We start from the raw sequence: 115343 nt of genomic DNA, 5'->3' as shown, positions 1-115343 counted from the left end.
ACGGAGATATCAGGGATATTATCAGGAGCAGGCGATACAGTATCTTGGCAACGCCATCCAGGATTTTTTCCATCCCGGCGACCAGAGTCCCATTGTAAATATTATCAGCACAAAGGAGCACTGCGGGAAGAGTTTTCTTGCGGAACAACTGGCTAACTATTGGACTGGGCTTGAGATTCCGGTAGTGTCGCTCCGTTACGGTGAAGATTTTATACCGGGCTCATCCGATTTCCTTTTTGCCGACACTATCCGGCGCTTTTTACCCGACCACTCCACCTCTTCTCGGCGGATCATTCTGGTGGAGCACGCGCCGCTTCAGCATTATAACATACCCAGACCGATTCTCCAGGAGGCGTCGATCAACCTCACCCTTTTCAGGGCCGACAAGATATGGAGCGACCGGAACAAGCAGCTGTTCGACCGCCTGAAGGAGCAGTCGGGCAGTACTCCCACCCTCATTTGCCTCAATCATGCCGAGAAACAGGTGTTGGAGAGTTTTACCGGAATGTTGCCACCCAAGACCTTCTTGAAGAAGCTCTTTTACCGTTACATGCAGTATGGGCTTTCAACTTCCGGAAACAGTTAGCCTATGAGATTGCATCTGACAGATTCACAACGGGAGGGAGGAGGGCAGATTGTCCTGCTTACAATACTTTTGTTGGGCCTTTTCGTATTTCTGTTGCTGCGTTTTGGATGGATCCCCGCAACGGCGGTCGCGCTGTTGCCTCTGCTGCTCTATCTGCTGATTCGTTTCGTGGAGAAGCCTTTCTATGCCCTGTTGCCACTTTTTGTGGCAAACTATTTTGTCATGGGAGTTACCCGTTATATTCCCGGTTTGCCCGGCGGAATCGTAATGGACGGCCTCTTGCTGGTAACCTTCCTGATGATCCTGCTACACAGTTTCAGATATCCGCTGCCTTGGAGAAACCTGCGTAACATCTTGACACTTTCAACAGCTATCTGGTTGATATATTGTCTGCTGATGGTGTTTAACCCAGAGGCAGATCTCAACAACTGGGCTGCAGGTGTAAGGGCCCTGGCCCTCTACCTTTTTCTCTTTCCGTTACTGACAGCCCTTTTGTTGGACCGCTACCGATATCTCAAACTCTTTCTTCTTGTCTGGTCGATCCTTACCATGGCTGGTGTTGCAAAGGCACTTATGCAGAAATTTGTGGGCTTTGATGCTGCCGAGAATTACTGGCTTTTCGTTTCGGGAGGCAGCTCAACCCATATCATCCACACCGGCATCCGCTATTTCTCTTTTTTTACCGATGCCGCCAGCTTCGGGTGTAATATGGGCATGTCGCTGGTGGTATTTGGTGTAGCGGCTCTCTATATGCGCCCCGTTGGCTTAAGGATCTACTACCTGGTGGTGGCTCTGCTTGCCGGCTACGCCATGATGATCTCCGGTACCCGCGCGGCCATAGTGGTCCCTTTTGCCGGATTTACAGCTTTCCTGTTGCTCTCAAAGCAGTGGAAAGTCCTGATACCCGGAATTATCCTTATTGTGGGACTCTTCATCTTTTTCAAGTTCACCTATATCGGTCAAGGAAATGCGGAGATCAGGCGGATGCGGTCTGCCTTCAACGTGACTGAAGATGCATCTTACCTGTTGCGTAAACAGAACCAGGAAAAGATGAAGGTTTTCATGAAAGAGCACCCATTTGGAGTGGGAATTGGGGAGGCGAAACGAACGAAACCGGGCGACTATCTCTATCAGTTGCCGACCGATACCTCACTGGTGTTTGTCTGGGTTGAGACAGGGATTGTGGGACTTTCACTCTTTCTGCTAATTTTTTTCTCGTCATTCATCAAGGCGGGCTATGATATCTGGTTCAGGATCAGGAGCAGCCAGTTGAGAGGAGTGCTTGCAGGCCTGGTGGGCGGGGTGGCAGGCATGCTGGTAAGCGCCTATGGAAATGAGATGCTGCAGCAGTTTCCTAACGGTCCGATCATATACATCTGTATGGCATTCATGCTTATGGGGCCAAAATTGGATAAGGAGATTTGTGAAAATGAAACAGTTTGAACTTTCTATCATAACGGTCAATTATAACGGTTATGACGATACCGTTCAGCTGATCGAATCGCTCCGTGCCTTTCTGGAGACTCCCCACGAGATTATTGTGGTGGACAACGGCTCCGTGACAGACGAAGCTGCTCTGATCAAAGATTGTCATCCCTTTGTGAAAACGGTGCGCTCCGACGAGAACCTCGGGTTTGCAGGTGGAAATAACCTGGGATGCAGGCATGCGACTGGTGAATACCTTCTCTTCCTGAATAACGACACCATTGTGAAGGATAACTCACTCCACTACCTGATGGAGACCCTAAGGAGGAATCCTGATGTGGCAGGCGTCTCACCAAAGATTCTCTTTTACGATGATCCGGGTCATATCCAGTTTGCCGGATATACCGAATTTTCACCTGTTACCATCCGGAACAGGACCATCGGATACAATGAACCCGATAATGGAAACTATGAAGCGATTGCTCCGACGGCCTACCTTCACGGGGCGGCGATGATGATAAGAAGGGAGGTGATTGAAGAGGTGGGGATGATGCCCGAATGTTATTTTCTCTACTATGAAGAGATGGATTGGTGTTCCCGGATGAAGAGGCATGGCTATCGGTTGCTCTTCGATCCGCGTGCAGTGGTTTATCACAAAGAGAGCAGCAGCACCGGCAAGGAGAGTCCGCTAAAGGCCTACTATCTGATACGCAACCGGATGCTTTTTGCCTGGAGAAACCGGAATGGTGTGGCCAGATACTTCTCGGTTGCCTATCTTTCACTCTGTGCGGGGGTAAAGGATACTTTTTCGTATCTGGTCAGCATGAAGTTCTCGCTGGCTAGTGCCACGTGTAAGGGCTGTGTCGACTTTTTCGGGATGTTTTTCAAGAAAAGGGAAACGAAATGATTGAGGTTGCTGCATTTGTCGATTGGTTTTTATTTGGCTGGGCAGGCTTGTCGGTCGCATACCTTATCTTCTTTGCTTTTCTGGCGCTGAGGAGATCATCCGTTGCCTATCCCCGTTCGGGGAGAAAGAGCCGGATATTGGTCCTTTTCCCGGCCTATAAGGCGGATCGTGTGATTGAAGGCTCGATTCGGTCGTTACTGGATCAGGACTACCCGAAAGAGATGTATCATACGGTGGTAATATCGGATCAGATGGAGCCGGTGACGTTGCAGCGATTGGCCGGTTATCCGGTTGAGGTGCTTCCCATCGTCAATAATGCCCGGACCAAAGCCAGAGCGCTTCAGCTGGCAGTGGAGAGGCTGGAGCCGGATAGTTTTGACACCGTTGTGGTATTGGATGCCGATAATACCGTTCTGCCCGATTTCCTCTCCAGGATCAACGATGCCAGGCAGTCAGGTCTTCAGGCCATGCAAGGGCAACGTGTCGCCAAGAATAGGGATACCGCCGTTGCAGTACTTGATGCGGCCAGCGAAGCGATGAATCACGCTTTCTTTCGGAAGGGGCAGGTTAGGCTGGGATTCTCGGCAGCACTGAGCGGATCGGGGATGGCATTCAATTTCAGGTGGTTCAAGGAGAATATCGGGCAGGTTACGACAGCCGGCGAGGATAAAGAGCTGGAAGCATTGCTGATCAGACAGGGACTCTTTATTGATTACCTGGAGGATCTGCTGATCTTTGATGAGAAGACGGCCGACTCGGCAAGTTTTTCGCGGCAACGGCGCCGGTGGCTTGCTGCACAATATGGCATTCTCAAGAAGGGAGTGAAGGATCTCCCCGAGGCCTTGTCGAACGGTAACTGGGATTATTGCAACAAACTGTTCCAGTGGATGATGCTCCCTCGGGTCTTGTTGTTGGGAATGATCTTCATCATCTCCCTGGTTCTCTCGCTCCTCTGCTGGCAATGGTCGCTGAAGTGGTGGCTACTCCTGATTGGCCTCGGCATCTCGTTCAGTGCGGCAATACCCGACGAGATGGTGGATAAGCGACTGAAAAGGGCGTTGATCAAGGTCCCCCACCTGTTTGTGCTGATGGGGATAAATCTATTCAGGATGAAGGGGGCGAACCGGACCTTCATACATACGCGACAACATGATAATTAACAGCAAAAAAAAGATGAGTAGAATCAAGGAGATCATAATGGAGAATCCACGGTTGAAGAGGATCGTACTGGATATGATGATACATCCGGTGAAGATCAGGCCCAGGTTCTGGTTACGCCTTTTCCAGTTTCTATACATCAAGAGGGGAAAGGGGGCAGTGATCTGCCGGAGTGTAAGGTGTGACATAGTCCCGTTCCGCAAGTTTCAAATCGGACGGAATACGGTGGTGGAAGATTTCACTGTGGTCAACAATGCGGTGGGGGATATCATTATCGGAGACAATACACGGGTAGGAATTGGCAATACATTGATTGGTCCCGCAAAAATCGGCAACAACGTGATCATCGCCCAGCATGTGGTGATAGCGGCATTGAATCATGTCTATATGGATGTTACAACCGAGATTGTCAATCAGGGAGTGACAACTGCCGGGATCGTCATCGGGAATGATGTCTGGATCGGGGCCAACAGCACCATCTTGGCAGGTGTGCATATCGGTGAGCATGTGGTGATAGGTGCCGGATCTGTAGTAACAAAGGATATTCCATCATACTGCGTTGCCGCGGGTAATCCGGCACAGGTTGTAAAACGGTATGACCAGAGAAAAGAGCAATGGATCAGGATAGAGAGATAGACCGGCCGAAGGTGAGTGTGATCATGCCGGTATACAATACCGCTGAGTTTGTGGGAGAGGCGCTTGGCTCCATTTTAAATCAGAGCCTGAAGGAGATCGAGATCATCGTCATCGATGATGGATCTACTGACGACAGTGTTGCCGTAATCAGGCGACTGGCAGCATCAGATGAGAGGATCCATCTCCATCTCCAGGGAAATTGTGGGCTTTCAAGGAGCAGGAATCGGGGAGTTGAGATTGCCAATGGAGAGTATCTCTATTTCATGGACAGTGATGACCTGCTCGAACCGGATGCACTTGGGTTGTGCTATCGGTTGGCTTCTGACCGGCAACTCGATTTTCTCTTTTTTGATGCGGTCTCATTCTCGAGCGAGGGGCTTGAAACGGATGAGACGATCTACAGGCGAACTTACCTCTTTGATGAATTGGTGACATATACAGGAGTTGAGCTGGTGAACCGTATGGTGGATTACAACCTGTACCGGGCATCCGTATGTCTCAATTTTATCGATGCCGGCTTCCTTAAACGAAACAGCATCCTCTTCTTTCCCGACATTATCCATGAAGATGAGCTTTTTACGGCAAGGCTCTATCTCTCGGCAACAAGGGTAGCCTGTCTGAAACGGGACCTCTACAGACGGAGGATCCGTAGCGGATCGATTACTACTACCCGTTTTTCGGAGCGCAATATTGAGGGCTATTTGACGGTAGTACGGGAGTTGAAACAGATTTACGACGAAAACCGGGAGTTGAGGGCGACAGCAGAGCGTATCATCTCCTATGTGCTCAATCCGGCAATCTACAATTCCAAGGGGCTGCTGTTGCGGCAACGGGTAGATATTCTGATCTATTGCAGTCGCCACCGTCTGCTCACATACCTGAAGACAAGGAGTATTGCAGTAATGCTGTTCCCCTGGTTGATTACAATTGAGAAGTTATTTAAACGGCAATAACAGGTATGGAGATCAGAAAGACTCTCTTCTCAGGCGTACTCTACACCGGCATCTCAAAATATATCGGGGTGTTGATCTCGTTGCTGATTGTTGCGATCCTCTCCCGGTTGCTCTCGCCGGATGATTTCGGGATTGTGGCCGTGGCGACTGTCCTGCTGACATTCTTTGGATTGATTACCGATCTGGGGATAGCCCCGGCGGTCATCCAGAATCGGGAACTTACAAAACAGGATTACGACAACCTCTTCTCGTTTACCTTCTGGATAGCACTGATTGTCGCTTTTCTGTTTTTTATTTTGGCAGGTTCAATAGCGGCATATTACAACGCGAGGCAGCTGGTAATTATCTGTCGCATCCTTACGCTCTCAATCTTCTTCAATACGATAAATATTGTTCCCAATGCACTTCTTTACAAGGAAAAGGAGTTCAAGTTCATTGCGAAACGAATGATACTGGTCCAGATCATTACCGGTGGACTGGCAGTCGCAGCCGCCTTGGGAGGTGGCGGTATCTTTGCCTTGCTGATCAATCCGGTATTGTCGGCCATCCTGATGTTTATCATTACCATCCGGCGTTTTCCACTTCAAGTCAAGCTGACCACAGGAGTTCAATCTCTTAAGGGGATCTTCTCCTACTCCATCTATCAGTTCCTCTTCAATGTCATCAACTATTTCAGTCGAAATCTTGATAAGTTGCTGATTGGCAGGTTTATGGGGATGGGACAACTGGGATATTATGAAAAGTCGTACCGCCTGATGATGTTGCCGTTACAAAACATTACACATGTGATCACCCCGGTATTGCATCCGGTTCTTGCGGATTTCCAGAATGATATGAACTACCTGGATCGCTCCTATCGGAAGATTGTCAGGTTAATGGCTTTTATCGCTCTCCCGCTATCTCTCTTTTTGTTCTTTTCTGCAAAAGAGTTGATCCTGATTGTGTTTGGAAATCAGTGGGAACCCTCTGTTCCCGTCTTCAGGATCTTGTCGTTGTCGGTAGGAATTCAGATTATCCTCTCCACATCGGGTTCAATCTTCCAGGCGGCAGGCGATACCCGGAGCCTCTTTATATGTGGCCTCTTTTCTGCAGTTACAACTGTTTCCGGCATTCTGGCCGGTATCTTCCTGTTCCGGAGTCTCGAGGCTGTAGCCTGGTGTATAGTGGTTACCTTTACAATTAATTTTTTCCAGGCCTATCTTCAGATGTACAGGAAGACATTCCGGCTGCCTATTGGACCGTTTTTTGGGGTGTTGCTTTCCCCGCTCCTTTTGTCAGCCCTTATATTTGCCCTCTTCAGTCTGAAGGAGCGGTTATTGCAGATCGACCACCTGCTGCTCTCCCTGGCTGTAAATCTGTTGCTTTTGCTCTTCTCTTCCGCAGCTTATCTGCAGCTGTGCGGGGAGTATAACCTGTTGAATGGCATAAAACAACTCCTGCAGAGGAGATAAATTGATTGGAAGTTTGTGGAATACGATATGACAAAAGTACTTTTTCTCTCATTCAGCGGCTTCTTCGATCACAGCGGCATCAGCAAGAAAAAGCTGGCTCAGGTGAAAGGGTTGAAGGAGTGCGGGTGCGAAGTGGTCAACTGTTACTACACCGTTAACCGGGATGGTTCCCGGATGTGGATGGTTGACAACAAGGTGTTGGCAAACCTGGGAACCGGAATCGTAGCCAAGATCCGGAAAAGGATAGATTACAGACCGTTGATTCGTTATATCCGGGAGCAGCGGGTCGGTCTGGTCTACATGCGATCGGAACACAATGCCTCTCCCTTCCTGATCCGGTTTGTAAAACAGCTGAACCTCCTGGGCGTGAAGATAGTCATGGAGGTGCCTACCTACCCGTACGACCAGGAGTATATTACATTCAGAAGCAAATGTTCCCTCCTGATCGACAGACTCTTCAGAAGGAGGTTGGCTAAAGGGCTCTCTGCCATTGTGACCTTTTCGAATGAGGAGACAATTTTCGGTCAGCGGACAATATCGGTCTCCAACGGTGTGGATTTCCAGTCGCTTCCATTGAACCGGCGCCATCCAACTGCCGGTGAACTCCATCTGATTGGGGTGGCCGAGATCCATTTCTGGCACGGATTCGACCGGGTAGTTGCAGGGCTGGCCGATTACTACAGGAAATCGGCCAACGGATGCAAGGTCTATTTCCACATTGTGGGAGAATTCAGTGGCCAGAGGGAGAGAGACGAAATTCTGCCCTTGATCGAGAAATATCATCTGGAGGAGTATGTATTGCTATACGGCAGCCTCTTTGGCGGGGAGCTGGACAAAGTGTTTGCAAAAGCGGATATCGCTGTTGGCAGCCTGGGACGTCACCGAAGCAACATCACGCACATCAAGACACTGAAGAACCGGGAATATGCGGTAAGGGGAATCCCGTTTCTATATTCTGAAATTGACGAAGATTTTGAAGGAAAGCCATATATTCTGAAGATCCCGGCCGATGAATCGCCTCTGGATATTGGCCGGGTGATTGAGTTCTATTCGGGTCTGACTATCCAGCCCGAGCAGATAAGGGAGTCTGTGCAATCTCTCTCATGGAAAAACCAGATGGGAAAAATTTTGGATGCAATTTTTTAATAAGTTTGGATATGAATGGGTTATCGGCTATTTTGCTGGAGAAGATCAGGTACAATTGTGTCGTGGAATTTTATAACTTGCTCTACCTGCTCGCCAGGAAAAGGCAAAAGATCATTCCTGATGTGCTTTCTATTGATGAGACCATCCGGAGGATTGTTTCAACCGGTGCTTCGGTGAGCCGCTTCGGCGACGGTGAGATGTTACTGATCGGGGGGCGGCCGATCCGTTTCCAGAAGGAGTCGACACTGTTGTCGGAGAGACTGAAAGAGGTGATGGCGAGCCAGCAGGATGGTCACCTGGTATGCATCTCCGACACGTTTGAGGAGTTATCCCGGTATACCCGCAGTGCCAGGCGTTTCTGGCGTACCCATTTCTATCTCTACGGGGATTTGTGGGACCGATATCTGGTGGGTGGACGCACTTACGGCAATACTTTCATTACGAGACCCTACATCGACTTCAAGTTGAAAGAGCAGAGCGCCGGCTGGTTCAATATGTTGAAAACGATATGGAATAAGCGCGATCTGCTTGTTGTAGAGGGTGAGAAGAGCCGGCTGGGTGTGGGTAACGATCTATTCGACAATGCCGCGTCCATCCGACGCATTTTGTCTCCTCCTCTCAATGCATTTGAAAAGTATGACCTCATTCTGGAAGAGGTGTCAAAACAGGATAAGGGGGTGCTGGTTCTGCTGGCGTTGGGGCCCACGGCCACTGTTCTGGCTTACGATTTGCATAAGATTGGTTATCAAGCTATTGATATAGGGCATGTTGATATTGAGTATGAATGGTTCCGGATGGGGGCCAGACGTAAGGTGAGTGTGCCTTCGAAGTATGTCAATGAGGCATTGACAGGCAGGGAGATTGGCATGACAACCGAGGAGAGCTATTTTAGCCAGATAATCTGCAAGATATGAAAATTGTCTATTACATCCCCTCACTCTATATTGCAGGAGGGCTTGAAAGGGTGATTACCGGCAAGGCAAATTACCTGGCCGGCCTGCCCGGTTATGAGGTCACCATTCTCACTTCGGAGCAACAAGCTCGCGACTGTTACTATCCGTTGTCGCCACGAGTCAACCATTACGACCTTGGGGTGGTTATCGACAATCCGAAGCAGAGGTCGCTCTTGATGAAGATTCTCACCTATCCGGTGAAGTACTTGCAATTCAAGCGGCGATTCACCCGCTTCCTTATCGAGACGAAACCCGACATTACAATCTCCACCCTGCGGCGGGAGTGCAATTTTATCCATAAACTTCGTGACGGGAGTCTGAAGATAGGAGAGTCTCACATCACCAGGAATGCCTATTCGGCCTTATCCTGGAGGATTCGCAAATCCTCCAGGCTGATCCATCGATATCTTGAGCGCAGGTACGTAAACAAGTTGAAACGATTCGACAAGATCGTTTTCTTGACATGGGAGGAGCAGGAGATGTGGCCCGAGTTGCACAATAGTGCAGTCATCCATAACTACCAGGAGATGGAGTGTGAGGTTTCTGCTGCACTGACGAACAAAAGGGTGATTGCCGTGGGGCGTTACGCCTATCAGAAAGGATTTGATCTCCTGGCCGAGGCATGGAAACTTGTCGCAGAAAAGCATCCCGACTGGTCGCTTCATCTCTATGGTGAAGGAGATCGGGATGAGCTGGAGAGAAGAATCCACAACCTTGGCCTTGCAGGGACTCTCATTACGCATGGAAAAACCAGCCATATTACGGAGAAATACCTGGAAAGTTCTATTTTTGTCTTGAGTTCAAGATACGAAGGTTTTGGTCTGGTATTGACCGAGGCGATGAGCTGCGGTGTTCCACCAGTATCGTTTGCCTGCCCCACCGGCCCTAGGGATATCATCACCGACGGTCTGGACGGGTTGCTGGTGAAAAATGGGGATATTGCAGGATTGGCCGAAAAAATTTGTTATCTGATTGAAAATGAAGATATAAGGAGGGAGATGGGGCGCAATGCCAGAGAGAGTGTAAAGCGATTCAAGAAGGAGAACATCATGTCGCAATGGATGGATCTGTTTGAAGAGCTGATTGGTGTAACTAAATGATAATAATAAATAGCTTCAACATATCTTATTTAAATGTCCTGGTACGATAACTATTTGACTGTCTTTGAGAAACCTTTTGCCGATGTTCCGACAGCGGTAGTGAAAGGGGTGAGAGAGAAGCTGAAGTGGATGCAGAGCGACACCCCTATCGCTTCGGTAGTGGTGATTGCCCATAATGAGGAGACCCGCCTCCTTCCTGGGCTCTCTCTGGTCGCTCGCCGACAATCGGTGCCGCTATCCGGTTGAGGTGATCGGGGTAAACAATGGTTCCACCGACAGGACGGGTGAGCTCTTTCATGCAACAGGGGTGCCCTGCTTTTTTGAAGAGAGGAAGAGTCCCGGTTACGCACGGGCGTGTGGCCAGGAGCATGCCAGGGGCAAATACTGCATCTGCATCGATGGCGACACCCTCTATCCGCCTCATTATATCGAGACCATGATCCGTGAGCTTGAGAAGCCGGGCGTGATGGCTGTATCCTCCCTCTGGAGTTTTGTGCCCGACAAGAGTCATTCCAGGTGGGGGTTGATGCTCTACGAGGCGATCAGAGACCTCTATATCCGCGCACTCTTTATCAAGCGACCCGAAAGGGGAGTGAGGGGGATGGTCTTTGCATACAGGACGGAGTATGGCCGGAAGGTTGGCTACCGGGTGGAGCTGATCAGGGGAGAAGATGGTTCGATGGCACTGGGACTGATGAACTATGGCAGGATTAAACTGATCACTTCCCGCAAGGCGCGTGCGGTTACTGCCGGAAATACACTCCATGCGGACGGATCGCTCTTCAACAGTTTTAAAGTGAGGATGATTAAGGGATTGAAGAATATCAACTTCCTCTTCACTCGACAAACAACACCTCCCGAGGATGAGGAGTCGAACCTGATCACAAACCGAAAGTAACTAAACCGCTATGACATGGCTTTAACATCACTCTTCTATTTCTCGCTTTTGCTGGTTTTCTACACCTATATCGGTTATGGCATTCTCCTCTGGTTGCTGGTCCAGATACGGGAGCTGTTCCGTCCGAAGCGCCAGTCAGTAGTGCCCGGTGAGTTGCCTGAAGTGACCCTCTTTATTGCCGCCTACAACGAGGAGGAGATGGTGGAGGAGAAGATGGCAAACTGCCTGGCGCTCGATTATCCGGCCGAGAGACTCAGGATACTCTGGGTGACCGACGGATCCACGGACCTGACCAACGAGAAACTAAAGGCATATCCCGGAGTGGAGGTTCATTTCCAGCCGGAGAGGAGAGGGAAGACCGCTGCGATCAACCGTGGGATGACCTTTGTAAAGAGTCCCGTTGTTCTCTTTACCGATGCCAATACCTTGATCAACCCTGCAGCACTGAAGGAGATGGTGAAAGCTTTCACTGATCCCAAAACTGGGTGTGTGGCCGGAGAGAAGCGGATTGCGGTAAAGGAGAAGGATACCGCCTCGTCGGGAGGGGAAGGTGCCTACTGGCGGTATGAGTCGCTGCTGAAAGAGCTCGATTCACGCTTATACTCCACCATGGGTGCTGCCGGGGAGCTGTTCGCCATCCGTACTCATCTCTTCAGGGAGCTACCGGTAGACACCCTGCTCGACGATTTTGTCCTGTCGTTGCAGATCGCAGCCGAGGGCTATCGCATCCATTATTGCAAGGAGGCTTATGCCGTGGAGTCAGCCTCCCTCAACATGCAGGAGGAGGAGAAGAGAAAGGTGCGGATTGCAGCTGGCGGGTTACAGTCGGTCTGGCGCCTGAGGAGGCTGCTCAATCCGTTCCGGCATGGATGGCTCACTTTTCAGCTTCTCTCTCACCGGGTGTTGCGTTGGACCATCACTCCGGTTGCCCTCTTTCTGCTCCTGCCGATGAATCTGCTCCTGCTCCTCCAGCGGGTTGAGCCGGCCTGGTTTTTTCAACTCACTGCGCTGCTGCAGGTACTATTCTATCTCGCCGCATGGCTGGGATCCTATCTCGCCCACCGGGCCATCAAAAATAAACTGCTGTTTATTCCATACTATTTTCTCTTTATGAATCTCAATCCTTTCAAGGGAGCGGTCTACCTGTGTAGATTCAATGGCAATGCGGCATGGGAGAAAGCGAAAAGGAGCAGCACCAACCACCCTAACCATCTCAAATGAAAACAAAAGGAATATTGCATGATAAGAGCCAGGCAGTAAAACTGTTGGAGATGATGACCGACACCCTGCTGATGGTAAAGAATGACGGGACCTGTGTAGACATGATTGTCAAAACGCCCGACAACCCTTATGTAAACCGGGAGCTTACCTTGCTGGGAAGAAACCTGTTTGAATACTTCCCGACGGAGACCGTAAGGGAACTGCGACCTGCAATGGAGAGTGTTGCACATACCGGCATTGCCTCCAATGCGAATTATGACTTGCCATCGCCCGACAGAATGTACTACTTCAAATGCATCATCCAGAAGTATGACGACGACCACCTGTTGCTGGTATACCGCGATATTACACAGAGGAGCCAGATGAAGCTGAGCCTGCAACTGGCCAATGAGCGGCTCAAGGAGACAGGAAGAGCGGCAAGGATCAGTTATTGGAACTACACCCCGTCTACCGGCAAGTTTTACTATTACGGTTATGTGGGTTTGCTGGTCAATGCCGGGGAAGAGATGGAGATAACACTGGATCAGTTCCTGACCAATGTATATCCGGACGATCGGGAGAAGCTTGTAAGTTACCTGAATGATCCTGAAACCCGCCACCGAACCTACGATTACCGGGTGGTGAAGGATGGGCGGGCATATTACATGCGAACCAAGATATTGAACCGGTATCACCTGAGGAACGGGGAATTGATTATTGACGGCTATACCCAGAATATCGACGATATTGTCTCCAACTGGGACAGGCTCAATATGATCATCACGGCAGTAAACAACAGCTATGAGACCATCTTTGCCGCCAAGGCCGACGGGACACTGGTCTTTGTCAACCAACTCTGCCGCAAGATGAATCATATTCCCGTAGATGTTGATATTACCGGCTACAAGGTCTACGAGCTGATGGCCAACTTCAGGGGCGAGGAGAAGTGGGTGCAGTTTCTCGATTCACTGCGTGCGAGCAACAACACCATAAAATATACCTGCAGACACCCCTACGCGGAGTTTAACGTGATCAATACCGAGTACTACTCCTTTGTTGTACAGAACGAGTATGGCGAGGATATCATATGGTTTCTCGGTCACGACATCTCCGAGTTTACCCGCTATGAGAGGAGACTGAAAGAGGCAAAGGAGCGGGCGGAGGAGTCGGATCGGCTCAAATCTGCTTTCCTCTCCAATATGAGTCACGAGATCCGGACACCGCTGAATGCGATTGTGGGTTTCTCGGCAATCATGGCCGATATTGAATCGCGTGAGGAGCGGAGAAGGTTTCAGGAGATCATCGAATCTAACAACAAACGGCTGCTCATGCTGATCAACGAGGTGCTTGACCTCTCCCGGATCGAGTCGGGTACACTTGTCTTCAACTTCTCGGCTGTGAGCATGAATGACCTTTGCCGGGAGATCATCAACACCTATCAGCTCTACGCCGGAAGAATCAGGTTGGAGCTGGAGATTCCCGATCACGATTCCACCATCCGAAGCGACAGGAACCGTCTCATTCAGGTGTTGGCCAATCTGGTGGACAATGCAATCAAGTTTACCCCCAACGGAACCATTACTATAGGATACAGGGTGCATGGCGACTGGATTGAGCTCTATGTGAGGGACACCGGCATCGGTATTCCCGAAGATAAGCTGGAAAAGGTGTTCGAGCGGTTTGTGAAGGTGGACAGTTTTGCTCAGGGTACCGGCCTCGGGCTCTCCATCTGCAAGACGATACTGGAGCGGTTGGGCGGAAATATTACGGTCGCTTCCAGGCTTGGGGAGGGAGCAACCTTTACCTGTAGGATACCCCTGATTATTGTCGATTTGGAAGAGCAGCTCTTTGAGAGCCGGTCGGAAAGCCAGCTCTTGAATCAGCCCGACGAGATCAAGGCAACCATCCTGGTGGCAGAGGATATTGACGATAATTTTGAACTGATCCATGCGATGATTGGTAATAGGTATCGTCTGCTCCACGCAAGGAACGGGCGGGAAGCGGTAGAGATCTTCCTGTCGGAACAGCCCAGCCTGATACTGATGGATGTCAGGATGCCCGAGATGGACGGGATCGAGGCGATGCAAGAGATCCGGCAAAGATCGCCTTTCTACCCGCCCATCGTGGCAGTGAGCGCCTATATGTTGGATCTGGACAAGGAGTTGCTGCTGGATAAGGGTTGCCAGGATATACTTGGCAAACCTTTCGACAAGGAACTGCTTCTTGCCACCATTGGAAAGTTCTTATAGGCGGCAACTCATGCTCACTTGCCGGTATGTGCCGGCAATGAGAACCCGAAGGTGGAACCCTCGCCCTGTTTTGAATGAAAGAAGAGAAGGCCGTTGTTCAGCTTCAGGAAAGTGTCGGTCAGCAACAGTCCGAGACCCGAACCCGACTCATTTTCGGTTCCATATGTGGTAAAATGGGTAGCCGGGTTCAGCAGCCTGGCCTGATCTTTCTCACAGATACCGCATCCGGTATCGGCTACTTTGCAGATCACACGGTCAGCCTCCCGCTCAATCGAGATGGTGATCTCGCTGTCACGGTAACTGTACTTGATAGCGTTGTTGATCAGATTGCGCACCGCGGTCTTGATCATGTCGGTATCGGCATAAACTCCTGTTTCTTCGTTGTTGACCGACTCGAAACGGATCCCTATATTCTTGGTTGAGGCATGGGCTGCCGCAACTTCAACATCGCCTTTGATGAACTCGCCGAGGTAGAAGAACTGGGGCAATGCTTTTAACCTTCCCAGCTGGCTCTTGGTCCATTTCAGCAGGTTGTCGAGCAGGATGTAGAGCTCTTCGCAAATTTCGTTGGCACTCTGTACCGACTCTAACAGATCATTGCAGGTATGCTCATTCTCCTTTATTTTGAGAAATAGCACGTTGAGGATCATTTTCATGGTTGCCATCGGCATTCGCAGGTCGTGTGCGATCACCGAGTACATGGCGTCCCTTCCTGCAATGATCTCCTCCAGCTCCTTTTTCTGCTGCTCAATGGTGCGTTTGGCTTCCAGCAGTTGGATCTGATGACTTACCCGGACCATCAGCTCCTCCTTGTTGAACGGTTTGGTGACGTAATCGTCGGCCCCCAGCTGGAATCCCTTCACAATATCGGTGGTGGAGTCCAGTGCAGTGAGGAAGATGATGGGTACCCATTTATGTTCGGGATGCTCCTTCAGCTGTCTGGCCATCTCAAAACCGTCAATGCCGGGCATCAGCACATCCAGCAATATCAGGTCGGGTCTCTCCTGTTCGATCAGTTGGAAAGCCTCTTCCGCATTTTGCGCGGTAATCACCCTCAATCCTGACTGCTCCAATGTCATCTTGATCAGCAGGGTGTTGGTCGGAATATCGTCAACAGCCAGTACGGTAAATTTCGAGAAATCGATATCCATAGATCTAATTTATTGACTTTTAATTTCTCCAAAAAAAAGTATAAAAAAATGACGTGGTTTTTTCTAAGTATCAGTAGCTTTGTCGGCAGACAAAATTTGAATGAAAAAGTCAAATTTTTATATCTATTTCGCAAAGTTAAACATTTCATTGGATTTATTGTTGTAAATTTGACCATTTTTACTTGTAGCCGGTTTCTATTCAATGCGCGTCACTCCCCGGGTTACAGGGATGAATAATAATTATTGAGAGAATGTCAGATTTAACCACTTGTTACGCAGGTTTGAAGCTGCGTAATCCATTGATTGTAGGCAGTTCCGTCTTGACCGATAGTGCAGAAAAGAATGCTGCCTGGGATGAGGTCGGCTGTGGGGCTATCGTGCTTCCTTCCCTTTTTGAAGAGCAGATAGAACTGGAGTCGAAGCGAATTATGAAAAAGGAGAAGATTGGCGATGGCAGCCAGCTTGTATGGAATTTCGTGAAGAGTACACGGATCATGAATTACCTCGATCTGATCAGGGGCTCGAAGAACAGTTGCTCAATCCCCATCATTGCAAGCATCCATTGCTATTCGGATGGGGGATGGATTGAGTTTGCAGCACAGATCGAGAGTGCCGGAGCCGACGCATTGGAGCTGAACATATCTGCCATTGAGGCAAACCCTGAAGTTGATCCGATGGAATCTGCCGTAAGATATATCTCCATCGTGCAGAAGATCAAGTCGGTGGTTGGCATCCCGGTGATTGTGAAAGCGAGTAAACTCTTCAACAATATCCCCTGGTTGGTGAATCGGCTGAAGCAGGAGGGGGCTGATGCCGTGGTGCTGTTCAACAAGCTCTATCCTGCGGATATCGATATCGACCTGATGAAGGCGACCTCCGGACCCATTTTGAGTCACCCCGAAGATGTCAGCGATACCCTGCGGTGGATTTGTCTCACAGCCTCGAGGGTGCCCGGAGTGGACCTGGCTGCCTCCACCGGTGTGCACAGTTGGCAGGATGTGGTGAAGTGCATCCTGGTAGGTGCTTCGGCTGTACAGATTGTAAGCGCTCTTTATCCGGAGAATGGGAAGGAGTTTGTCCCCGACACCCTTTCCCGGATATCAGAGTGGATGAAGTCTAAAGATTTCATCTCAATCGACAGGATGAAGGGACTGTTTCATATCGATAAACAGGTGGACGTTGCACTGTTCGAAAGGGCCCAGTTCATGAAATATTTCACCAATTTTCATTGATGTTTCATCCAGATATTGAGTGAAAGTGGGAAGAGTTGTTCTGAACAGGTTCCTTCTGCTGCTGGCAGGCCTGCTTAGCCTGATACCCGCATTTATGGCAGTTGCAGGTTGCTATGTATCCTATCTCCATCCATCGCGGCAACCGGCTCTTCATTGGCTTGGACACCTGCTGCCGATACTTCTCATGCTCAACCTTGTCATACTGCTCCTCTGGTGCTGGAGGAGAAGCAGATGGGCAGTTGTGCCCATTGTGGCGCTATTGAACTGTATACCCTATCTGACCTCGATTTTCAACTGGCCTGTCGGTAAAACGGCTCCACCGGAACGGAAGGTTACAGTTGTCTCCTACAATATCAGGAATGAGATCTCCAAGAACATCCTCCTCGACGGACAGGCATTTGCAAGGTTTATCGAGGAGCAGGAGGCCGATATTGTCTGCCTTCAGGAGTTTCCCGCAGGTGGAGCAGTAAGGGAGGGGTTGATTGTCGAATTGACTAAGTTGCTGCCTTATTACCGCATTGCCTCACAAAAACCGGGTTCGCTGATTGTTGCACTCTTTAGCAGATATCCCATTGTTGAGATGCAACCGGTTCTTTTCCCGGACGAAAGCGGCAACATCTCCGTATGGGCCGACCTCGATCTGGGGGGAGTGAAAATCAGGGTTTTCAATAATCACCTGCAGACAACCAGTGTGAATCAAAACCGGGTGAAACCCTCTTTCAACCTGGGTAGCACGTACGAGCAGATAGTGCGGCTGAAGCGGGTGGTTGAGAAGAACGGTGTCATCAGGGCACGCCAGGCTGATGCCGTCAGAAGGGAGATCGACAGGAGTCCTTATCCGGTAATTGTTTGCAGCGACTTCAATACGCCACCCTCTTACTCATATAGGGTGATCAAGGGAAGACTGCGCGATAGCTTCCGTGTTGCAGGGAAGGGGTATGGTTACAGCTACCGCTACCTTCGAAAGCTCTTCAGGATAGATTTTGTTCTCTATGATCCCAGCGTGTTCAGGTCTACAAACTATTTCTCGCCGGAGCTGGAATATAGCGATCACAAGCCGATAGTTGCAACGTTCGATTTTACCACCGATTCCGCCTCAAGCCTATTCCTGAAATAGCTGATCATTCGCAATAGCCCCTCCCGAAGCTGGATGGTCGGTTCCCAGCTCAATACTTCTCGGGCCAGGGTGATGTCGGGACGGCGCTGCTTGGGGTCGTCCGCCGGAAGCGGGTGGAACACGAGCCTGGATGCGGAGCCGGAAAGTGAAATGATCTGCTCGGCCAGTTCCCTGATGGTGAATTCCCCCGGATTGCCGATATTGACGGGACCGGTAAAATGGTCGCCAGTCTCCATCATCCTCACCAACCCTTCGATCAGATCGTCGATATACTGGAAGCTGCGGGTCTGGGTGCCGTCGCCGTAAATGGTAATATCTTTGTTCTGCAAGGCCTGGAGAATGAAATTGGAGATCACCCGCCCATCATCGGGGAGCATGCCTGGCCCATAGGTGTTAAAAATCCTTACGATCTTGATGCGGACCTTCTCCTGTCGGTAGTAATCCATAAAAAGTGTTTCTGCAGCCCGTTTTCCCTCATCGTAACAGGAGCGGGGACCAATGGTGTTTACGTTGCCCCAGTAGTTCTCCGGCTGTGGATGGACAAGCGGGTCGCCATAGATTTCACTGGTGGAGGTGAGCAGGATTTTGCAGCGGTGCAATTTGGCCATGCCGAGCACATTGTATGACCCCAGTACCGATATCTTCATGGTCCTGATCGGATCACGCTGGTAATGAACGGGCGACGCCGGACAGGCCAGGTGGTAGATCTCATCTACAGGGTCGATGGGGTAGGCGTACATGATGTCATGCTCTACCAGTTCGAAAAATCTATTGCCCATCAGATGAGCGATATTCTCTTTCTTTCCTGTAAGAAAATTATCCAGGCAGATTACTCGATTTCCCTCTCTTAAAAGTCTTTCACACAAATGTGATCCGATAAAACCTGCGCCTCCGGTCACCAATATCCTTTTCATCTATTCTCTTTTTGATAATGAACCACAAAAGTAATCAAATTACACCGATCGGATGCGTAATTTCTTCAAAAGAGAGGTGAGGTTTACTATCTGTTTAACTTTTTTTTGTATCTTTGCGATAGACTGCTTCAATAGAGGCAGATATCAATCTAATGTCGATAAATGCAGCGGACCGGTTGTCTGCAAGATAATATGAACAAACAGATACTATTGGGTGCGGAAGCAGTAGCCCAGGCAGCATTGGATGCGGGAATATCAGGGGTATATGCTTATCCGGGAACACCCTCCACCGAGATTGCACAATTTATTCAACAATCGGCACAAGCCCGTGAATCGGGAGTTCACTCGAAATGGTGTGTAAACGAGAAGACGGCATACGAGGCGGCGTTGGGGATCTCTTATGCCGGAAAGCGAGCCTTGGTCAGCATGAAGCATGTGGGACTGAATGTGGCAGCCGACCCCTTTATGAATTCGGCCATTACCGGGATCCATGGCGGACTGGTGTTGGTTGTGGCCGATGATCCGTCGATGCACTCCTCGCAAAACGAGCAGGATAGCCGCTTCTATGGCAAGTTCGCAATGATTCCCGTACTGGAACCCTCCACTCAGCAGGAGTCCTACGAGATTGTACGTTACGCATTTGATCTGTCGGAAGAGGTGAAGCTGCCGGTAATGGTGCGTATCCCCACCCGTCTGTCGCACTCGCGTTCTGTGGTTGAAACTGGAGAAGCGCTACCGCAACGTCAGCTTGCACCCACACAGGAGAGAAACAGGTGGATCCTGCTCCCGGTCAATGCAAGAAAAGGGTATACGAGACTGTTGGAGATGCAGAGCCAGTTGATCACCCGTTCCGAATTCTCACGTTTCAACCGGGAGATACCCGGTTCGGGCGACAAGGGTGTCATTGCCTTTGGTATTGCCTACAACTACGTGATGGAGGTGAACCGGGCCTATTCGCTCGACCTGCCGGTGTTGAAGCTTTCGCACTATCCCCTGCCGGAGCGAAAGATCTCTGAATTTACCGGGAAATATAGTGAGATCCTCATTGCTGAGGAGGGTTATCCTCTCTATGAGGAGCTACTGAAGGGTTTTTTTGGAAACCGGAAGTTCCGTGGAAGGCTGGATGGTGCGTTGCCGCGCACTGGCGAGCTATCACCGACGATCCTTGCAGCTGCAATGGGGGTTGAATTGGGCGATGCCAGGAGTATTCCCGGGATAGTTGAGCCGCGTCCGCCGATGTTGTGCCAGGGTTGCAGCCACCGTGACCTTTTCGATGCGATTCTCCAGGCTTTGGCACCCTATCCTGAAAGGCATCTGTTTGGTGATATCGGATGCTATACGCTGGGAGCATTGTCGCCCTACAATGCCATCAGCAGCTGTGTAGATATGGGAGCGTCAATAACGATGGCCAAGGGGGCTGCCGATGCAGGACTCTTCCCGGCTGTGGCCGTGATAGGCGACTCCACCTTTACTCACTCCGGAATCACCGGTCTGCTGGATGCCGTAAACGACCAAAGCGCACTTACGGTAATAATTTCGGATAACGGAACAACAGCCATGACCGGCGGCCAGGAGTCGTCGGGATACGGGAAGTATGGCGCCATCTGCAGGGGGATTGGAGTGGAGGAGAGCCATATTCGTGAAATTGTTCCGTTAAAGAGGAATTTCGAGGAGAATGTGAAGGTGTTGAAGGAGGAGTTTGAATATGCCGGCGTCTCGGTAATCATTTCGAGGCGTGAGTGCGTACAGACGGCTGTAAAAAGCAGAAAACATGAATAAGAACATCATTATATCCGGGGTAGGGGGTCAGGGAATCCTGACTGTAGCCGCCATCATCGATCTGGCCGCGTTGAATCTGGGTCTTAAGGTGAAACAGGCCGAAGTTCATGGCATGAGCCAGCGGGGAGGGGCGGTGGAGTCGCATTTGCGGATCTCCACCGGGGAGATCTTCTCCGATCTCATTCCCAGGGGTAAGGCAGATCTTATCCTTTCCCTGGAACCGATGGAATCGTTGCGCTATCTTCCCTATCTCTCTCCGGAGGGGATTATTGTGACGGCAACAGAGCCATATCTCAATATCGAGAATTATCCTGCTCAGGAGGTGTTGCTGGAGACCATCGCCGCCACGGCGAATCACCTGCTTGTAAATGCCGCTTCGGTGGCGAAGGAGGCAGGGAGCATCAAGTCGTACAACGTGGTTATGCTGGGAGCGGCCGCGCCTTACCTGGAGATTGCTCCTGAAGAACTGGAGAGAGCCATCGAAATATTTTTCAGCCGAAAAGGTAAAGAGATGGTGGAGCTGAACATAAACGCCTTCCGCTTGGGACGGGCAAATGCATTGAATGAACAAAAATGATCTGGAATCCCGAAATTGAATGTGCAGACAGAGAGAGGCTGCACGAGTTACAGAGCGTACGGCTGAGAGAGATGGTCGGACGTATTTATGAGCATGTTCCTGCATACCGCAAAAAATTGCAGGAGAAGGGTATTGAACCGGGCGACATCAGAAGTGTGGACCAGTTGAAAGGTCTCCCGTTTACCACCAAAGCTGATCTTCGCGACAACTACCCGTTCGGACTGTTTACCTTGCCGCAAACCGAGGTGGTAAGAATCCATGCGTCGAGCGGCACAACGGGGAAACCGACGGTTGTAGGGTATACGCGGCGGGACCTGGAGATCTGGACCGAGGTGGTTGCCCGAAGCCTTAAGATGGCCGGAGTGGACAAGGATGATACCATCCAGGTTGCTTATGGTTACGGACCGTTTACCGGGGGGCTGGGATTGCACTACGGTGCCGAGAGGGTGGGGGCTACGGTTATACCGATCTCTACCGGAAACACCCGGAAACAGCTTCAGTTCATGACCGATTTTGAGGCAACGGTAATTGCCTGTACCCCCTCCTATGCTGCCCATCTGGGCGAGAGTATCATCAAGGAGGGGATCTCGCCCGAGAAGGTGAAACTGCGGGTGGGGGTCTTCGGGGCGGAACCGTGGACAAACGAGATGCGCACCCAGATCGAGGGGTTGCTGAACCTGAAGGCGTACGACATCTACGGGTTGAGCGAGATTATCGGGCCGGGAGTATCCATGGAGTGTGAATGCCAGTGTGGAGGCCATATTTTTGAGGATCATTTCATTCCGGAGATTATCGATCCGGAGACGCTGGAGCCGCTTCCGTACGGTGAACTGGGCGAACTGGTCTTCACTACGGTGACGAAGGAGGCGATGCCGCTTCTCCGTTATCGTACAAGGGATCTTACCCGGTTGTATGCCGACCGGTGCGCGTGTGGTAGGACACTGGTGAGGATGGAGAAATGTCTCGGACGGTCTGACGACATGCTGATCATCCGTGGGGTTAACGTCTTCCCGTCGCAGGTTGAGTCTGTCCTGCTGGAGATGGAGGAGGCATCGCCGCATTATCAGCTTGTGATTGACCGGGAAAACAATCTCGATACGCTGGAGATAAGGGTGGAGATCAACGACCGGTTCTGGTCCGACAGTATCCGTGAACTTGAGGAGATTCGCCGCCGTATCGATCACAACATCAAGAGCCTGTTGGGCATTGGTGCGGTCATCAGGCTGGTGGAGCCTCACACCATCGAGCGTTCCGAGGGAAAGGCAAGGCGGATTATCGATAACCGGCGATTATAGAACAAGAAACAACGAAGAGGAGGTATCAACTATGCTTATCAAACAGTTATCCGTATTTCTGGAAGACCGGTCGGGACGGCTTACCGATCTTACCCAGATATTGGCGGAACACGAGATCAATATCGCTGCCCTGAGTCTCGCCGAGACGGCCGATTACGGCATCGTGAGAATGGTGGTGGGAAAACCCGATATTGCAGAGAAGTTCCTTCGTGAAGCAGGCTTCTCGGTGCGACTTACCGATGTGGTCTGCGTCAATATGCCCGACCGGCCGGGGGCTTTGCATGAGGTGCTTAAGATATTGGCAGACAACGCGATCAATGTGGATTACATGTACGCCTTTTCAAACAAGGAGGTGGCATTGGCGGTCATCCGGGCCGCAGATATCGGTCAAGTGGTCGATGTGCTGGAAAAGAACGAGATGGAGTTGCTGCGCCAGAGCGACATCTATCAGGTATAATATTATGAAGAGAAGAGAACTATGACACGGTTTGCAACGGGAGTATCCGCATTGCGTTCGTCGGAGATCAGGGACTTGATGAGTCTTGCCGCTTCTCCCGATATCATCTCCTTTTCCGGGGGGATGCCCGGAAATGAACTCTTTCCGTTAGAGATGATCGATCAGATCTATCAATCCCTCTCAGAAAAAGAGAAACAGGTAGCCATGCAGTATGGGCCTACCAATGGACAGCCGGCACTGCTGGAATCGCTTGCGCACTATCTTGAAAAGAAGGGGCTGCCGGTCGGGAAGAACCGGCTGTTGATCACAACGGGATCGCTGCAGGCCATAAATATCCTGGCCAAAGCTTTTGTCGATCCGGGTGATCCGGTGCTGGTAGAGTCGCCTTCGTTTATCGGCGCATTGTCCGCTTTCCGGTCCTACGAGGCCAATCTGACCGCCATCCCGCTCAGGAGCGACGGATTGGATATTGCTGCACTGAAAACCGCTCTGGATAGCGGTGGACCCAAACCTAAATTCCTCTATTTTGCGCCCAATTTTCACAATCCGGCCGGCATAATCTATACCGAAGCCGTGAAGCGGCAGATGATCGAACTGCTTTCAGGCCTTGACATCCCGCTTATCGAGGATGATGTTTACAGCGACCTCTACTTCCATGAGGATGATCTTCCGAAGATGAGGACCATAAAAGCGATCGATCCCGAGGGGATAGATGTCTGCCTGACCGGGTCATTCTCGAAAATCCTGGGTCCCGGCTTGCGCTTGGGCTGGATGCTTGTACCGGAGCATATCTACGGGAAGTGCGAACTGATCAAGCAGTCGATGGATGCCTGTTCACCCAGTTTCTCACAGGTGATAGCCGATAAGTTTATCCGTAGCGGTGCCATCTACACCTATACCGGGCAGGTGAGACTGGAGTATAAAAAACGAGGGCTTGCCATGATTGAAGCCCTCGAAAAGCATTTACCCGGTTATGTGTCGTTCGAGAAACCGCGTGGGGGGTTCTATATCTGGCTTCACCTGCCCGAAGGAGCCGACAGCACGCTGATCTTGAAAAAAGCGATCGAAAGGGGGGTGGTATTTGTTACCGGAAAGACATTCGATCCAGCAGGGGTGAAGAACAACTGCATACGGGTGTCGTACTGCAATACCGCTCCGGATGTAATCCGGAGAGGAATTCCCCTGGTTGCCGAAGCGATCCGCGAGATTTGCGGATAGCTTTTACGGGATTGGCTCCTCATCGATGGCGAAATCGATGGGGAGCAGACACTTCACATTTACCTTTTCACCCTTGTTCTCTCCCGGAATCCACTTGGACATCAGGCTGAGCACCCGGACCGCCTCGTTGTCGAGCTGGGGATGCAATCCCTGGACTACCTCGATATTGAAGATTGAACCGTCGGCTGCAACAATGAAGGAGCAGAGGATCCTGCCTTCGATTCCCTGTTGACGAGCCTCCTTGGGATAACGGAGCTGATGGGCGATAAATCCTGCCAGCTCTTTCTCCCCGTACGGATATTCCGGCATCTTCTCGACGATGGAGTAGACCTCGGAGTTGGCAATATCGGGATTGGTCTTGCCAATGGTGTTTGTAGACCTTGTTGTCGTGTTGCGGGCCACTGCGTTCGCATTCTTGTTCAACCGGAAATACATCGGCACGTAGCTCTTGGAGCGTACATACTGATCCTTGTACTTGGCCGGACGCCAGGGCGGCATCGCCTGCAGGATGCGGAGGGCCTCCTTGTTGAGGGAGGAGTCGGCACGGTGGATCAGATCGAAGTTGGTCAGTGTGCCATCTTTTTCAACAATAAAGGTGTAGACAACCAACCCCTGTGCGTTTCGTTCAACGGCATCGGCAGGATAACGGAGCGTCTGGGAGATGAACTTGTGCATTTCGCCAGATCCTCCGGCAAAGAGGGCGGGAATGTCGGGGTTTTCGATGACTCTCCCCTCGTCGGCTGGAGGTGGTTGAAGCTGTCCACTGCTGGACGCAAAAAGTGAAACCGTTACCAGAGATAAAGCCGATAACGACAATAGTAATCTTTTAGCATTCATTTTTTAAAGTTCAGACCTTTTTTGTTTTGAGAACAAAGATAGTAAAAAAACTCTACGTTTTTTTTTCTGCGGTTTGCGTTTAATAAATAAATTCATAGATTTGTACAAGAACATAGCGGTATGAATTTAGCATCTTCTCCATCCATCATAAAGGCGCATGACATCAGTCGCTTCCAGTTTCGCGACACCCCCTTCGTGAAGCTGATGAATAAACGTATCTATAACGTGTTGATCATTGCCTCGCAATACGACATGTTTATCCTCGAAGATGACGGACGGGTAGACGAACAGATCTTCAACGAGTATACCTCGCTCAACCTCCGCTATCCGCCCCGCTTCACGCAGGTAAGCAATGCCGCAAAAGCGATGGAGGAGCTCCGTTCCAATCGTTACGAGCTGATCATCTGCATGCCGAACATGGATAATCATGAGATTTTCTCCCAAGTGAAGGTGATCAAGAACAAGTTTCCCTATATCCCGATCGTGCTGCTTACCCCCTTTTCGAAATCGGTGACCCGGGTACTTGAGCGGGAAGATCTTTCGGGGATTGACTACGTCTTCAGCTGGTTGGGAAATGCCGATCTGCTGCTGGCCATCATCAAGCTGATCGAGGACAGCATGAACGTTGAGCACGATGTGAAGACGGTAGGGGTGCAGACCATCATGCTGGTGGAGGATTCCGTCCGCTTCTACTCTTCCGCACTCCCCTTGCTCTACAAATATGTACTCAATGAGTCGAAGGAGTTCTCAAAGGAGGCGCTTAACGATCACCTCCGCATGATGCGTATGCGCGGACGTCCAAAGATCTTGCTGGCCCGCAATTACGAGGAGGCGGTAGACCTCTACAGGAAGTATGGCGACAATATGCTGGGGGTGATTTCAGATATCAGCTTCAACCGTGAAGGGAAAAAGGACAAGTTGGCGGGGAGGTTGTTGGGTGAATGGATCCGCAAGCAGGACAAGTATATCCCGATCATTTACACCTCCTCCGAATCTGAAAACAGGAAGTATGCCGATGAGGTGGAGGCCAGGTTTATCGACAAGAACTCAAAGACCTTTCCCCAGGACTTTCATAGGGCAGTGAAGGACAATCTCGGTTTTGGCGACTTTATCATCATTGCTCCCAAGTCGCAGGAGGAGATCTTCCGGATCAGGACCCTGAAGGAGTTGCAACTCAATATCCGCCAGATTCCCGACGATTCGTTGTATTACCACCTCTCGAGAAACCACTTCTCACGTTTCTTCTATACACGTGCCATGTTCCCGGTTGCAGAGATGCTGAAGAAGATCGATGTCTCCGCCTATGCCAGGATGGAAGATGCAAGGGAACTGATCTATCAGGCAATCGTGGAGTACCGGCGGATGAAAAATACCGGTGTGGTGGCGGTATTCGAAAAGGACCGGTTCGACAAGTACTCCAACTTTGCCCGTATCGGTGATGGCTCACTGGGGGGAAAAGGGCGTGGATTGGCGTTTATCGGGCATATTGTGAAGACCCACCTGGAGTTGAACTGTTACGAGAATTTCCCGGTGACCACACCCAAGACGGTGGTGCTCTGTACCGATATCTTTGACGAGTTCATGGAGGCTAACAGGTTGTATGAGATAGCCCTTTCCAACTGTTCCGACGAAGAGATCCTCCGGCATTTCCTTTCGGCCAAACTGCCCAGGCGTCTGGTCAGCGATTTCCTGGTCTTCTTCGACGCAATCTCGACACCCATTGCCATCCGCTCGTCGAGCATGCTTGAAGATTCGCAATATCAGCCATTTGCGGGAATATATTCAACCTACATGATCCCCTACGTGACCGATAAATATGAGATGGTCCGGCTTCTGAGCAATGCCGTCAAGGCGGTTTATGCCTCGGTCTTCTACAAGGACAGCAAGGCCTACATGACAGCTACCCAGAACCTGATCGACCAGGAGAAGATGGCGATTGTACTGCAGGAGGTGGTGGGGAGCCAGTATGGCAATCTCTTCTATCCGGCAATCTCGGGAGTTGCCCGCTCCATCAACTACTATCCCATTGGCAATGAAAAGAGTGAGGATGGCATCGTAAACATGGCCATGGGATTGGGCAAATATATCATGGATGGGTTTCAGGGTCTCCGGTTTTCACCGCTGCACCCCAGGAACATATTGCAACTGAGCTCTCTCGATACCGCATTGAGGGAGACCCAGACGCAGTTTTACGCGCTCGACCTGGAGTCGATGACGAAGGAGTTTACCATCGACGATAGCTTCAACCTGAAAAAGATCAGGATCCAGCAGGCAGGCGATAACAGTCCGCTCCGCTATGTCTGTTCAACATACGATCCGAACGACCAGATTATCCGCGACGGATATTACGAAGGAGGCAGAAAGATCATTTCGTTTGCCAACATGTTGAAGCATGACACGCTACCCCTTTCTGAAACCCTCGACAAGATGTTGAAGGTGGGGCAGCAGGAGATGGGACGGCCGGTGGAGATAGAGTTTGCAGTAAACATAAAGAGTCAGCAGGAGGCCGATTTCTTTGTGTTGCAGATCCGTCCGATCGTCGACAGCAAGGAAGTGGTCAATGAGAATCTGGAGGATATCGGGGTGGAGGAGACGATTCTCTATTCTCGAAATGCGCTCGGGAACGGAATATCCACCGATGTATACGACCTGGTATATGTGAAGACGAAACAGTTTTCAGCCGCCAACAATCCGGCAATTGCCAGGGAGATTGAGAAGGTCAATCTCCGGTTCAGCGAGAGCGATCAGAATTATGTACTGGTGGGACCTGGGCGATGGGGATCTTCCGATCCCTGGCTGGGGATTCCGGTAAAATGGGCACACATCAGCCAGGCGCGGGTCATTGCGGAACTGGGGCTGGAAAACTACCGGATTGAACCGAGTCAGGGTACCCACTTCTTTCAGAACCTCACATCGTTCGGGGTAGGCTATTTCACAATCAACTCCCTCTCCAGTGGGGATGGTTTCTTTGATGAAGCGTATCTAGAAGCTCAACCGGCCGTCCATGAGACCGATTTTATCAGGCATGTCCGCTTCGGGCAGCCGATAGCGATAAAGATCAACGGAAGGAAGAAAATTGGAGTGGTACAGAAACCGCTTTAACAAAATATAACATGGTCGGGTGCTCATTTTCTCCTGTTTCTGCATCTAACCAGTAAAAACCGAAAAGAGCCCGTATGAAAAAAATATTACCTGTTGTTGCGGCAGTGGTCTTTTTCCTCCCGTTGCAAGCGCAAACCCAATCAGCTATGGATTACGACCAGGCCTGGAAAAATGTAGCCCGACTGGAGGAGAGATCCCTTCCGCGATCGGCATCCGAGCAGGTGGAACTTATCCTGCGTAAGGCTGTTGTCGAGAAGAACACTCCCCAGATCATCAAGGCAATCATCCATCAGGGCAAATATGATCTGGTATTGGATAGTGAAGCGGATACGCTGATCTTCCGGAACCTGAAGCAGATGCTGGAGAGTTCGGAGGACCCCGTGGAGAGATCGGTGTTGCACTCCATGTTGGGTGAACTCTATCTCCAGTATTATGATAAAGAGCGGTGGAGTATCGACCGTCGGACGGCCATCAGCGGCTATCTTCCGGAAGATATGAAGGAGTGGTCTAAAAACAACCTCTTCGACAAGGCGGTGGAGCATCTCAACGCCTCCATCGATCAGCAGAAGAAGCTTGAAGAGACCGAGGTGAAAAGTTATGAGCCTCTTGTTGTACTCGGCAAGGATTCCCGCCGTTTCTATCCCTCCATGTATGACTTTCTCGCACTCCGTGCCATCGAGTTTCTTGCCAGGATAAACGACGATTCCGATCTGAGCCGATCATTGTCGCGGAAAGGTATTACGCAGCAGGAACTCTTTCTGCCGGCAGAAGAGTTTGTGAAATTGAAATTCGACCCGAAACCCGGAGAGTATGACTTGTGGGCGTTGGAGTGCTATAAAAAACTGCTTCTTTCACTATCCGGGAGGGGGCTCGACAAAGCGGTGGCGCTTACGGACCTGAGTAGGTGCGACTACCTTGCCCAACTCCATGACGCATACCGACAGTATGCACTTCCCCTGTTGCAGTCGCTGCAGCAAAGATGGGAAGAGGATCCGGTCAGCGTGGAGATTATCGACAAGATCGCAGATCTCTACCTGTCGCAAATCGGAGAGCTCCCTCAGGAGGATACTGTCAAAAGGGCGGATAAGACTAGGGAGCTCTACCGGTTACTGCAGAGGGGGGTTCAGCAGTTTCCCGGGTACGGGCGGACAGCTCTGCTGGAAAACCGGCTGTTGCAACTTACGCAGCCGCGCTTCGAGGTGGAGGGCAAGAGTACCTTCGGGGTGAAATCGGAGAAAAGCTTCACACTCAAGTATCAAAACCTGAAGGGGATTACCGCCAGGCTCTACCGGCTTGAATCTCCACTATCGGCCGTTTACAGCGACCGTGGTGTAAGGCGGAGCGACGAGATGAAGAGCCTGGTGAGTGAATTGGAGATACCTCTTCACTCCGGGGAGCCGTATGAAACCTTTACTACCCGATTCGAACCTGATCTGGTCCGACCAGGTGCCTACAAGCTCGAATTTGAGTCGAACCCCGCTGCGGCGGACGAAGAAAGCAGCATCTACTTCTCGGTATCCGATCTGGCTCTCTTCAGCCGTTTGTCGGCCAGGAACAGTTACGAGTTTTTTGTGGTAAACCGGGTGAGTGGCCAGCCGGTAAGGCATGCACAGGTGAAAATCTACCGTTTTTCAGGGAGCTGGCCCAATTCAACAGTTACGCTCGATTCGACGCTATCTGTAAACGAGCTCGGAATGGCCGCCTACTCCAACACTGCTCCATCCAATGAACTTTATTGTCAGGCGGTGACGGGAGCAGATAGCGGTTCCCCGTTACAGCCACTACCCTGGGGCTATTTTCCACAAGTCGATAATGAAATGGTGCAACCGGCGGAGACGGTAAATATATTTACAGATAGGGGGCTCTATCGTCCCGGTCAGACCGTCTTTTTCAAGGTGGTGGCCGTTGCCACGGCCGACGGCAAGCCAAAGGTTTCGGAAAACCGCTCCCTTGAACTGATGCTGCGCGATGCCAACGGGCGGGAGATCTCCCGGCAGGTGGTCACCACCAACGCCTTCGGATCCGCGTCGGGCGAATTTGTGCTACCTGAGGGGTTGCTGACCGGTTACTTTACTATTGCTACCCAGAATGGGAGTGTAGGGTTCAGGGTTGAGGAGTACAAGCGCCCTTCGTTCGAGATCACTTTCGACAAGATCGGGGGGAGTTACAGCTTCGGTGATGAGATTACCCTGACCGGGAGAGCCGAGAACTTTTCAGGCGTGAAACTGCAGCACCTTCCGGTAAACTACCGCATAACCCGCCGGCATCATATGTGGTGGTGGAGAGGCGGTACGGCTGAACATTTCACTGAAGGGATTTCGAAGACGGATGAAAACGGCAGATTTACAATTGCCTTTACTCCGCAAAAAGCCGATGAGGCGGCATCAATGCGAGCTATCTACACGTTCGACATTGAGGCTGTGATTACCGACGCAAACGGTGAGACGGTGGTCGGTAATCATGTTGTGACGGTGGGGGATATTTCGATGATACTCACTGTTGAAATGCCAGAAAAACTCGAGAAATCCTCTGCAGGAAAAATCATCATCTCGGCCAGGAATCTCGACGGGGAGGATATGAAAGCGACGGGGAGCTACCAGCTCTTCTCATTGCTTGAAAACGACTCCATCCAGAGGCAGCTATTGCAGGGTAGCTTCGAGACCGGAGAACAGGAGGAGCTGCGAAGAAGAGTGAGGAGATTACCGTCGGGCAAATACCGCATCAGCCTGCTCTCGAAAGATGATCGTGGAAACGAGATTACTGCCAGTCAAGACTTTATTCTGTTCAGCTATGCCGATAAGCGTCCGCCTGTAAAGAGCAACGACTGGTTTATCGTGAAGGATGAACAGTTCGCTCCCGGGAGGAACGCAGAGATCATCCTCGGGGCGACGGGCAAACTTAACGTGCTCTATGAACTTTGGCAGAACGGGAAGCTGCTGGAACGGAAATGGGTGGTGGTGAACAACGAAAACCGCTTGTTCTCCATACCCTACAAAGCCAGTTATGGTGAGGGAGTGGAGTTGATGCTGACCTACGTGAAGGAGGAGCAGTTTTATAACCATTCGGCACGGCTGCTTCCGGTAGATGAAAAAAAGGGACTGGAGGTGAAGCTGGATGTTTTCCGCGACAAGATCCGTCCCGGTGGCGTTGAGGAGTGGCGGTTGACGGTGAGGAATGCCGAAGGGGGGGCTGCCGATGCGGAGGTGTTGGCATCGCTCTACGATTTCTCGCTCGACCGGATCGCTCCATCTCCCCGATGGATATTGAATCTGTCGCGCCTCCATACTGCAAGAGCTGCAATTCCACTGCAACGCGACAGGTCGTTCGACCTGCGGGGGATTCAGGGTTATGCTCTTCTTCCCTTCAGGGATGTGGATCCGCTTGCTTTCGACCGGCTGAACTGGTTCGACTTTTCGCTGGGGAGTTCGGGCAGGATGATGGTCAGGGGGATGTCGAAAATGGGAAATGTACAGATGGAGGCCTATGGTGTCGTGGTGGCAGAGAGTGATGTCAGTGGGGAGGATGGCGCCGGAGAGGCACCGGCTCCGGTCCAGATCCGTCGCAATTTCAACGAAACGGCATTCTTCTTCCCGCAACTGAGGACAAATGAGAGGGGCGAGACACAACTCTCGTTCACCGTCCCGGAAAGCAATACCCGCTGGCGCTTCCGGGTGCTGGCGCACGACCGCAAGTTGAACAGCGGTGAGGTCGAAGCGGTTGTCGTGTCGCAGAAGGAGTTGATGGTGACGCCCAATATGCCGAGATTCCTCCGCCATGGAGATGTGGTGACTATCCCGGCAAAGATCAGCAATCTCTCCGATACCACGATCAGCGGAACAGCCCGCATCATCCTGTTCGACCCGCTTACGGATGAACCGTTGCCGTCGGGTGCATCGCAGCAACAACCCTTCTCGGTAGCTCCCGACGCCTCTGTCGATGCGTCATGGACCTTCGAGGTACCCGACAGGATCGATCTTGTCGGCGTCAGGATCATCGCCCAGAGCGAATCGTTCAGCGACGGGGAGCAAAATCTGCTGGCGGTGTTGCCCAACCGGATGCTTGTTACCGAAAGCATGCCGATGGATGTGAACGGAAACCAGTCCGCCATTTTCACGATGGAGAAGATGGTAAACAGGAGTTCGCCAACTGTTGAGGATTACCGGTTGATGTTGGAGTTTGCATCCAATCCAGCCTGGTATGCCGTACAGGCCCTGCCCGTTCTGGGTACACCCGACAGCGACAATGCTGTTTCATGGTTTGCAGCCTGTTATGCCAATCTGCTCGGGCAGCATATCTCGAAAACCTACCCGAAAGTGTCGGCCATGATCGATGCCTGGAAAAAGGGGGGAGGTGACACCGGAACGTTGTTGTCGAATCTTGAAAAGAACCCGGAACTGAAGGGGATGTTGCTGGAAGAGACCCCCTGGGTGGTTGAGGCGAAAAGTGAATCTGAACAGAGACAGCGACTGGCACTGCTGTTCGATATCAACCGGAGCCATAACCTGACACGGCAAGCCGTGGAGAAGCTCGGCGAGCTGCAAACTTCGTCAGGAGGCTGGAGCTGGTTCAAGGGGTTTAATCCGAGCCGGAGCATCACGCAATATATCCTGTTTGGATTTAGTCGCCTGGATGCATTGAATGTGGAAGGGCAGGATGATGATCTCCGGATGATGCAGGCAAAGGCGATTGCATATATCGACGGTGAGGCACTCCGGATGTTTGAACAGCTGAAGAGGGGGAACAGCGACTGGCGGAAGATCAGGACCATTCCTGTGGCCGATCTGGAATATCTCTATGTCCGTTCGGCCTATGGTGAGTATCCGCTCGACCCCGCCACCCGTGAGATGGTAGATTTTTACATGTCGGTGATCGAGAAGAACTGGACCCTGGCCGGTCTCTATGAGCGTTCGTTGATTGTTCCCCTGATGGATAATGTGGGAAGAGACGATATTGTGGCGGATATCCTGAAATCGTACCGCGAACACGCCACCATTTCCGGGGAGTCGGGCATGTTCTGGGCCAACAACCGCGCCCATCTCTTCATGTCGCAATCGGCCGTATCGGTACACACCTTCATTATGGATGCGTTCCGTATCGGTGGATCAACCCAGCACGAGATGGAGAGTATGAAAAGATGGCTGCTGAAGCAGAAGCAGACGCAACTGTGGGAGTCTACCCATGCCACGATGGATGCCGTTTATGCCCTGTTAAGTACGGGGAGCGACTGGTTCTCGGGTGAGAACCGCACAACGGTAACGGTGGGGGGAAATGTGTTGAAACCAAGTCGACAGGAGGAGGGAACAGGCTATTTCAAGGAGATGTGGCATAACCCCGAGATTACCCCGCAGATGGGAAGCGTTAAAGTTGAAAATTGGGGTAATGCTCCGGCGTGGGGCGCCCTCTACTGGCAGTACTATGAAGATCTGGACAAGATAACGAAAACCGGCGGTCCGCTCAATGTGGAGAAAATGTTGTTTGTGGAAGAGACCGACGCTACGGGCAGAAAACTGCTGCCTGTCGGTCCGTCCCGTCAGCTGAAGGTGGGCGACAAGGTGGTCGTGCGTCTGACCGTCCGTACCGATCGCGACATGGAGTTTGTACATCTGAAGGATCTCTATTCCGCAGCTTTTGAGCCTCAGGAACAGTTGTCGGGTATGAGGTGGAACGGGGGGATCGCCTGTTACCAGGCTCCGAAGGATGCTTCGGTTAATCTCTATTTCGACCTGCTGCCCAGGGGAACCTACCTCTTCGAATATGCACTCTTTGTTACCCGGAGTGGGGATTACTCCAACGGGATTACCACCCTCCAGTGCATCTATGCACCCGAGTTCAGGTCGCACACTGCAGCCACAAGGGTGACTGTCCGGTGATGGGGAATAGAAATAATTATCGTTAAATGGCGGGCCCTTTTAAACGAATTGGTTATTTTTGTGTCAGAAAGTTTTGATGATTCATCAGAAACAAGACAGAAATATGAAAAGAACAAGTTTTCTCCTTTTTTTCGCTTTCGTGTTGAGCAGTATGGCCTTCTCGCAATCTGCTCCTGATATGCAATTCAAGAAGACCGTCCACGACTTCGGGACGATCAAGGAAGAGATAGGGGCCGTATCCACGCAGTTCGAGTTTACCAACACCGGAAAAAGTCCCCTGATCATTCAGCGTGTTTCCGCATCGTGTGGCTGCACCACCCCGAGTTATACGAAAGAACCGATACTCCCCGGAAAGAGCGGCAAGATTGATGCCACCTATTCAACCACCTCGCGTCCGGGCACCTTTAATAAGACCATAACTGTTTATACCAACGTCCCCGACACCGTATATGTCCTGTCGATAAAAGGGAATGTAACTCCAAGAAAGCAGTGACGGCAAGTGATATGCATCATCCGGAAAACGATCCCTCCTACCTGGGTTTGACGGTCAACAAAGGGGTGGCTCAACCCCCCAGTATCAATCCTTATCTCAATCTCCGCAGGAAGCGGCAACGGAAAGAGTATTCGGTTCAGGAATTTGTAGAGGGGATACTCTCGGGCAATATTGCCCTGCTCAGTCAGGCGGTAACCCTGGTGGAGAGTTCGCTGCCGGAGCATCAGGAGATGGCCCAGGCCATCATCGAGCAGGCTCTTCCCTATTCAGGAAACTCTATCCGCGTTGGAATCACGGGTGTTCCGGGTGCAGGCAAGAGCACCTCCATTGATGCTTTTGGCATGCACCTGATCGGGAAGGGACATAAACTGGCCGTTCTGGCAATTGACCCGTCGAGTGAACGGACCAAGGGTAGCATCCTCGGTGACAAGACCCGGATGGAGAAGTTGTCGGTTGAGAAGAATGCATTTATCAGACCTTCACCCTCGGCAGGCTCGTTGGGGGGTGTAGCCCGTAAAACACGCGAGACCATTGTGTTGTGTGAGGCTGCAGGGTTCGACTATATTTTTGTGGAAACTGTCGGGGTAGGTCAGTCTGAAACGGCTGTCCACTCGATGGTCGATTTCTTCCTCCTGATCCAGCTTGCCGGAACTGGCGATGAGCTGCAGGGGATCAAACGGGGTATCATGGAGATGGCCGACGGTATTGTAATCAACAAGGCCGATGGCGACAACCTGGAAAAGGCCAGGATGGCGCAGACGCAACTCCGCAATGCTCTGCATCTCTTTCCGCTTCCCGAGTCGGGTTGGTCGCCCGAGGTGTTGACTTACTCGGGCTATTACGCGCTGGGTATTGATCAGGTATGGGATATGATCCACCGTTATGTCTCATTTGTGAAGGAGAATGGCTATTTCGACATCCGTCGCAACAAGCAGTCGAAATTCTGGATGTACGAGACGATCAACGAGCGTTTGCGGAACGACTTCTACAAGAATGCCGAAATTGAGAAACTGATGCCGCAGTTGGAAGAGGATGTGCTATCGGCACGAAAGAGCTCCTTCATGGCGGCGAAAGAGGCGTTGGAGAGGTACTACTCGACCAGATGAACCGGTCTCTTTGGGAGTGGCTTTTTATAAGCCACTCCTATTCCATATTGTGGAAAACATTCTGCACGTCGTCGTCCTCTTCAAACTTTTCGAGCAGTTTTTCAATCTGTGCGCGTTGCTCCTCGGTAAGCGTCTTTGTGTCGCGCGGAATACGTTCGAATTCGGCCGAATGGATCTCGAAACCGTTCTCTTCGAGATAGGATTGAATATCTGAATAGGACTTGAATTCGCCATAAAGGATGATATCGCCTTCATCTTCCTCCACCTCGTCGACTCCGTAGTCGATCAGCTCCAGTTCGAGATCTTCCAGCGATACGCCCTCTTTCGGAGATATCTTGAAAACACATTTGTGATCAAACAGGAACTCGAGGCTCCCCGAGGTGCCCAATGATCCGCCATGTTTGTTGAAGTAACTCCTGATATTTGCCACTGTACGGGTGGGGTTGTCGGTTGCGGTCTCAACCACAATGGCTACACCGTAAGGCCCGTACCCTTCGTAGACCATCTCCTTGTAGTCGGAGACATTCTTGTCGGTCGCCTTTTTTATGGCACGCTCGACATTCTCCTTCGGCATGTTCTCCTTCTTTGCCTGCTGAATCAGTACACGCAGGCGGGGATTGTTCTCAGGATCGGGACCGCCGTCACGTGCGGCAATGGTTATCTGTTTCCCCAATTTTGTGAATACGCGGGCCATGTTGCCCCACCGTTTCAGCTTTGTCGCTTTTCTGTATTCAAATGCTCTTCCCATATTTTTGCAATTGCCCTTCTTTAAAATAGTTATCTTAAGACCGCCCCCAGCTCCTTCTCCAAATTTTGCCGTATCCTTTGCATGACGGCGTCGATCTGTTTGTCGTTGAGGGTCTTTTCGTTATCCTGCAGTAGAAAGTTCACTGCATACGATTTTTTGCCTTCCGGCAGGTTTTTTCCTTCGTAAACATCAAACAGCGATACCTCCTTCAGCAGTTTGCGTTCAGTTCTTCTCGCCGACTCTTCAATGGCTGCAAAGGTGACGTTCTTATCCACAAGCAGTGCCAGGTCGCGGCTGACGGCGGGGAATCTGGATATTTCGGTAAAACGGACTTCGTTGGATGCGGTCACTTTCAACAGCATATCCCAGTTTATCTCTGCAAAGAAGAGATCGGTATCGATATCGAACTGCTTCAATATCTCGTCCGTGACGATCCCGAAGCTTCCGATCTGTTGATGGTTGATCCGGATATTCATTCCTGAAGCGTAGATTCCCGACTGGGCAGGTTCAACGGTGACCTGGTTGAGGGTGGCTCCCATCCTGGTCAGGATATTTTCGATATAGGCCTTCAGTTGAAAAACAGAAGTTGCCTTCTGCTCTGCCGCCCAGTTTTTAGGGTGACTTTCGCCACAGATCCAGAGAGCGAGGTGGGTCTCTTCGGAATAACCCGACAGGATCTTGTCGCCGTTTCTCCTCTCCGCATCAAAGAAGTAACAGTTGCCGAATTCATAGAAACGGAGGTCGTATCGTTTCCTGTTACGGTTGTAGGCAATACTCTCCAGTCCCCCGTAGAGTAGTGTCTGGCGCATTACCCCCAGGTCGCTGCTCAACGGGTTGATCAGTTTCACCCCATTCCGCTCCGGAAAATCGGCATTATTTTCATAATAGGATTTCCGGGTGAGCGAGTTGTTCATGATTTCGTAGAACCCGCTTGCCGTTAACTGTTCCGAGATAAGTGTCTGCAGTTTATGTTTTCGGTCGGTGGGTGTGTGATACGACAGGTTAGCCTTCAGTGAATCGCTGAAATCGACGTTGTTGTACCCGTAAATGCGGAGGATATCCTCGATCACATCCACATCGCGGGTAACATCTACCCGGTAGGTGGGGATGCTTAGGGTCAACTCCTCTTCCGTTTCGTTAACCGTTTCGATCTCCAGGCTCTGGAGGATACTGCTGATCACCTCTTTCGGGATTGCTTTTCCGATAAGTGAATTGACTTTGCGAAGTGACAGCACTACCTCGGCCCGTTTTATCTCTGCAGGGTAGATATCGCGTATCTCGCCTTCAATCTCACCGCCGGCAATCTCCTTGATGAGCAAGGCGGCCCGTTTCAGTACATAGACGGTGTTGGAGGGATCGGCACCCCGCTCGAAACGGAATGACGAATCGGTGCTCAAACCGTGACGGCGAGCCGTTTTCCGAACCCAGGTGGGGTTGAAGTAGGCCGACTCGAGGAAGATATCTTTCGTGCTTTCGGTCACTCCCGACTTCAATCCGCCGAAAACCCCGGCAATACACATACCCTCCTTCACATTGCAGATCATCAGGTCGTTTTCGCTTAGCTCACGCTCCTGTTCGTCGAGCGTTGTGAATCTGCTCTTCTCGGGGAGTGTGCGGACAATAACCTTGTCGCCCTCGATCTGGTCTGCATCGAAAGCGTGCATCGGATGCCCGGTTTCATGAAGGATGAAGTTGGTGATGTCCACTATATTGTTGATGGGACGTAACCCGATAGCCGAAAGCCTGTTTTTTAACCAATCGGGGCTCTCCTTCACGGTTACGCCACGAATTGTCAATCCGGAATAGCGCGGACAGGCGGTGCTGTTCTCTACCACCACATCAATTCCTCCTTCCGGTCTATCTGTTTTGAATGCTTCAACCGACGGTTTCGTCAGCGAGAAGGGTTTCCCGTTCTGCTTCAGGTAGGCAGCCAGGTCGCGTGCAACTCCGTAGTGCGATGCAGCATCTACACGGTTGGGTGTGATATCTACCTCCAGTACGAAATCGCTCTTCACATTGTAATACTCCTTGGCCGGCATGCCGACTTCCGCATCGTCTGGTAGAACAATGATTCCGTCGTGTGAGTTTCCGATCCCGATCTCGTCTTCTGCACAGATCATCCCGAATGACTCTTCGCCCCGGATCTTGGAACGCTTGATGGTAATCTCGTCGTCTCCAAAATACAACTTCGTGCCTACAGTGGCAACCACCACTTTTTGTCCGGCAGCCACGTTGGGAGCACCGCAGACAATCTTCAACGGCTCCGCATCGTTCCCTATGGTTACGGTGGTCAGGTGCAGGTGGTCGGAATTGGGATGGGGAACACAGGTCAGCACCTTGCCGATAACCAACCCTTCCAAGCCCCCCCTGATGGTTTGAATTTCCTCCACTCCGCCTGTCTCCAGACCGATGGATGTGAGTGCTACAGCTGTTTCCTGTGGTGAAAGATCGAATTGCAGGTACTCTTTCAACCAATTGTAAGAGATGTTCATTCTATCGTCGTTTGTTTTGACAACCCGTACTAGGGTTTTGCTTCTGAAAAAGTGTTCAAAATTACAAAAAAATACGATAGCTTCCCCTAAAGATTTGAAACTTTGTAGATCTTGATTTCTGATTCTGGCATGTTCTCCTGCCCCTATTGGAGATCCTTTGAACTCTCCTTGGGCGACAATCGACTCTCTGTCAGCGGTAATCCGCTTGCTTCTTCTCCCTTGCCGAAGTTGATCCAGGTCCATCTGTGCCAGATTGTCTCCAGGGGACCCTGTTTATGCTTGCTCAACCAGAAGCGGGAGAAGATCATCTGAAAGGAGAAGATGGCAATCCCGATCAGCAGACTGAATGTCCGTCCGCAGTATGGTGCCAGATACAATCCCACCGGGAAATAGATCAGCGCGCCAAAGAGCGACTGCGAGACGTAGTTCGTAAGGCTCATCTTTCCGTAGAAACGGAGTCCCGAGACCCGGTCCCTGAAAAATCGTTTTTCGTAGAGCAATACAAATGAGGCCACCAATACAAAAGTGAGCGACAGCTTGTACCAGATGTCGAAGATGAGACCGGCGGTCTGCTGTGTCATGGGATCAGACTGCAACAGCATCCTTTTTATCAGGAAGAAGAGGATAAAGGAGAGGGATGAAACCAGCAGGATTCTTCTCCAGATCTGCAGATTTTCCTGCGTATTGATAAAGAGTTGCTTCCTGCCGATATAGAACCCCAGCAGGAAGAGTCCGGCCGCCTGCAGGAAACGGCCCGATCCCAGGGCCCACATCAGGCTTACCTTCATTCCGACCGTGACGTTGACCCGGAGAAAGTCGAAAAAGGAGCCGTTCTTTGTGGTCTCAACTACCTGTTGGTGCAGCGAAACCGCACCGAAATCGGGCAGCTGATGGGCCGGATTGATGCGCGACAGCACATAATGGGTCCACTCAACCGGCTGAAGCATCAGGATGATGATCAGTGCCAGGACAGCTCGATCAGACCAGTTTCGACAGATAAAGAGAATAAGGGAAACGTAAACAAACAGCATCAGGACGTCGCCAGCAGGAAAGAAGGCCGAGTTGAAGACGGCAAAGAGGGCAAGCAGGAGCATCCGCCACAGAAAGCGGTATCCGAAATCCTTCCCTTTTTTCTTCTGGTTGGTATGTTGTATGTAGAAGGTAAATCCGAAAAGCATGGTAAAGATGGCATACGTTTTTCCGCTGAACAGGGTGAAAATGGTCTTCACGGTGAGCTGATCGAGCAGATTTAGCCAAGGGGAGGTCTGAACTGGAAATTCAGGAAAAAAGAAGTGGTCTACATTATGTACCAATAGAATTGCCATTATTGCAAAACCGCGCAGGGAATCTACTACTTCTATACGGCTTGTCTTGACAGTCGAGATTTCCATAGTGAACGACATGATTTTTAAAATGAATTTGCAAACTTAAGCATTTATTTAGAAAAACAAAGAAACTGGATAAAAAAAACGCACGGACAATCTGTCCGTGCGGTCAATATCATCAGCGCTTGTCTGGTCAGTAACCTCTTATCGCCTTGATTCCGGGGAGTACTTTCCCTTCGATCATCTCGAGCAGTGCACCACCACCGGTAGAGACATAGGAGACGCCTCCTGCCAGGCCGAACTTGTTGATGCAGGCCACTGAATCGCCTCCTCCTATAAGGGAGAAAGCTCCTTTTTGAGTAGCCTCCACGATGGCATCAGCCACTGCGCGTGAGCCTTTGTCGAAATTGTCAAATTCAAATACGCCCACGGGACCATTCCATAAAATGGTCTTGGAGTTCTTGATCACTTCGGCAAATGCTTTTTCGGTCTCGGGACCGATATCGAGACCTTCCCAACCGTCGGGAATCTCCTTTACGGATGCAAAGCCAGTTTTTGCATCGTTGCTGAAGCTGTCGGCAATCTTGGCATCGGTAGCCAGTACCAGGTTTACCCCTTTCTGTTTGGCCAGCTCAACGATTTCGTTGGCCAGCTCAAGTTTGTCGTTTTCAACGATGGAGGCGCCGATTTTTCCGCCACTCGCCTTTGTAAAGGTATAGGTCATGCCACCGGCAAGGATCAGGTTGTCTACCTTGTCGAGCAGATTTTTGATGAGATCGATCTTGGTGGAGACTTTTGATCCTCCCATAATGGCGGTGAAGGGTCTTTCCGTGTCCGACATCACTTTCTCCACTGCATTAACCTCATTCTGCATCAGGTAGCCGAACATTTTGTTGCCGGCGTCGAAGTAGTCGGCAATAAGGGCTGTGGAGGCATGTGCCCGGTGAGCGGTGCCAAATGCGTCGTTCACATAGACATCGGCATAAGAGGCCAGTTTCTTGGTAAACTCTTTTTGTGACTCCTTAACCGCTCTTTTTGCGGCAGCCACCTCCTCTTCGGTTGCAGTTTCAGGCAGACGGGGTTTGCCCTCCTCCTCGGCATAGAAGCGAAGATTTTCGAGCAATAGAGCCTCTCCCGGACGCAATGCGGCAGCTTTGGCTGCGGTCTCCTCTCCAATGCAATCGTCGGCAAACTGAACATCCACACCCAGTAACTCTGAAACCCGGGCCAGGATATGTTTCAACGAATATTTACCGGTTGGCCCTTTCGGTCGGCCCAGGTGTGAGCCGATTATCACGCTCCCGCCATCCTTGAGAATTTTCTTCAGCGTGGGAGCTGCGGCCCGGATACGGGTGTCGTCAGTAATCGTGAAGTTTTCATCGAGCGGAACGTTGAAGTCCACGCGAACGAATGCCTTTTTGCCGGCGAAATTGAATGTGTCAATGGTTTGCATAATCTTTTATTTTATGAGAAATATTTTATCGGAACGTATAAACAATCTTTTTCTAATTGAACCACAAAGATAGGGAAAATAGAGATTTTTTTCTTTAATTATCCAAAAAAATTACAGATTCCTGATTTTTACCTCGTAGGTGACCGGAACTGCTTTCTTGTACATGGCCAGTACACCGCAATAGTTTTCGAACGACAACCTGCATGCACGCTCCACCTTCTCCTTCGGCAGGTTCTCGCCTTCGAATTCGTAGACCACTTTCAGGCTGGTATACTGTTTGGGGTGCTCCTCGGTCATCTCCGATTCGATCTGGACGTTGAATCCCCTGATGTCGATACGCATCTTTTTCAGGATCTCCACCACATCGAGTCCGGTACAGCCTGCCGCGGCTACCAGCAGCAGTTTCTTGGGACGGGGTCCGGCATTGTTGCCGCCGGCATCTTCTGCCAGGTCGATTACCACGTTGTGTCCGTCGACATCGGTTTCAAAAATGTTGTTCTCTTTCCAGACAGTCTTGATAGAGTGAATCATAATGTTGAATATCTATTTGTTTGTTTTAGCACAAGTTCCGATAGCGGATGCTTGCGGAGGTTAAGTAATATGGTAAACAACGGAATTGATCCTTTTGTTCTTTTTAAAAAAAGTCATTTTGTTATGGCAAATTGTTATTTTGTTTTCTAAATTTGCGGTAAAATTGTTGCTGATGATTGACAAAAATGCACGAGTTTTACTTATCTATACCGGTGGGACCATCGGGATGGTTGAAAATCTGGAGACCGGTGCCTTGGAGGCGTTCAATTTCAGTCACCTGAAATCGAACGTGCCGGAGATGAGGCGTCTGCACTTCAATGTTGACGCCTATCTGTTTGATCCTCCCTTCGACTCGTCGGAGGTTGGCCCCAGGAAGTGGCAGGATATTGCCAGGGTGGTGGAGGAGAACTACGACGGGTACGACGGTTTTGTCATTCTTCACGGTACCGATACGATGGCATACACGGCATCGGTCATGAGCCTGATGTTCGAGAACCTGACCAAACCAATAATTTTCACCGGATCGCAGTTGCCAATCGGCAAGCTTCGTACCGATGGGAAGGAGAATCTGATCACCGCACTCGAGATTGCGGCCGACAAGGACAAGGATGGAAGACCCGTAGTACCGGAGCTCTGTATCTATATGCAGAACCTGCTGATGCGAGGGAACCGGACGACCAAGGTAAACTCGGAGAATTTCAGCGCCTTCAACAGTCCCAATTATCCCTATCTGGCAGAAGCGGGGGTGGGTATCCGTTATCACGACAAGTTCATTTTACAGCCCGATTACAGCAAGCCGGTCGTCATCAACTCCCGGCTCGACAACAATGTGGCCGTTCTGAAACTTTTTCCCGGCATTCAGGAACATGTGGTGAAATCGCTCCTGTCGGTTCCCGGTCTGCGGGGGGTGGTGCTGGAGACCTACGGTCTGGGGAATGCACCAACTGATCGCTGGTTTATTGATGCGTTGCAGGAGGCGATCGACAAGGGGATAGTGATAGTCAATGTGACGCAATGCCTTTACGGGAGTGTGGAGATGCACCGGTATGAGACGGGACAGCATTTGGAGAAACTGGGTGTTGTTTCCGGACACGATATCACTACCGAGGCGGCATTGGCAAAATTGATGATTCTGCAGGGGAACGGCAGGAGTCCCGACCAGGTGAGGGAGTTGATGACCGTATCGTTGAGGGGAGAGTTGACCGAGAGGTAAATTTCTTATCTTTGTCTCAGTTATCAACTTAAAAAAGGATGAGATGAAGAATCTGGACTACGGAGTCATAGGGAATTGCCGGACTGCGGCGCTGGTTTCCAGAACGGGGAGTATCGACTGGCTCTGTCTGCCAGACTTCGATTCACCTTCGGTTTTTACCCGGTTGCTCGACGAGGAGAAAGGGGGCTGTTTCGCTTTTCAGGTTTCTGAAGAGTATCGTGTAACCCAATCCTACCTGGGGAACACCAATATCCTCGTCACCCGGTTTGAATCTGTGGAAGGGGAGTTTGTCGTGATGGACTATATGCCCCGGTACAGAACAAGTGAACAGAAGTACTATCTGCCGCCGGAAGTGCACCGGTACCTTCGGGTGGTGCGCGGGAGACCCAGGGTGCGCATCCTCTATGATCCGAAAATGAATTATGCGGGGGAGGAGGCTCTCCATACCGTTACCCCCAACTACATAAGAACATCGTCTGTCGTCGACCCCGAAGATAAGATATATCTCTACTCGAGCGTCGATTTCAATACGATCCTGAACGGTGAGGAGATGGTACTGACCGATCACCACTTCTTCCTGTTATCGTACAACCAGAAACTGATTGCTGTAGACCTGAACCGGGTGCTGCTCGAGTATGAACGGACAAAGGTGTACTGGCTCAACTGGATCAACCGGTCGCGTCAATACAAGCAGTACGGGGATTTGATCAACCGCAGCATGCTGGTATTGAAACTGATGGCGTACCAATATTCGGGGGCTATGCTGGCTGCCCTCACCACCAGCCTGCCAGAAAGCATCGGGGAGACCCGTAACTGGGATTACCGCTTCTGCTGGCTGCGTGATGCCTCGATGTCGATCGATACGTTGCTGCACATGAGGCACCGGGGTACGGCCGAACGGTTTATCGGTTTTATCAAGCGTATCCTGAAATCGCGGGATGATACATTCCAGATCATGTACGGTATCAGGGGTGAACGGGAGTTGACCGAGCAGGTGCTGACTCACCTGTCGGGATATGAAAACTCCTATCCCGTGCGGATTGGAAATGCAGCCTACAACCAGTTGCAGAACGACTCGCTGGGATACCTGATGGATGTGATCTACAAGTACTATCTCTATTTTCCCGGTACACTGGATGAGGTGGAGGAGATTTGGGAGATGGTCAGAAACATGGTGCGGATGGTGATGAAATCGTGGCGTTCGCCCGATCAGAGCATTTGGGAGTTCCGGACGCGCGAATTGAACTTTGTCTTCTCCAAGGTGATGAGCTGGGTGGCACTCGACAGAGCTTCGCTGATTGCGGAGTTGCTGCATAAGGATCGTTATGCCGAATTGTGGAGGAGAGAGGCCGACGTCATCAAGGCGGAGGTGCATGAAAAGGGGTGGAACGAGGAGTTGCAAACTTTTACACAGGCCTACGAGAATGGTGATCACGACTCCTCACTTCTGCTGATGCAGTTTTACGATTTTATTGATGCCCGGGATGAGCGTTATGTGAAAACAGTGAAAGCGATCAAGGAGCACCTCTTTCATAACGGGTTGATGTACCGCTATAAATCGGAAGACGATTTCGGCAGACCGGCCTCGTCGTTCACCATCTGTACATTCTGGCTGATCGAGGCGCTTTTTGTGATCGGAGAGGAGGAGCAGGCGCGGGAGATTTTCGAATCGATGATTACCTGTGCCAATCATGTGGGGCTCTATAGCGAGGATCTCGATTTTGAGACCCGACGTCAGCTCGGCAATTTTCCACAGGCATATTCCCACCTCGCCTTTATCAACACGGCTACGCTCTTCTCGGAAGAGAAGGAGTTGTCGAAATTTATCCGCCCGTAGCAGTGTGTCGCTGTTTCGCTTCACCTGTTGTGGAAATCCTTGCGAACGATCCCGGATAATTCTCGTTGATAAAATCGATAAGCTTCTCGCGGACCGACACGCGTAAATTCCAGTTTTTTGAGGAGTTCTCGCTGCTTACCAGCACACGGATCTCTTTGTACCACTGTTTGCTGTCGGTGACCTGGATGTTTTGCACCCGCCCGTCCCAGTTGGGATCGCTCTTCACTATGGCGGCAAGTTTTTCCCGGAGCGGATCCAGCGGCAGGTCGTAAGAAACATACAGGAATACCGTTCCCAGAATGTTGGAGCTGGTTCTTGTCCAGTTTTGTATGGGATTATTCAGAAAATAATCGATGGGGACGATGAGTCGCCTCTCGTCCCAGATCTTTACGACCGCATAGGTGATGTTTATCTCTTCGATCCGTCCCCATTCACCTTCAATAACCACCACATCGTCCAGCCGGATGGGTTGTGTTATGGCTATTTGCACACCCGACAAGATCTGTCCGACACTCCGCTGTGCTGCCAGCCCTACCACGATTCCTAATACGCCGGCCGAGGCCAATAAGCTCATTCCCAGTCCTTTCACGGTTTCGAAACTCATCAGTGCGATACCGGTGAAAACGATCACTGCGGTTACGATAAGTACTTTCTCAATCATGTTCAGCTGGGTGAGTCGCCTGCGTGCAATCAGGTTGTCGGGCTGATTGACATCGAGTTTGTTCTGAAAATAGCGGAATATGGCACGGACTGCCTGGACTACCAGCCATCCGATGGAGAGAATCAGCAATATCTGGCCTGCTTTCTGCATGATGCCGTAGATCCGGCTGCTTTTATCTAGAAACGAATTGAAAAGATTGAGCAGAATGGAAAAAGTGATCCAGACGGATGGAACTTTAAAAAGCCGTACGATAAAATCATCGATCAGACTTTTGCTCCTCAATGCACGATTGCGCAATTTTTTGAAGATGATGTTGGATGCTAATGTGAGCAAAACAAACAGGACGATGAAGATAAGCAAAACAAAGAGGTGTTGCCACCTGTTTTCTGTTATCAGGTCAGTTACATTATTCATTTGATAAAAGATCAAAACAGTTACTTATTTAATCAGGTTTTCAAAAAAAGGTATTACCGAGGATTGAACCGGAATCCGGTATTTGGCCGTGGGTGAGAAACTTCCCACTTTAACGCTTATCCCGTCGGGAGGAAGGGCCCTGAACATCTCCTCGTCGGTGGTGTCGTCGCCGATGGCAAGGATGAAATCGTAGTTCCCTTTTTCCAGCAGCCGTTTTACTTCACTCCCCTTGTTGGTTTCCGGCGGCTTGATCTCCACAATCTTGTTCCCGGGAACGATCTGCAGGTTCAGCCGTGAAGCCGGTCCCATCAAGGCGTTTATCAGCTGTTTCTCACGCAGTTCTGCCAGCCAGACATCCACGTTCCGGTAATGCCAGACCAGGGTGGATTCCTTGATCTCCAGATAGGATCGTGGAGTTTTATCGATGGTGTGTTCCAATATCCCGAGAATCTCTTCATCCCAGGTTATCTTCTCCTGTACATTTCTGTACCATCTGTTGTTCTCCTTGAAAAAAGCACCGTGTTCGGCCGCGAAGTCGAGGTCGATACCCCTGAACCATTTGTCAAGTACTTGACGGTTTCTCCCGCTGTTGATCACCACCTTGTTTTTCTTGTCGGCCGTCATCCTCTTTAATAAATGTAACAATTTGCCGGAAGGGAGTGCCTCTTCCGGTCTTTTTGTGAAGGGCGACAGGGTGCCGTCATAATCGAGCAGGATCAATCTTGCGGTAGCCTGGTCATATCTCTCCTTTATCTGGGAGAGTTGTTGTTCACCTACAATCTTCTGGAAGATCTCGTTGTTTTGCCTGTTGATGTGGAGGAGTTCCGCTATAAAATCGTTGGCCCACTTCCTTACGGTCTGTGTAGATATCCGTTTCTGCATGTTGCGGAGCCGGAGCCGCTGCTCCTTTCCGGGCATGGTCAATGCCTGCAGCAGTGCCGATTCGATCTCCTGCGTATCGTTGGGATTGATGATGATGGCATCGGTCAACTCATTGGCTGCTCCTGCCATTTCACTCAGTATCAGTACTCCCGGTTTCCGGTTTTTGGTGGCAAGATACTCTTTGGCCACCAGGTTCATTCCGTCGCGCAGCGGCGTTACCAGGGCGATGTCGGCAATGTCGTAGAGGGCGACCAGTTCATTGAAAGGGAAACTTTGGTAGAAATAGTAGACAGGGGTCCACCCAAGGGTGGAGTAGATTCCGTTTATCTTGCCGATCGACTGGTCAATCTGGGTTTTCAGGTCGGCATACCGCTCAACGGCGTCGCGCGAGGGGACAACGATCATGGCGAGCGATACCTTTTTGTGGTACTCGGGATGGTTTTCAAGAAAGTTGGCAAAGCCTTCAAGCCGGTGGAGGATCCCCTTGCTGTAGTCGAGCCGGTCGACCGACAATATGATGGTCTGGTCTCCCAGCTCCTCGATCAGCCGCTTCGATATCTTTTTCACCTCCGGCAGGGAAGTGGCCTGATGGTACTGCTCATAGTTTATGCCCATCGGAAATGCATCCACATGTACGATTCGGTCTTGCAGGCAGATCTCATCGAGGTTGCAGTTCAGGTCGAGCACCCGGTAGACGGCACTGATGAAGTGACGCATGTAGTCGTGCGTATGGAATCCGATCAGATCGGCCCCCAGCAGGCCCTTCAGCACCTCTTCCCGCTCCGGAAGTACCCGGAAAAGTTCGTAGGAAGGAAAGGGGATATGGTGAAAATAGCCGATCATCACGTTGGGTCTGTTGTCGCGAATCTTCTTCGGCAGCAGCATCAACTGGTAATCATGTATCCAGACAATATCATTGTCGTCGATGAAGTTCAGTGCCTCCTCACAAAAGAGCCCGTTCACCCTCCGGTATGCTTCCCAATACTCCGCCTTGTACTGGACATATGAGAAGAAGTAGTGACACAATGGCCAGATGGTGCTGTTGCTGTACCCCTCGTAGTATGTCTCGATCTCCTCTCCGGTGAGAAAGACCGGATGGTAATTCAATGCGGCCAGCTTTTCGGTGATCTCCCGCTTCTCATCTTCGTTCTCGACATGGATTCCGGGCCATCCTACCCAGTGCATTTCTGCATCAATTTCCAGTGAACCCAACCCGGTGGCCAGTCCCCCTTCACTCCGTTTTACGATAAAGGAGTCATCGGTTCTCTCAATTTTTACGGGAAGTCGGTTGGCTATGATAAGGATTTTCATAAAATAGCTTTTTTGGTTGTTGCCACGATCGGTAAATTGAGGGTGTCGTACCCCCTTGAGTTGTTGCAACAGGTTGATACAGTAACGGTTGGATTGAAAAATCTTGTGCATGATTCAACCTCTTTTTTTTACCAATCTTTGTCTTATAACAGTTGCAGTTATGGAAAGATTATTCTTTAACATATTTTTTATGTTTTAAACAGGTGTTAGAGGCCGTTTCTCGTTCGAAACCCTAAAAAGCGGGTATTCTTTTGCCGTTTCCATATTTTTATAGTAATTTCGTCCTCTGATTTCTCGATTTTTCTTCAGCTCGTACGTAAAATCAATTCAATAAAATACATATTGTCATGACAAAAAAGAAGAACTATTTGACCTGTGACGGCAATCAGGCAGCGGCCCATATCGCTTATATGTTCAGCGAGGTGGCTGCTATCTATCCGATCACTCCTTCGTCGACTATGGCTGAGTATGTCGATGAATGGGCGGCTGCGGGAAGAAAAAACATTTTCGGCCAGCCTGTCCTTGTGCAGGAGATGCAGTCTGAAGCAGGTGCAGCGGGTGCCGTTCACGGTTCATTGCAGGCAGGGGCGTTGACAACGACATTTACAGCATCTCAGGGTCTGTTGTTGATGTTGCCCAACATGTACAAGATTGCCGGGGAGTTGCTTCCCGGAGTATTTCACGTCTCAGCGCGTGCCATCGCCGCGCAGGCCCTGTCGATTTTCGGCGATCACCAGGATGTGATGGCTGCCCGTCCGACAGGTTTTGCGATGTTTGCTACCGGTTCGGTGCAGGAGGTAATGGATCTGGCTGCAGTAGCCCACCTGGCTGCAATTGAGAGCCGGGTTCCTTTCCTCCATTTTTTCGACGGGTTCCGCACCTCACACGAAATCCAGAAGATTGAAGCGCTGACAAATGAAGAGTTGGCCCCATTGATCAATCAGGAGGCGCTGGCCGCTTTCCGGCAGCGGGCATTGAGTCCCGATGCACCCGTTACCCGGGGGACCGCTCAGAACGATGATATCTATTTTCAGTCACGAGAAGCGGCAAATCCATTTTATAACGCAGTTCCCGGTATTGTGGAGAAATATCTCGAAAAGCTGGCTGCAGTTACCGGCCGCAAGTACGGGCTGTTTGACTATTATGGCGATCCCGAGGCGGAAAGGGTTATTATTGCCATGGGATCTGTTACGGAAGCTATCCGCGAGGTGGTTGACTACAAAAATGCCAAGGGAGAGAAAGTGGGTATGGTGGCTGTTCATCTCTACCGTCCGTTCAAGGCGGATGCATTCCTTGCAGCCATTCCGAAAACGGCGAAGCGGATTGCTGTCCTCGACAGGACGAAGGAGCCCGGAGCAACCGGTCAGCCGCTCTACCTGGATGTGAAAGATTGCTTCTACGGAAAAGAGGATGCTCCGGTGGTTGTTGGCGGTATCTATGGATTGTCGTCAAAAGATACCACCCCGGGCCAGATTATCTCGGTTTATGATAACCTGGCCATGAATATCCCCAAGAACGATTTTACCATCGGTATCGTCGATGATGTCACCTTCAAGTCGTTGCCGAAAGTTGAGGAGATAGCGATGGACGAGACAACCTACGAGGCCAAGTTCTATGGTCTGGGTTCAGACGGAACGGTAGGGGCAAACAAGAACTCCATCAAGATCATCGGCGACAACACCGACAAATATGTGCAGGCCTATTTTGCCTACGATTCAAAAAAATCGGGCGGATTCACCTGTTCGCACCTCCGTTTTGGCGACAAGCCGATCCGCTCCACCTACCTGGTAAATACCCCCAATTTCGTGGCCTGCCACGTGCCGGCATACCTGCATCTCTATGATGTTACGGCCGGATTGAAGAGGGGGGGGACACTCCTGCTCAATTCGCTCTGGTCGAAAGATGAAGTAGGTAACCATCTACCGGACAATGTGAAGCGATATATCGCAAGAAACAACATCAAGTTCTACATCATAAACGCCACATCCATTGCCAATGAGATCGGTCTGGGCAACAGGACCAACACCATCCTTCAGTCGGCATTCTTCAAGATCTCCAACGTAATTCCTTATGAGTTGGCGGTTGAACAGATGAAGAAGTTCATCGTGAAATCGTATGGCAAGAAAGGGGAAGAGGTTGTGAAGATGAACTATGCCGCCGTTGATCGTGGTGGTGAAGTGGAAGAGGTAGAGGTCCCGATGGAGTGGGCCAACCTTGAGGTTGAACCGGTACAGGAGAGCGATGCTCCTGAATTTATCAGGAAAGTGGTTCAACCCATCAATGCCCAGCAGGGATATGATCTGCCGGTATCGGTTTTTGTAGGCCGTGAAGATGGAACTTGGGAACATGGTACATCTGCCTACGAGAAACGGGGTGTGGCTGTCAACGTGCCGGTCTGGAATCCCGACAACTGTATTCAGTGTAACCAGTGCGCCTATGTATGTCCGCACGCCACCATCCGCCCCTTTGTGCTTACCGAGGAGGAACAGAAAGGCTTGGGCGAGGATGTGGCACTGCTGAAGACGCAGGGAAAACAGTTCGAAGGAACCGCATTCCGGATCCAGGTGGATGTGCTTGACTGTCTGGGATGTGGGAATTGTGTGGATATCTGTCCGGGCAAGAGAGGCCAGCGCGCACTTGAAATGGTGCCCATCACCACGCAGTTCGAAAACCAGAAGAACTGGGATTACATGGTAAACAATGTGAGCAGCAAGGCCCACCTGGTGGATACCAAGCTCAATGTAAAGAACTCGCAATTTGCCAAACCGCTGTTCGAGTTCTCGGGAGCCTGCTCAGGGTGTGGTGAAACTCCCTATATCAAGCTTATCACGCAACTCTATGGCGATCGGATGATGATTGCCAACGCTACCGGATGTTCCTCCATCTATGGTGCATCTGCCCCCTCTACACCCTATACCAAAAACGAGGAGGGAAAAGGTCCGTCGTGGGCCAACTCGCTGTTTGAAGACAATGCCGAGTTCGGCTTCGGGTTTGTAATTGCCCAGGCAAGCATGCGGAATCGCATCAAGAGCTTGATGTTGAAGGGGATTGAGTCGACCGGTTTCTCCGATTCCCAGAAAGAGCTCTTCAGCCAGTGGATCGAAAACATGGAGAAGGGCGAAGCGGTGAAGGGCATCTCGGCCCAGGTTGTTGCCGCGCTTAAGGATACGGATAACGAGATTGGCCGTGAGATCCTCTCGCTCGAAAAGTACCTTACCAAGAAATCGATCTGGGTATTCGGAGGTGACGGATGGGCATACGATATCGGCTTTGGCGGTCTCGACCACGTGTTGGCTATGGGACAGGATATCAATGTGCTGGTGCTCGATACCGAAGTCTATTCAAATACCGGCGGACAATCCTCGAAGTCGACGCCTATGGCTGCCGTCGCCAAGTTTGCCGCTGCCGGAAAACGGGTACGCAAGAAAGACCTGGGCATGATTGCCGCATCCTACGGTTACGTTTACGTGGCACAGGTTGCCATGGGTGCCAATCAGGCGCAATACCTCAAAGCGTTGAAAGAAGCTGAAGAGTATAACGGCCCCTCTCTGATCATTGCCTACTCCCCCTGTATCAGTCACGGATTGAGGAGTGGAATGGGCATGGCGCAGACCGAACAGAAGAAGGCGGTTGAGTGCGGTTACTGGAGCCTCTGGCGTTACAATCCGAAACTGGAAGAGGAGGGTAAGAACCCCTTCACGCTCGACAGCAAGGAGCCTGACTGGAGCAAATTCAGGGATTTCCTGATGGGTGAAGTGCGTTACACTCAGCTGATGAAATCTTTCCCGCAGGAGGCCGATGAGCTGTTTGAAGCTGCAAAAGAGAATGCCCAGTGGCGTTACCGTTCCTACCAGCGTATGGCCAAAGCCCAGTATGGTCCGGTGGATGCCGAGGCTGTGGCAACGGAGGGATAACGGTTTCCATTTCTCCGGATCTTAAAAAAGCGATGCGTCGGAAGACGTTTCGCTTTTTTGCCTGATACATAGGTTTTCTCGTTACCGGTTAACGTCAAATATCGTATCTTTGTACCCATAAAAAGAGAGCACAATGAAAATCCAGATTATCAACGGTCCGAATCTCAACCTGCTGGGTATGAGAGAGCCGGACCTCTATGGAACTGAGTCTTTCCCGGCCATCTTCGAGAAGTTGCAGCGAGCGTATCCCGAAATTGAGTTGGATTACTATCAATCGAATGTTGAGGGGGAGATCATCAACAAGATTCATGAAGCGGGATTTGACTCCGCCGGGATTATTCTCAATGCAGGCGGGTACACCCATACATCGGTCGCGATCCGCGATGCGATCAAGGCGGTAAAGAGTCCGGTGATCGAGGTGCATATCTCCAACGTCTATTCCCGCGAACCTTTCCGTCATCAATCGATCATCGCACCGGTCTGTGCGGGGGTGATCGGCGGGTTTGGGATCAACTCCTACCGTTTGGCTGTTGAGGCTATACGGATAGCAAACAAAACCGATTAAAAAGTGTTTAATGGTCAGACAACGGATCTCTGCGAACAGATGAGATCGCTGACACCTGTAAATAAGAAATTCACAACAGAATATTAACAATGCTGAAACATACGAAGATTGTAGCCACTATCTCGGACAAGCGATGCGATGTCCCTTTCATTCAACAACTTTTTGACGAAGGGATGGACGTGGTCAGGTTGAATTCCGCCCATCTCGATCAGGAAGGTTTCCTGAAGATTATCACCAATGTACGTGCGGTGTCGGACCGGATCGCCATCCTGGTCGATACGAAAGGTCCTGAAATCAGGACAACTGCCGCCCTGGCTCCCATTGAACTTGCCACGGGCGAGCGGGTGAAGGTGATCGGTGACCCCCGTGGTATCTCCTCCAAAGAGACCATTTATGTCTCCTATCCCAATATTGCCGATGAGATGAAGGTGGAAGATGATATCCTGATCGACGATGGCGAAATCGACCTGAAGGTGATTGGCAAGGAGGATGACTGTCTGCTTTGCAGTGTACAGAACGACGGAACGGTGGGAAGCCGCAAGAGTGTGAACATTCCCGGCGTCCGCATCAATCTGCCTACGATAACCGATCGCGACCGCGACTTTATTGCATTGGCCGACAAGTACGAGGTGGACTTCATTGCACACTCCTTTGTACGCAGCAAGGAGGATGTATTGGAGGTCCAAGCCATCCTGGACGAGCTGAAGAGCCCGATAAAGATTATCGCCAAGATCGAGAATCAGGAAGGGGTGGATAATGCCGATGAAATCCTGCAGCATGCCTATGGCGTGATGATTGCCCGTGGCGACCTGGGGATCGAGGTTCCACAGGAGAAGATTCCCGCTATCCAGCGGATGCTGATCAGGAAGGCGATCAAATACAAGAAACCGGTGATTGTGGCTACCCAGATGCTCCACTCGATGATTGAGCATCCCCGTCCCACACGTGCGGAGATCACCGATATTGCCAACGCCATCTATTACCGGACCGATGCCATCATGCTCAGCGGTGAAACGGCATACGGCAAATATCCGGTAGAGGCGGTACGTACAATGACGAAAGTGGCTCACGAGACGGAGAAGACAAAACTTGCCGAAAATGATATTCGCGTGCCTTACGATTTCGATGATAACGAAGTGACCTCATTCCTGGCCAAACAGGCGGTGAAAACGGCGTCGCGACTGAATACGCAGGCTATCTTTACCGACAGCCATACGGGACGTACTGCTAGGGTGCTGGCTGCATTTAGGGGACGTAAACCGGTTTTCGCGATGACCACGACCCGTCGACTGGCACGGGAGCTTGCCCTCTCCTACGGTGTATGGGCAGAGTACCTGCCGGGTAAAGGGATGGAGAATACCAAGGAGAGCCGCAGGGCATATTATATGGCTGCCATCCGGAAAATGCTCGATCAGAAGATGCTCGATATGAAAGACAGGGTGGCCTACCTGGGTGGAAGCCTGGGAGAGACTGGTGGAACTACCTACCTCGATATCAACGAGGTGTGGAAGGTGTTGGAGGCAAACGAGAAATATAACCTGCCCGATTATACCCAATAGAGGATGGAGCGTAGACTGGAGGAGTATATATTGTCGCATATCGACGCAGAGCCCGACCTGCTTAGAAGAATTGAGAGGGAGACCCATGTCAGGATGCTTCGCTCCGGTATGATTTCGGGTCATCTCCAGGGCCGCCTGCTTACAATGCTGACCCGGATGATCCGGCCCGAGCGCGTGCTAGAGGTCGGCACCTTTGTGGGGTATTCCGCATTGTGTTTTGCCGAGGGGCTGGAAGATGGGGGCGAAGTGCACACCATTGAGGTTGATGATGAACTGGAAGATTATATCCGCTCAAATTTCAGCCAGTCGGAGTATGGCGACAGGATAAAGCTCTTTATCGGGGATGCGCTGCAGATTATTCCCGGGCTTGAAGACGAGGGTTACGGCCTTGCCTTTATCGACGCCGACAAGGAGTCATACTGGGAATGTTTCGAATCGATACTCCCAAAGGTTAAAAAAGGGGGATTTATTTTAGCCGACAATACCCTCTGGTACGGAAAGGTGGTGGAGGAGGTTGGAAGCAGCGACTGGGCAACACAGGGAATTTTGAAATTCAACGAGAGGGTGGCCCGTGATGAGAGGGTGGAGAAGGTAATCCTGCCCATCCGTGACGGAATTACGGTAATCCGGAAAAAATAGTGAAACATGGAATCAAACAGACTACAAAAGGTAAACCGGCTGATTCAGAAGGAACTTGGTGAAATATTCCTGATGGAGACCAAAAAGATGCCGGGTGTGCTGGTATCGGTTACACATGTCCGGGTAACTCCCGACCTGGGAATGGCACACACCTACCTGAGCATTTTTCCTTCGGAGAGAGGGAATGAAATTGTGCAGAACGTGAATGATAATGTGAAGTCGGTACGCTTTGCACTTGGGAAACGGATCGGTAAACAGCTGCGTATAGTGCCCGAACTGGTTTTTCACCTGGACGACTCGTTAGATTATATCGATAATATTGATAAATTATTGAAATAACGTGAACCTCCCGCTCTTTATCGCCCGACGCTATCTTTTCTCCAAAAAGTCGCACAATGCCATCAATGTCATTTCACTCATCTCAGTGGGCGGAATTGCCATTGCAACCATGGCCATGGTATGTGTGCTATCGGTCTTCAACGGGTTTGGCGGCATCGTGGAGGGAATGTTCAGTGCATTTGATCCCGACCTGAAGATTACTGCCAGGACGGGGAAGGTGTTTGATTACCATACCCCTGAGTTCGACCGGGCGTTACGGGTTGAAGGGATCGGGATGATATCGGAATCGCTGGAGGAGAACGCCCTATACAAGTTTGAGGAGCGGCAGGTGCCGGTGCTTGTGAAAGGGGTATCGGAAGAGTTCAGGCTGATGACCGAGATGGATAAGCTTATGGTGGACGGCAAGTTCCGACTCAGCGAGGATGTTGTAAACTATACCACGCTGGGAGCCGGATTGGCAATCACGCTGGGTGTAAGGGCCGGATTTATACATCCGATCGAGATATATGCCCCAAAACGCGACGTGAATGTCAACCTGGCCAACCCGTCGGCTGCATTTACACGTGAAGAGATACAGATTGGCGGTGTGTTCAGTCTCAACCAGCCCGATACGGACGACCGGATGGCGATTGTTCCCATCCACCTGGCACGCGAACTGTTCAGGTACGATAACGAGGTCTCATCGCTCGACATAAAACTGGAACCCGATGCATCGGCGAAGCGGGTAAAGTCGGCAATTGAAGCAGTATTGGGTCCCGATTTCCTGGTGGAGGACCGGTATGAGCAACAGATCGAATCGTTCAGGATGTTACAGATCGAGAAGTGGGTAACCTTCCTTATTCTGGCCTTCATCCTGCTGATCGCCGTCTTCAATGTGGTGGGATCGCTCTCGATGTTGATCGTGGAGAAGATGGCGGATATCGGAAGCCTGAAAAACATGGGCGCGGACAATCACCTGATCGCCCGGATCTTTCTCTATGAGGGGTGGCTGATCGCCTTGTCCGGAATCGTCATAGGTATTGCTACAGGGCTGATCCTCTGTCTGCTTCAACAGCACTTCGGGCTGTTACGGTTGAGCAATGTGCCTGGAGCCTACATTGTAGATGCCTATCCGGTAATTGTACGGTTCTGGGATATTGTAACCGTTTTTGTGGTGGTTGGCCTTATCTCGTTGCTGACCATCGTCTATCCCATCAACAACCTGAAGAAGAGGTTGAAGATTGCGGATGCCTGACAGAAATAACGACGATATATTACGCTGTTTTGCGGGGAGAGATGACCTGCTCTCTTGCCTCCATCTCCCTTGGCAAGCGAGGTTGGGATGTGAAAAACTTGCGAAAACTAAATAAGATTACAGATAATGAAGATTGCAGTTGTCGGAACAGGATATGTTGGATTGGTCTCGGGCGCATGCTTTGCCGAGATGGGGCTGAATGTCACTTGTGTAGACATTGACGAAGCCAAAATTGAAGGATTGAAGCAGGGAGTCATCCCTATCTATGAACCGGGATTGAAAAGTATCGTGATACGCAATTACGATGCTGGCAGGTTGCAATTTACAACCGACCTGCCATCGGTGCTGAATGATATGGAGATGGTTTTTATCGCCGTAGGAACTCCATCGGATGAGAGTGGCAACGCCGAGATGAAATATGTATGGGAAGTTACCGATACCATAGGTAACCATATCGAGAAACCGTTGCTGATCGTAACCAAGAGCACTGTTCCTGTGGGAACCTCGCACCAGATAAAGGAGCGGGTGCAGCAACGCCTCGATCAGCGCGGTCTGGGCAGCTTGCAGTTCGACGTGGCTTCCAACCCCGAGTTCCTGAAAGAGGGGGCTGCCGTGGACGATTTCATGAGTCCCGACCGTGTGGTGGTGGGTGTGGAGTCGGAACGGGCCAGGGAGCTGATGACACGGCTCTATCGTCCCTTTCTGCTCAATAATTTCCGTGTAATCTTCATGGATATCCTCTCGGCAGAGATGACCAAGTATGCCTCCAACGCCATGCTGGCCACCCGGATCAGTTTTATGAACGACATTGCCAATCTGTGCGAACGGGTGGGGGCAGATGTGAACATGGTGCGACGGGGGATCGGCAGCGATTCACGTATCGGTAAGAATTTTCTCTATCCGGGTTGCGGATATGGGGGAAGCTGTTTCCCTAAAGATGTGAAAGCGATCATCAAGGTGGCTGAAAAGGTGGGCTATGAGATGCGTGTTCTCAAGGCGGTGGAGCAGGTGAATGAAAACCAGAAGAGGGTGCTCTTCCAGAAATTCATGACCTTCTTCAACGGTGATGTGGCTGGAAAAAGCGTGGCCGTATGGGGGCTCTCCTTCAAGCCGGAGACCGATGACGTACGCGATGCTCCAGCCTTGCAGCTGATAAGGAGTCTCCTGGAGGTGAAGGTCAATGTGCGTGCGTATGATCCGGCTGCAATGGATGAGGCGAGGAAACAGCTGCACGATACAATATATTACGCAAAAGATATCTACGATGCAGCGAACAATGCCGATGCCCTGATTGTTCCTACTGAGTGGAAAGAGTTCCGTCTGCCAAACTGGGAAATTTTGAAAAAGATCATGCGTACGCATGTGATCATCGACGGAAGGAATATCTACAACAAGGAGGATCTCACTGCCTACGGGTTTGAATACCGGGGTATAGGGTTATAACAGTTTATAGTTTAGGTTATCAAAAAATGGATTTAATAGAAGCACTCAATTGGCGTTATGCGACAAAACGGATGACGGGAGAGAAGATTGCCGGAAGCGATCTCGATACTATTCTGGAAGTCATTCGTTTAACGCCAACAGCATATGGTCTGCAACCCTTCAAGGTGGTTGTCGTCACAAATGAGGATCTTATCGACAAGATCTATCGGAACTCCTGTCCCCAGGTCGTGATCAAGCAATGTTCACACCTGCTTCTCTTCAAAGCTAGAAAACGGCTCGATCCGGAATACCTGGAGGGTTTTTTGAACGAGATGAGGCGAGTCCGGAATGCTTCGGACGAATATATCGACGGGTATCGGTCGAAGATCGAACGGGTAATTGAGAATCCCGAGATCAACAAGTTCAGCTGGATGATCAGGCAAACCTACATCGCGCTGGGGTATGCAACTGTTGCCGCGGCAATGCTGGGAATCGACGCCACGCCCATTGAAGGATTCGATGCGCGGTCGCTCAACGAGATGCTTGGCATTGACACTGAGAAGGAGGAGGTAGTGGTGTTGCTTACGCTGGGGTATCGTGATGAGCAGGAGGACAAGCTGGCAACCCTTCCGAAGATCAGAAAACCGATGGATCTGCTGGTGGAGAGGATGGAGTGAGTTGAATCTCAATATCTCCTGTTCCGCATGGTTGTTGTACCGCCTCGCTTTTTTCGCTGCGGAACCATCCGTGTAGAGTCGCTACCCCCTTGCCACAACATCCTTTCGAAATCGTTGAGCTCCTTTTCTATGCGCTCCTGTTCCGCTTTCAGCTCTTCTGGGGTGGAGGTGTACTGCGAGATGGCCAAGTTTCGCGGGTTGGAGCTCTTGTAGATTTCGCCGTCGTACTCCCTCATGATGAAAAAGTCGTCAATCGTTCCCGAGAGGGCATTGTTGAGCGACGAGCTCATGACGGGTGTCCGGAGCAGATAGGGGCGAAGCTGGTCGTAAGGTACCCAGAAGAGCGGATAGCGGACGGTCTGGGGTTCATACTCTCCCTGTCGAAACAGGATGGGAGATATTGCGATGGGGCGCACCCTGTAGTTTGACGTACCGGTATCAAAGGAATACAACTCCTTCAGGTAGTATCCCTGTATCTCGTGACTGGGGATATCCTCTTCATCGACAACCGGTTTTCCGTTGGTTAACTCATGACCGATCCCGAACCGGTCGAGAAGCTCCTTGAAATCGATCTTGTACTCGTCTGTAAAGAGCTCTTTGCCGTCGAGATATTCGTAGGCAACAATCTTCTCTTCCGCGAGCAGTTTAAAGATCAGCGTAAAGAGGTTTCTCCCTCCCTGGCCGGGCTCTGTTGGATGGTAGAGTGCTGCGTTGCGTTCCTTCGTGAGATCGAGATAGCGGTAGACCTCGCGCCTCCATTTGATATGGTCGGTCTCTTCCACTCCCCGATTCTCCTGGGCGACAGCGTTTACTGCTGTAGAGAGAAAAAATGCCGAAAGCAACAATATCTGCGTAATTTTCATTGCCGTATTTTTTTGGTCCCCATTCCGGAACCTTGGTTCATGACTCAATTTACCTTTACCTCGATGACTGCGATCTCCCTTTCCAGTCCGTCGGGACCGACGGCTTTCACCCCAGAGATGTAGAAGTATCGTCCACGCTGCAGCCTGCGTATCTGCTCTTTTTGCCTCTCCGAGAAACGGCTGCCATCCGATATTTCGGGGATGGCGTTGCCCATGGCGTCGAAAAAGAGAGTACGGAAGCTGATAACCCGGAAAGGGATGTTGAGGATGCCGTCGTCAATCGCCGCACTGATCCCTGTAGCGTTCATCAACTGTGATTTAGTCAGGCTTCCCCCCTTAAAGATCACCCGATTGCCGTTGGCATCGACATACTCGATATAGGGTGTAGGGTCGGGCAGGGGGCGGATGCGGAAATTCCGGGAGGCCAGCTGCCGTACCTCGCCTCCTCGCCTTGCCGTTATGGTGATGGTGGCATCCCGGCCTGCCGCGGCTGGAGTGGCTTCCCACACTCCTCCCTTCCTGACGAGCGAACCGTTGGTCATGGAGGCTGAAATATCCTGCGGTGCAATTCCCGGTGCAGAGATGCTGATCTCGTTAGGTATCCCGGCATAGAGCACATTCATCAGGGTGGGAGCGATGGTGGCCATGGGTTCGATAACGGTGTAGCTCTCCGAAAAAGCTTTACGGACAACATTCCCGTCGCCACCTGCCATTTCGATATAACCCTCCACCGGAAATGTTCCCACCGAAGTGCTGCCAACGGTGAAGAGTCCGTTTGCGGAGGGATCGAGCGGCTTGCCGTTCACAACCACGTTGTGTCGCCGCGTGGAGTCTGCTGCCGAAAGGATAATCCTTGCCTTGTAGGTATCGCCCTGGAAGAGCACTTTCGATTCGGGAATGACATATGCCTGGAGCTGGTTTACCCGCAGGTCGTTCCCGTCGATGGCATCGAGCAGGCTTCTTAGGGCCTCACTTTCTGACAGGCGGATATCGTTCTGAATCTTTGAGAGAATCGTTACGGCTGCAGATACGGGCATCTCCCTGAAAAGCGACTCCTCCCAGCTCCCCGAAAACCGTTCATGTGTTGACAGTTCCGTACTGAGACTGTTTTCGATGAGGGTGCGGCTGCCGGGATCCTGAATCAGGGCTGCCACAACCCGCCGGTAACTCTCGATAGCTGCACGTAACCTCTCTCCTTGTCGCGTTGAGGATGATAGCATCACAGTAGCTGTCGCGTCCCAGTTCTCCTTGTTCCTGATGTTGCCGACATCTCCTCTCTTGCCATCCGACTCCCTGACGATCTGTTGTTTAAGCTCATCGATATGGTTCACCAGCGAGTCGCTCATCCGTTTTACCTGCATGGCTTTCCCGTACCATTCGCCAGCCTTCTCCCTGTTATGGGAGTTGTAGTTTTCGAGCTGCTTCAGAATTGAACCGTTCTTCGCCTGCATCTTTTCCGTTGAACGCTCCAGAGTGTCGCCAATGATGTCGAATCCCCTGAGGACATCTGCCGATACGTTCAGGGCCAACATCGCGATAAAAACCAGATACATCAGGTTGATCATCTTCTGGCGGGGAGAGTTGGGACTGTTTGCTACCATCTTCTGCAGTTTAAAACCGTTTTAACCCTCCTCCTGCTTTTCGGTTCCGTTTCCGGATGACATCGCCTGGATCAGGCGTCCGTAGATCTGGTTCAGCTCCTGGATCTGCCGGGTCATCCTCGCCGTCTCCCGGTTGAGAGCATCAACCTCCAGGGAGTGCCGACCTATCTGTTGTGAATTCTCGATGATCTGACGGCATGACTCCTGCAGCGACTCCGACAGTTTGGCTATACGTTCAGTTGCCTGGGCATACTGTGCCGTACCCTCTGCAACGGGTGTGAGCAGACTCGCAAGGTCTGTGGCGGGAGTGGAGAGTGGAGCCGACTCCTCCCGGTGGAGTGCAGGGTAGGGAGCTGCGGGGGTGGCCTCAGGCCTGTCGAGTCCGTAAAGGATAAATACTATACACTCGATCACCATGCCGGTCCCAAATATGATGTTTCCCCAGATCCCCCACCAGTGCAAAACCTTGACCATGGCTCCAAATATGACGATGGCCGCTCCAAAGCTATAGGCATACTGGAGGAACCGTTGTCCGACGTCGGTCTGAAGACCCTTCTCAATTTTTCTGATTAGCTTGTTCATCTTCTTATGTTTTCATATGCCCTTGCCTGGTTATTTCCTTACTCCTGAGGGAGTTCTTACGCACCGGAATCCGATGTAGGACCTTCCCCGGTTCTGGAATTCCGAATCACGCATATCCGACCTGATAAAGGTGGAGATATCTTTCCAGGAGCCGCCCTTTACCACCTTACGCTTCAAGAGATAGGGATCCTCAACGGCAGCATCGTACCGGTACTCCGGATTCATGTCGCTCATCAGCCGGTTTCCCGATTCGGTATAAGCTGTGGAGGTCCATTCGGCTACATTTCCTGCCATATCGTAGAGCCCGAAATCGTTTGGCGGATAACTTCTGGTTTTGGCAGGGATCAGGTTACGGTCGGCGGCATATGCCCCTTCGCCCGGCTTGAAATTGGCCAGGTAACACGCCTTGTCATCCTGGAGATCATCTGATCCCCACGGGTATCTGTTCTCTGTCTTTCCGCTCCTGGCTGCCATCTCCCATTCCGCTTCGGTGGGGAGCCGGTACTTCTCGATGGTGACCTCCTGACGTTGCAGCGATCTTCGCAAAAACATTGTACGCCATTCGCAGAATGCGGTTGCGGCCTCCCATGTTACACCCACCACGGGATGGTGTGCGAAGGCGGGGTGGGAAAAATAGTTATGCAGGTAGTACTCGTTGTTGGCATTTTCGAAGTCGTTTACCCAACATGTGGTATCGGGATAGATGTTCACGATGCGGGTGTGGACAAAGTCGTAAAGGCTGCTCAACGGGCGCGTGATGGTTTCGTTGACGATACGTCCCGTCTCGTCGATATATGCCGTGTCTTTCGTTATCATGATCACTTCGTCCGGATCGGGGGGGATGTCGGTATTCAGTATCCGCTCTTCCGGATTCAGCCGTTTGTGCCGCTTTGCCGCTTCGGTAGCGTCAAACCATTCGTAGCGGAAGTTCATCTGCCGTGCATCCAACATCTTCTTTCCGGTTATCGGATGTGTTACATAGACACTGTTGATGGCCGCCTCCTCCTCCTCGGTGTTTCTGGTCCAGGGAATGGGAATGCTCCAGTTGAGGCGGGGCGGTATGGGGTCACCATATTCGTCCTCGGTAATCTTGTACCGTTCATCGCCGGCATAGGCCGGATCGGCAAGCCGTTCACGGATGATGGAATCGCGTACCCAGAAGACAAACTGCTTGTACTGCGCATTGGTGATCTCCGCTTCGTCCATCCAGAAATCGTCGACCGACACCCCGCGGGTGGGCACGGTGATGCCCCACAGCGAATCGATCTCGCCGGGGCCCATCCGGTATGCTCCCCGCTTGACCAGCACCATGTTGTAGGGTGTAGGTTCGTGCCATACTTTTCCTACAGGCACTCCTGTCAGTTCACCTCCCGTGCTTACCCCTATTCCCGGGCGGCCACAGGCTGCCAATATGGTCAGCAACAGGATCGGAAGAGATTGATTACGTATTGTCATACAGTATAAGAACTTGAAAGTCAGTTGTCAGATGCGAAAAGGACGATGTTACAGGAGGCGGATACTCTTGTAGGGCATCGGTTCCCTTTTGAACAGATTTGCGGGGAGCAGGTATCTGCAGCTCACTTCGTGGCTGCCCCCACTCTCTTTTTCCGGTCCGTACCGGTATAGCCTGTAAGCATACCCCAGTTGGAGGTGACCGATGATGGTCCCGGCGAAAAGAGCGTACTCCTCCCTGCCGTTTCGCGATACTCCTGCCGAGATTTTTTGATCGAACACCATCCGCACGGCCGAATGCAACCGGGTGGATGCATTGTCCGTCAGCAGGAGAACCGCCGGCCTTATCTCAAATAACGGATGAAAGAGGCTGATATTGTATTCGGCCATAAAATTATAGGAGACGGGAATCTTGGCATGGATGGAGTCGACCCCCAACTCACTGTTGGGTGGGAGTAGTGATGGCCGATTGAGATGCATCACTGCCCCGCCGAAGCGGATCTTCCCCGATCTCCATGAAAATCCGGCATTCAGGTCTACGCTCCTGCCCTCCATCTCCAATGCTCCCATTTGGAGGCCAACTCCAAGTATCCCTTTTCCGGCTCTCCGGTTCAATGCATATTGGGCGGCGAAGAGCCTCCTTTGTTGCTTGCCTCCGATTATGGTTGAGACTGTTTGCAGACCTATGCCGTGTCTCGCTCCCCAGAATTCTACCGGCATATCTGCAGAAAGCATGAGGTGCCGGGGTGGATCCTCAATTTTTGCCAGATGGTGGAGATATAGGGCTGTAACCTGGATTTTTCCGCTCTCTCCAGCAAACGAAGGGTTAAAATATCCACTGGCTGTCCAGAACTGGCTGAAGGGAATATCCCATTGCGCCTGCAACTGAACCGCGCGGAAAAGCAAGATCAGGATCAATATAGCTGTGCTGACTCTTCCCATTACGGTTATAACGGAATACGGAGTGAAAAATTGTATCTTTACTCATTCAATTTTACTATTTTTGTTTTTGCAAAGCGGCAGGTCGGAACGTCAGGTACCGCTCTCTGAAAGATTAACCGCAACACCAGTAAAAAATGATTATATGAAAAAGCACTCAAAACAACTTCTGTTATCGGCGGTTTTTACCGTCCTTCTAGTTTCAACTCTTTTTGCCCAGCCGGCTCAGACACTGATTGAGGTGAATGTTGCTCCGGATAGGGGTGATTGGATCTATAAAGCTGGCGAGAAAGTGAAATTCAACCTGTCGGTAACCAAAAACAACATCCCGGTACAGCATATCTCCGTACGGTACGAAGCGGGTCCGGAGATGATGCCTCCCGTAACCAGAGGGAACCTGGTATTGAAGAACGGAACGGCCGTCATCGACGGTGGCACCCTGAAAGAGCCGGGCTTCTTGCGTTGCAAGGTGGTGGCCATATATGAAGGAAAAGAGTATGTGGGGCTGGCAACTGCAGCTTTCGATCCGGAGTCGATCCGTCCTACAACCAACGAGCCGGGGGATTTCATGCAGTTCTGGGAAAACGCGAAAGCTGCCAATGCAAAGATTCCGATGGATGCCAAGATGAGGTTATTGCCCGAACGCTGTACGGAAAAGGTGAATGTCTACGAGGTCGGCATCCAGAACTACAAGATCGGCAGCCGCCTGTACGGTATTCTCTCTGTGCCGAAGGGTGAAGGTAAATATCCGGCAATATTGCGTGTCCCCGGAGCAGGTGTCAGGCCCTATAACGGTGATATTGCAAATGCTGAAAGGGGAGTGATCACGCTTGAGATAGGCATTCACGGGATCCCGGTAATCATGGATGCATCGGTATACGAAAATATCCGGGCTGCCGCGCTAGACGGATATCAGAATTTCAACCTGGACGACCGCGACCGCTACTACTACAAGCGGGTATATCTGGGCTGTCTCCGTGCGGTTGATTTTATCTTCAGCCTGCCGGAGTTCGATGGCAGCAATATTGTTGTGATGGGTGGCAGCCAGGGTGGTGCCCTCTCGATCGTTACCGCTGCATTGGACAGCAGGATAAAAGGGTTGGTGGCCTTCTATCCGGCCCTGGCCGATCTGACAGGCTATCTCCATAACCGTGCCGGTGGATGGCCGCATCTCTTCAACGAAGCAAACCTGGCATTCAACAATTTACCCAGGAAGATCGAGACCAGCAAATATTACGATGTGGTCAATTTTGCCCGCCACCTGAAGGTGCCCGGTTTCTATTCGTGGGGTTTCAACGACGTAACCTGTCCACCTACCTCCACCTACTCGGCATATAACGTGATCACGGCTCCGAAAACGCTTTATCTGGCAGAGGAGACGGGGCACTGGACATATCCCGAACAGTGGAGTAAAGCCACCACATTCGCCTTGAAGTTGTTGGGGAGATAGTTATTTCCAGTTCTTGTGCACCAGCTCTCGATCCAGGCCGCTTTTGCGACCCATTTCCCGCCTGCTTGCCAAAAGGGATAAATGAGAGAATAGCTCGCTGAATCTGTTCCCGCAGAAGAGCTTTATCATATCCAGCTCTGGTGCACAAGAACCTATTTTTGAGTATCGTTTTCCTTTATCTCCTCGAAATCGACGTCGATGGCCTCTGCTGTTTCGAAACTACGTTTCTGATAATCGAGAATGCGCTCCTCCTGTCTTTCCGGTTCGCTCTTCGGTTGGTTCCGGTACCGGCTGTAGGGGTTGTTCCGGGGTTTTCGTCTGGTTCCAAAGATTGCACGACCCAGGAAGTTGAATATCATGTAGATTATTGAAAAGATCAGTAAGACTTTTATCAGAAAACCCATTTTTTTATTCTGTTGTTTCAAAATATACTATTTGTAAAGATTCTCTCCTTTTCTCATCGAGAAGAGTGAGATGACAATGTAGGCCAGGATACCCCAGGCAACTCCCTTGATTCCCCAAAACACCACACAGCCGGTCATTATGACGATAAGTAGCAGTTGCCTTTCGTTTCCCTTGATCTTCATGCTCTTTATCTTCAGGGAGAACATGGGAATTTCGGAGATCATCAGCAGCGAAAGTACCAGAATCAATCCCGCCGTCAGGTAGAGATAGAACCCGTTGGTGCCGGCAGCGAGACAGGTACCGCAGACATAGCTTACCCAAAAGAGCCCGTTTGCCGGTGTGGGCAGACCGAGAAAGGAGGTGGTCTGGCGGTCGTCGATATTGAACTTGGCCAGCCTGTATGCCGAGAAGAGCGGGATCAGGAAAGCGAGATAGGGTATAACGGGCTCAAACCGCGAGAGGAGATCGGGTAGAAGCGTGTGGTCCTGCAAAAGTTTGAAGACGGCAGTAGCAGGGGCAAGACCAAAACTGACCAGATCGGCCAGCGAGTCGAGCTCCACCCCCATCTTCGAGGCAACACCCAGTGATCGGGCGGCCAATCCGTCGAAGAAGTCGAAGAGTGCCGCAACGGCAACCCAGATGACGACTGCGGTAAAATCTCCCCGGAACGCCATGGTAATGGCTATGCACCCGGAGAACAGGTTGAGGAGTGTGAGGATATTAGGAATCTCTTTTTTCATGACTCTCTTCTCTTTGTGGCAGTCGTGCCAGCAACGATTCGTTGGCACGGACCTCATCGCCAATCTGGACCAGGATCTCACTGTCGAGAGGCAGAAAGAGATCCATGCGGGAACCCAGCTTGATGAACCCGAGGCGGTCGCCGATGTGGTAAAACTCTCCCTCCCTGACATAGGTTACGATCCGGCGAGCTACGGCTCCGGCTATCTGCCGGGTGAGCACCCGATGTCCATCGGGTGTTTCGATGATGATATTGCTTCGTTCGTTCTCGTGGCTCGATTTGGGGAGGAATGCCGCATGGAAATTACCCTCCTGGTGTGAATAGTGTACAACTTTTCCGGTGACAGGTATCCAGTTTGAGTGGGCGTTGAAGAACGACATGAAGATCGATATCTGTATTCGCTCCTCGTTGAAGAAATCCTTTTCGAAAGTCTTTTCAATCACCACTATCTTACCGTCGGCAGGAGCATTGACATAACCGAGCAGGTCTCCTTCGTAAACACGACTTGGCTTCTTAAAGAAATTCAACATCAATGCATAGACAACTACCGAAACAAACAGGAGAATAAATGTAACCAGGCTCTCGGGGAAAAACCGGAACATCAATCCGTTTAGCAATACCAGAATAATCGTCGTTAAGAGTAGTGTCTTCCTTCCTTCTTTGTGAATAAGCATGATGTAAATAATTTAAATCGAATCGGTTGCGAAATATCTCTTCTGGAAGTCGGAATCGATGGGTTGACCATCCTGCTGGTTGTCGGAGCCATTGCCAGCTTCGCCGACCTGTTTCCGGTACTTTTCCGGCACATACTCCTCCCATATCTCCTTGTCGAGATATGGCACGATGGCGGGGACAACAACACGAATCCTGTCGTAGAAAAAGGACTCTCTCTTTATTTGTGGTTTAATCAGTCTCTCGTTGACGTCGAGCATCAGCACCAGGTTGAGCAGGATACTCAATACAACGGCGGTTGTCCCGATCGAGACCACACTTCCAGCCAACCGGTTGATGAAATTGAGGTTTACCGACTCGAACAGTTTCTGTATAACCATACCTGCCAGCGATACCACTGCTGCTATGGCCAGAAAGGCCAACGCATAGGAGAGTACGTGGAGCGCTTGAGGGGAGAGATCGACAACTCCCTCGAGGTGGGGTTTAATGTTGACAGCTACCCTTCCGGCAAAAACAGCGGCCAAAACGACGGTAGCCAAACCGACAAGCATCATGATCAAGCCCTTCCGGTATCCGTCTACAAATGCGGCAAGCAGGGAGATCAGCACGATGAGGTCAAACCAGTTCAACATAAGTAATCGATGTTTATCTTCTCGGCTTCAATTGTTTCGTTTAGAAAAAGGGAGGCCAGATCCACGAACTTGCCGGGCAGATCGGTAGTGAAATAGTTAACGGTACCATTCACTGAGCACCTCTTCTCAATTTCGGGGTGTCGATGCAGATAATCCTTCAGGCTTTCGGCTACATGTCTCCCTTGCGAGATTACCCTGATCTCCCTCCCTTTGGGCAGAAACTCTATTATCTTGTCGATCAGGAGAGGATAGTGGGTGCAGCCCAGGATGATGGTGTCGATCAGGTCATCCTTTCTCAGAAGGTTGTCGATATGCTGTTTGATAAAATAGTCGGCTCCTGGCTTGTCGAACTCGTTGTTTTCCACCAGCGGAACCCACATGGGACAAGCCTCGGCCGACACCTTCAGGTGGGGGTAAAGCTTTGCAATCTCAATCTCGTATGATCCCGATATGACAGTTCCGGTTGTTCCGAACAGACCGACATGCCCGTTCTTGGTGAATCGGGCGACAGACTCTACCGTTGGCCGGATTACACCGAGTACCCTTCTCGACGGATCGATCTTGGGTAGATCTACCTGCTGTATGGTGCGCAGCGCTTTAGCCGACGCCGTGTTGCAGGCCAGGATGACCAGGCGGCAGTTCTGTTCGAAGAACCAGGTTACAGCGTCGCGCGTGAATCGGTAAACCGCATCGAACGATCGATTTCCGTATGGTGCCCGTGCATTGTCGCCCAGGTAAATGTAATCGTATTGAGGCAGCAACGACCGTATCTCTGACAATACGGTAAGCCCGCCATATCCAGAATCAAAAATTCCGATTGGCGATTGTTGTTGTTCAGTATCCCCTGTCACACCTATCTGACGATATTGCGTTTAGTTGATTCCCAACTTTGCCTTTACCAGCGGATTGGCATCCACTGCAACAGGATTGACAAAAGCAATTCCCGGGTTGGCCAGGTCATAGATAACCGTGAAATTCTGTTCGATGCCTACCTGATGGATTGCCTCGGAGATTTGCTGTTTTAGCGGTTCGAGCAGCGCATTTTCCTGCTGTTCGATATCTTGCTGGGCCAGCTGCATAAATTGCTGCATCTTGTTCTCCAGTTCTGTCAGCTCCTGCATGCGGCGCAACTTTATGTTTTCGGCAAGTGAGCCCTGATAGGTGATGTAATCTGAATATTTCTTGTTATATTCGTTCTGCATCAGCTCAAGCTCCTTCTTGTAATTTTCGCTCAATGCGATGAGCTGTTGCGTAGCCGCCTCCTTGGCAGGAAAAGCACTCAATAGTTCGGTTGTATTCACGTAAGCAACAGTTACTTGTGGGTCCTGAGCAAATAGGGTGGAGCTCAGTAACAAAAACAGAACACTCAAGCTTAACAACGTTGTCTTGTTCATAATAACCATGTTTTTTAGACGTAAATAATTTTGGTTAGAACAACATAACCGCGTTGGCAATTGTAATTCTTCCCCGTGTGTTTTAGCCGCATCCCGCTTCCTGCAGGATGCGGCTAAGTAAAAGGAATTAAAATTACAATGTCAACTGGTTATGTGTCATATTTTATAGTGTTTTCTTCACTTCAACCTCCTCGTATGATTCGATAATGTCTCCTACCTTGATGTCGTTGAAGTTCTTGATGCTGATACCGCACTCGTATCCTGCTGTAACCTCCTTGACATCTTCCTTGAAACGTTTCAGTGAATCCAATTCGCCGGTAAAGATAACAATTCCGTTTCGAATTAGACGAATTTTGTTGGTGCGTTTTATTTTACCGTCGCGAACCATTGAACCGGCTACGGTACCAACCTTGGTGATCTTGAAGACGTCGAGTACCTCAACGTTTGCCGTGATCTCTTCCTTGATCTCGGGCGAGAGCATGCCCTCCATGGCGGCTTTCACCTCTTCGATTGCATCGTAGATAATGGAGTACAACCGGATGTCGACTCCCTGTTTCTCAGCTTCGCGTCTTGCGCCCAGCGAGGGACGGACCTGGAAGCCGATAATGACCGCATCTGACGCTGCGGCGAGGGTGACGTCAGATTCAGAGATCTGACCCACAGCCTTGTGGATGACATTCACCTGTATCTCTTCTGTCGACAGTCGGATAAGCGAATCGGAGAGAGCTTCAACCGAGCCGTCAACATCACCCTTCACGATAATGTTCAGCTGCTGGAAGTTTCCAATGGCTATCCTGCGTCCGATATCGTCGAGGGTAAGCATCTTCTGCGTACGGAGCGACTGTTCGCGTTGCAGCTGTTCACGGCGTGCCGCAATGTTGCGGGCCTCCTGGTCGCTATCCATCACGTTGAAGGTGTCGCCGGCCTGTGGTGCACCGTTCAATCCAAGCACAAGCGCCGGTTCAGACGGTCCTGCTTCGGTGATTTTCTGATTGCGTTCGTTGAACATCGCCTTCACCCTCCCGTAGTAGGTTCCGGCCAGCAACACATCTCCCTGCCTGAGGGTTCCGTTCTGTACCATTACGGTGGCCACATAACCCCGCCCCTTGTCGAGCGACGACTCCACGATGGAGCCGGATGCCTTCCTGTTGGGGTTGGCCTTCAGGTCGAGGAGGTCGGCCTCCAGCAGTACTTTCTCGAGCAGCTCGTTAATGCCGATCCCCTTCTTGGCTGAGATCTCCTGCGACTGGTACTTTCCACCCCAATCTTCCACCAGGTAATTCATTTCGGCCAGACGCTCCTTGATCTTCTCAGGGTTTGCTCCAGGCTTGTCGATCTTGTTGATGGCGAAAACGATGGGAACCCCGGCTGCACCTGCATGGTTTATAGCCTCGATGGTCTGGGGCATGACGTTGTCGTCGGCTGCCACAATAATGATGGCCACGTCGGTCATCTTGGCGCCTCGGGCACGCATGGCGGTAAATGCTTCGTGACCCGGCGTGTCGAGGAAGGTGATCTTCCTGCCGTCGGGCAGTTTTACGTTGTAGGCACCGATATGCTGGGTGATACCTCCGGCCTCTCCTTCAATGACGTTGGTATTACGGATACTGTCGAGCAGCGACGTCTTTCCGTGGTCGACGTGCCCCATGACAGTTACAATGGGCGGACGAGGCTGCAGATCGCTGGGATCATCCTCCTCTTCGGTGATCGCCTCGATCACGTCGGCACTCACAAACTTGGTCTTGAAGCCGAACTCGTCGGCGACAATATTGATGGTTTCCGCATCCAGACGTTGGTTGATGGCCACCATGACACCCAGGTTCATACAGGTGGCGATGACACTGGTTACGGGAACATCCATCATGTTCGCGAGGTCGTTGGCTGTAACGAACTCGGTAAGCTGCAATACCTTGCTTTCGCGTTCCTGCTGCTTGATCTCTTCACGTTGACGCTGCGAGATCGCTTCCCGTTTTTCGCGGCGATATTTTGCACCACCCTTTCCTCCACGCTTTTCGGTGAGCCGGGCAAGTGTCTCCTTGATCTGCTTTTGAACATCCTCTTCGCTTACTTCCGCTTTTATCGGTTTGCGGAGGACCTTCTTGTCACGACGGAAGTTTTCGCCATGTGCTCCAGCCTTCTCTAAGTTGACTTTGCCTTTGTCGATCCGTTTGCGTTTTTTCTTCTTGCTATCTTCCTCGGCTGTATCGACAACACCTTTCTTCTTCTCTTTCTCCTCGATCGACTCCTTCTTCAGGCTTTTTACAGCCTCTTCCTTGGCTTTCCGGGCATTTTGCTCCTTTTCACGCTCCAGACGTTCTTTTTTTCGCTGAGCCCTCGATTTGCGGGGAGGACGGGTCCTGTCGTTGATCGATTCCAGGTCGATGGAACCCTTAACCACGATATTGGGCTCTTTCAGTTCCTTGTGAATGCGGAATACCTCATCGCCTCTCTTCTCCAGTTGGGGAGCTGCTGTTTCCTGTTCCGAGATCTCCTCTGCTGCCGGAAGTTCAACCTGCTCTTCAACGCTCTTCTCCTCTTCCTGTACCACCGGGGTCTCAACGGCAGGAGTTTCCGGTTCCACTACTGTCTCGTCGTGCGGAACAACAACGGTCTCTTCTGGCTTTGCCGGTTGTGGAGTCTCCTTTTCCACCTCGGGAGTCTCCTTCTCTTCAGGTTCTTCTCTCTTGGGTTCAATGGGGACTTCAACTTTAATCTCTTCCGGTGACGCCTCAGCCTCCTTCTTCGTTTTTTTGTTCTCATCGAGTTCGATGCTTCCAACAACGTTGATTTTGGGCTTCAGGCTATCGGGGATCTCCGTTCTGATGGTCTCTTTTTCGACTTTCTTCCGGGGTTTTTCAATGATCTCGTACCCTTCGATGGCAATCGTTTCCCGTTTGTCATCTTTCCGGTGCATCCTTTCGAGATTTTCAATGGCCTCTTTCTTGATCTTCTTGTCCTTGCTGAATTCGGCAACCAACAAATTGTACTGTTCCTCCTCAATCTTCGTATTCGGATTTGCTTCAACAGTAATTCCTTTCTTGTGCAAAAATTCAACCAGGGTGTTGATCCCTACATTTAAATTCCGAGCTACTTTACTTAATCTTTCAGCCATATAGTTGAGTTTGTCCTTTCTTAATTTATTGGTTATTGAACGGTTGTAACAGTCTTGTTATTCCGGATTCTCGTCGCTATTCTCTTCATCTTCAAATTCGTAACGAAGAATTCTGAGTACTTCGTCAACAGTGTTCTCTTCCAGGTCTGCCTCCTTGATCAGTTTCTCGCGCGGCAGGGCCAGTACGTTCTTTGCAGTTGAGCAACCGATCCGTTTGAGCTGGTCGATTACCCATCCGTCTATCTCGTCGCGGAATTCGTCCAGATAGATATCCTCTTCGTCGAAGTCATCGATCTCCCTGAAAACTTCAATGTTGTATCCGGTAAGCATCGATGCCAGTTTGATGTTTGCTCCACCCTTGCCGATGGCCAGCGAAACTTCCTCGGGATAGAGGAATACTTCGGCACGGCGCTCCTCCTCCTTGATGGAGATGGAGTTGATCTTTGCCGGGCTGAGCGCCCGCTGGATAAAGAGGCTGGTATTGTTCGTGTAGTTGATTACGTCGATGTTCTCGTTTCGGAGCTCACGAACAATGCCGTGGATACGGAAACCTTTCATTCCCACGCAGGCACCCACCGGATCGATTCGGTCGTCGTATGCCTCCACAGCCACCTTGGCCCGTTCTCCGGGAATACGGGCGATAGCTTTGATGGTGATCAGTCCGTCGTTAATCTCGGGAATCTCCATTTCGAACAGCCGTTCGAGGAATACGGGCGATGTCCGCGAAAGAATGATCTTGGGGTTGTTGTTCTTGTTCTCCACGCGGGCAACAATAGCACGGACATGCTCTCCCTTGCGGAAAAAATCGCTGGGGATCTGTTCCGTTTTGGGAAGGATCAGTTCGTTATGTTCATCGTCGAGCAGCAGCAACTCTTTTTTCCAGACCTGATAGACCTCACCCGTTACAATCTCGCCAACCTTCTCCTTGTACTTGTTGTAGAGGTTGTCCTTCTCCAGTTCCAGGATCTTTGAAGCCAACGTCTGGCGAAGGTTCAGTATCGTCCTCCTCCCGAAATCTTCCAGCTGGAGCTCGTCGGTGACCTCTTCCCCAACCTCGAATTCGGGGTCGATTTTATGCGCTTCAGTCAGACTGATCTCCATGTTGGGATTCTGGAGCTGGTCGTCCTCGACAACCACCCGGTTGCGCCAGATCTCCAGGTCGCCCTTGTCGGGATTGATGATGATGTCAAAATTCTCATCAGTACCCACCGATTTGGCAATCACGCTTCTGAATGACTCTTCAAGCACACTGATCATGGTGGCCTTGTCAATATTCTTCAGCTCGTTGAATTCTGAGAATGTATCTATTAGGCTGATTGTTTCCTTCTTTTTGCCCATATGCTAATTTTTTGATTCGGTTTTGTTTCGATTTCTCCTTTGCTGATTTATAACTTTTTCCAATCTAAAACTTGATGACGTATTTTGTATGTTTTATCTCGTCGTAACTGAGGGTCTGCTCCTCCGTTACGGCAGTTTTTCGTTTTGCTCCCTCCAGCTTGACCATTTTTGTAACCTCGATGGTGAAGGTCTCGCCGGTTGACGCCTTAAGGGTACCCTTCAGCTTTTCGCCTTTACGGGTAAGCACCTCGACCTCTTTTCCCTCGTATTTCCTGTATTGACGTGGGGTCTTGAGGGGGGATGTCAATCCGGCAGATGTGACTGTCAGTTCGAAATCCTCCGCGTCACGGTCGAGTCTCGACTCGATGTGGCGGCTCAGCTCCACGCAGTTGTCGATATTGACGCCGTTATCGTTGTCAATTTCGACCGTGATGGTTCCCCCGGGGCTAACCGTGACATCCACCAGGTAGTCGGATGAGTCCTTCAGAAACTCCTCGGCAATTATTTTAATCTCTTCTCTCTCCATTGATACGTGTAGGCAGACAAACAAAAGAGGAGCAAACCAGTGCTCCCCTCGTCATTTACCGATACAAAGATATTATTTTCTAATGGATTGACAAAATCTTTGGTCTTTTTTTCTATGGTTAAATGAAAAAAATGGCAGGAGGCCATCGCTGGTTATGGAGAGGAAAACAAAAAGAGTGGTTCTGATGTTAAATGAGCATTGAAACAGGTTTGGAATGGCCCGGTTTTTGATACCTGATATCGGCCGGCCTGCTGTGCCGTTTGAAATAAAAAAATCATGAAACCAATTAAACAACCAACAATGAAGAAATTAACGTACATGCTATTGGCCGTTATGGGAATTACTCTTTCGAGTTGCGGCTACAACACGATGGTGAATAAGCAGGAGAGCGTAAACTCGCAATGGGCAAATGTGGAGAATGCCTATCAGCGGCGTGCCGATTTGATCCCCAACCTGGTGGCAACTGTCAAGGGGTATGCCGAACATGAACAGGAGACCTTTGCGCAGGTTACCGAAGCCCGTGCCAAAGCCACCCAGATGAAGGTGGATCCGGAGAACCTGACCGAAGAGGCTATCCGGCAGTACCAGCAGGCACAGGGTCAGCTGGGTTCGGCCATCGGACGTTTGCTCCTTATTCAGGAGAACTATCCCGAACTGAAGGCAAACCAGAACTTCTTGGCCCTTCAGGATGAACTGGCAGGTACCGAGAACCGGATTTCGGTGGAGCGAAACAGGTTCAACCAGGCGGCACAGGACTACAACGCCTATATCCGCCAGTTTCCCCGCGTAATCTATGCCGGATGGTTTGGCTTTAAGCCGAAAGGGTACTTCCAGGCTGCTCCCGGAGCAGAAACGGCGCCAAAAGTTGAGTTTTAATTGAACTCCAAAATAAAATCGCGACCATGCTGACCCCCCAGGAATCAGACCGTGTAGTTGAGTCGATCCGCTCTGCCGAGAAGAGTACTTCCGCCGAAATCCGCGTCTGCATTGCCAGAAAATGCAAGTGCGATCCGTTGGAGGCCGCCTTGAAGAAATTCAGGCAATTGAGGATGGAGGAGACAGCATTGCGTAATGCCGTGCTGATTTACGTTGCACCCGACAGCCACAAGGCTGCAATCCTTGGTGATGCTGGAATCAGCAAGATTGCCGGAGCCGGCTTCTGGGACGAGGTGCTCGAGGAGATGATCTCCCTCTTCAAGGATGGGGACATTTGCGGCGGTATCTGCCGGGGGGTGGAAAAGGCGGGTGAGTTGATGAAAAACTGTTTTCCGGTATCGGAGAGCGATGTGAACGAATTGAACAATGATGTTGTTTGGGATGAAGAGTAAACTTGTCTTGTTTTTGGCGCTCTTTCTGCTTTCGTTGAATCTTCCGGCGCAGGATGTTCCTGACCCGGTCTATCCCTACCGTCTGGTGAATGATTTTGCGAATCTCTTCTCCTCTGCCGAGAGGGAGGCGCTGGAGCAACGGCTGCTTGCCTATAATGATTCGACATCGACCCAGATCTACGTGGTCACTGTCAATGATCTGGGGGGCTATCCGGCATCGGATTACGCATTTGTGCTGGGTGAAAAATGGGGAATCGGGCAAAAGGGAAAGGATAATGGGCTGTTGATCCTCTTAAAGCCAAAAATCGGGAAGAGCAGGGGGGAGGCATTCATTGCTACCGGATATGGGCTGGAAGCTTTCATCAATGATGCTTTTGCCGGAAGGATTGTCCGTGACGCCATGATTCCCTATTTTCAGGAGAATGACTATTTTGGAGGAGTAAATGCTGCCGTTGATGTGATTATCGGACGGTTATCGGGGGAGTTTGATGCCGATGCCGCCGGAAAGGAGGCATTTCCTCTCCTGGAAATCGTGTTGCTTCTCGTGATTGTGCTCATACTGCTCTCGCTCTTTTCGAAAGGAGGAGATCAGCACATTGACGGTGACGGGCATCACAGAAGAGGCGGTGGGCCGATCTTTTTTCCTCCATTCGGCGGAGGCGGTGGTTCCAGTTTTGGTGGCGGCTTCGGCGGAGGCGGTTTTGGTGGCGGCTTCAGTGGCGGCGGTGGTGGAAGATTTGGCGGAGGCGGTGCGGGAGGCAGCTGGTGATATGGAGAAGCTGATAACTGTTCTCGGGCCTACTGCCAGCGGTAAAACCGCTTTTGCTGCTCATCTCGCCGCACGGCTCGACGGGGAGATTATCAGTGCCGACTCGCGCCAGGTTTATCGTGGAATGGATATCGGTACGGGAAAGGATCTTGCCGATTACCGGGTGGCGGGGAGGCAGGTTCCGTATCACCTGATAGATATCCGGGATGCGGGCGACAAGTACACGCTGTTCAATTACCAGCACGATTTTCACGCCGCATACCGCGACATCTTGTCGCGTAACAAGGTGGCGATACTGTGCGGTGGAACAGGACTCTATATCGAGTCTGTCCTGAAGGGTTACCATTTACCCGATGTGCCTGAAAACAAGGAGTTGCGAAAAAGGCTGGAGGAGAAGTCGCTGGAGGAGCTTACACAGCTCCTGGCTTCATACCGGCCACTGCATAACACTACGGATACCGATACGAAAAAACGGGCGATCCGGGCGATCGAAATTGCCGATTACCAGCTCAGGCATCCGGTTTCGCAGAGAGATTATCCACCAGTCGACAGCCTCATTATCGGGCTGGATATCGACCGGGAATCGCGACGAAAGAAGATAACTGACCGGCTGAAAAGGAGGCTCGATGAAGGCATGGTTACCGAAATTGAATCCCTGCTCAGGCAGGGTGTTTCTCCGGATGATCTCATCTATTACGGGCTGGAGTATAAGTTCGTAACCCTCTATGCAATTGGCCGGATCAGTTTCGAGGAGATGTTTTCACAACTTGAGATTGCGATACATCAGTTTGCCAAGCGACAGATGACCTGGTTCCGGGGCATGGAGCGGCGCGGCTTCACCATCCATTGGCTCGATTCCGCTCTCCCCATGGAAGAGAAGCTGGAAAGGGCACTCGACATTATCCGGAATTGCTGAATTTATTGCCCGGTAGATTCTCCAAAAGTCGGCAAAAAATTGTATTTTTGCCGACATCATTTTTCACACCGTTAAATTGAAAATCCAATGATCAAAGGTCAATTCCCCGTAGAAAAGTTTCATTCGCTGGAAACGCCCTTCTACTATTACGATATGGATCTGTTGCGTCGGACGCTGATGGCAATAAGAAAGGAGATCGAAGGCAAGAATTATATCGTCCATTATGCCCTCAAAGCCAACGCCAATCCAAGAATATTGCGTGAAATAGCTTCCTGCGGCTTTGGTGCAGACTGTGTAAGCGGAAACGAAATCCTCAGGGCGCTGGAGTGTGGGTTTCCCGCCTCCAGGATAGCTTTTGCCGGAGTGGGGAAGACTGACAAGGAGATCAGGATCGGACTCGATAACGATATCTTCTGTTTTAATGTGGAGTCATTGCCCGAGCTGGAAGCCATTGAAGAGCTTGCATCAGGGGGTGGCCGTAATGCGCGTATTGCGCTGAGGATCAATCCTAATGTGGATGCCCATACCCATCGCTACATCACTACCGGGATGGAAGAGAACAAGTTTGGTCTCAATGAGGCCGATTTGCCGAAGGCGCTTGACATGATTGCAGGAAGCAACCATCTTCAGCTGATCGGAATGCACTTCCATATCGGATCGCAAATTACAGATATGTCGTCATTTGAAGATCTTTGTGTGAAGGTGGTGGAGCTGGAGGAGTGGTTCTCCCGCCAAGGTGTGTCGTTCGATGTCATCAACGTTGGCGGAGGGTTGGGAATCAATTACCACCATCCCAACCATTGCCCTGTTGCAGATTTTGAAGCCTATTTCAGGCTGTTTGGCAAGTATCTGAAGCTTCGCGAGGGGCAGTCGCTCCACTTTGAGCTGGGGCGTTCCCTTGTAGCTCAGTGCGGATCGCTTATTGCCCGGACTACCTATGTGAAGGAGGGGGTCAGCAAGAAGTTCCTGATCACCGATGCTGGCATGACCGATCTGATACGTCCTGCGCTTTACCAGGCTTTTCACCATATCGAGAATATCAGTTCGGATGACGAGTATGAGACATATGATGTTGTTGGTCCTGTCTGTGAGTCGAGTGATGTCTTTGGTGAGGGAGTTTCGCTGAATCGGGCGAAGCGGGGTGATCTTATCGCAATCCGTTCTGCCGGGGCCTACGGTGAAACGATGGCATCGATGTACAATTGTCGCGCTTTACCCGGCGCTTATTTCTCTGATACGTTATAGCTATGGATTTTTTTCATTTTCTTACTTTTGATTTTTCATTTCCTGTTTGGGTGATTCTGGCGTCGGCACTCTTCTTCTTCACGATACAGCTGGTTTATTACCTGTTGATTTACAGGGTGCCTTATCTCTATGAGCGGAAAAGAGACAAGAGACCGCACGATTCGGGAACTCTGCCGCCCGTATCGGTCATCATTGCATCGAAGAATGAGTCGGAAAATCTGGCAAGATTCCTTCCTGCCATATTGGATCAGGATTACCCCGATTTTGAGGTGATCGTCGTGAATATGGGATCAACTGACGAGACGGATATGGTGCTCAAAACGCTCAGCCTGAAGTATAGCCATCTCTATTACACTTACGTTCCGGCCGAAGCAGAAGATGTAAATATGAAGAAGCTCGCACTGACAATTGGGATTAAAGCTGCAAATCACGACTTGCTGCTGTTTACCGAGGCATATTGCGAGCCTGCTTCCGATAGATGGATCAGGGAGTTTGCCGCCGAATTCGTGAAGGGAAATGAGATCGTGTTGGGATTCTGTAAGTTGAAGATGGCAAAACATATTGCGATGCGGAAATTCATTCTTTACGACAACATGATCCAGGGGTTGAAGTACCTCTCATTGGCAATTCTTGGCAAGCCATTCATGGGAATCGGCAGGAACCTGGCCTACAAAAAAGAGATCTTTTTCGAAGAGAAGGGGTACTCATCGGTGTTGAACATCGATGAGGGCGAGGACGACCTATTTATCAACAGAATTGCCCGGAAAAACAGGGTGGGTGTAGTGGTGTCACCTGAAAGCATGACGCAAAGTGATGTGGTAGACAACTTTTTGACATGGAGAGCCTTGAAACATAAATATCTTTATACCAAGCAGTTTTACAAAGGGGGCTCCTCGCTCATTTTCGGGTTTGAAACCTTCTCGAAATACCTGTTTTACCTTTCGGTTATTGCCGGAATAGTATACGGCGTCTATGTGGGTAACCTCCCGGCTGTCGTGCTCCTCCTCCTGTTGCTGATTATCCGTTTTGCCGTCCAGTTATTTGTATTGGGAAAAAGCAGCCGGATGCTGGATGCCGGGAAGTACCACCTCGATCTGCTCTTTTTTGATCTGTTTCAACCCTTTAATAATTTTAAATTCTGGAAGTATGCCAACAAAAGGAAAAAGTTGAAGAAGTAGATCGATGAAATGGAGGGTGTGTGCTGCTGACAATGTGACATGTAAGAATATTGAAATCGTATGTTTCACGGTTAAAGCAGGTTAATCGCTTCATCTTTTTGTTAAAAGAGTTGAAAACGGACGATTGCGATAAACCCTTGTACATTTTTTGTTTCTACATTTGTGTAAGTGTTAAAATTAAAACCTAATTGACAAGCATATGAATACTGGAAATGTAAAAAGCATTACAACAATCGTTGTTGTTGCCATACTCAGTTCAGTCATAACCCTTTTCGGGTACAATGCCATTTCGAAGAACAGCCCGAAAGGAGTTATATCTCCTGCCGTGAATATCGGTACGAATGAATATGCAGACTCTTTTGACCAGGATAAGAGTGTAAAATTGGCCAGCCTGACCACCCAGCAGGGTTATCCCGATTTTACGGAGGCTGCCGCCAAATCGGTAAACGGCGTTGTTCACGTAAAGGTCAAGTCTATCAGCCAACAGCAATATATGAATCCGTTCGACTTCTTCTTCGGCTTTGGCGAACGGAACATGCAACCTCGTGAACAGATCGGTTTCGGTTCGGGAGTAATCATTTCGAAGGATGGGTACATCATCACCAACAATCACGTTGTGGAAGGTGCCACCGAGGTGACGGTATCACTGAACGACAACAGGGAGATGACGGCCAAGGTAATCGGAACTGATCCGCAAACCGATATTGCACTACTCAAAATTGAGGGAGACGACTTCCCTTACCTCACTTTTGGAAATTCCGATGCCTTGCAGGTGGGAGAGTGGGTCCTTGCCGTAGGCAATCCTTTCAACCTCACATCGACCGTAACCGCCGGTATCGTTAGTGCCAAGAATCGGGGCAACATTGTCGGCGGAAACCTGAGCATTCAATCGTTTATCCAGATCGATGCGGCAGTTAACAGGGGAAACAGTGGCGGTGCCCTGGTGAATACAAAAGGCGAGCTGGTAGGAATCAATACGGCAATCTTCTCCCAATCGGGCGACTTCAACGGACTTGCTTTTGCGGTTCCTATCTCAATTGCCGGCAAGGTGGCCGCAGACCTGAAACAGTACGGGGCTGTACAACGGGCCGTGCTTGGTATCCAGGCCCCCAACATTGATGTTGTCAGGAGACAGGATCCCGAAAGAGCCAGGGAGTTGTCGCAAATCGTCGGTGTTCTGGTAGAAGATTTTGGAGACAGGAGTGCTGCTAAGGCTGCCGGTTTGGAAAAAGGCGATATCATCAAGGCGATCAACAACGTGCATATCCGCAATTTCGCCGAGTTACAGGATCAGCTCAGCAGATACCGTCCCGGTGATAAAGTGAAGGTGACGGTAGAGAGAAACGGAAAGGAACACTCTTATACGGTTGAACTGAAGAATGATGCCGGCAACACCGAAATTCAGCGCAGCGCAGACAACATGAGCGTGCTGGGTGCCACATTCAATGAAATTCCCGCTGCCAGAAAACGGCAACTTGGTATCAATAGCGGGGTAGAAGTGTCGAGCGTAACCAGTAACGGCCTCTTCCGCAAGGAGGGGATAAACAAGGGATTCATCATCATGCGGGTGAACAATACGCCTGTGAACAGCGAGAGCGATATTGCCAACATCGTTTCAAACGTAAGCAGAACCAGTCAGGACAAAGTGATTCTGATTGCCGGGTTTTACCCGAACGGAAGAACCCAATATATCGCGATTGACCTGTCTCAGGGTGGAAAGTAGAGTGCTCAGTTAATTAAAGTTAATAGGCGGTTTTTGCTGTAACAAAAACATGCCGATGTGTGTTTCTATAGCAAAGGGTTTGGAGGGATCCAAATCCTTCGCTGTTAAACGCAAAAGCAATAAAGTGTTAAATGATAATTCTCTTATTGCAAAAAAAAGAGTAACTTTGCACCCCATTTTAGTAGTAAAAGCATAAGGTATAATAGATGAGACAATTAAAGATTACAAAATCGATTACAAATCGTGAAAGCGCTTCTTTAGATAAATACCTCCAGGAGATTGGCAGGGAAGACCTGATAACCGTGGAGGAGGAAGTGGAATTGGCTCAAGCAATCAAGAAAGGTGACAGGAAAGCTCTTGAAAAGCTGACGCGGGCCAATTTGCGGTTTGTTGTGTCTGTAGCAAAACAATACCAAAACCAGGGACTCAGTTTGCCCGACCTGATCAATGAGGGCAATCTGGGACTGATTAAGGCCGCTGAAAAGTTCGACGAGACCCGGGGGTTCAAATTCATCAGTTACGCCGTCTGGTGGATCCGCCAATCTATTTTGCAGGCACTGGCAGAACAGTCGCGTATAGTGAGGCTGCCGCTCAATCAGGTGGGTTCATTGAACAAGATCAGCAAGGCTTTCCAGAAATTCGAACAGGAGAATGAACGACGCCCATCGGCAGAGGAGCTGGCTCAGGAGCTTGACCTCTCTGTTGAAAAAGTGACCGACTCGTTGAAGGTTTCCGGTCGCCACATCTCGATGGATGCACCCTTCGTGGAGGGTGAGGACAACAGCCTGCTGGATGTCCTCGTGAACGACGACGCGCCAGTAGCAGACAGAACCCTGATAAACGAATCGTTGCAGAAGGAGATCGACCGCGCATTGGCAACCCTTACCGAACGTGAAAGCGATATTATCAAGATGTTCTTTGGAATAGGATGCCAGGAGATGACGCTGGAAGAGATTGGTGACAAGTTTCAACTCACCCGTGAGCGTGTACGACAAATAAAAGAAAAAGCGATTAGAAGATTGCGTCAGGACTCGAGGAGTAAACTGTTAAAAAGTTATTTGGGTTGAGACCTCTTCGGGTTCGCTACAAAATGTGGAAAAATACCCAAAATCAGGACTTTTTTAGCAATTTTCCTTGAAAAAACGATTGAGTTTTCGAAATAAGATTTATCTTTGCTGTGATTTCGCTTAATAAAAGCTAATTTTATTGCATTATTATGCTTTTGCGAACATTTTAAAAATACAAATGTTATAAAAAAACTGAGGATCACGCTCAACAGTATTAACTATAGACATTGATTATCGAGTTATTGTAATAAACAAATTTTAATTAGAATTTAGATTTATGAAAAAGTTTAGTTTACTTTTAATTGCGGCTCTTTTTGCATTCGGCATGAGTGCACAGGAAGTACAAAATGTCTCCAACGGTACCGTGTACCTGAAAGACAAGGCCAGCGACCATTGGTATATTGGTCTGGGCGGTGGCACCAACATCTATACCACAAAAGCTGAAAACGATGCTGATGCAAGCTTTGGCGATCGTCTGGGATGGATGGGCCAGATTGAAATCGGAAGATGGAACTCTCCGGTATGGGGTACCCGTCTTGTTATCGACGGCGGTCACATTAAACACGTTGCCAATGTTCCCGTTGGAGCAGAACAGAACTGGCTGGGCGGTCACCTCGATATCATGTGGAGCCTGACCGACGCGTTGGGCGGTTACAAACCTGGAAGGGTATGGAACCTCGCTCCTTATGCAGGTGTTGGTTACATGTACGGTCTGGATGCAGACTGGAAAAAACCAAATCCTGATGGTGATCTCTTCAAGAACCAGAATCAATCGCTCACTTACAACCTCGGTTTGATCAACAACTTCCGTCTTTCAAGAAGCGTTTCTCTCTTCCTCGAACTGGGTTGGAGAGTACTCCAGGAAACATTTGACGGAAGCGGTATCCAGGGCGATTTCGAATATGATGGCATGTTTACCGGAACTGCAGGTCTCAAATTTGGTTTGGGCGGCAAACAGGAATTCACTCCTGCCGAGTTGATGGACTACAACCTGATCAACGACCTGAACAGCCAGATCAACAGACTGCGTGCTGAAAACGAAAACCTCAGAAAGAGACCGGAATCTTGCCCAGATTGTCCTGAAGTTGCTCCTGCAGTTACTGAAAGCGTATATGTACCGAACGTAGTATTCTTCCGTATCAACTCTTACAAGATCGACAAGGGTCAGCAAGTAAGCGTTTACAACACCGCTGAATACATGAAGGCCAATCCTAACGCTACCGTTAAGATTGTTGCTTATGCAGACAGACAGACCGGTACACCTGCTTACAACCTTGCACTTTCTGAAAAACGTGCTAAAGCTGTTGCAAACGCTCTGACTAACGAGTACGGAATCGACAGCAGCCGCATCTCTATCGACTGGAAAGGCGACACTGAACAGCCTTACGCAGAAAACGACTGGAACCGTGTTGCTATCTTCTTCGCTGAATAATTCAGAAGCAAGAGATATATCAATAAAAAAAGCACCTCAATCGAGGTGCTTTTTTTATTGTAATATTCTGAGCCGGAACCGGTTTTACCGGGTATCCGGTTTTTTTCTTAAGGGGAATCCTCCTTACTCCTTGTGCTTATTGTGTGAATTATTAAAAAAAAGCATCTTGTAATGAACATATGTTCAAAATTATTGTTATTTTTGTAAACGGTTTATAGAAGATTGAACAACCGCATAACACGAGTGAAACAGGTAAAAAATAAAAGTATGCCAAAGATGGATGGAAGCGGTCCTGTCGGACAAGGTCTTGGAACAGGACGGAAATTGGGAAAATGCAGTTTGCTCTCGCCTGAAGAAAAAAAGAAAGAGTTGGGAGTTGGAATGGGTATGCGCCGTAAAGCGGGTGGGAGTGATGGCAACAGAAAACGTAACCATCAATATAAAAAATGAGGTCATCATGCCACGTCCCAAACAAAATCGGAAAATATCCAATCCTCCCCTGATGCAGGGATTCAAGCCGTTTGGTATCCCGCGAAAAATGTTGAAAGAGGTTACTTTGTTGTATGATGAATATGAGGCCATCCGTTTACTGGATTACGAAGGATTGCGTCAGGAACAGGCAGCGGAGCAGATGAACGTATCCCGGCCTACCTTGACGCGCATTTACGAACAGGCCCGCAAAACCATTGCTCAGGCGTTGGTGGAAGGGAACATGGTCAATATTGAGGGTGGCAACGTGCAGTTCGACAGGGAGTGGTTTCGCTGTAGACGTTGTTATAAGTTGGTCGGGGGGAGGGAGAATCATGTTCGTTGCAAGGACTGCAAAATATATGGAAACGACGAGTTGATGCCCATAAATGCAGAAGAGAAATGAACATTGCAGTGCTGTCTGATAATCGGGCAGAGGGTGGATCGCTGGAGACGGAACACGGGCTTTCCCTTTATCTGGAAACTGCGCAATTCAACTGTTTGCTCGATGTGGGTGCTTCCGACCGGTTTATGCGGAATGCCGAAAAGATGAACATTGATATCCGTGCAGTAGATTTTGTATTTATCTCTCACGGGCATGTGGATCATGTGGGCGGCTTGCCTGCTTTCCTCGAATTCAACCAAACTGCACCTGTTTATCTCTCAGGAAATCTGTTGAGGCAACTCTATTACTCCGAACGAAACGGATTTCACCGGATAAGTCTCGAAGCGGATCTTACACCTCATAAAGACCGTTTTGTCTATGTGGAGACGGAAAATCTATTTTTCCGTGAGGTCACCTTGTCTATGGCCTCTTCGAAGCAATATTCCCGTCCCAAAGCAAATCAGGCCTTGTACAAGGATGCCGGAGAAGGAGTTGTTCCGGATGACTTCAATCACGAGCTGATCTTCAGTTTTGGCCATGAAGATCTGTTCGTTTACACCGGTTGTGCACACCGGGGCATCCTGAATATCCTCGATTCCGTTTCGTTGTCCACCGGAAAAAAAGTGGGGACAGTGATGGGTGGTTTTCATTTGCCCGATAGTGAAGAAGGACGGGTGTATGAATCTCCGGATGAAATAGGTTCAATTGCCTCGGCGCTTAAAACGAATTATCCGGAGACCAGCTTCATCACTGGGCATTGCACCGGGGAAAAGGTTTATGAGCGGTTACGTAATCAATTGGGAAATCAACTGAACCGGTTTTACACCGGATACACAACAACAATTAAATAAAAACGGAAGCATGAAAATAGCAGTACCCACAAAAGACAACAATCAAATCGATTCTCATTTCGGACATTGCACATTCTACACTATCTACACTGTGTCTGAAAAGAACGAAATAACGGATAAGCAAATACTCCACTCACCAGCCGGCTGTGGTTGTAAGTCGAATATTGCTTTTGATCTGTCTGATATGGATGTGAAGGTGATGCTTGCCGGTGGTATCGGAGAGGGAGCAATTAACAAGCTTTCATCCTGTAATATACAGGTTATACGGAATTGTCAGGGAGATGTGGATGAATCGGTGAACGCATACCTGACGGGTAACCTGAAAGATGGAGGAGCAAGCTGCCAGTCACACGCGCACGGGAGTCATCACGACTGCAACAGCAACCATAAGGACTAACGGTTATACCAATTGTTCCTGCTGCCGTATCCTGTGGCGTAGCTAAATAGCGTATGGAACTGATTCATTTTTCAATTTCTTCCATGTCGTGCAAATGCAGGTTTAGCGAACGCATCGATATCTGAATCTCCCGAACGCAGATGGCCAGTGAGATGATCAGCAGGATCATTGCAATCCCAAAAATGTAGCCTGCCGCATTATACATCCTTATATAGATAAAAAACATGCTTACCACACAAAGCAGCAGGCTCATTATGCCGAAAATCTGCATACTCTGGATAAGGGTCAGCCTTTTCCGTAAATTGGCAATCTGAGGGAGTGCCACTGCGCTTTTGTCCTCCGTCAGTTTCTCTTTCAGGTTTCTGACCAGCTGTGCATAGGACAAGAAGCGGTTGGTGTAGGCCAGCATCAGCAATGAGATCGCTGAAAACAACAGCGATGGAGTAGTTAAACTTAATTGTTCCATTTTGTCAATATTTAGGTCTTTGTTACTCTTTTACATATACACGTTTCACACGGGGAGAGATCGAAGTGAGAATCTCGTAAGGGATGGTATTTATGCTTTCGGCAACCTCCAATACGGGCAGGTTTTCACCGAAGACCACCACCGTATCGCCTTCCTTGGCATCGATGCCGGTAATGTCGATCATGCAGAGATCCATACATACATTTCCCACGATTGGGGCATATTTGCCGTTGATCCACACTTTCCCGTTTCTGTTCCCGCACTTCCTGTCCAGTCCGTCGGCATAACCGATGCGTATCGTGGCAATTCTGGTGTCGCGGTTGAGGGTCTCTTTCCTCCCGTAGCCGACAGTTTCGTGGTTGGGAATCTCCTGGATCTGCAGGATGGTGGTTTTGAGTGTGACAACGTTCCTTAAGCCGCTCAGGCCACTTGCACTTACCCCGTATAGCCCAATTCCCAGCCTTACCATATCCCACTGGGCGTCGATAAACCTCTCGATGCCGGCTGAATTGAGGATATGTTTCCAGACCGGATAGCCCAGTTGACTGCAGATCTCCCGGTGTGCGGCTTCGAGAGTGGCGATCTGCTCCTGTGTGAAACTGTCGAACATCCAGCTTTCACTGGCAGCCAGGTGTGAGAAAAGAGACTTCACCTTCAAACCCTTCTGGGATTTTAACCGTCCGATCAGTTCAGGAATCTGCGCGGGGAGGAACCCCAACCGATGCATGCCGGTATCGATCTTCACGTGGATGGGGTAGTTGGTTATGCCACGCCTTTCGGCCTCCCTGATAAAGGCGTCGAGAATCCTGAAGTTGTATACCTCCGGTTCCAGGTCTTTCGAGAAGAGCTCCTCGAATCCGTTGACTTCGGGGTTCAGCACGATTATCGGAGTTGATATCCCCTCCTTGCGCAGCTCGATACCCTCTTCGGCAACTGCAACCGCGAAATAGGGACATCTGTGATACTGCAACGTTTTGGCTATCTCCACAGCCCCTGCTCCATAACCATTGGCTTTCACCATGCAGATCAGTTTCGTGTTGGGCGATATCCTCGATTTATAGAAGTTGAAGTTGTGGACAAGTGCATCCAGATCGACCTCCAGAACGGTTTCGTGAACACGTTGTTCAAGGAGCTCGTTTATCTGCTCGAAATGGTACTTGCGTGAACCTTTCAGCAGTATCAGCTCGTTTTCGAAACTTTTCCAGATCTCGGAACGGATGAAATCTTCGGTCGACCGAAAGAAGAATTTCTCCCCGACAGTAAATACCTCACTGTTCTCGCAAATATCATGACCGATCCCGATCAGTTTCTCGATACGGCCGTGCTGTACCAGTTCGGCCACATATTTATAGAGTGATTTCGGCAACAGCCCTGTCTGAAGTATGTCTGAAATGATCAATGTCTTCTTCATTGTTCTTTCCAGTTTCCGCTGCTGCTGGAAATCGAGCGCAATCTTTATGGAGTTGATGTCGGAGTTGTAGGTGTCGTTGATGATGATACAGTTGTTCTTTCCCTGACGGACATCGAGACGCATGGCTACCGGCTCCAGTTTCATCATCCGTTCTGAAATCTTCTCCGGCTTGACGTTCAGGTAGAGCATTACCGCGAGGCAGCTGATGGCATTCTCAACAGAGGCGTCGTCGGTAAATGGGATCGTGACCGAGTAGTCGAAATTGAGAAAGGAGTAATGGATGGTAGTCCTCTCACCGTTCTTCTCCGTCTTACGGATGTAGAGTGGGGCATCTGGATATTTCCGCGACCAGCAGAATGCTTTTTGCAACAAGACCATCATGTCGGCCGATTGGTTGATGATCTTGTTGTCCTCCTCAAAGATGACCACGTTGCTATTGGTGAAAAGCTCCAGCTTTTCCATACATTTCTGCTGTTGAGACGAAAAGTTCTCCTGGTGAGCTTCGCCCAACTTTGTAAATACACCGATTGTGGGTCGGATAACCTGTTCGAGATATTTCATTTCGTCGGGTTGGGAGATGCCGGCTTCGAATATGGCCAGGGTGGCATTCTGATTCAGTTCCCAGACCGACAGCGGAACGCCGGTTTGGGAGTTGTAGCTACGAGGTGAGCGGACAATATTGTAATCCTCCTCCAGAAGCTGATAGAGCCACTCCTTGACAACCGTTTTCCCATTGCTTCCGGTAATCCCTATCACCGGAATATCGAACTGTTTACGGTGATATGCGGCCACTCTCTGCAGGGCGTGGAGTGTGTTGCCAACTTTGAGAAAATTGGCATCGGTGAAAGATTTCCACTCCGGTAGAATTTTGGTCACTACGAAATTCCTGACGCCAGAGCCATAAAGGTCGGCAATAAACTTGTGTGCATCGTTCTGCCTTGTCTCGATGGCGAAGAAGAGTGTCTCCTGGGGATAATTCAACTTCCGGCTGTCTGTAAGCAGTTGTGTTATTTCGCCCTCTAAAAGATATTGGTTCTTTATGCCCAGTATCGAGGCTATTTTTTGGATTGAGTACTTCATTGTTTGATTTTTTCTTTTAATTCTTCAATTTCACGGCTGCAATCCACAGTGGGATATTTTTGCCTGAAAAGTATCAATCGTTGTAACGTCTGCGTTTGAAACTGACGTAACGTGTCGGTTTGTCCGTGTAAGGGTGCATGTTTAAGTGAACGGTTCAGCTGTTCCCACTCTGCAATGATCTTCCGGGTATCCTCCCGGAAAAATGTATCGCTGAAGCGCTCCCAGATGTAGTTGATGGCCATGGGTGACGGGTGCATCATGTCATCTGAGAAGAAGCGGTAGTCTCGCAGTTCATCCAGCAAGATCTCGTAGGCCGGGAAATAGGATACCCTCTCGGGATGTCTCTCTTGCAGCCTGTCGATCGACAGGTGCAGGATCGCCTTGCTGATCTGATTCCCGTGTGCGCCATCCTTCCAGTGACGGATGGGGGAGACGGTAAAGATGATTCTGGTATCGGGGTTCAGGGCGGAAATGCGGTTGATGATCCCGTCCCACTCCTTCACAATCTCCTCAACGGACAATCTTTCCCGAATAAAGCTGTCGGCAGGGAACTTATGGCAGTTGGCTACCACCTCGCCGGTTGATCTCAGTCTATAGAGGTAGGCTGTCCCGAAAGTGACAATAAAGAGATCTGTCTGCCCGATGGCTGCCACTGCCCCGGCAAATGCCTTGGTGATATTATCGAGGCACCTTGCCTTATCTGGGTGAGAAAACTTGCCGTGGTGCAGAAAACTATGGTACAGCCCATTGTGGAAAACGAGATCGGTTTCACTGAACCCCCTGCTGGAAAGTATCCGGTTTACGACGGCTGCAACCGAGGAGGGATTGTATACTATTCCAAAAGGGTTTCCTGTTACCCTGAACTTGCATTCCGACAGTTTGCTGCAGATGTTTTCAGTGAAACAAGAGCCTAGCATCATTATCCTTGTGGAATGATCTATCCTGAAAGTAGATTCCGGAATTATTACCGGTGTCCTGAAATCCATCGCTACATAAATTGTTACACAAAAATAGCGATTAACCTTCCAACTTCGAAATTTGAATGATTATAATTTGTGAATATCGCCCGATTGCAGCTGCCTTACGGTTTTGAAAATTGGTGAGGGTACAAAAAAAGGAAAGGTTGTCTCACGACAACCAATCTTCATTGTTAACCTTAAATCTAATACCATGAAAAACACGGTGCAAATATAAGGGCTTTTTTTACACTAAAAAAATATTTCGGCAAAAAAACGCATATATTTTGCAACAATTAACCTAAATGGCCCCTTTTAGTTAAATGATGACTGTTTTTTTTACACTTTATGCCACACTTTATTCCACATGCAATACCAACCCCTTCAGGTACTCTCCCTCCGGGTGGTAGATGTTGATGGGGTGGTCGGCCGGTTGTGTAAGTTGATGCAGGATGCTGACCTTCCTGCCCGAGATGGCCGCAGCACTGAATACGGCCAGTCTGAACTGCTCCTTGGAGATGGCCTGTGAGCAGGAGAAGGTGAAGAGGAGACCTCCCCGTCTGATCTTTTCGAGTGCAGCCAGATTGAGACGCTTATACCCCTGCAGAGCATTGTTGATCGCTCCTCGGTGTTTGGCAAATGCAGGCGGATCAAGTACGATCAGGTCGTAAGCGTCTGTGGAGGCGCATTTCAGAAATTTAAAGGCATCTTCGGCATAAGAGGTGTGGCGAGGATCTTCTCCGAAGTTGAGGCGGATATTCTCGTCGGTTAACATCACAGCCTTGGATGAGCTGTCTACGGAATGGACCGACCGGGCGCCACCACGCATGGCGTAGACCGAGAACCCACCGGTGTAGCAGAACATATTTAGCAGGTCTCTCCCTGCTGCATATTTTTCGAGCAGGCTGCGGTTTTCACGTTGATCGATAAAGAATCCTGTCTTCTGACCGCGAAGCCAGTCGATATTGAATTTTAATCCATTTTCCAGCGCGACAGCATCAACATGTTCACCCCCCAGCAGATAGCGATCGCCAGTCTCAATGGCCGATCTTGCCGGAAGGGTACCTTCAGATTTGTAGAATACGTTCTCGAGGTTCTCTTTACCCAGGACCTCCAGCAGTGCCTCCACAATCATCTCCTTGTCGGCATCCATTCCGGAGGAGTGAGCCTGAACGACGGCTGTTTTGCCATAGATGTCCACAATCAGTCCCGGCAGGTTGTCTCCTTCACCATGGATCAACCGGTAACTGTTGTTTGCGGCATGCAATAATCCGATTATCCGGCGTAGCCGGTATGCCGAGGCAATGCGGCGGGAGTAGAAATCCACATCTATCGGTTCGTCGCTGAACGACAGGATCCGGACAGAAATGCTACCCTCCTGATAGTGACCGGTGCCAAGGAACTCTCCATTGGCCGAGAAGACCCTGACAACGTTACCTTCCTGTAATCCAGGCTCTCTGTTTGCGATTGCGCCCGAAAATACCCAAGGGTGAAAACGCTTGAGCGATTCTTCTTTTTTGGGGCGAAGGGTAATCCGATAACTCTTATTTGTTTCCATTGCTGATCAGGTGATTGTAGATGCGCAGGCAAGCCCAGGCATCGATGGCTGCATAATTTTTTTGGGCTTCGGTCAGTGAGCTGGCTTCCCAGTTGGAGAGCCGTTGGCTTTTGGATATTTTTTTCCCGAAGAGGATCGCGTAGATCCTTTGTAATCCGTTGTCATCGATCCCGTAATCATCGACAAATGATTGAAGGTCGATGAAGTTGACCGGTTTTTTGTCCGACCGTTTCCGGATGGCGGCAAAGTCATCGCGAAGCGAGAGCCCAATCTTCCTGATCGCGGGATTGCAGATGATCTCATCCAGTTCGTCTGGATATCCGATCTTGTTTAACCTGAAGAGGTAACACTCATCTGTTGTGGAGAGTTGCATGAGTGCTACCTTGTGGAAATGGCCCCGTTGGAATGCAGGTTTGGTTTCGGTATCGAAACCCAGACTGGAGTGCTCTATTAAGGCGGCAACAGCCTTGCCCACCTCCTCCTTATGATCTACTACAACTATTTTCCCTGTGAAAACCTCTACCGGAAGTTCTGCTATTACCTCTTTTGAAATGGTTAGTCCCACAACTCCTCCTCCTCACTTAAATCATCCGTCAACTGCTCATCTTGGTCGTTATAGTATAACGAATGGAGCGGCCTCAATACATTGATCAGTTTCTGGCCCCAGTAGTTCTCGAAATTCTGTTTGCAGATGAAAAGTGCATCGTTCATCTGGTCGGTCAGGCCATACTGGTAGACCGAAACAAAGTTCCTGACATCCTGGTAGATGTCTGCAATGTCTTCAGAAACGAATGCCGAAACAGGTCGATCGCTGTATTTCATCTCTTCGATAAAGACATCCAGGTAGACATCCTCTTCGCCCATGATGGTGGAGACTGCAGCCGATACCCGGGCGTAATCCTCCTCCTTTACAAATGTCTCTGGGGATTCATCATTTATTTCAACTGTCTGAGGCAGTAGTGCCGCCTTGATATAGATCAGCGGCAGCAGTTTAAGCATCCTGTCGATCCACTCCTTTCTGGAAACGATCCCGTTATTCTCCAGAAAGGCGCAGAACTCAACGGCGACCGTCACAAAGTCGATTACGGTTGATGAATAAACAATATTGTCGGACTCTTTTTTTGTCATGTTACATTCTATATTGCCATGCAAAAGTACTCATTTATTTCCAGACCACGATGCGGAAGAGGTTGATTTCGATCCGACCGAAGATTGTTCATAATATAGCAACTTATGAGCAACTTATTAAAATCAATTTAATTTGATTTTTTCTATTCCGGATCACTACTGTCCACTTAAAATAAATTGAGCGTCAGTTGATTATCATTTCGATCTTTGACATCATTGATATCTATATTGGTAAATAGTTCATTTACAGGAGTTCTATCTAAAAGAGAGATTCCTAAAATTTGCAAAATCTCGTAAGTTGTTCGCTTGATTTGTAAATCGTGTCCTACAATCGCAACCAAACAATATGCGATAATTGCGCTGTATATTTGGATTCTAACCGCATTCCGGGAAGTTCCCCAAAAAGATTTAATCTTTAGATGCTGTTTGATCCATTTGAAGAACAGTTCTATTTGCCAACGGTTCTTATAAAGCATTGCAACCTGATCGGCTGTGAGTTCAAAATTATTTGTAAGGAATATGAGCGTCGTGTTCTTATCCCTGTCATAAAATGCAACTCTCCTGAGGCTTTCAGGATAATCTTTAGATGTGTAGAATCCTTTCAAGAAACCTGTCTGATCGGTCATGACACCTGTAGTTTCATCTACCGGATTATGAGACTTAACTTCAAACTTCAGGTTCTTTTTGGCTCTGACTACAAATGAAGATTCCAGTTTTGTAATCCTATAAAGACGGGTGTAATCAACATATCCTCTGTCGAAGATATAATAGGCACCCACCTCATATGGAATTATATCCATTGCATTCATGTCATTAACCGAAGCAGTTGTAATATGCACAAAAACCGGTATTTGTGTGGTTATATCCAGAAGAGTGTGGATTTTTACTCCACCCTTATTCTTGCGAAACTTAGCCCACCAGAATACTGACAAGCATAAATCGACGGTTGTGGAATCGAAAGCATAGACTTTACCTTTTATCTCAAAATCATTGTTTTCCAGCTTTTGTCTGGCAACTCCGATGAGATAATAAGCAAATTCTTCAAAGATCCTATAATCGCGATTTTCATTTGCTTTTGAAAGATTACTACGGGTAACACTTTTTCCAAAACCGAGATGGTAACTTTTTCTGCTGTGGGCTTCAATTGCCACAATCAAATCACGTAAACTGTCACGGTTGGTAAGTTGCCCGAACACCATTACAAGAAGTTGATTCCAACATGTAAAATGTTTTACATATCTGTTACCATCATACTTTAAGACAATGGTGTCAAAAACTCGCTGAGGTAAGAATTCTACAATCTGAGCATACACGAATTTGCCTTTGTTCATTGTTCCTTCGTAATAAAAAGAACAAAAATAAAAATTCAAATCGTCACGCCGAAAAAAGTCCTGTAAAGTATAGTATATCAATAATTTCAAAGAACATTTTCTAATTTTTAGTGGACACTAATGAGTTCATATGATAAAGAAATTTTTAATATTTTTGGGGATATATACAGTTGTTGTTTCTGTTTCTCTGGGAAATAACAGGAGAATGGTATTGGTCGAGGCCGAGAGTTTTGAAGTTAAGGGGGGTTGGGTTCTTGACCAGCAATTTATTGATCAAATGGGCTCCCCGTTCCTGATGGCTCACGGCATGGGAAAACCTGTTGCAGATGCTTCAACGTCGGTAACTATCCCGGAGAAAGGCATATGGCATGTATATGTCCGGACGTGGAACTGGTGTGCCCCCTGGAAAACCGAAGAAAAACCGGGCCGTTTTCATCTGTCGGTGAATGGCAAACGGTTGGATAATGAGTTGGGCTTAGGTGAAAAGTGGGATTGGGAATATGCTGGAACTATAGAGATAAAAGAGAGGAGAAACAGAATAGCTTTACATGACCTGACAGGATTCAACGGTCGGTGTGACGCCATCCTCTTTTCTAAAGAAAAAGAGGTGCAGATTCCTAATGAAGGGGAACAGATGTACAAATTTCGTAAGAAACTTCTTGGTTTTACCGGGCAACCCATCAATGGAGGAACATACGACATGGTTGTAGTAGGAGCAGGTACTGCCGGATTGGGTGCAGCAATTAAAGGTGCACGCGAGGGACTTAAGGTGGCATTGATTCATAATCGGCCTGTCCCCGGTGGAAACAATAGCGTTGAAGTGCGGGTTGTAGCCAGCGGAGGACTTAATCTGATGCCTTACCCCCGATTGGGAGATGTGATCGGGGAGATCAAGAATGTATATCGGCGCCCTGCACATGTGGATAGCGTCATAGCGGCCGAGAAAAACCTCTCCTTTTTCCCAAACATGCATCTCTTTGATTTGGAAAAAAAGGAGAATAAAATAACCTCTGTCACTGCAAGAGACATTGAATCCAATGTGGAAACCATCTTTTATGCTCCAATTTTTGTTGATTGTACTGGCGACGGAAATATTGGATTCTTGGCAGGTGCAGAATACAGGGTAGGAAGAGAGATGCGTGGAGAGACTCGTGAAACGCTGGCACCAGAGCGTCCCGATAATATGGTGTTGGGTACTTCCCTCACTTGGTGGAGCAAGGATGTAGGGCATGCGACTCCATTTCCAGAATGCAAATGGGCCATTCAATTCACTGAAGAGTCGTGTGAAAAAGTTACTCGGGGTAGTAATTGGTGGGAAACAGGATTTCTGTATGATCAGGTAAATGAGGCAGAATTTATTCGTGATTATCTATTTAGGGCAATTTATGGGAATTGGGCTTTTCTGAAAAATAAAAGTAAGGATAAGGCTGATTATGCTAATCTTGATCTGGAAGCTCTCTTTTATGTGGCAGGAAAACGCGAGTCACGCCGCTTGATGGGAGATATCCTTCTTACGCAACAAGATACCGAAGGGGCGTACGTGAAATATGACGATGCCTTTGTGACGTGTACATATGATTTGGATCAACATTTCCCGACGCCAAAGAACAGTTTCTTCTTCCCGGGTGAAGAGTTTATCTCTACCATGAAACACTATTTTAACGATCTGGGCACGCCTCGTAGGTACCTGCGTGAAGATCAAGTGATACCTCCCTTTCGAATTCCTTACCGTTGTCTTTATTCAAAAAATGTAGACAATCTGTTTATGGCTGGCAGAAATATCAGCGTGACACATATTGTGCTTTCTGCGACACGAGTCCAGGAAACGACAGGGATGATGGGTGAGTTGGTTGGAATTGCTTCCTCGTTGTGTAAGAAGTACAATTGTACTCCGAGGGAAGTTTACAAATTTCATTTAAAGGAGTTGGAGAGCAAGATTAAATAATTGAATGTCATAGTGATTAATAGACTTTCAAGTCTATTCCCGATCCTTGATAAATTGTACAATTTGTGATTATGGTCACCTAAATGAAAAAAAATGAAGAGACGAGAATTTTTGAGCTATAGCCTTCCTGCCACCGGAGCCGTGATGTTGCTTCCCGGTTTTGCAAAGGCTCGGTTGATGGCTGAAATAGAGAGACAGTTTGACGACAATATCAGGTTTGAGGAGTATGATGTTGTGATAAACGGTGCAGGCCTCTCCGGTTATTTTGCGGCCATGGAGGCGATGAAGAGAGGATTGCGGGTGCTGGTTGTGGAGAAAAGGCCTGCACCCGGTTTTGAAATAGCTGCAAAAAGAAGATTGTGGATCGGTGATCAAGGGGTCGATCGTTGGGATCCTGAATTGTTACAACTATTCTTCCCTAAGGATGAGACACGCGAGATCTTTGCGACTGGTGGGACTGGCCCGAATAGCAGCCGTTTCGATGATGAACTGCTCCTTTTTGCCGGTTCAATCAAAAAGGGATTGCTCAGAAACCTGCTCGTTAATAATGTCCATCTGTTGTTAATGACCGATGTGTGTGGAATGATTACAGATGGAAAGAAGGTCTCGGGTGCACTGCTTGCCTGTAAGCACGGAGTGTTTACTGTAAAATGCAGAAAGTTTATTGACTGTTCTGATAACCTGCTGTTCAGCAGAAACCTGATCCAGCAAAAGTACACTGTTGAGAAGGTAGGTTTTGTTTTAGAGCTTCTGGGGGTTGACAAACCGAAGAAGAAGATTGTAAAAGTCCCTGCTAATCTCGGATTGGAAGGTAATGAGATCCGGATGCACAGAGGTAAAAATGTGAATGATCAAGCTTTTCTTGAGTTTCAGTACACTCCTGAAAGTCAGAAGTTTGAAGAGATTGAGGTGCAGTCGAGGCTGCTTGCAGGAGAGGTTGGACGAAACCTGAAACTGATCGATGACTCTTTGACCAAGGCTAAAGTTCATTACTACGCATATGAGAGTTCGATTCTCCTTTCCGGGAATACCCCGTTGCCAGTCATCGATCTTGGTGGATACTATTTGCTGGAGAATCTGCAAGGTGAGCTTGATGGTGAGCAGTTACTGGCTATCCGGGATAGTGCTGCACAGTGTGTGAAAAAAATTGATTTTTCCGGAAAAGGGAGCCCTCAGAAAAGAGTGCATTTAGCGGGACAAACTTTCTCGTTAGATAGCATCAACCCCCGGCAATACAACGAGAGCAACTTCTCCGTCCCGCTCAGAAAGTGTGATGGCTCAATCGCGGAACGGATCCATGATTCAACCGGATGTCAAGTAGTAGTGGGCGGATCCGGTACGTCGGGAGCGCCGGTAGCCATGGGAGCTGCCGAGATGGGGGCGGATGTTGTTGCTGTAGACTATTTTAATGATCCGGGTGGAACCAAAACAGTTGGTGGTGTAATGGGTTATTACCACGGTCTTAGGGATAACAGGTTTTTAGACAGACTTGAAGGCGAATCGGACAAACTGGCCAACGAGATTGGATTCAACAAGAAGCCGGGCCGTCAGTACTACTTCCTGAAGTGGTTCAAGGAGAACAATGTAAAATTTCTTTCCGGATCCATCGTTTGCGGTTCCATTGTAGAGGATGGTCGGGTAAAAGGGATCCTGATATGCAGGAACGGTAAACTGGAGAAAGTGTTGGGAGACATTGTAGTGGATTCAACGGGTGATGGTGACATTGCTTGTTTTGCCGGTGCCGGCTATCGCCATGGCAATGACAGGAACGGGATGACACAGAACTACAGTCAATGGAATTTGGCCGGTGGGGGAAAGAGTCCGACGCCGATAACTTCGGATTACGATATTATAGATAACACTAAAATTTCAGAACTGCAGAGAGGACTCTTCTTGTCACATTACGAAGCCCATTTCTATGATTTTCACCCCTATCTGACAGTAAGGGAGTCGAGAAGAATTATTGGAGATTACGAACTAAATCTTATCGATGCAGTTGAGAAGACCCATTTTGACGATTTAGTTGCCGTTGCAAGCAGTGATTACGATCCACATTTTGTGGGCTACGGTGAATATTCCCGGTGTGGTTTCTTGTTGCCTCATTCCAATATCGTAAAAGTGGAGATCCCGTTCAGATCATTACTGCCGAAAGGTTTGGAGGGTGTTATGGTGGTGGGGAAAGCTTTCTCCCAGACACATAATGTACTTCAGTTTACAAGGATGTCGGCTGATCTTACCGTGCTAGGTTACCTTGCGGGTCAGATTGCTGCGAAGTCAGCAGTCGGAAACGACCATCTCAGAAACTTTCAGATAAAGGAGCTTCAAAAGGAATGGTTCTCCCGCGGCTTTATTCCGGGTGAGTTTTCAGATCTAACAACCGGAAACAGATTGAATGATCCTGAGGAGATAGATTTTCGAATAAAAAGTCTCGGAGAGGGGAAGGATGAGTTTTTGTACGAATGCTGCAGATTGAGTAAGGAGAGTTGTGTAACAGAGCTCAAAAACAATTTCCACTCTTCTCCGGATGGACGCGGCAAACTGTTGCTGGCAAAAGCACTTGCCTGGTTCGGGGAGAGTGAGGGGTGTCGACTGATCATGAATGAACTCGCTGAAATGTTTGATGAAGAGCGCTCCAAGGGCTATCCTGGCGGATTTGTGGAGACGTATGATGATATACGGGGCAGGGAGAAAAATATGCTGAAAGGGCTATTTTGGCGGATCAACCAGAATATGGCCCTGTTGGCCATGGCCGGTTACCGTGAAGCTACTTCTGTAATCAGACACATATTGGATAATACGGTTGCCGGTGGCGGTATGGTAAAAAGAGAATCAGATTATTACGACGAACGGATCGATTTGAAGATAATCCCGTTCTACAACCGTATCCTTAACTTGTGTTTCTTTGCGGAACGAGTGCCCGACAGCGCCCTGATCCCCGGTCTCGAGAAGTTACTGGATGATGAAAATGTGGGGGGATATATGACCGACAATTATCATGAAACAAGATGGAAAGTGTTCGGGGCAGTGCTTGAAACAGCTATTGCCTCTGCGTTGGCGCGATGCGGTTCAAAAAGAGGTTATTCCCTGCTTGTCGACTACCTGGATGATATTCATTTCAATTTGAGTAACTTTGCAGCAAATGAACTGAAGGAACTCACCGGTAGAAGCTATTCGACGGATAGAGAGCAGTGGGAGGATTACCTGAGAAAGACCTCCTTCCCGAGAGCGACTAAAAAACTGGTCAAGGAGATTGAGCTTTGAAATTGATTGCAACAGTTTGTAAGTTAGGCAGATATGATTACCTTTTTGATTTCCCTTGTTATACTTTTGGGCGGTTATATCCTTTATTCCAGGTACTTGGAAAGAGTGATGGAGGTTGACCCCAACAGAGCCACTCCGGCTACATCCCTGAGCGACGGAGTGGACTATGTGCCCATGCCTTGGTGGCGGGTCCTCCTTATTCAATTCCTCAACATTGCCGGATTAGGTCCAATATTCGGTGCAATTGCCGGCGCATTATGGGGGCCTGTTGCATTTGTCTGGATAGTGCTCGGGACAGTATTTGCAGGGGCAGCACATGACTTCTTTTCGGGCATGTTGTCGGTAAGGCACGGTGGATTAAGTATAACTGAAATTATCGGTATCTATTTGGGGGGAGGCGTGAAACAGCTGATGAGGGTCTTTACGATTGTGCTTTTAGTCCTTGTCGGGGTAGTCTTCATTTCCGGTCCTGCCGGTATACTTGCCAACCTGACGCCAGCAACCCTCGATTTTAAATTTTGGGTTTGGATCATATTTGGCTACTACATCTTAGCAACCTTGTTGCCGATCGACAAGATCATAGGAAAGATATATCCACTCTTTGGATTTGCACTGCTCTTCATGGCAGTCAGCCTGATTATTGCGTTAATAATTAAGGGATTTTCCATCCCGGAATTGATCCCGGAGAACTGGCAGAACTTTCATTACGACAAAGTGAGATTTCCCATTTTCCCCATGCTCTTCATTACAATTGCATGTGGCGCCATATCAGGTTTTCACGCCACACAATCGCCCTTAATGGCACGCTGTATAAAAAATGAGAGTGAGGGGCGAAAGGTATTCTATGGTGCAATGGTTATCGAGGGTGTTGTAGCACTGATCTGGGCCGCAATCAGCATGAGTTTCTTCGGTGGCATACAGGAACTGGGAGAGGTTATGATTGCGCAAAAAGGCAATGCCGCCTGGGTGGTCAATGAGATCTCCAACTCCCTGTTGGGAAGAGTGGGGGCAATATTGGCCATACTGGGTGTTGTTGCTGCGCCGATCACTTCTGGCGATACCGCTTTCAGGAGCGCCAGGCTTACGGTTGGCGATCTGTTGAAATTCAATCAGAAACCAATCAAGAACAGGCTGATTATTACTGTTCCGCTCTTTGTTGTCGGTTTTGTGCTGACAACCATCAATTTCGATGTAGTTTGGCGCTACTTTGCCTGGTCCAATCAGACCCTGGCAACGGTTGTCCTTTGGACCATAACGGTTTATCTCTTCCAGAAAGGGAAGGGTTTCTGGATAACCCTGCTCCCGGCCTTATTCATGACGGCAGTGGTTACCACCTACATCATGCTTGCTCCGGAGGGGCTTGCCCTTTCAAAAAACATTGCATACAGTATGGGTATCATTGTGACGTTTCTTTCATTGCTTTTATTTCTGTTTTATACCAGCAGAGAATCAAAGGGCAGGTAAGCCAGCAATGTCAGAGATGGTAACTTCTCGAGTTCATGAACGACCTGATGTGGAACAGAATCAGTATGGTCGTCACTTCGCTTTTGCGACATCGTGATTTTACGGTTTCTCTTCCTTCTCTTCTCCACTAGAAGTGAATGCTCCCTCGGCAGGGTGTCAAATTCTTTGAGAAAGTGGTCGATCATGAAATAAATTTCTGTAACTTTATGGCTGGAAATTTGTCCGCTATATTCCTACTGGCTATTCCTATTTTTAACATTGAACTCACCTCAAGTTGTACCTGAGAATAGTGGGTTGCTTGTTTTGACCGGGGAGTTCAAATATACCCGTGGAGAGAGAAAATTTGGAGGTAACAGACCAGATAGCTGTAATTTTCAGATCTGCAGTTCGCCTGATATCGGCCCTCAATAAGCGATATGTGCCCGGAACCAGATCGAGAGGGGGAGTCGGCAATCCATTTTTTACCTGAATTTGGATAGTTGAGTTACCGTTAAGAAGAGAAGAGATAATACCGAAATTAAAATTGAGCAAAACAAGAAAAATGAACGCAAGAACATTCATTACCCTGTTTTTATGCACGGCACTGACCATGTTGCAGTCCTGCAAGAGTGGACAATCAAATGATATTGTCGCCGAGAACTTCAACTTTGCTGCACAGCAGCTGCAATATGCAATCGATCTCACAACCGAAGCCATCAGCAAGGATACGCGTGACTCTGCCCGGAGGGCGAGCCGGCCGCTGGTCAGCCCCAGAACACTCGAAAAGGATGGTTCATTGAAAGTGGTAACTGCACACGACTGGACAAGCGGTTTCTTTCCCGGTGAACTTTGGTTCATGTATGAGATGACCAATGATCCGGCTTGGGAAGAGAGGGCCAGGAAATTTACGGAGCCGTTGCAGGTTCTCAGATACCACACAGGGACACACGATCTCGGATTCATGATGTACAACAGTTTCGGTAATGGATTGCGTCTTACCGGTGATCAGGAGTACAGGGAGATCCTCCTTGATGCTGCCCGCTCATTGGCAACCCGATATAAACCGGGAGCAAAGATTATCAGGTCTTGGGATCATAACGGGGATAAGTGGCAATGTCCGGTAATTATCGACAACATGATGAATCTGGAGCTGCTCTTCTGGGCATTCAGGGAGAGCAACGACTCTACTTTCTACCAGATTGCCGTCAACCATGCAAACAGTACAATAAAAAACCATTTTAGGCCCGATTACGGTACTTACCATGTGGTGGACTACGACACCATAACCGGTGAAGTCCTGAACAGGCATACTCATCAAGGTTATGCCCATGAGTCTACCTGGTCGAGAGGCGAGGCGTGGGCGCTCTACGGTTTTACCCTCATGTACAGGGAGACTGGCGATCAGCTTTATCTGGATCAGGCAAACCATATTGCCGATTTCATATTCTCCCATCCACGTCTTCCGGATGACCTGATTCCCTATTGGGATTTCGACGCACCTGAAATTCCGGATGAGCCGCGTGACGTATCGGCCGCAGCCATTATAGCTTCAGCACTGTATGAACTCAGCGGTTACAATGTGGAGGATGCCGGACTCTACAGACAGTGGGCCGATACCATCCTGGAGAATCTTACAAGCAGCTATCGTGCCGCTCCCGGTGCGGATGGAGGATTTCTGCTGCTCCATAGTACCGGGGCAAAATCGCTCAACTCCGAGATTGATGTGCCGTTGGTCTATGCCGATTACTATTTTCTTGAAGCACTGTTGAGAAAGTCTAAAATTGAACACAATCAACCTCTGTTCTGAGAAACGATCATGAGACACTATCTCTGACCCTGCTGGAACAAGCGCCCCACGGATATAATGAACCCGATATCGTGAGGGCGCTTTCAGCTGTTTCCATGCAGGTGGTGAATATCTCCTCCCTTGTGATGTAGATATCCCGCGCAGTTTGAGGAGTGAAGTCCAGATGTTCGCAAGGAACCTAAATCATACTTATTATGAGTAAAATATTGATCCATTTGAAGAGAATACCTTTGTTAGGACGCGTTGTTATCGCCATTATATTGGGAATCATGCTCGGACAGTTTGTGCCGGTCTGGTTTGCCAGGATCTTCGCTACGTTTAACGATCTGTTTGGAAACTTCCTGTCGTTTTTCATACCGTTGATCATACTCGGGTTGGTTGCTCCCGCCATTGGCGAGTTGGGAAAGGGTGCAGGGAAGCTTTTGTTGATCACTGCTGCCATCGCATACCTGTCGACCCTCTTCTCGGGGTTTCTTACCTTTTTTTCGTGTCAAGCGGTCTTCCCGAAAATCATAACCGGTACAATTGATGCGGCGTCGGTTCAAAGTATCGAGGAAGGTGCCATCAAGACCTTTTTCTCGATTGGAATGCCCCCTGTCATGGATGTGATGTCGGCTCTGATTTTGTCGTTTTGCATTGGTATCGGGCTCTCGGTCATTGCTGGAGAGACGTTGCAGAAAGCCTTTTCCGATTTCCGCGACATCGTGACGATGATCATCGGCACACTCATTATCCCGTTGTTACCACTATATATTTTCGGGATGTTCCTCTCCATCTCGATTTCCGGACAGGTCTACTCCGTAATCATGTTGTTCCTGAAAGTGATATCGGTGATCTTTGTGCTGCATATCCTGCTGTTGCTTATCCAGTATGCAGTTGCTGGTGCCGTTTCACGTCGCCATCCACTGAAGGCGTTGAAAACGATGCTCCCTGCCTATATGACGGCATTGGGGACATCTTCATCGGCTGCAACCATCCCCGTGACGCTTCAATGTGCGCTCAACAACAAGGTCAATCCCAATGTAGCCTCCTTTGTGATCCCGCTCTGCGCTACGATCCATCTGGCCGGAAGTGCAATGAAGGTTGTCGGCTTTTCGCTGGCAATCATCTATTTCTTCGGAATGGCGGTAGATTTTCCCACTTTTGTCGGCTTTATCTTTATGGTGGGGATTACCATGGTTGCGGCTCCCGGTGTTCCCGGTGGAGCCATTATGGCAGCTATCGGGATTATTCAGTCCATGCTGGGTTTCGATGAACAGATGATCGGCTTGATGATTACCGTTTATATTGCAGTGGACAGTTTCGGAACGGCCTGTAACGTGACCGGTGACGGTGCCGTTGCCATGATAATGGATAGATGGGCAGCCAAAGTGGGGAACCAGTAGGTCTGCACTGTCTGTTGAGTTTGCACTGATCGTTGTATGGGATCTTTGCCTATTTATTAACTATTGTTAATGATATTGCTTGTTAATTAGACTGGATTATGACTACTTTTGTTCATGCAGAGTCGATCTCAATTGTGACCCCTGAATTCTTGAAATGTCTCCCTCGATTGACGCGACCACTCTTGAAATTCAGACTTCTGTAGAATTCCGGCGGATAGCGTATCGGAAGGTGATGTATAGTACCGTAAATTTATCACTTGGCAACCATGAGCAAAACCTCACTTGTTATCTTGTTGCATCTTTTTGCACTACTCCCCATTTTCGGGAAGCAGCAGAACAACCTGCAATCCGACAAATGTCCATCTGAAAAGCAGTCTGTCGAATGCCTGCTGGAGAAGCTTGATCTTCCAGCTGCCCTGGAGAAGGAGATTCTACAATCGAAGGAGAGAGAAAAGCAAGGAGCTGTCCTGTTGGATTACTTTCGTTCGAGGAGGGGTATTCACCATCCCGTAAAACGGGAGGATAGGATCGGGAGCCTGGGCAATTTGGCATCCAAAGCGGACATTGAAATGGCTGATGATGCCTTGAAACATATCTTTGTGGGGCAACCGGCCTATCCCCGTTTTTTCTGCGGTGACGATATCGATTGGGGGGCGCGCCCTGTACCCGATGATGAATGGGTCTGGCAGTTAAACCGGATGTATTTCTGGAATGCCATGGGCAGGGCCTACTGGCATACGGGAGACGAGAGATATGCCCGGGCATGGGGTGAGCAACTGATCGACTGGGTGAGAAAGAATCCATACGATGAAGAGCATAGCTATGCCTGGCGCTCAATCGAGACCGGTATACGGGGCAATAGCTGGTGTGAGCTGTATCAGCGCTTTATCGATTCTCCCTCATTTACGCCGGAGGTGTTGATCCATTTCCTGAACAGCCTCCATGATCATGCCACACTGCTGATGATCAAATATACCACCAACAGCAACTGGGCCTTGATGGAAGCCGAAGGCCTGGCATTCATTGCCATTCTCTTCCCTGAGTTCAAGGAGTCGCCGGCCTGGAGGAGCGAGGCCTTCAGAAGACTGAATGTTGAGATCGACAAACAGGTCTATCCCGACGGACATCAGAGAGAGCTGGCGATGGGATATCATGTGGGATGTATAAGCTGGTTCCTGAGAAGCTATGAACTGGCCAAAATGAATGGGCTGGCTGAGGCCTTTCCCCGGAGCTATGAGAAGAAGATCGAGAAGATGTGCGAAGTGCCGATGAAGTTGTGCCATCCCGATGGAACAGTGGTGCAGTTTGGAGATGCATGGACCGGTGAACCCGGACAATATAAGAGTCGCTTCATGGCTTGGTCGAAACTCTTCAACAGGGAGGATTTCCTCTATATGGCAACCGGTGGAGCCGAAGGAAAGGCTCCGGCCGAGAGAGCCTTTGCCCTTCCTGAAAGCGGCCTCTACTCGATGAGGAGTAGTTGGGAGCGGGATGCCATCTTCCTGGCCTTGAAGTGCGGGCCGGATGGAGGAGGCCATTCCCAGCCCGATAATGGCACCTTTGGATTGTATGCGGGTGGCAGGATATTGATGCCCGATGCAGGAAGCTATATCTATAGCGGTGATTGGGAAGGGAGAGCCTGGTTCCGGCAGACAAAAGTTCACCAGACCCTTACACTGGACGACCGCAATTCGGCTTACGCTCCAGCACTTTTGAAATGGGAGTGCCACAACGATCTGGATCTGCTGGTTGTTGAGAACAGAAGTTATGACGACCTGACGCACCGGCGATCGGTGCTGTTTGTGGATAAGCGCTATTTTGTGATTATCGATGAAGCATACGGTAGTGCGGCAGGTGATGTGGAATTGCATTTCCAGCTTGCTCCGGGTGAACCGATTGTAGATAAGAAGAGATATTCAATCGAGACCAGTTATCCGGAGGGATGGAATCTCTTCCTGAAGTGCAGCCGGGAGATGGGTGAAATGGAGCTTCGGGAAGAGGAGGGATGGGTCTCGCATGTATATACGGTGAAGGAGCCACGGTCGGCCTTCTGTTTCCATGTTAAAAAAAATGGTAGGGAAAAGGTGGTGCGATATGTCACTCTGCTGCTCCCCTATAATGGGGTAAAGCCGGATATTAGAGTGAAACTCCTCAATGAATCTGCAGATCGGCCGCTATCCAATGTGAATTTGGAGATAACCGAATATGGCCAGAAAAAGTGGATTGGGTATACGCTTTAAACAGTAACCTGGAGGTTTCGACTCGCTACCGCACCGCTGAAGCTGGACCGTCCGACAGAGCGGATCAAGCGGATTGAACAGCCCAATGGCAGTCTGGTTGAGGCCGGAATAGATCTTAATCCAGAAATTAATCATGATAAACAGGAACAAATAGAATGAGAAGATCGGTTAACTATCTATTGCTGGCAGGCCTGCTGCTGTTGTTGCCGGGAATGGCAGTAACGACAACCGCTCAGGAGTGGCGGAACATCTGTTCGGTTGAGGATGTGTGCCGCGCATACCCCGCTGAAATGAAAAGGATGCTGGAGGCATTCAATCTTGATTATCCAGGACTGGAGAGGGTGAAAGAGGCTGTCGTGTCGCAGGATCTCACTGAAGCCTGCAAGCAGCTGCTTGCCTACTATTCATCGTGCAGCAATGCACCGCACCTTCGAAAAGAGATGCCCACCGCTTCCGGACGGACAGTAGCCGCTGCCGATACGATCTTGGAGAATATCTTTGTGATCCAGCATGTCAGGGGAAAAGTACCACTGACAGCTGACGGTCACCGCGATTGGCATTACAAGGGGCCGAACAACGACCGGGAATGGGCCTGGCTCTCCAACCGGCACAGCCAGCTGAATCAAGTTTTTGAAAGTTACCTGGAGACGGGGAATCCCAAATATGCCATCTATGTTGATGAGTTTCTTCGCGATTTCATCATCAAGAGCTTGCCATATCCCGGTGAAAAGGGGGATGGCTCGGTGTGGAGGGGACTTGAAGTCAGTTTCCGGTCCAAAGTGTGGTCCCGTATCTTCTACGGCATGTTGAAGAGTGAATACCTGTTGCCCTCGACCCGCCTGTTGATATTGAGCTCTATTCCCGACCATGCACACTACAACCGTAATTTTCACAGTGTCAACAATTGGCTGACGATGGAGATATCTGCGCTGGCAACCGTTGCTACCAGTTTCCCGGAGTATAGGGATGCGGAGGAGTGGTTGAACTATTCGATAGAGGTGATGGGGCAAAGCATGAGGGATCAGGTCTACCCTGATGGAGCGCAGACCGAGCTCTCTTCCCATTACCATAATGTTTCGCTGGTCAATTTTGAACTCTTCAAGGAGATCTGTGACCGGGCCGGCAAAGTACTGCCTCCCTTTTTCGACCAGACCATCGAGGCGATGTATGGTTACATTGCACATGCTGTACGTCCCGACGGCAATCGGATCCTGAACAACGACGGAGACCTGGGAAGTGACCGTAGCCTGATCCTGAAAGGGGCCGAGACCTACGGCAAACCCGATTGGGTCTATATTGCGACCAACGGGAAGTCGGGCTCGAAACCTTCGGATGGACCCTCCTACCTATTTCCATGGGCCGGGCAACTGATCTCCCGGAGCGGGTTTGACGCCGACGCCCATTGGTCGTTCTTCGATATCGGTCCCTGGGGAACCGGTCACCAGCACAACGACAAGCTCAATATCTGCGTTTCCGCCTACGGCCGCGATCTGCTGGTGGATGCCGGTCGATTTGCCTATACGGGGGCTGTTGCAGCGAAATTCAGACCATATGCACTTGGAAGCCAAGCCCACAATCTGCTTCTTTTCGACGGGAAGGGACAAGGGAAAGCTCCTTTGCTTGCAGAGAGGCCTCTTTCCGACAAGCAGTGGAAAGTTACCCAAACTTATGATTATGCCTGCGGTTCTTTTGATCTCTTCCCGGAAACGGAAGGGAGGGTGAACCACACCAGACACCTCTATTACTCCAGAGGCGATTTCTGGATTGTGGTGGATGAGGTTGAGACCGACCGGCCCAGGAAGATAGATGCACTTTGGCACTGGCATCCGACATGCAAGATTGCTGTTGAAGGGAACAGTGTCTCTACTGAGAATGAGCGGGGCAACCTTCAGGTTATCCCTGTCGGCAAACAGCAGTGGAAGATCCGGCTGGTTGAAGGAGAGGAAGAGCCTGAAATTCAGGGTTGGTACAGCAGAGAGTACAATGAGTATGAACCCAATGTGACATCGATATATACAACTGAGATTAATTCTGGCAGCAGGTTTGTATGGCTCCTGTACCCTTCTGAACAGGTTGAAAAGGGGGTCAGGGCTTCCATCATATCTGAACGGCCAGATGCCGTGACAATCCGGGTGACAAATCAAAAGGGGCAAGTGAAAACTGTAACCGTTCCACTTGGAGAGTAAAGTTGCTATTTTGCACAAGTTGACCTCAAAAAATATTTATATGAAACATCCATGTTGAGAATTTAAAACATCCAAGGGAATGAAAATGGAAGATTTCCGTACATTTGCCGTACTCATTGAACGGAATAATTTATGGAATCACAAGTGTCATTCAACCAGGTCGTCTCCCGGGGATGCGGGATAGACGTCCACAAGAAGATGTTAGTGGCCACCATAAGTGGCGAAGGACTTAGGACGGAAACCCGTGAATTCGGGACCGTGACGCGCTCTTTGACAGAATTAAAAGACTGGTTATTGGAAAACAGGGTAACCCACGTTGTAATGGAGAGTACGGGAGTCTACTGGAAGCCTGTCTATCATGTCCTCGAGCCCTCGGGATTGACGGTCTGGATAGTCAATGCCCGCCACGTGAAGAACGTCCCGGGGCATAAGACGGACAAGCAGGACAGCAGGTGGCTGTGCAAGTTATTGCTTGCCGGCTTGCTAAAACCCAGTTATATTCCCCCTCGTGAACAACGGGAGTTACGGGATTTGACGCGTTACCGGACCAAACTGGTACAGGATATCTCCTCGAACAAGAACCGTATCATCCGCATCCTGGAAGACTGCAATGTGAAACTTTCGAGCGTGTTAAGCGATACCTCGGGAGTAACGGCAACCAGACTGATCGACAAGTTGTGTCAGGGGAAAGAAGTGACCATGGGCGATATTGAAGAGGTATACCACAAAAAGATAGAAGCCACCAAAGAGGAGCTTTTTGAAGCCTGTAACGGTTACATCACCGACCACCACATCTACCTGCTGGGCACTATCCGGGGGGACAACCACCACCTGGAGTCTCTCATACGGGATTTGGATGAAAAGATCAAACAGGCCCTTGCCCCTTATGAGAATGCCCTGGAACGCCTGCGGGAGATCCCGGGATTGAACCGCAAGAGCGTGGAGGACCTTATCGCCGAGATCGGGCTGGATATGGATGTCTTCCCCAATGAGAATCATCTAAGCAGTTGGGTGGGCGTTTCACCGGGTAACAACGAGAGTGCCGGTAAAAAAAAAACGGACGCACCACCCACGGGAACAAGCAGGCCAAATCCATCCTGAGCCAATCAGCGTGGGCGGCATCGCGGACAAAAGACACGTTCTACCATGCCCGGTACCATCGCCTGGCGGCCCGCCGCGGCAAGAAAAGGGCCATAGTGGCCGTGGCCCACTCCATCCTCAAGTCGGTGTATCATGTCTTGAAAGACGAAGTCCCTTACAATGAACTGGGAGCCGATTATTTAAACAGCCGGGTGGAAGCAAGGCGCAAAAGGTATCTGAAGGCAGAGTTGGAAAAGATGGGATATTGCGTCGAGCTTGTCCCGCATAATCCCGTCAGTCCTGCCGGAAGTTGAAAGTCTCCAACCCTGACATAAACGGGAAACAAGTACCAAAGGTCGATTTTTACTGGCGTACGGCGCGACAAGGCGTCTAAGTCGAATATGAAACTGACCTCAACAGGTAAGCACCCAAGGTTGTTGCCCAAGAGCACGCATATGAAATTTTAAACCCTTCTTACCTGTTTGTCTTTCCGATAACCGGTGCATTTGTCCAAAAGATGAGTGCTGTCTTTTGTTTTGTCAAAACGAAGAAATATAATTTTTAAAATGAATTAAATCATTAATTAATAGATATTTATATATCGGACGGAGGATTTGCGAGGTTGCGGGGGGGGGGGGATATCCACTATCCCTTGTAATCTCGCAAATCCTGTGTTCTACGATGTCGCCGTTAGGCGAGGAGTAGAATGCAGGATGTAATCCTCCGTCCGTTCTCCCGACGAGCCGAAGGCGATGTCGGGAGAACGAACAATTTACATATGAAAAGAGGCGTGTTTATAGTACTGTTGACGCTGGTTTCAACAGGCGTTTTTTCTTATGAGAAAAGAGATATCCTTCAGCATGAATCCCGGGCCATCGGGTTGACGGAAGTACTTGTAAAAGATTTTTCGGAGATCGGACTCCCGACTTACAACGATCGCGATTTCTGGAATAAGCTGCCGCTTTCCATCCGGCAACAATATATCGAGGCGGCAGAGAGATATATTGATTACGGCTGGCCGGTGGTGAAAGCGACAGACTACCTGGAGATCATCCGCTCCGGAGACCGGAGACAAGAAGCGTACGCCGCACCAAGCAATGCCATTCAGGCACTGGTGATGGGAGAACTGGTAGAGGGGGAAGGCCGGTTTATCGACCAGATCGTCAACGGTGTCTGGTACTACAGCGAACAGACCTGGTGGGGATGGTCGGCTCACCTGACAGCACAAAAGGCAAAAGATGGATTGCCCGATGTCAACGAGCCGGTGATCGACCTGGGCGTGGGCGAGATAACCAATCTGCTTTCCTGGACATGGTTCCTCTTCAAGGAGGAGTTCGACAAGATTCATCCGCTCATATCACAACGGCTGAAACAGGAGATCATGAACAAGGCGCTCATTCCCTATTACGAACGGGATGATTTCTGGTGGATGGGGTTCGATTCAAGACCGGTGAACAACTGGAATCCATGGACCAACCACAATATGCTTACGGCCATTCTGATACTTGAGGATGATCAGCAGAAAAAGATCAGTAATGTGGAGAAGGTGATCCGCTCCCTCGACAGCTTTGTCAACATCTATCCCGAAGATGGCGGATGCGACGAGGGACCCTCCTACTGGGGCAGGGCAGGGGCCTCGCTCTATCAGTGTCTCGACCTGTTGTGGCGGGCTACCAGGGGAAAATTCAATGTATATGACAACCCGCTGATCAGAAATATGGGCAGCTACATCTATAAAGCCTATATCGATTACCCCTATTTTATCAATTTTGCCGATGCCGATGCAACCACCAGTAGCCGTCCCGCCATCATCTATCGTTACGGGAAAGATATCGGCGACGTCGCCATGCAACAGTTCGGGGCATTCCTGGCCCGGGAAAGCGATTGGGGCAGGAAAAAGCCGGGAGAGAAGATCGATGAACAGATCATGCAGCTGATCTACCTCGACGAGATTGCCAATGCCACGGCCAGGAATGTCCTGATCGGTGATTTCTGGCTTCCCGATACCGAGGTAGGTGGGGGGAGGGATATGAAGGAGAGCTCCTCGGGATTCTTCTTCGCCGCGAAAGGAGGCCACAACAATGAGAGCCATAACCATAACGATATTGGCTCGTGCCTCCTCTACGCCGACGGCAAGCCCTGCCTGATCGATCTGGGCAGGGAGACCTATACCGCCAAAACCTTCAGCAGTGCCAGGTATGAAATCTGGACCATGCAGTCGCAATTCCATAACCTGCCCAGGATCAACGGCCGTGATCAGCTGCCGGGTAGAGAGTTTCAGGCCCGGAACAGCCGGTTCTCGGCCAATAAAAACCGGATTGAGTTCACAACCGATATTGCGGCAGCCTATCCGGAGGAGACCGGCATCAGCAGTTGGGAGCGCTCTTATCGGCTCGACCGGGGAAGGCGGTTTGTAGTGAAAGACCGGTATAGTTTCTCCCGGAGACCGAAGAATCCTACCACGCTGAACTTTGTCACCTATTGTAAAGTTACTGCCAGGAAACCGGGCAGACTGACCCTCCAGGGTGATGATTTCACGGTGGAGATGGAGTACGATCAGAAGAAGATGGGTCTGGAAATCGAATGTATACCGGTTGCCGACAATGGACTGAAACGGTACTGGCCAAACGGTGTAACCCGGATCGTACTTACCTTGAAAAACGCGGAATTGAAAGGCGAAAACAGTATTACAATAGTGAAAAAATAGCGAGACTAGGATAAACAAAAGATACGGTGCACTCTTTATTTTATGCTGCCTGTTGGCCATTCATCCTGCACGGGCTGCAGTTTCAGATTTCGAAGTGTTGCCGATACCGGAAGAGTCGCTCAACAGCACCGGCTATCTCGACAGATCGCTGAGCGAGTGGTGATACGTAAAGCCTGTAGTTATATCAGGCAGTTTTCATCGGATTGCGGGGGAAAAATGAGACAGGTAAAATTATTGCTATAAGCTGTTGATGTCTGCTCCAGGACCATTACGGAGTTTTTCTATTTCTAAACGTAGCATTCGATTCTCTTCCAATATTTCAAAGTATCTGTTTTTATATTCTGTTCTCTCTTTGTCCATTATATCGGCAGTCTGACTGTTGAGGTTGGAAGGGCAGGAGGTGTTTAACATCTCGCCTTTCTCCATAATTAGCCAATCCAGGTTAAGGTTTGGGAAAACCTTAACTATATTGGAGAGTTTTTCTGCTCCTATTGAAGATTTTAATTTACTGATATATCCACGCGAAAAACCGACCATCTCCTCAAATTTGGTTTGTCCCATCCCTTGAGATTTAATAATCAGTTAAATACCATAAAACCGGTCACAAAAATATCGATACCCGATACACTATTAAGTTTAAAGATTGGCGAAACCGTGATGATACCTGTGAGAACGATTAAATCCAGTTCTGTCAGGGCTGCCCTATCTCGTTACAGGAAGGCAGCAAAGGTCCTGTTTGTGTAATAGAGTAAGGCTTGGGAAAGTGAGTTCAAAATTACAACAATAAAGTAAATGCTATGGTTAAATTAAGTTCTTTCACTACTTTTTTTGTTATTTGCTCTTTGTTGTTATGCCCAAATGTAAAAGGAGCAAAAGGAGAAGTCTCTCATTTACATTTCAACAGCTCTGTTGTAGAACAACAGAAAAGGGTGTATGGGACTGTTACCGACCAGAATGGTGAGACATTGCCCTATGTCAATGTGATTGTCAAGGGTACCAACGTTGGTACGACTACTGATGAAAATGGGGTCTATGAGATTAATGTGGATGGAGATGTTACATTGATCTTCAGTTACATGGGTTTCAACGACCATGAAGAGGTTACCACCGGAAAAACAAGGATAGACGTTGTCCTGCTAGAGAGCAACGTGAGGTTGGAGGAGGTGGTTGTGACCGGATATAATACAGTTGAGAGGAGGCATTTGGCTTCTTCCATTGAATCTGTTGATGTTGAAAGGGTTATTACCAGGCCTATTGTCAAGCTGGAGGAGATTTTTTCAGGAACTGTTCCCGGTGTGACGATGCTTCGAGGAAGTAACCTCCCTGGATCTATCCCTGGCAGTATCTCTATCAGGGGTGTCAGTACACTCCAAAATGCAGCTCCGCTGGTAATTGTGGATGGAATGGAGCAGCCACTGTCAGATATTGATCCCAATCAGATCAAAAGTGTCAACATTCTGAAGGATGCCGCTGCTGCCTCTATGTATGGTTCACGAGGTGCCAACGGGGTCATCATTATCGAGACAAACAGGGGAACAACCGGAGAATTCAGGGTGAATCTGAACTCATGGTTTGCTATACATAGTCCGCTCAATCTGCCCAAGTTCGTGAACTCCGCCGACTTTATGCGGCTCAGAAATGAGGCTCATGCAATTCAGGGTCAACCCCTGCTCTATAGTGATGAAGATATCAGACTGGCAGAAGAGGGCGTCACGCCAAATACAGATTGGGTAAAGGCGATCATGGAAAGGCCTGCATCTGCCTATAACACAACCGCGAGTATTTCAGGAGGCGGTGGTGTAGGTACTTTTAACCTCATGCTTGGCTATATTGAAGAAAATGGATTGAATAGAATTGAAGGTTCCGACAAATTCAGTGCCCGTTTCAATACAAACATCAATATTGCCGACCGATTTATCCTACTGGCTGATTTTTACGCCCATCGATTGAAGGTAGACAGGCTGCGTCGCAACAATGACGGGCATGGATTGTATCAGATAGCCTGGAGGATGAACCCTACCCAGGGGATATATTATGAGAACTCTGATATTCCCAATCATTATATACTCCATAATGACCTAAATCCTGTAGCATTTATTGAAAAGGGAGGAACTTGGAATAATATGTATGACAAGAGCACTATCAATCTGCGTCCGCGATATTATATTACTGATGATCTGAATTTTGAGGGAAATGTATCTTACACGATTGACAAATCGGCGAGCAAGTGGAGACGTCTGACCTATAAATTTTATGATGGAGACGGGAAGCCGGTTACAACGTGGGGAAACGATATTGGTGCCGAGCAGAATGTAAGCGAGAGTCAATTGACTGGTAGAGCACTGTTGAATTTTGAAAAAGAGTTAAGAGATGGCAGAGATAAGCTTTATGCCGTTGGCGGATCAGAAGTGATGTCCTATATCTTTACAGATTATCGGGAGATAACCAAAGCTTCGTTTTTCGCAAAATTGAATTACTCTTTGGAAAACAAATATTTGCTTGAGACCACCGTCAGATCCGATGGAAGCAGCAAGTTTGCCCCGGGTCACCAATGGGGTGTCTTCCCTTCAGCCTCCTTTGGATGGAATGCACACAATGAATCTTTCATGGAGAGTTTAAAGGAGTCTGGAGCGATCTCCAATCTGAAAATGAGGTTTTCATGGGGGAGAATTGGAAATGAGAATGTGGGTCCCTATTTGTGGCAAGAGGTGGTGAATACCTGGGGTTGGACAATGCGTGTTCCTAATCCCGATTTCACGTGGGAAAAACAGAATCAGGGAAATATCGGCCTTGACCTGGGTATGCTTAATAATCGCCTGACAGTTACTGCAGATGTTTATAAAAAGCACTCATTTGACCTCATATATTC

Annotated in this window: 90 protein-coding genes and 1 pseudogene (2 of these 91 cut by a window edge); 59 read left to right on the top strand and 32 right to left on the bottom strand. The window is 49.6% G+C overall.

Features of this window, described 5'->3' with window-relative positions; translation table 11 throughout:
- The 13 genes and pseudogenes from ING2E5A_RS13035 to ING2E5A_RS12975 all read left to right on the top strand — a co-directional run.
- Positions 1-586, top strand: partial view of a GumC family protein gene (locus ING2E5A_RS13035; RefSeq protein WP_071137780.1) — the final stretch only. The gene continues 1589 nt to the left of window position 1, outside the view; 586 of the gene's 2175 nt are visible here — the last part of the coding sequence; its start codon lies beyond the left edge, outside the window; the stop codon is at positions 584-586.
- 3 nt (positions 587-589) lie between these two features.
- Entirely contained in the window at positions 590-2029 is a 1440-nt protein-coding gene (locus ING2E5A_RS13030) for an O-antigen ligase family protein (protein WP_071137779.1), read from the top strand.
- On the top strand, positions 2016-2918 hold the full coding sequence (locus ING2E5A_RS13025) for a glycosyltransferase family 2 protein (RefSeq protein ID WP_071137778.1): 903 nt from the start codon (positions 2016-2018) through the stop codon (positions 2916-2918). The genes ING2E5A_RS13030 and ING2E5A_RS13025 overlap by 14 nt, the downstream gene beginning before the upstream one ends.
- Positions 2915-4078 carry a glycosyltransferase gene (locus tag ING2E5A_RS13020; protein ID WP_071137777.1) on the top strand — a complete coding sequence of 388 codons (1164 nt, stop codon included), beginning with the start codon at positions 2915-2917 and terminating at the stop codon, positions 4076-4078. Before ING2E5A_RS13025 ends, ING2E5A_RS13020 begins: the two co-directional genes overlap by 4 nt.
- Before the next feature lie 13 nt (positions 4079-4091).
- Positions 4092-4712: an acyltransferase gene (locus tag ING2E5A_RS13015; protein WP_071138369.1), complete on the top strand. Its 621-nt coding sequence runs from the start codon at positions 4092-4094 to the stop codon at positions 4710-4712.
- Positions 4691-5665, top strand: coding sequence for a glycosyltransferase family 2 protein (locus tag ING2E5A_RS13010; RefSeq protein ID WP_071137776.1), 975 nt, complete (start codon positions 4691-4693; stop codon positions 5663-5665). The genes ING2E5A_RS13015 and ING2E5A_RS13010 overlap by 22 nt, the downstream gene beginning before the upstream one ends.
- A 5-nt stretch (positions 5666-5670) precedes the next feature.
- On the top strand, positions 5671-7116 hold the full coding sequence (locus ING2E5A_RS13005) for a lipopolysaccharide biosynthesis protein (protein ID WP_071137775.1): 1446 nt from the start codon (positions 5671-5673) through the stop codon (positions 7114-7116).
- Between the two features lie 27 nt (positions 7117-7143).
- Positions 7144-8262, top strand: a complete 1119-nt coding sequence (locus tag ING2E5A_RS13000) for a glycosyltransferase family protein (protein WP_071137774.1) — start codon at positions 7144-7146, stop codon at positions 8260-8262.
- A 5-nt stretch (positions 8263-8267) separates the two neighbouring features.
- Positions 8268-9176 (top strand): SP_1767 family glycosyltransferase, encoded by a 909-nt coding sequence (locus ING2E5A_RS12995; RefSeq protein WP_083373344.1) that lies wholly within the window; start codon positions 8268-8270, stop codon positions 9174-9176.
- Positions 9173-10315 carry a glycosyltransferase family 4 protein gene (locus ING2E5A_RS12990; RefSeq protein WP_071137772.1) on the top strand — a complete coding sequence of 381 codons (1143 nt, stop codon included), beginning with the start codon at positions 9173-9175 and terminating at the stop codon, positions 10313-10315. Before ING2E5A_RS12995 ends, ING2E5A_RS12990 begins: the two co-directional genes overlap by 4 nt.
- A 33-nt stretch (positions 10316-10348) precedes the next feature.
- Positions 10349-11213, top strand: a pseudogene (locus ING2E5A_RS12985) (glycosyltransferase family 2 protein).
- A 15-nt stretch (positions 11214-11228) separates the two neighbouring features.
- Positions 11229-12434: a glycosyltransferase family 2 protein gene (locus ING2E5A_RS12980; protein ID WP_071137771.1), complete on the top strand. Its 1206-nt coding sequence runs from the start codon at positions 11229-11231 to the stop codon at positions 12432-12434.
- Positions 12431-14662: a hybrid sensor histidine kinase/response regulator gene (locus tag ING2E5A_RS12975; RefSeq protein WP_071137770.1), complete on the top strand. Its 2232-nt coding sequence runs from the start codon at positions 12431-12433 to the stop codon at positions 14660-14662. Before ING2E5A_RS12980 ends, ING2E5A_RS12975 begins: the two co-directional genes overlap by 4 nt.
- A gap of 14 nt (positions 14663-14676) precedes the next feature.
- On the opposite strand, the gene ING2E5A_RS12970 is transcribed toward ING2E5A_RS12975, so the two are convergent.
- Positions 14677-15813, bottom strand: a complete 1137-nt coding sequence (locus tag ING2E5A_RS12970; RefSeq protein WP_071137769.1) for a hybrid sensor histidine kinase/response regulator — start codon at positions 15811-15813, stop codon at positions 14677-14679.
- Between the two features lie 251 nt (positions 15814-16064).
- Between ING2E5A_RS12970 and ING2E5A_RS12965 the strand changes: the two genes are divergently transcribed.
- Positions 16065-17045, top strand: a complete 981-nt coding sequence (locus tag ING2E5A_RS12965) for a dihydroorotate dehydrogenase-like protein (protein ID WP_071137768.1) — start codon at positions 16065-16067, stop codon at positions 17043-17045.
- Positions 17046-17070: 25 nt separating this feature from the next.
- A complete protein-coding gene (locus ING2E5A_RS12960) occupies positions 17071-18162 on the top strand; it encodes an endonuclease/exonuclease/phosphatase family protein (protein WP_154670088.1) in 1092 nt (363 codons plus the stop codon).
- On the opposite strand, the gene ING2E5A_RS12955 is transcribed toward ING2E5A_RS12960, so the two are convergent.
- Positions 18096-19076, bottom strand: a complete 981-nt coding sequence (locus tag ING2E5A_RS12955) for a UDP-glucuronic acid decarboxylase family protein (RefSeq protein ID WP_071137766.1) — start codon at positions 19074-19076, stop codon at positions 18096-18098. The two genes, ING2E5A_RS12960 and ING2E5A_RS12955, sit on opposite strands and share 67 nt — an antisense overlap.
- Before the next feature lie 192 nt (positions 19077-19268).
- Here ING2E5A_RS12955 and ING2E5A_RS12950 point away from each other — a divergent pair, with 192 nt between their 5' ends.
- From ING2E5A_RS12950 to ING2E5A_RS12930, 5 genes are read left to right on the top strand one after another with little or no spacing between them, the layout of a single operon-like run.
- On the top strand, positions 19269-20855 hold the full coding sequence (locus tag ING2E5A_RS12950; protein ID WP_071137765.1) for a thiamine pyrophosphate-dependent enzyme: 1587 nt from the start codon (positions 19269-19271) through the stop codon (positions 20853-20855).
- The gene (locus ING2E5A_RS12945) at positions 20848-21432 is read left to right on the top strand and encodes an indolepyruvate oxidoreductase subunit beta (RefSeq protein WP_071137764.1); all 585 of its coding nucleotides are present in this window, start codon (positions 20848-20850) and stop codon (positions 21430-21432) included. The genes ING2E5A_RS12950 and ING2E5A_RS12945 overlap by 8 nt, the downstream gene beginning before the upstream one ends.
- The gene (locus ING2E5A_RS12940) at positions 21429-22727 is read left to right on the top strand and encodes a phenylacetate--CoA ligase family protein (RefSeq protein WP_071137763.1); all 1299 of its coding nucleotides are present in this window, start codon (positions 21429-21431) and stop codon (positions 22725-22727) included. The genes ING2E5A_RS12945 and ING2E5A_RS12940 overlap by 4 nt, the downstream gene beginning before the upstream one ends.
- 31 nt (positions 22728-22758) lie before the next feature.
- On the top strand, positions 22759-23184 hold the full coding sequence (locus ING2E5A_RS12935; protein WP_071137762.1) for an ACT domain-containing protein: 426 nt from the start codon (positions 22759-22761) through the stop codon (positions 23182-23184).
- Between the two features lie 21 nt (positions 23185-23205).
- Complete coding sequence (locus tag ING2E5A_RS12930) at positions 23206-24402, top strand: aminotransferase-like domain-containing protein (protein WP_071137761.1); 1197 nt, start codon at positions 23206-23208, stop codon at positions 24400-24402.
- Between the two features lie 3 nt (positions 24403-24405).
- Here the strand turns inward: ING2E5A_RS12930 and ING2E5A_RS12925 are convergent, their stop codons facing one another.
- On the bottom strand, positions 24406-25239 hold the full coding sequence (locus ING2E5A_RS12925) for an energy transducer TonB (protein WP_071137760.1): 834 nt from the start codon (positions 25237-25239) through the stop codon (positions 24406-24408).
- 120 nt (positions 25240-25359) lie between these two features.
- On the opposite strand from ING2E5A_RS12925, the gene ING2E5A_RS12920 reads away from it, so the two are divergent.
- The 4 genes from ING2E5A_RS12920 to meaB all read left to right on the top strand — a co-directional run bounded on the left by ING2E5A_RS12920 (position 25360) and on the right by meaB (position 35810).
- Complete coding sequence (locus ING2E5A_RS12920) at positions 25360-28341, top strand: PEP/pyruvate-binding domain-containing protein (RefSeq protein ID WP_071137759.1); 2982 nt, start codon at positions 25360-25362, stop codon at positions 28339-28341.
- 74 nt (positions 28342-28415) lie between these two features.
- Positions 28416-34211 carry an alpha-2-macroglobulin family protein gene (locus ING2E5A_RS12915; protein WP_071137758.1) on the top strand — a complete coding sequence of 1932 codons (5796 nt, stop codon included), beginning with the start codon at positions 28416-28418 and terminating at the stop codon, positions 34209-34211.
- 103 nt (positions 34212-34314) lie between these two features.
- Positions 34315-34704: a DUF1573 domain-containing protein gene (locus ING2E5A_RS12910; protein ID WP_071138368.1), complete on the top strand. Its 390-nt coding sequence runs from the start codon at positions 34315-34317 to the stop codon at positions 34702-34704.
- A gap of 11 nt (positions 34705-34715) precedes the next feature.
- Positions 34716-35810, top strand: a complete 1095-nt coding sequence (gene meaB / locus ING2E5A_RS12905; RefSeq protein WP_071138367.1) for a methylmalonyl Co-A mutase-associated GTPase MeaB — start codon at positions 34716-34718, stop codon at positions 35808-35810.
- Positions 35811-35847: 37 nt separating this feature from the next.
- Here meaB and ING2E5A_RS12900 read toward each other — a convergent pair whose 3' ends face one another.
- From ING2E5A_RS12900 to ING2E5A_RS12880, 5 genes are all read right to left on the bottom strand, one after another.
- Entirely contained in the window at positions 35848-36558 is a 711-nt protein-coding gene (locus tag ING2E5A_RS12900; RefSeq protein ID WP_071137757.1) for a YebC/PmpR family DNA-binding transcriptional regulator, read from the bottom strand.
- A 29-nt stretch (positions 36559-36587) separates the two neighbouring features.
- Positions 36588-39050 (bottom strand): phenylalanine--tRNA ligase subunit beta, encoded by a 2463-nt coding sequence (gene pheT / locus ING2E5A_RS12895; protein ID WP_071137756.1) that lies wholly within the window; start codon positions 39048-39050, stop codon positions 36588-36590.
- Positions 39051-39193: 143 nt separating this feature from the next.
- Positions 39194-40441 carry a DUF418 domain-containing protein gene (locus ING2E5A_RS12890; RefSeq protein ID WP_071137755.1) on the bottom strand — a complete coding sequence of 416 codons (1248 nt, stop codon included), beginning with the start codon at positions 40439-40441 and terminating at the stop codon, positions 39194-39196.
- 127 nt (positions 40442-40568) lie between these two features.
- Complete coding sequence (locus ING2E5A_RS12885) at positions 40569-41828, bottom strand: phosphoglycerate kinase (RefSeq protein WP_071137754.1); 1260 nt, start codon at positions 41826-41828, stop codon at positions 40569-40571.
- Positions 41829-41939: 111 nt separating this feature from the next.
- Positions 41940-42359: an OsmC family protein gene (locus tag ING2E5A_RS12880; protein ID WP_071137753.1), complete on the bottom strand. Its 420-nt coding sequence runs from the start codon at positions 42357-42359 to the stop codon at positions 41940-41942.
- A gap of 172 nt (positions 42360-42531) precedes the next feature.
- Here ING2E5A_RS12880 and ING2E5A_RS12875 point away from each other — a divergent pair, with 172 nt between their 5' ends.
- Positions 42532-43572, top strand: a complete 1041-nt coding sequence (locus ING2E5A_RS12875; RefSeq protein WP_071138366.1) for an asparaginase — start codon at positions 42532-42534, stop codon at positions 43570-43572.
- Between the two features lie 43 nt (positions 43573-43615).
- Positions 43616-45409: a glycoside hydrolase family 15 protein gene (locus ING2E5A_RS12870; protein WP_071137752.1), complete on the top strand. Its 1794-nt coding sequence runs from the start codon at positions 43616-43618 to the stop codon at positions 45407-45409.
- Here the strand turns inward: ING2E5A_RS12870 and ING2E5A_RS12865 are convergent.
- Positions 45396-46484, bottom strand: coding sequence for a mechanosensitive ion channel family protein (locus ING2E5A_RS12865; protein ID WP_071138365.1), 1089 nt, complete (start codon positions 46482-46484; stop codon positions 45396-45398). The two genes, ING2E5A_RS12870 and ING2E5A_RS12865, sit on opposite strands and share 14 nt — an antisense overlap.
- A 24-nt stretch (positions 46485-46508) precedes the next feature.
- On the bottom strand, positions 46509-48677 hold the full coding sequence (locus ING2E5A_RS12860) for a bifunctional alpha,alpha-trehalose-phosphate synthase (UDP-forming)/trehalose-phosphatase (protein WP_071138364.1): 2169 nt from the start codon (positions 48675-48677) through the stop codon (positions 46509-46511).
- A 347-nt stretch (positions 48678-49024) separates the two neighbouring features.
- Here ING2E5A_RS12860 and nifJ point away from each other — a divergent pair, with 347 nt between their 5' ends.
- The 8 genes from nifJ to ING2E5A_RS12820 all read left to right on the top strand — a co-directional run bounded on the left by nifJ (position 49025) and on the right by ING2E5A_RS12820 (position 59026).
- Positions 49025-52591, top strand: a complete 3567-nt coding sequence (gene nifJ, locus ING2E5A_RS12855) for a pyruvate:ferredoxin (flavodoxin) oxidoreductase (RefSeq protein WP_071137751.1) — start codon at positions 49025-49027, stop codon at positions 52589-52591.
- 133 nt (positions 52592-52724) lie between these two features.
- Positions 52725-53156: a type II 3-dehydroquinate dehydratase gene (aroQ, locus tag ING2E5A_RS12850; protein WP_071137750.1), complete on the top strand. Its 432-nt coding sequence runs from the start codon at positions 52725-52727 to the stop codon at positions 53154-53156.
- 89 nt (positions 53157-53245) lie between these two features.
- Complete coding sequence (gene pyk / locus ING2E5A_RS12845; protein ID WP_071137749.1) at positions 53246-54715, top strand: pyruvate kinase; 1470 nt, start codon at positions 53246-53248, stop codon at positions 54713-54715.
- A gap of 3 nt (positions 54716-54718) precedes the next feature.
- Positions 54719-55354 carry an O-methyltransferase gene (locus ING2E5A_RS12840; RefSeq protein ID WP_071137748.1) on the top strand — a complete coding sequence of 212 codons (636 nt, stop codon included), beginning with the start codon at positions 54719-54721 and terminating at the stop codon, positions 55352-55354.
- Between the two features lie 6 nt (positions 55355-55360).
- Positions 55361-55693, top strand: coding sequence for a 30S ribosome-binding factor RbfA (gene rbfA, locus ING2E5A_RS12835; protein WP_071137747.1), 333 nt, complete (start codon positions 55361-55363; stop codon positions 55691-55693).
- A gap of 1 nt (position 55694) precedes the next feature.
- Positions 55695-56927: an FtsX-like permease family protein gene (locus tag ING2E5A_RS12830; protein ID WP_071137746.1), complete on the top strand. Its 1233-nt coding sequence runs from the start codon at positions 55695-55697 to the stop codon at positions 56925-56927.
- Between the two features lie 126 nt (positions 56928-57053).
- Positions 57054-58370, top strand: coding sequence for a UDP-glucose dehydrogenase family protein (locus ING2E5A_RS12825; RefSeq protein ID WP_071137745.1), 1317 nt, complete (start codon positions 57054-57056; stop codon positions 58368-58370).
- 26 nt (positions 58371-58396) lie between these two features.
- Complete coding sequence (locus ING2E5A_RS12820; RefSeq protein ID WP_071137744.1) at positions 58397-59026, top strand: NAD(P)H-dependent oxidoreductase; 630 nt, start codon at positions 58397-58399, stop codon at positions 59024-59026.
- Positions 59027-59034: 8 nt separating this feature from the next.
- On the opposite strand, the gene porN is transcribed toward ING2E5A_RS12820, so the two are convergent.
- From porN to ING2E5A_RS12795, 5 genes are read right to left on the bottom strand one after another with little or no spacing between them, the layout of a single operon-like run.
- Positions 59035-59889 (bottom strand): type IX secretion system ring subunit PorN/GldN, encoded by an 855-nt coding sequence (gene porN, locus ING2E5A_RS12815; RefSeq protein ID WP_083373343.1) that lies wholly within the window; start codon positions 59887-59889, stop codon positions 59035-59037.
- A gap of 44 nt (positions 59890-59933) precedes the next feature.
- Positions 59934-61490, bottom strand: a complete 1557-nt coding sequence (gene porM / locus ING2E5A_RS12810; protein ID WP_071137742.1) for a type IX secretion system motor protein PorM/GldM — start codon at positions 61488-61490, stop codon at positions 59934-59936.
- 21 nt (positions 61491-61511) lie between these two features.
- The gene (locus ING2E5A_RS12805) at positions 61512-62072 is read right to left on the bottom strand and encodes a GldL-related protein (protein ID WP_071137741.1); all 561 of its coding nucleotides are present in this window, start codon (positions 62070-62072) and stop codon (positions 61512-61514) included.
- A 30-nt stretch (positions 62073-62102) separates the two neighbouring features.
- A complete protein-coding gene (gene porK / locus ING2E5A_RS12800) occupies positions 62103-63527 on the bottom strand; it encodes a T9SS ring complex lipoprotein PorK/GldK (protein ID WP_071137740.1) in 1425 nt (474 codons plus the stop codon).
- Positions 63528-63575: 48 nt separating this feature from the next.
- Positions 63576-64466 (bottom strand): type IX secretion system membrane protein PorP/SprF, encoded by an 891-nt coding sequence (locus tag ING2E5A_RS12795; RefSeq protein WP_071137739.1) that lies wholly within the window; start codon positions 64464-64466, stop codon positions 63576-63578.
- A gap of 142 nt (positions 64467-64608) precedes the next feature.
- On the opposite strand from ING2E5A_RS12795, the gene ING2E5A_RS12790 reads away from it, so the two are divergent.
- Positions 64609-65913 carry an acetylxylan esterase gene (locus tag ING2E5A_RS12790; RefSeq protein WP_071138363.1) on the top strand — a complete coding sequence of 435 codons (1305 nt, stop codon included), beginning with the start codon at positions 64609-64611 and terminating at the stop codon, positions 65911-65913.
- 152 nt (positions 65914-66065) lie between these two features.
- On the opposite strand, the gene ING2E5A_RS12785 is transcribed toward ING2E5A_RS12790, so the two are convergent.
- The 9 genes from ING2E5A_RS12785 to rimP all read right to left on the bottom strand — a co-directional run bounded on the left by ING2E5A_RS12785 (position 66066) and on the right by rimP (position 74731).
- Positions 66066-66317 (bottom strand): hypothetical protein, encoded by a 252-nt coding sequence (locus ING2E5A_RS12785; RefSeq protein ID WP_071137738.1) that lies wholly within the window; start codon positions 66315-66317, stop codon positions 66066-66068.
- 27 nt (positions 66318-66344) lie between these two features.
- Positions 66345-67058, bottom strand: a complete 714-nt coding sequence (gene pssA / locus ING2E5A_RS12780; protein ID WP_071137737.1) for a CDP-diacylglycerol--serine O-phosphatidyltransferase — start codon at positions 67056-67058, stop codon at positions 66345-66347.
- Complete coding sequence (locus ING2E5A_RS12775) at positions 67039-67731, bottom strand: phosphatidylserine decarboxylase family protein (RefSeq protein ID WP_071137736.1); 693 nt, start codon at positions 67729-67731, stop codon at positions 67039-67041. The genes pssA and ING2E5A_RS12775 overlap by 20 nt, the downstream gene beginning before the upstream one ends.
- 12 nt (positions 67732-67743) lie before the next feature.
- The gene (locus tag ING2E5A_RS12770) at positions 67744-68361 is read right to left on the bottom strand and encodes a CvpA family protein (RefSeq protein ID WP_071137735.1); all 618 of its coding nucleotides are present in this window, start codon (positions 68359-68361) and stop codon (positions 67744-67746) included.
- Entirely contained in the window at positions 68355-69212 is an 858-nt protein-coding gene (murI, locus tag ING2E5A_RS12765; protein ID WP_071137734.1) for a glutamate racemase, read from the bottom strand. The genes ING2E5A_RS12770 and murI overlap by 7 nt, the downstream gene beginning before the upstream one ends.
- Positions 69213-69233: 21 nt before the next feature.
- Positions 69234-69755, bottom strand: coding sequence for an OmpH family outer membrane protein (locus ING2E5A_RS12760; protein WP_173652383.1), 522 nt, complete (start codon positions 69753-69755; stop codon positions 69234-69236).
- 163 nt (positions 69756-69918) lie between these two features.
- A complete protein-coding gene (gene infB, locus ING2E5A_RS12755) occupies positions 69919-72867 on the bottom strand; it encodes a translation initiation factor IF-2 (RefSeq protein ID WP_071137732.1) in 2949 nt (982 codons plus the stop codon).
- Between the two features lie 57 nt (positions 72868-72924).
- The gene (nusA, locus tag ING2E5A_RS12750; protein ID WP_071137731.1) at positions 72925-74205 is read right to left on the bottom strand and encodes a transcription termination factor NusA; all 1281 of its coding nucleotides are present in this window, start codon (positions 74203-74205) and stop codon (positions 72925-72927) included.
- Positions 74206-74269: 64 nt separating this feature from the next.
- Positions 74270-74731: a ribosome assembly cofactor RimP gene (gene rimP, locus ING2E5A_RS12745; RefSeq protein WP_071137730.1), complete on the bottom strand. Its 462-nt coding sequence runs from the start codon at positions 74729-74731 to the stop codon at positions 74270-74272.
- Between the two features lie 300 nt (positions 74732-75031).
- On the opposite strand from rimP, the gene ING2E5A_RS12740 reads away from it, so the two are divergent.
- From ING2E5A_RS12740 to ING2E5A_RS12685, 13 genes are all read left to right on the top strand, one after another.
- A complete protein-coding gene (locus tag ING2E5A_RS12740; RefSeq protein WP_071137729.1) occupies positions 75032-75607 on the top strand; it encodes a LemA family protein in 576 nt (191 codons plus the stop codon).
- Between the two features lie 26 nt (positions 75608-75633).
- A complete protein-coding gene (locus ING2E5A_RS12735) occupies positions 75634-76059 on the top strand; it encodes a TPM domain-containing protein (protein WP_071137728.1) in 426 nt (141 codons plus the stop codon).
- Entirely contained in the window at positions 76049-76828 is a 780-nt protein-coding gene (locus ING2E5A_RS12730; RefSeq protein ID WP_071137727.1) for a TPM domain-containing protein, read from the top strand. The genes ING2E5A_RS12735 and ING2E5A_RS12730 overlap by 11 nt, the downstream gene beginning before the upstream one ends.
- A gap of 1 nt (position 76829) precedes the next feature.
- Positions 76830-77744 carry a tRNA (adenosine(37)-N6)-dimethylallyltransferase MiaA gene (gene miaA, locus ING2E5A_RS12725; RefSeq protein WP_071137726.1) on the top strand — a complete coding sequence of 305 codons (915 nt, stop codon included), beginning with the start codon at positions 76830-76832 and terminating at the stop codon, positions 77742-77744.
- Between the two features lie 87 nt (positions 77745-77831).
- A complete protein-coding gene (gene lysA / locus ING2E5A_RS12720; RefSeq protein WP_071137725.1) occupies positions 77832-78989 on the top strand; it encodes a diaminopimelate decarboxylase in 1158 nt (385 codons plus the stop codon).
- Between the two features lie 2 nt (positions 78990-78991).
- The gene (locus tag ING2E5A_RS12715) at positions 78992-80167 is read left to right on the top strand and encodes a glycosyltransferase (RefSeq protein ID WP_071137724.1); all 1176 of its coding nucleotides are present in this window, start codon (positions 78992-78994) and stop codon (positions 80165-80167) included.
- A gap of 199 nt (positions 80168-80366) precedes the next feature.
- Entirely contained in the window at positions 80367-81890 is a 1524-nt protein-coding gene (locus tag ING2E5A_RS12710; protein WP_071137723.1) for a Do family serine endopeptidase, read from the top strand.
- Between the two features lie 206 nt (positions 81891-82096).
- Positions 82097-82957 carry a sigma-70 family RNA polymerase sigma factor gene (locus tag ING2E5A_RS12705; RefSeq protein ID WP_071137722.1) on the top strand — a complete coding sequence of 287 codons (861 nt, stop codon included), beginning with the start codon at positions 82097-82099 and terminating at the stop codon, positions 82955-82957.
- A gap of 277 nt (positions 82958-83234) precedes the next feature.
- Positions 83235-84389 carry an OmpA family protein gene (locus tag ING2E5A_RS12700; RefSeq protein ID WP_071137721.1) on the top strand — a complete coding sequence of 385 codons (1155 nt, stop codon included), beginning with the start codon at positions 83235-83237 and terminating at the stop codon, positions 84387-84389.
- Positions 84390-84656: 267 nt separating this feature from the next.
- Positions 84657-84839: a DUF5320 family protein gene (locus tag ING2E5A_RS15940; protein WP_083373439.1), complete on the top strand. Its 183-nt coding sequence runs from the start codon at positions 84657-84659 to the stop codon at positions 84837-84839.
- Positions 84802-85263: a DUF134 domain-containing protein gene (locus tag ING2E5A_RS12695; protein WP_083373342.1), complete on the top strand. Its 462-nt coding sequence runs from the start codon at positions 84802-84804 to the stop codon at positions 85261-85263. Before ING2E5A_RS15940 ends, ING2E5A_RS12695 begins: the two co-directional genes overlap by 38 nt.
- Complete coding sequence (locus ING2E5A_RS12690; protein WP_071137720.1) at positions 85260-86093, top strand: MBL fold metallo-hydrolase; 834 nt, start codon at positions 85260-85262, stop codon at positions 86091-86093. Before ING2E5A_RS12695 ends, ING2E5A_RS12690 begins: the two co-directional genes overlap by 4 nt.
- A 10-nt stretch (positions 86094-86103) precedes the next feature.
- A complete protein-coding gene (locus ING2E5A_RS12685; protein WP_071137719.1) occupies positions 86104-86490 on the top strand; it encodes a NifB/NifX family molybdenum-iron cluster-binding protein in 387 nt (128 codons plus the stop codon).
- A gap of 64 nt (positions 86491-86554) precedes the next feature.
- On the opposite strand, the gene ING2E5A_RS12680 is transcribed toward ING2E5A_RS12685, so the two are convergent.
- From ING2E5A_RS12680 to ING2E5A_RS12650, 7 genes are all read right to left on the bottom strand, one after another.
- The gene (locus tag ING2E5A_RS12680) at positions 86555-86956 is read right to left on the bottom strand and encodes a DUF2721 domain-containing protein (protein WP_071137718.1); all 402 of its coding nucleotides are present in this window, start codon (positions 86954-86956) and stop codon (positions 86555-86557) included.
- Between the two features lie 22 nt (positions 86957-86978).
- Positions 86979-89447, bottom strand: a complete 2469-nt coding sequence (locus ING2E5A_RS12675) for a bifunctional UDP-N-acetylmuramoyl-tripeptide:D-alanyl-D-alanine ligase/alanine racemase (RefSeq protein WP_071137717.1) — start codon at positions 89445-89447, stop codon at positions 86979-86981.
- Complete coding sequence (locus ING2E5A_RS12670) at positions 89444-90433, bottom strand: GSCFA domain-containing protein (RefSeq protein ID WP_071137716.1); 990 nt, start codon at positions 90431-90433, stop codon at positions 89444-89446. Before ING2E5A_RS12670 ends, ING2E5A_RS12675 begins: the two co-directional genes overlap by 4 nt.
- A 328-nt stretch (positions 90434-90761) precedes the next feature.
- On the bottom strand, positions 90762-91961 hold the full coding sequence (locus ING2E5A_RS12665) for a class I SAM-dependent rRNA methyltransferase (protein ID WP_071137715.1): 1200 nt from the start codon (positions 91959-91961) through the stop codon (positions 90762-90764).
- The gene (locus ING2E5A_RS12660) at positions 91948-92526 is read right to left on the bottom strand and encodes a 3'-5' exonuclease (protein WP_071137714.1); all 579 of its coding nucleotides are present in this window, start codon (positions 92524-92526) and stop codon (positions 91948-91950) included. Before ING2E5A_RS12660 ends, ING2E5A_RS12665 begins: the two co-directional genes overlap by 14 nt.
- On the bottom strand, positions 92517-93089 hold the full coding sequence (locus ING2E5A_RS12655; RefSeq protein ID WP_071137713.1) for a DUF5063 domain-containing protein: 573 nt from the start codon (positions 93087-93089) through the stop codon (positions 92517-92519). Before ING2E5A_RS12655 ends, ING2E5A_RS12660 begins: the two co-directional genes overlap by 10 nt.
- 167 nt (positions 93090-93256) lie before the next feature.
- Positions 93257-94420 (bottom strand): IS4 family transposase, encoded by a 1164-nt coding sequence (locus tag ING2E5A_RS12650; protein WP_071137712.1) that lies wholly within the window; start codon positions 94418-94420, stop codon positions 93257-93259.
- A 130-nt stretch (positions 94421-94550) separates the two neighbouring features.
- Between ING2E5A_RS12650 and ING2E5A_RS12645 the strand changes: the two genes are divergently transcribed.
- From ING2E5A_RS12645 to ING2E5A_RS12595, 10 genes are all read left to right on the top strand, one after another.
- A complete protein-coding gene (locus ING2E5A_RS12645; protein WP_071137711.1) occupies positions 94551-96365 on the top strand; it encodes an FAD-dependent oxidoreductase in 1815 nt (604 codons plus the stop codon).
- Between the two features lie 93 nt (positions 96366-96458).
- Positions 96459-99626: an FAD-dependent oxidoreductase gene (locus tag ING2E5A_RS12640; protein ID WP_071137710.1), complete on the top strand. Its 3168-nt coding sequence runs from the start codon at positions 96459-96461 to the stop codon at positions 99624-99626.
- A gap of 33 nt (positions 99627-99659) precedes the next feature.
- Complete coding sequence (locus tag ING2E5A_RS12635) at positions 99660-101090, top strand: carbon starvation CstA family protein (protein ID WP_071137709.1); 1431 nt, start codon at positions 99660-99662, stop codon at positions 101088-101090.
- Between the two features lie 541 nt (positions 101091-101631).
- On the top strand, positions 101632-102876 hold the full coding sequence (locus ING2E5A_RS12625) for a glycoside hydrolase family protein (protein ID WP_083373340.1): 1245 nt from the start codon (positions 101632-101634) through the stop codon (positions 102874-102876).
- A gap of 194 nt (positions 102877-103070) precedes the next feature.
- Positions 103071-104261 carry a dicarboxylate/amino acid:cation symporter gene (locus ING2E5A_RS12620; RefSeq protein ID WP_071137706.1) on the top strand — a complete coding sequence of 397 codons (1191 nt, stop codon included), beginning with the start codon at positions 103071-103073 and terminating at the stop codon, positions 104259-104261.
- 266 nt (positions 104262-104527) lie between these two features.
- Positions 104528-106501, top strand: coding sequence for an alginate lyase family protein (locus ING2E5A_RS12615; protein WP_071137705.1), 1974 nt, complete (start codon positions 104528-104530; stop codon positions 106499-106501).
- Between the two features lie 155 nt (positions 106502-106656).
- Positions 106657-108687: an alginate lyase family protein gene (locus tag ING2E5A_RS12610; protein ID WP_071137704.1), complete on the top strand. Its 2031-nt coding sequence runs from the start codon at positions 106657-106659 to the stop codon at positions 108685-108687.
- A 132-nt stretch (positions 108688-108819) separates the two neighbouring features.
- Positions 108820-109788, top strand: coding sequence for an IS110 family RNA-guided transposase (locus tag ING2E5A_RS12605; RefSeq protein WP_071135738.1), 969 nt, complete (start codon positions 108820-108822; stop codon positions 109786-109788).
- 95 nt (positions 109789-109883) lie between these two features.
- The gene (locus ING2E5A_RS15405) at positions 109884-110081 is read left to right on the top strand and encodes a hypothetical protein (RefSeq protein WP_092034235.1); all 198 of its coding nucleotides are present in this window, start codon (positions 109884-109886) and stop codon (positions 110079-110081) included.
- Positions 110082-110545: 464 nt separating this feature from the next.
- Positions 110546-112474 carry a heparinase II/III domain-containing protein gene (locus tag ING2E5A_RS12595; RefSeq protein ID WP_071137703.1) on the top strand — a complete coding sequence of 643 codons (1929 nt, stop codon included), beginning with the start codon at positions 110546-110548 and terminating at the stop codon, positions 112472-112474.
- Between the two features lie 237 nt (positions 112475-112711).
- On the opposite strand, the gene ING2E5A_RS12590 is transcribed toward ING2E5A_RS12595, so the two are convergent.
- Positions 112712-113035, bottom strand: coding sequence for a helix-turn-helix transcriptional regulator (locus ING2E5A_RS12590; protein ID WP_071137702.1), 324 nt, complete (start codon positions 113033-113035; stop codon positions 112712-112714).
- A 368-nt stretch (positions 113036-113403) separates the two neighbouring features.
- Here ING2E5A_RS12590 and ING2E5A_RS12585 point away from each other — a divergent pair, with 368 nt between their 5' ends.
- Positions 113404-115343, top strand: the 5' portion of a protein-coding gene (locus tag ING2E5A_RS12585; RefSeq protein ID WP_197678504.1) for a SusC/RagA family TonB-linked outer membrane protein. 895 nt of this gene lie beyond the right edge of the window; 1940 of the gene's 2835 nt are visible here — the first part of the coding sequence; its start codon is at positions 113404-113406; its stop codon lies beyond the right edge, outside the window.

Source organism: Petrimonas mucosa, from assembly GCF_900095795.1.
In the GTDB taxonomy this organism is placed as follows: Bacteria; Bacteroidota; Bacteroidia; order Bacteroidales; family Dysgonomonadaceae; genus Petrimonas; species Petrimonas mucosa.
Note: the sequence above shows the minus strand (reverse complement) of the source record. Positions and strands in the feature narration are given on the sequence as shown.

Bases quoted from the DNA above. Each gene is read 5' to 3' on its own strand.
- ING2E5A_RS13030 (WP_071137779.1), top strand. From the start codon at position 590: ATGAGATTGCATCTGACAGATTCACAACGGGAGGGAGGAGGGCAGATT.
- ING2E5A_RS13025 (WP_071137778.1), top strand. From the start codon at position 2,016: ATGAAACAGTTTGAACTTTCTATCATAACGGTCAATTATAACGGTTAT.
- ING2E5A_RS13020 (WP_071137777.1), top strand. From the start codon at position 2,915: ATGATTGAGGTTGCTGCATTTGTCGATTGGTTTTTATTTGGCTGGGCA.
- ING2E5A_RS13015 (WP_071138369.1), top strand. From the start codon at position 4,092: ATGAGTAGAATCAAGGAGATCATAATGGAGAATCCACGGTTGAAGAGG.
- ING2E5A_RS13010 (WP_071137776.1), top strand. From the start codon at position 4,691: ATGGATCAGGATAGAGAGATAGACCGGCCGAAGGTGAGTGTGATCATG.
- ING2E5A_RS13005 (WP_071137775.1), top strand. From the start codon at position 5,671: ATGGAGATCAGAAAGACTCTCTTCTCAGGCGTACTCTACACCGGCATC.
- ING2E5A_RS13000 (WP_071137774.1), top strand. From the start codon at position 7,144: ATGACAAAAGTACTTTTTCTCTCATTCAGCGGCTTCTTCGATCACAGC.
- ING2E5A_RS12990 (WP_071137772.1), top strand. From the start codon at position 9,173: ATGAAAATTGTCTATTACATCCCCTCACTCTATATTGCAGGAGGGCTT.
- ING2E5A_RS12980 (WP_071137771.1), top strand. From the start codon at position 11,229: ATGGCTTTAACATCACTCTTCTATTTCTCGCTTTTGCTGGTTTTCTAC.
- ING2E5A_RS12975 (WP_071137770.1), top strand. From the start codon at position 12,431: ATGAAAACAAAAGGAATATTGCATGATAAGAGCCAGGCAGTAAAACTG.
- ING2E5A_RS12970 (WP_071137769.1), bottom strand. From the start codon at position 15,813: ATGGATATCGATTTCTCGAAATTTACCGTACTGGCTGTTGACGATATT.
- ING2E5A_RS12965 (WP_071137768.1), top strand. From the start codon at position 16,065: ATGTCAGATTTAACCACTTGTTACGCAGGTTTGAAGCTGCGTAATCCA.
- ING2E5A_RS12955 (WP_071137766.1), bottom strand. From the start codon at position 19,076: ATGAAAAGGATATTGGTGACCGGAGGCGCAGGTTTTATCGGATCACAT.
- ING2E5A_RS12950 (WP_071137765.1), top strand. From the start codon at position 19,269: ATGAACAAACAGATACTATTGGGTGCGGAAGCAGTAGCCCAGGCAGCA.
- ING2E5A_RS12945 (WP_071137764.1), top strand. From the start codon at position 20,848: ATGAATAAGAACATCATTATATCCGGGGTAGGGGGTCAGGGAATCCTG.
- ING2E5A_RS12940 (WP_071137763.1), top strand. From the start codon at position 21,429: ATGATCTGGAATCCCGAAATTGAATGTGCAGACAGAGAGAGGCTGCAC.
- ING2E5A_RS12935 (WP_071137762.1), top strand. From the start codon at position 22,759: ATGCTTATCAAACAGTTATCCGTATTTCTGGAAGACCGGTCGGGACGG.
- ING2E5A_RS12930 (WP_071137761.1), top strand. From the start codon at position 23,206: ATGACACGGTTTGCAACGGGAGTATCCGCATTGCGTTCGTCGGAGATC.
- ING2E5A_RS12925 (WP_071137760.1), bottom strand. From the start codon at position 25,239: ATGAATGCTAAAAGATTACTATTGTCGTTATCGGCTTTATCTCTGGTA.
- ING2E5A_RS12920 (WP_071137759.1), top strand. From the start codon at position 25,360: ATGAATTTAGCATCTTCTCCATCCATCATAAAGGCGCATGACATCAGT.
- ING2E5A_RS12915 (WP_071137758.1), top strand. From the start codon at position 28,416: ATGAAAAAAATATTACCTGTTGTTGCGGCAGTGGTCTTTTTCCTCCCG.
- ING2E5A_RS12910 (WP_071138368.1), top strand. From the start codon at position 34,315: ATGAAAAGAACAAGTTTTCTCCTTTTTTTCGCTTTCGTGTTGAGCAGT.
- meaB (WP_071138367.1), top strand. From the start codon at position 34,716: ATGCATCATCCGGAAAACGATCCCTCCTACCTGGGTTTGACGGTCAAC.
- ING2E5A_RS12900 (WP_071137757.1), bottom strand. From the start codon at position 36,558: ATGGGAAGAGCATTTGAATACAGAAAAGCGACAAAGCTGAAACGGTGG.
- pheT (WP_071137756.1), bottom strand. From the start codon at position 39,050: ATGAACATCTCTTACAATTGGTTGAAAGAGTACCTGCAATTCGATCTT.
- ING2E5A_RS12890 (WP_071137755.1), bottom strand. From the start codon at position 40,441: ATGGAAATCTCGACTGTCAAGACAAGCCGTATAGAAGTAGTAGATTCC.
- ING2E5A_RS12885 (WP_071137754.1), bottom strand. From the start codon at position 41,828: ATGCAAACCATTGACACATTCAATTTCGCCGGCAAAAAGGCATTCGTT.
- ING2E5A_RS12880 (WP_071137753.1), bottom strand. From the start codon at position 42,359: ATGATTCACTCTATCAAGACTGTCTGGAAAGAGAACAACATTTTTGAA.
- ING2E5A_RS12875 (WP_071138366.1), top strand. From the start codon at position 42,532: ATGATTGACAAAAATGCACGAGTTTTACTTATCTATACCGGTGGGACC.
- ING2E5A_RS12870 (WP_071137752.1), top strand. From the start codon at position 43,616: ATGAAGAATCTGGACTACGGAGTCATAGGGAATTGCCGGACTGCGGCG.
- ING2E5A_RS12865 (WP_071138365.1), bottom strand. From the start codon at position 46,484: ATGAATAATGTAACTGACCTGATAACAGAAAACAGGTGGCAACACCTC.
- ING2E5A_RS12860 (WP_071138364.1), bottom strand. From the start codon at position 48,677: ATGAAAATCCTTATCATAGCCAACCGACTTCCCGTAAAAATTGAGAGA.
- nifJ (WP_071137751.1), top strand. From the start codon at position 49,025: ATGACAAAAAAGAAGAACTATTTGACCTGTGACGGCAATCAGGCAGCG.
- aroQ (WP_071137750.1), top strand. From the start codon at position 52,725: ATGAAAATCCAGATTATCAACGGTCCGAATCTCAACCTGCTGGGTATG.
- pyk (WP_071137749.1), top strand. From the start codon at position 53,246: ATGCTGAAACATACGAAGATTGTAGCCACTATCTCGGACAAGCGATGC.
- ING2E5A_RS12840 (WP_071137748.1), top strand. From the start codon at position 54,719: ATGGAGCGTAGACTGGAGGAGTATATATTGTCGCATATCGACGCAGAG.
- rbfA (WP_071137747.1), top strand. From the start codon at position 55,361: ATGGAATCAAACAGACTACAAAAGGTAAACCGGCTGATTCAGAAGGAA.
- ING2E5A_RS12825 (WP_071137745.1), top strand. From the start codon at position 57,054: ATGAAGATTGCAGTTGTCGGAACAGGATATGTTGGATTGGTCTCGGGC.
- ING2E5A_RS12820 (WP_071137744.1), top strand. From the start codon at position 58,397: ATGGATTTAATAGAAGCACTCAATTGGCGTTATGCGACAAAACGGATG.
- porN (WP_083373343.1), bottom strand. From the start codon at position 59,889: ATGAAAATTACGCAGATATTGTTGCTTTCGGCATTTTTTCTCTCTACA.
- porM (WP_071137742.1), bottom strand. From the start codon at position 61,490: ATGGTAGCAAACAGTCCCAACTCTCCCCGCCAGAAGATGATCAACCTG.
- ING2E5A_RS12805 (WP_071137741.1), bottom strand. From the start codon at position 62,072: ATGAACAAGCTAATCAGAAAAATTGAGAAGGGTCTTCAGACCGACGTC.
- porK (WP_071137740.1), bottom strand. From the start codon at position 63,527: ATGACAATACGTAATCAATCTCTTCCGATCCTGTTGCTGACCATATTG.
- ING2E5A_RS12795 (WP_071137739.1), bottom strand. From the start codon at position 64,466: ATGGGAAGAGTCAGCACAGCTATATTGATCCTGATCTTGCTTTTCCGC.
- ING2E5A_RS12790 (WP_071138363.1), top strand. From the start codon at position 64,609: ATGAAAAAGCACTCAAAACAACTTCTGTTATCGGCGGTTTTTACCGTC.
- ING2E5A_RS12785 (WP_071137738.1), bottom strand. From the start codon at position 66,317: ATGGGTTTTCTGATAAAAGTCTTACTGATCTTTTCAATAATCTACATG.
- pssA (WP_071137737.1), bottom strand. From the start codon at position 67,058: ATGAAAAAAGAGATTCCTAATATCCTCACACTCCTCAACCTGTTCTCC.
- ING2E5A_RS12775 (WP_071137736.1), bottom strand. From the start codon at position 67,731: ATGCTTATTCACAAAGAAGGAAGGAAGACACTACTCTTAACGACGATT.
- ING2E5A_RS12770 (WP_071137735.1), bottom strand. From the start codon at position 68,361: ATGTTGAACTGGTTTGACCTCATCGTGCTGATCTCCCTGCTTGCCGCA.
- ING2E5A_RS12760 (WP_173652383.1), bottom strand. From the start codon at position 69,755: ATGAACAAGACAACGTTGTTAAGCTTGAGTGTTCTGTTTTTGTTACTG.
- infB (WP_071137732.1), bottom strand. From the start codon at position 72,867: ATGGCTGAAAGATTAAGTAAAGTAGCTCGGAATTTAAATGTAGGGATC.
- nusA (WP_071137731.1), bottom strand. From the start codon at position 74,205: ATGGGCAAAAAGAAGGAAACAATCAGCCTAATAGATACATTCTCAGAA.
- rimP (WP_071137730.1), bottom strand. From the start codon at position 74,731: ATGGAGAGAGAAGAGATTAAAATAATTGCCGAGGAGTTTCTGAAGGAC.
- ING2E5A_RS12740 (WP_071137729.1), top strand. From the start codon at position 75,032: ATGAAGAAATTAACGTACATGCTATTGGCCGTTATGGGAATTACTCTT.
- ING2E5A_RS12735 (WP_071137728.1), top strand. From the start codon at position 75,634: ATGCTGACCCCCCAGGAATCAGACCGTGTAGTTGAGTCGATCCGCTCT.
- ING2E5A_RS12730 (WP_071137727.1), top strand. From the start codon at position 76,049: ATGAAGAGTAAACTTGTCTTGTTTTTGGCGCTCTTTCTGCTTTCGTTG.
- miaA (WP_071137726.1), top strand. From the start codon at position 76,830: ATGGAGAAGCTGATAACTGTTCTCGGGCCTACTGCCAGCGGTAAAACC.
- lysA (WP_071137725.1), top strand. From the start codon at position 77,832: ATGATCAAAGGTCAATTCCCCGTAGAAAAGTTTCATTCGCTGGAAACG.
- ING2E5A_RS12715 (WP_071137724.1), top strand. From the start codon at position 78,992: ATGGATTTTTTTCATTTTCTTACTTTTGATTTTTCATTTCCTGTTTGG.
- ING2E5A_RS12710 (WP_071137723.1), top strand. From the start codon at position 80,367: ATGAATACTGGAAATGTAAAAAGCATTACAACAATCGTTGTTGTTGCC.
- ING2E5A_RS12705 (WP_071137722.1), top strand. From the start codon at position 82,097: ATGAGACAATTAAAGATTACAAAATCGATTACAAATCGTGAAAGCGCT.
- ING2E5A_RS12700 (WP_071137721.1), top strand. From the start codon at position 83,235: ATGAAAAAGTTTAGTTTACTTTTAATTGCGGCTCTTTTTGCATTCGGC.
- ING2E5A_RS15940 (WP_083373439.1), top strand. From the start codon at position 84,657: ATGCCAAAGATGGATGGAAGCGGTCCTGTCGGACAAGGTCTTGGAACA.
- ING2E5A_RS12695 (WP_083373342.1), top strand. From the start codon at position 84,802: ATGGCAACAGAAAACGTAACCATCAATATAAAAAATGAGGTCATCATG.
- ING2E5A_RS12690 (WP_071137720.1), top strand. From the start codon at position 85,260: ATGAACATTGCAGTGCTGTCTGATAATCGGGCAGAGGGTGGATCGCTG.
- ING2E5A_RS12685 (WP_071137719.1), top strand. From the start codon at position 86,104: ATGAAAATAGCAGTACCCACAAAAGACAACAATCAAATCGATTCTCAT.
- ING2E5A_RS12680 (WP_071137718.1), bottom strand. From the start codon at position 86,956: ATGGAACAATTAAGTTTAACTACTCCATCGCTGTTGTTTTCAGCGATC.
- ING2E5A_RS12675 (WP_071137717.1), bottom strand. From the start codon at position 89,447: ATGAAGTACTCAATCCAAAAAATAGCCTCGATACTGGGCATAAAGAAC.
- ING2E5A_RS12670 (WP_071137716.1), bottom strand. From the start codon at position 90,433: ATGGATTTCAGGACACCGGTAATAATTCCGGAATCTACTTTCAGGATA.
- ING2E5A_RS12665 (WP_071137715.1), bottom strand. From the start codon at position 91,961: ATGGAAACAAATAAGAGTTATCGGATTACCCTTCGCCCCAAAAAAGAA.
- ING2E5A_RS12655 (WP_071137713.1), bottom strand. From the start codon at position 93,089: ATGACAAAAAAAGAGTCCGACAATATTGTTTATTCATCAACCGTAATC.
- ING2E5A_RS12650 (WP_071137712.1), bottom strand. From the start codon at position 94,420: ATGAACAAAGGCAAATTCGTGTATGCTCAGATTGTAGAATTCTTACCT.
- ING2E5A_RS12645 (WP_071137711.1), top strand. From the start codon at position 94,551: ATGATAAAGAAATTTTTAATATTTTTGGGGATATATACAGTTGTTGTT.
- ING2E5A_RS12640 (WP_071137710.1), top strand. From the start codon at position 96,459: ATGAAGAGACGAGAATTTTTGAGCTATAGCCTTCCTGCCACCGGAGCC.
- ING2E5A_RS12635 (WP_071137709.1), top strand. From the start codon at position 99,660: ATGATTACCTTTTTGATTTCCCTTGTTATACTTTTGGGCGGTTATATC.
- ING2E5A_RS12625 (WP_083373340.1), top strand. From the start codon at position 101,632: ATGAACGCAAGAACATTCATTACCCTGTTTTTATGCACGGCACTGACC.
- ING2E5A_RS12620 (WP_071137706.1), top strand. From the start codon at position 103,071: ATGAGTAAAATATTGATCCATTTGAAGAGAATACCTTTGTTAGGACGC.
- ING2E5A_RS12615 (WP_071137705.1), top strand. From the start codon at position 104,528: ATGAGCAAAACCTCACTTGTTATCTTGTTGCATCTTTTTGCACTACTC.
- ING2E5A_RS12610 (WP_071137704.1), top strand. From the start codon at position 106,657: ATGAGAAGATCGGTTAACTATCTATTGCTGGCAGGCCTGCTGCTGTTG.
- ING2E5A_RS12605 (WP_071135738.1), top strand. From the start codon at position 108,820: ATGGAATCACAAGTGTCATTCAACCAGGTCGTCTCCCGGGGATGCGGG.
- ING2E5A_RS12595 (WP_071137703.1), top strand. From the start codon at position 110,546: ATGAAAAGAGGCGTGTTTATAGTACTGTTGACGCTGGTTTCAACAGGC.
- ING2E5A_RS12590 (WP_071137702.1), bottom strand. From the start codon at position 113,035: ATGGGACAAACCAAATTTGAGGAGATGGTCGGTTTTTCGCGTGGATAT.